Origin of the sequence: Roseixanthobacter finlandensis, assembly GCF_043195105.2 — a bacterium.
GTDB lineage: Bacteria > Pseudomonadota > Alphaproteobacteria > Rhizobiales > Xanthobacteraceae > NCEH01.
Window position 1 is genome coordinate 343,059 of sequence record NZ_CM195536.1, and the last position, 110,641, is coordinate 453,699.

The following is a 110,641-nucleotide window of genomic DNA, read 5'->3' on the forward strand; positions in this document are numbered from 1 at the left end:
GGCCGTCCGCAGGCGCGGGTGGGCGCGATCGCCTCCGCGCTCGGGCTGATCGGCCGTGCCCGCGCGGCGCGCCAGGCGGGCGATGGCGCGGGGGCGGAGGCGCTGTTTCAGCAGGCGCTCGCGTGCGACCCCAGGCAGCCGGACGCCTGGATCGGCCTTGCCTCGATCCTGGTGGCGAAGGGGGATTTGCGCGCCGCCCACGAAACCCTGCTCGCCGCCATCGCGCGGGGCGTGCTGGTGGCGGAGCATCTCGGCCAGCAGGCCATCGCGGCTTATAACGAGGGGCGCGATGCGGACGCGCTCGCCTTGCTGGAAGCGGGCTGCGCGGCCAAGCCCGGCCTTGCCGCGCTGCATGCCGACCGGGGCCTGGTGCTGTTCGAGATGCGCCGGCTTGCGGAGGCGGTGGCCGCCTTCAATGCCGCGCTCGCGGCCGATCCCGATCATGTCGAGGCCTATATTAATCTCGGCTGCATCTGCGCCGAGGGCCGGCAGGTGCAGCAGGCGATCCAGTTTTTCCGCCAGGCGCTGCGGCTGCGGCCGCAGGATCCGGTGGCGCTCTACGGCCTCTCGATCCAGCGCCGCCATGCCTGCGAATGGCGCGGCGGCGAAGCGGAGGAAGCGGCGTTGACGCGCGTGCTGGAGACCACCGGCGCCCGCACCGGGCCCTTCATGCGCCTCGCCGCCCGCGTCCCCGCGCACGAGCATCTGCGCGCCGCGCGGGTCTGGAGCCGGGGCGTGCGGGTGAAGGCGGAAGATATCCTGCCCCCCGTGCACGAGTTGCCGGCGCCCGGCCGGCGCATCCGCGTCGGCTATCTCTCGCGCGACCTGTTCGCCCATGCCACGGCGTTCCTGGCGGTGGAACTGTTCGAGCGGCACGACCGGGCGCGGTTCGAGACCTTCGCCTATTCCTACGGTCCCGACGACGGGTCCGATATGCGGCGCCGGCTGGTGGAGGCGTTCGACCATTTCGTCGAGGTGGGCGATCTGAGCAATGAGGCGGCGGCGGGCCGCATCCGCGCCGACGGCATCGACATTTTGGTGGATCTGAAGGGCTATACCTTCGGCTGCCGCACCGAGATCCTGGCCCTGCGCCCGGCGCCGGTGCAGGTGAATTATCTCGGCTATCCCGGCACCATGGGGGCGCCGTTCATCGACTATATCATCGGCGACGCCGTCGTGACGCCGCTTGAGGCCGCGCCGCTCTATGATGAGAAGATCGTCCAGCTGCCCGGCACCTATCAGCCCAATGACAGCCGCCGCGCCATCGCCGCGCACGTGCCGTCGCGCGCCGCCTGCGGCCTGCCGGAGAGCGGCTTCGTCTTCTGCTGCTTCAACAATACTTATAAGATCACGCCCGATGTCTTCGCGGTATGGATGCGCCTGCTCGCGGCCGTGCCCGGATCGGTGCTGTGGCTGTTCGAGGCCAATGGCGTGGCGCGCGATAATCTCCAGTATGAGGCGGGCGCGCTGGGCGTCGATCCCGGCCGCATCGTGTTCGCGCCGCGCGCCGAGCCGGCGGACCATCTGGCGCGCCAGAGCCATGCCGATCTGGTGCTCGATACCTTGCCCTATAATGCCCACACCACCGCCAGCGATGCCCTGTGGGCCGGCGTGCCGCTGGTGACCTGCGCGGGGGAAAGCTTCGCCAGCCGCGTCGCCGGAAGCCTGCTGCATGCGGTGGGCCTGCCGGAGCTCGTCACCCATACGCTGGCGGAGTATGAGGCGCTGGCCCTGGCGCTGGCGCGCGATCCCCAGCGCCTCGCCGCCCTGCGCGCCCGCCTCGCCGCCAACCGCGCCGATGCCGACCTGTTCGATGCGACGCGCTATGCGCGGGGCCTGGAAGCGGCCTATGAGCGGATGCACGCCCTGCGCTGCGCCGGCAAACCGCCGAAGGCTATGGGGATCACGTCGGAGGCCATGGGGATCGCGCCGGAGGCGTGAGGCCCCCGCCGGCGGCTCCAGTCTCGCCGGAAGGGCGAAACCGCGCACGTGCCGAAATTCGGCGCGAACGTCCGCCCGAAAAGCTGGTTTGGTCCGCCGTCATGGCGCGGAGAGGCGCCACGAAACCCTTGTTCGTCCGCGCTAACTCATTGTTTCACGTGAAACATTTTGCGGAGAAATCGAGCCTGCGCGCCGCTCAGAGGCGCCGCAGGAAGCCGTCCGGGGCGGCGGTGATGGCGAGTTTGTGCTCCAGAACCTTGTCGATTTCAAACCGCAACCGCCCCCCGTCCTCGCCGTGGCGCGGATCATTGTCCAGCCGGCGCAGATAGTCCCACACGGCGGTCTTGGGATTGTCGCCCTTGCCCCAGGGCCGATCCGCGCACATGCCGGCGGGCAGATCCTCCACCCCGGTATCCCACACCACCACATAGGAACCTTGCGAGACCATGGGGGCATAAAGCTCCAATTCGCTCAGCACATGGTCGTGGGTATGGTTGGAATCCAGGAACACCATCACCGTCTGCGCCTGCGCCGCCGCCGCACGGATGCGCCCGACAATGACGTCGTCGATGGAGGAGCCCTCGATCATCTCGATCTTGTGGGCGAGCGAATGGGCCAAAATGCCGGCGCGATTGTGCGCGCGGATGTCGATGTCGACGCCGATCACCTTGCGTCCGCCGGCGCGCGGATCGAGCGGGGTGCCGGTCTCCATCGCCTCGCAATATTCGATCATCGCCAGCATGGAAGCGCTGAGGATGAGCGAGCCGCCATGGGCGATGCCGGTCTCGATCACCAGGTCCGGCTTCACCCGCCAGATCAGCTCCTGGATCGCGTAAATATCCTGCGGCACCTGGATGATAGGCCGGCCGAGCCAAGTGAAATTCTGCGCGTAATTGTGCCGGATGCATTCGCGCACCCAGATGTTGGACAGGCCGAGGAAATCGCGGTCGGCGCCGATGCCGGCGATGTTGCCGGCGACGTATTTGGCGAAGGTCTGGTCCGGCGTCATGTCGGCGAGCCTCTGAGTGGGAGCGTGCATTGGGAGCTGTCTGTTGGCGTGGCGCGGTCAGCGCTTGGTGGCGTGGATGTCCCACCAGCGGGTGCGGGGGGCGAGGCGGGTGCCGGCGCGATCCCGCACGGTGCGGGCGTAGACCGAGTGCATGTCCCGCCGGCTCAGCCATTGGCCGGGAAGCGCGCGGCCGAACGGGCCGGAGGAGCCAGGTGGGAACTGGTATCCGATCGCCTCGTCCTGAAGCTCGTGGACCGTGGATTGGTCCAGCAGCTTGAAGCCGTCGTAGCCGGCGCTCGCCAGCATCTCGATATATTCGAAGCCGAAGCGGCAATCCTCGATGCTGACATAGAGCGGCTTGATGAGCTGGCGCCCCAGCTGGGCCAGGATGTCCTTGTCCGCGCCCTCGACGTCGATCTTCAGATAATAGGGAATGCCGAAGCGGTCGAAGATCTGGCCGAGGGTCAGCGCCTCCACCTCGATGGCATGGCAGGCGCTGTCGTCGCGGCCCGCCCAGCCCATGTCCATGCTGCTCCAATGATCATTGGCCTCATTGATGAAGAAGCTGACGCGGCCGGCCGTTCCGGCGACCGCATTGGGCAGGATGGTGACGCGTTTGGCCGCGATCTCGGCGGCGAAGCGGGTGTTCGCGGCGTCCACCAGGGCGGGGTTTGCTTCCACCGCCACCACGTTGAAACCCTTGGCCAGATAATAGGCGGTGTCATCGCCATTGTTCATGCCGAGGTCCATGATGAACCGGCTGTCGCTCACGAAGATGCTCATTTGCGCATGCGTTCCTTGGGCAGGGCGTAGATCACCGCGCCGGTGCCGCACCAGGCGTGGGCGCGCAGGATCAGCTGATAGTTTTCAAGGTTTTGCGCCAGCCACAGGGGCGTGCGGGCGAGGCCGTCGGCATTGTGATAGACGGTGATCGCGAGCGCGGGCCGGTGCTGGCGCAGGGTCTCGCGGGCGCCTTCGAGCGCGGCCAGCTCGCCGCCCTCCAGGTGCAGCTTCACATAGGTCGGGTCGAGGCCGAGCGCGTCGATGGGCAGGCTCTCGCGCTGGGATTGGCCGGTGGGGGAGATCTGCGAGGCATAGCCGAGCCCGTCGTGAAAGCGCACGCTCTCGCGCCGCGCCCCGACCACATGGCCGAGCACCTGCACGCGGGCGCGCACCTGCCAGTCCAGGCCCGCCACGAAAGTGCGCAGCACGGCGGCATTGGCCGGGTCCGGCTCGATCGCCCACACCGCGGAAACCTGTCCCCGGACCTCCTCCAGCAGGCGCGCCGTGACGCTGCCGTGATGGGCGCCGCCATCCAGGAAGCGGGCGCCGGCGCGCAGGGTCGCGGCCAGTTCGGGAATGAAGAAGCGTTCGGCGGGAACCACCGGGGCGCCCGGGAAATCCCATTCCTCCCGCGCCATGTGCCAGGCGGCGAAGCGCAGGTAATGGGCGCGCGAGGCATCGTCGGCGAAGAGTTCCAATGCAGTCGCGGCAGCGGCGAAGCCGGCAAGATCCAGCGGGCCGCTGAACCACCCATTGCTCAACGGGTGGCTGGCGCGGAAGCTTTCGGCGAGATCGTAGAATGGCACGCAGGCCGCCCAGCCCTGTAGCGCCAGCTCCGTCTGGATGGGCGCGAACGGGCTGTTGGCAATGGCGATGGCAAGCAGCGCCTCGCGCCGCACATGGGGGGCCACGTCCTCGGGTGCGAGAATGCTGAGGCCGTGCCAGTCGGGATCGGCGCGATGGCGCGCGGCGTCCGCATCGACCACGAACGCGATGGGCTGGCCCATGGCGTCGAGATGCCCGCGCGCCAGCTTGCCGAGGTTGCCGGCGCCATAGAGCGCCAGCGGCCGGCCGCTGATCGCCACGGGACGGGGTGCGAGGGCGCGCGCGTTGAGATGCTGCAACAGGGCGATGGCGGCGCGCCGGTCCGGCCCGGTGGCGAAGTTGCGGGCGCGCACCGGGCAGGGCGCCGGCATCCGCAGTTTGCCTGCGCTCACATGGGCGAAGGCGGTCATGGACGAGCCACCGGGCGGGCCGGCGCGGAGCGCTGCGCAAACGCGCCCCGCTTAACGGCGCCACGCGCAAGATCGTGCACATGCACGCAAACCTTCATGCCCGCTCCTCCTGCCGCGCGTTAGCGCCTCGGGCGGTTTCCCAAGGGTCCGCGCCATTGACGAGAGCGTGCCGCACGATGCTTTCGCCGGGCTTGTGGCTTTTGGGCGAGCTGCGAGGACAGCCTGGCGCAATGAACCGCTGGTTGAGTGGCTCCATCCTTCGGCATGGGCCGGAACAACAGGCAAAGGCGCTGGCGCGGCGCGGCTCGGAATGTCCTTGCCGGGTGTGCAACGCGGCGGCTTCAGGCTCGGGTGGGTGGAGAGATCATGAAGGCACAGGTCAAGCCGCGCATTAATCTGGAAGGCCGCACGGCGCTGGAAACGGTGATTCCGCTCGCCACCCCGTTCGTGGTGTTCGTGGATCCCGCCAGCGCGTGCAATTTCCAGTGCACCTTCTGCCCCACCGGCCATCGCGATCTGATCCGCGAGACCGGCCGCTACCAGGGCGCCATGAAGTTCGAGGTGTTCACCAAGATCATCGACGATCTCGGCGCCTTCGACGACAAGATCAAGGTGCTGCGCATGTACAAGGACGGCGAGCCGTTCCTGAACCGGCGCCTTGCCGACATGATCGCCTATGCCAAGGCGAGCGGGCACGTGGACTATATCGACACCACCACCAACGGCACTTTCCTGAGCCCCGAACGGCTCGCGCCGGTGATCGCGGCGGGGCTCGACAAGATCAACATTTCGGTCGACGGCATGACGGCCGAGCAATATCGGCGCTTCACCGGCTTCGATTTCGATTTCGAGGCCTTCGTGGCCAATGTGAAATGGCTCTATGCCAACAAGGGCCAGTGCGAGGTCGTCATCAAAATCCCCGGCGAACTGATCACCGAGGCGCAGCGGGATGAATTCTACGAGACCTTCGGCGATCATTGCGACCGCATCTTCATCGAGAATTTCGCCCCCTGCTGGCCGGATTTCGACGTGGAAGCGCGCAGCGGGGTCAAGATCACCGGCGGCATCTACCAGCAGCCGGTCGGCGAGACCGATACCTGCCCCTATATCTTCTACGGCTATTCCGTGAATGCGGACGGGCAGGTCAGCTCCTGCTTCCTCGATTGGGGCCGCAAGCTGATCATCGGCGACGTGCGCCAATCGTCCATGAAGGAGATCTGGACCTCCGAGACGATGAACGCGCTGCGGCTCCAGCATCTGGAGGGCAAGCGCCGCGAGAATGGCGTGTGCCACGGCTGCGGCCAGCTCAGCCATTGCCTGCCGGACACGATCGACGCCCATCGCCCGCAGATCCTTAAGACCTTCAAGGCGAAGATGAAATTGAACCCCGCCGTCGCCGCGCCCGGCGGGCGTCCCGCGCGCCTGCCGGTGGCGGCGGAATGAACGTCCTCCACATCGCCCCCCATTTGGGCGGCGGCGTGGGGAAGGCGCATGCCGCGCTGGCCGAAACGGCCTTGGGCCGCGCGGACGGGGCGGATCCGGGCGCCGTCCGGCACCGGTTCGTCCTGCTCGAACCCCCGCGCGACACGCACTTCGTGGACCGCGTGCGCGCCGCCGGCTGTCCCGTCGCGATCGCGCCGGAGCCGCGCGAAATGGCCCGCCTGGTGGCGGATGCGGATATCGTGCAGGTGGAATGGTGGAACCATCCGCGCCTCTATGCCCTGCTGGCGGCGAACGCGCTGCCGGCCATGCGCCTGGCGCTGTGGGTACATATTTCCGGGCTGGCGCCGCCCCTGATCCCGGCCCGGCTCGCGGAACTCGCGGACAAGGTTCTGTTCACCTCGCCCTGCTCGCTGAAGGCGGACAATCTCGCGGCGGCGCTCGCGGCGCGGCCGCAGGCGTTCGGCGTGGTGAACAGCGGGTTCGGCTTCGATGCCCCGCCGCGCCCGCGCCATGCGGCGCCAAAGGTGCGGATCGGCTATCTCGGCACGCTGGATTTCATCAAGCTGCATCCCGGCTTCTTCGACATGGTCGATGCGGTGACCGGCGACATCCGGGTTTCGCTCTGGGGCACGCTGGATCCCGCCGGCGAGGTGGCGGCGCGGGCGGCGGCGATGCGCCATCCTGAGCGCGTGCGGTTCGAGGGCTATGCGTCCGACCCGCGCGCGGAGCTCGGCGCGCTCGACCTGTTCTTGTATCCGCTCAATCCGCAGCATTACGGCACCGGCGAGAACGCGCTTGTGGAGGCCATGTCGGTCGGCGCGGTGCCACTGGTCTGGGACAATCCGGCGGAGACGGCCATCGTTTCGCACGATCGCAACGGCTTCGTCGCGAAGAGCCTTCAGGCCGGCGCGGCGCTGATCGAGCGGGCCGCCTGTAATCCCCAGCGGCTGCTGCGCATGGGCGCGGTGGGCGCGCGGGACATGGCGCGTACGCACGCTCCCGCCGCATCCCTGCGCCTGTTCGCGCGCCATTATGCCGAGCTGATGGGGGAGCCCCGCCGCCATCGGGATTTCGCCGGTCCCCTCGGCACCGACGGGCGGGCCTGGTTCCTCTCCACCTTGCGCCCGCACACGGACGGGCCGGAGGGCGCGGATACGGGCGCGTCGCGCTTCTTCTGCGCCCGTGCCGCCAAGGGAAGCCTCGGGCATTTCCGGGGCTGCCTGCCTGATGATCCCAGCCTGAACGCCCTCGGCGCGGCGTGAGGCCCGGCGGTCCTGCTCAGCCGAGCAGGATGCCGCCCTGCAACTCGCGCTCGCTCACGATCAGCCCCGGCAGATAGCCGTCGTCGAGAAAGCGCTGGCGCGCGTCTTCATTGCGAATGAACACAAGGCTGGAGCGCTTGGCCGCCGGATCGAGAGTGGGCACCGCCGGACTCACCAGGATGCGCCGCTCCAGCCCCATTTCCCGCAGCAGGCCGGCGACTGACTGGCCATCCTCGACCCCGTCGAGCTGGATCCGGTCCAGCCCCGCGATGCCGTTGGCGAGCCGCGCCAGGGTCTGGGCGAGGATCAGCAGCGGCAGCTTCTCGATCTGGTCGATCATGCCGACCCCCTTGGGGTCGAGATAATGGATGCGGCAGATCAGTTCATAGGCCCGCAGGAAATCGCCGCGCCCCAGCCAGAGCCGCAGCGCCACCCGCATGCGGGTCTCGACGAAGATGTCGATCATGTCGCGGAAGGCACGCTTGTGCTCCAGGCTCAGCGTGGTGCCGGCGCGGCGCAGCAGGGCATAGACGAAATATTCGAGCCCGCCGCGATAGCTGTCCCAATCGCTCATGGTCTGCTCGTGACCGGCCTGGACGCGCTCGGCCACCGGGCTTGCGGTGACGGAGCGATAATAATGCTTGCGGCGGAACGCCACCGGCCCGTGTTGCACCACATGGGCAAGATAGCTGAACGCCCAATAGCAGAAGCGCGCGTCGCTGGAGATGTCGCGCACCGCATCCGCTCGATAGATCACCGTTTCCGGGAAGATATGGGTGTTGATGATGTGCCCGAGCAGATCCAGTTCCTGGCCGGGATGGATGATGAAATCCTCCGGCAGGTCGAAGAACATCGGCCCCGGCTGCTTGGTGACGTCGTCATAGAGTTCCCACGGCGTATAGCAGGCGCGGATCTCGGGATTGGCGCGCAGATAGTCGATGGTTTCCGCCAGCGCCGGGGCATCGATCAGGTCGTCGTCGGCGAGATACATGACATAGCGCCCGCGCGCGCGGCGGAACGCGGTCATCAGGTTCGGCATGCCGCCCTTGTTTTCTTCCTGCCGGAAGTAGGACAGCGCAAGCCCGCCCTGCTGGTGCCGGGCGACGACCTCCGCCGTGTCGTCGGTGGAGGCATTGTCCGAGACCACGACCTCGAAGGGGAAGGCGAAGGCGCAGTCGCGGGCGAGGCTGGTCAGCAGATAATCCAGGAACGGCGCGCGGTTATAGGTCGGAATGCACAGGCTGAGGATGGGCTGGTCGCAGGCGTCGGCGGGCGCATCTGCCGGCCGGGTCGCGGGCGCGGCGAGGCTCAGGTGTCCGGGAAAATTCATAAGCTTAGCTCCCGCGCCGAGGCGTCCTTGGAGGAGATGATGCGGGGGACGGCGGGCCAGGCGATGTCAAAGGCCGGATCGTCCCAGCGGAACGTGCGCGCAAGGCCGGCATCGTAGGTCTGCGACATCTGATAAAAGACCTCGCAGCCCGGCTCCAGGGTCAGGAAACCGTGCGCGACCCCTTCGGGAATATAGATCGCGTTGCGGCGCGCGGAATCGAGCTCAAGCCCGGTCCAGGCAAGGTAAGTGGGAGAGGCCGGGCGCAGATCCACGGCAACATCGAACACCCGTCCGCGCGTGGCCCGCACCAGCTTCGCTTCCCCCTTGGGCTCCATTTGCAGATGCATCCCCCGCAAGGTGCCGCAATGGGGGTTCCAAGATGTGCTCGCCTGGGGAAAAGAAGTCGCGAGCCCATGGGCGGCGAAGGAATCAATGCAGAAGGTACGCGCGAACAGGCCGCGCGCATCGGTGTGCGGGTTCACATGCACATGCATGACGCCGGCAATGCCGGTGGGCGTGATCCTCATGGCAGGACCGCGAGATCCGGTACCGCCACCACGAAGCGTCCGCCCCAGTCGCGCACCAGGGCGTTGGTGGCCATCACCTCGTTCTTGATGTTCCAGGGCAGGATCAGCACGAAATCCGGCTTCGTCTGGGCCAGCTTTTCCGGCGCATGGATGGGCAGGTGGCTGCCCGGCAGCAGATGGCCTTGCTTGTGGGGATTGCGGTCCACCACATAGTCGATCTGGTCTGGTCCGACGCCGCAGAAATTCAGCAGCGTGTTGCCCTTGGCGGCGGCGCCATAGGCCACGACGTGCTTGCCTTCATTATGTGCCTGATGAAGGAAAGCGTGGAGCCCGGCCCGGATCGGCGCGATGCGCTCCTGGAAGCTGTCGTAGACCGCGTCCGCGTCGAAGCCGGCGGCGGCTTCGTCCGCGCGCACCTTGGCGACGCCGGTCGTCTCGGCATGGGCATGGGAGGCGGCCGGACAGGCCAGCACCCGCAGGCTCCCGCCATGGGTCGGCCATTCCTGAACGTCGAAGACTTTCAGCTTGTGCGCGGCGAAGATCTTCTCCACCGCCAGCAGCGACAGATAATAGAAATGCTCGTGATAAATGGTGTCGAACTGCACGCTTTCGATGAGCCGCAGCAGATGGGGAAATTCGACGCTCACCACCCCGTCCGCCTTCACCAGGCGCGCGAGACCGGCGACGAAATCATTGATGTCCGGCACATGGGCCAGCACGTTGTTGGCGACCAGCAGGTCGGCGCGATGGCCGCGCGCGGCAAGGCCCACGGCCACGTCCGCGCCGAAGAAGCGGGTTTCTGTGGGTACGCCCGCCGCGCGCGCCGCCTGCGCCACGTTCGCGGCCGGCTCGATGCCGAGGGCGGGGATGCCGGCGGCGATGAAATGGCGCAGCAAATAGCCGTCATTGCTCGCCACCTCCACCACCTGCGACGCGCGGGTCAGGCCGAAGCGCGCGGTGGCGTATGTGGCAAACCGCTGGGCGTGGGCCACCCAAGAGTCGCTATAGGAGGAGAAATAGGCGTAGTCGCTGAAGATCTCCTTCGGCTCCACGAAGGCGTCCGCCTGGACCAGCCGGCAGGACGGGCACACACTGGCGCGCAGGGGATAGCGCGCCTCCTTCGCGCCGCGTCGGCTTTCCAGCACGTAGGAATTGGCCAGCGGCATTTCGCCGAGATCGACGAAGCGCTGGCGCAGCGGCGTGTCGCAGAAGCGGCAATGTCCGGGCTTCATGGGCGAAAATCCTCATGGCAGGCGATCTGCGCGGGGCAGGAAACGCGCAGGCCGGCGCGCAGGTCGGCGCGTATTTCGGTGAGCGCTGTCGGGGTGCGGGAAATGTTGGCGATCCGGGTGAGCGCGTCCCGCCCGCGCGGCGGCGTCCGGCGGCCGCTCCAGGCGCGGGTCACGGCCACACCTTCCAGGGCGCCTGGCCCGAGGCCCACATCTCGTCGAGATGGATGCGCTCGCGCAACGTGTCCATGGGGCGCCAGAAGCCGTCGTGGGAATAGGCGGCGAGCTGGCCACGGGCCACCAGGGCTTCCAGCGGCGTGTTCTCCCAGGTGGTGTCGTCGCCCTCGATCAGGTCCAGCACTTCGGGTTGCAGCACGAAGAAGCCTGCATTGACCCGCTGATTGCCGGCCGAAGGCTTTTCCACGAAGGCCGAGACGCGTTCTCCCTCCAGATTGACCATGCCGAACCGTCCGGGCGGGGCCACCGTGCACATGGTGGCAAGCAGGCCATGCCGGCGATGGAAGGCGATTTCGGCCGCGATATCCACGTTGCCGACGCCGTCGCCATAGGTCAGGCAGAAGGTTTCGCCGGGATCGAGATAGTCGCGCACCCGCTTCAGCCGGCCGCCGGTCATGGTATCGAGCCCGGTGTCGACGATGCTGACGCGCCAGTCGGGCTTGCTGCACTGGTGATAGTGAATTTTATGCTGTGCCAGGTCGACCGTGATGTCGGAATGGTGCAGCACCAGATTGGCGAAGTATTCCTTGATCTGATAGCCCTTGTAGCCCGCGCAGACGATGAAGTCCTTGCAGCCGAAATGGGCGTAGATGCTCATGATGTGCCAGAGGATCGGCTTCTCGCCGATCTCCACCAGGGGCTTGGGGCGCACGCTGGTTTCTTCCGCGAGCCGCGAGCCGCGGCCGCCGGCGAGGATGACGACCTTCATTCCGCCCTTCCTCGGCCCGTACCCGGTGCACGGGTGCGGCCTTCAGCCTTGGTCGGGGGTCTCCTGGAGATCACGTGCATATGGGCCTCCGCCAGCCGGTCAATCGGATGACGGATGGCAGATAAGGCCCGATGGCTTGTGCGAGGCTGGAGCAGCAGGGCTGGAACGGCGGGGCTTGGCGGCCCGCCGCTCCAGGTGTTCAGGCGCTCAGCGGATCACGCCGTTGGCGGCCAGCGCTTCCAGCTCCGGCGCGCCATAGCCGAGCCGCTCGGCCAGCAGGGTGGCGCTGGAGGATCCGAGCCCCGGCGGCATGCGGCGCACCGGCACGCGTTCCCCATCGAGCCGGTACGGCGGCGCGAGGACCTGGGCGCTGGTCTCGCCGTCTTCCTCGGTGTGCGGGACATCCTGCGCCTGGACCACGAGGCCGGCCGCGCGGGCACGCTCGGAGGTGAGCGCCGTATGCAGGCCCAAGACCTCGCCGCAGGGAATGCCCGCTTCCTCCAGGCGCGTCAGCAGCTCCGGCCGGTGCCAGCGGGAGAGCTCCTCTTCCACCAGGGGGATCAGGATCGCCCGGTTGCGCGCCCGGTCGAGATTGGTGGCGAAGCGCGGATCCTCGAACAGGTCCATGCGCTGAATGACGTTTTCGCAGAAGCGTCGGTATTGGGCATTGTTGCCCACCGTCATCACGATCGGCCCGTCCAGGGTGGGGAACACCCCATAGGGCACGATGGAGGGATGGGCATTGCCCACCGGCGGCAGGTCCGCCTGCCGCGCCAGGGCTTCCAGGCCGTAATAGGAGGTCAGGGCGATGCCGCAATCATAGAGCGCGAGTTCCACCTCGCGGCCCTTGCCGGTGCGCTCGCGGGCGTAGAGGGCGGCGAGCACCGCCTGGGCGGCATATTGGCCGGTGAACAGGTCCACCGCCGCGACGCCGAACTTCAGCGGCGGCCGGCCGGGCTCGCCATTGAGCGCCATCAGCCCGGTTTCGCCCTGCACCACGAGATCATAGCCCGGTCGGCTCGCCTCCGGCCCGCGGGAATCATAGCCGGCGATGGAGCAATAGATCAGGCGCGGGTTCTCGGCGCGGAGCTGCGCGTAGCCGAGCCCGAGCTTTTCGGCGCCGCCGGTCTTGAAATTCTGCACCACCACGTCGCTGTCCCGCGCCAGCGCCTTGACGATGGCGAGCCCTTCCGGGGTTGCGAGATCGATGCCGATGGAGCGCTTGTTGCGGTTCACGCTGTCGAAATAGGAGGTATTGGACCCTGCGGTGCGCACGCCCCAGTCCCGCGTATCGTCGCCGCGGCTGGGATGCTCCACCTTGATCACGTCGGCGCCGAGATCGCCGAGCACCATGGCGCACCATGGCCCCGCGAGGATGCGCGACAGGTCGAGAACCTTGATGCCCTCAAGCGGCAACGCGCCGCGCTCCTCTGCGCTCATCTGCCAACTCCGTGCGTGACCCTGCGCCTGAGGCGCACCCCCCTTCCACCAGTTTCCGGGGGCTCAGTTCAAGCACGAAATGCGCGCGGCCCGCGCATTCAGTGTGGCGCGGGCGCGCGGCGGGTGAAGATGTCGGCGAGGCGAGCGCCATCCGCCGCGCGGGTGAGCACGCACCAGTGCAACAGGTGGTCGCCTTGCGTCCGCTGCGCCTTGACCGCGATGCGCACTGCGTCCCCAATCTCCACGTTGGAATGGAACACCATGTCCCGCGCCACCGTGAACAGGCCGGCGGGGGCCTCCATCGCCTCCCATTCGGCGCGGTCCACGAACGCCTGGAAGGACGCGAAATACAGAAAGTCGGCGCCGTTGAAATCCTGCGCCGGGCAGGGGCGGACGGTGAGCGCGATGCCGCTCTCCCCGCCCGCGTTCGCAAAGCCGAAATGCTGCGCGAACCCTCCGGCGCGGATGGTGGCGGCAAGCGCGGCGGTGCCGGCGAGGCCCGGCTTGGCCGCCGGTGCGGAAAAGCCCGAGAGACCGACCCGCGCCAAGGCCCGGTTTCGCCCCTTCTCCTTGCGCTTCACGAACACGGACGTCATTTCGACGCTACCCATGGGGATGCCGTCGCGCAGCAATTCGTGCCGGCTGGCGAACTGGGTGCGGGAGATGCGCTCCAGGCGCGAGCGCAGCACGAGGCTGTCATGCTCGCGGAAGGCGCCCAGCGCCGCGTCCGTAACCTGCACCGCGATGAAGGCGGCGTAGACGGTGGCGCCGTCGGCATCGCGGAAATCCGGCACTTCGCGCCCGGCACCACGGGCGAGCAGCAGCCAGTGGCGATGCCCCAATTCCTTCAGCAGCCAGGTTTCCGAAAGCCCGCCATAGGCGAGATGCGGCATGCCGAGGCGGATCGGCTCGGCCAGCGGGTCGCTCGCGCGGAAGGTGGGCAGGGACAGGCCGGCCGGCAGGAAGCTGGCGGCGGAGGGTAGGCGGAAGGCGAGGCTCATGAGGGGTCTCCGTGCCGCGTCGCTCACACCGCCACGTCTAATTTCACCGGCCCGCGCCGCCGCACGCCGAGATGCTCGCCGATGCGCGCGGCAAGATAGGCGGCATCGCGCCCGACCCCGACGAACCGCCCCGAGCCCCAGGAATGCAGCCACGGCAGGCCGAGCACATAGAGCCCGTCCATGCTGGTGACGCCGCGCGTGTGGGTGGGATAGCCCGCGCCGTCGAACACCGGCAGATCCACCCACGACCAGTCGGAATGAAAGCCGGTGGCCCAGATCACCGACGTGATGCCCGCGGCCACGGGATCAAGCTCGCGCACCGGCGCGCCCGGCTGCCAGAGCGGGCTGTAATTAGCGCCCGCCGGCGCCTCGATCTTGTTCTCGGCGATGTGCTTGTCGATCAGGCCGCAGATGCCGTTATAGACCGCGTCGGCGGAATCGAGATTCTGCTTGAGGTCGTCGCGGAATTGCAGGCGCCCGCCGCTGATCGCCTCCAGCCGGCTGTAGAGCTTCATGCCTTCCAGGGCGAAGCGGCGCAAATCGATGTCGCGCCCGCCGTCGCGGCCGGTGAGATAATGGTTCGCCTTCTTGCGCACCTTCTCCTTCAGCGGATGGTTCTCCACCGGCAGGTCGTATTGGCCGAGGTCCGCCAGCCAATCCACGCTGTCGCGGCCGCGATAGACGCGCGGGCAGCGGGGCGCGCTGCCGACGATGAGATGCACCTTGCGTCCCGCCAGATGCAGGTCTTCCGCGATCTGGCAGCCAGATTGGCCAGAGCCCACCACCAGCACCTCGCCTTCGGGCAATTGGCCGGGGTGGCGATATTTGGAGGAATGCACCTGGACGATGCTTTCCGGCAGGCGCTCGCCCATGCGCGGCACGTTCGGCACATGATAGCCGCCCACCGCCAGCACCACCGCGCCGGCGGTCACGGCGCCGTCGGCGGTCTCGACCAGGAAGCGGCCGTCGTCCTGCCGCGACAGGCGGTTGACGCCGACGCCCTCGCGCACCGGGGCGGCGATGCGTTTTGCGTAATCCTCCACATAGGCGACGATCTCGTCGCGCTTCATGAAGCCGTCGGGGTCGCGGCCGGGATAGTCGTAGCCGGGCAGTTTGCATTGCCAGTTGGGCGTGACCAGGCAAAAACTATCCCACCTCTGGTCGCGCCAGGCGTGGGCGACGCGGTTCTTCTCATAGATCACATGGTCGATGCCGCTTTCGCTCAGATAAGAGCTGGCGGAGAGGCCGGCCTGTCCGCCGCCGATGATGACGACGCTGTGGTGGGGAAGGGGGGGGGTGGTCATGGAGGCTCCGATCAGTCTTCGAAGGCGTCGATGCTGACGCGGGCGTCGGGGTGGTTTGAAAAGGCGCTGCCGGTGGCCTCGATGCGGGCGAGCTGGCCGAGCGCAAGCGAACAGGGCATTCCGTATTTCGCCCGCACCCGCTCGCTGGCGGTGGTGAGGGCTTCGCGGCTCTTCGCAAGGAAATCGGCGAGCGCATAGCTTTCGCCGGGGGCGAAATGGTCCTTGATGACGAGGGAGGGCGAATAGCAGGCCTCCTTCGTCCCGTCGGGCCAGCGGATGTGGAAGCGCATTTCAGGCATGGATCGGCTCCGGATCGGTGGGCGCCAGAAGCTGGGCATAGGCGGCAAGGTGGGCCTGCGCCGTTGCGGCCCAGTCGTGGCGGGCGGCGATGCGCGTGCCATTGGCGATGAGGCGCGCGCGGGTGGCGGGATCGCGCGTCTGCGCGAGCGCGTCGGCGATGGAGCCGACGTCCAGCGGGTCGCACCAGGCGACATCTTCGGCGCCGAGATATTCGGTGAAGGGCGCGATGCGCGCGGTCACCACCGGCACGCCGCTCGCCATGGCCTCGAGCACCACGAGGCCGAAGCCTTCCTTCAGCGAGGGGAAGGCGAGCGTGTCGGCGATGCGATAGAGCGCCGGCATGTCCTCTTGCGCCAGCGGGCCGGTGCGGATGACGGCGCCCTGCGGCAGCGTGTGCTGTTCCAAAGCAAGCGCGAAGGCGTGCTGCTCGCTGTGGTGGTCCAGCAGCGAGGCGCCGCCCGCGATCACCAATTGCGCCGTGGGAATTTCAGCGCGGACGCGCGCGAAGGCTTCCAGCAGCCGCACGCTGTTCTTGCGCCCCTCCACCCCGCCGACGGCCAGGAAGATCGGCCCCGCGCCGAGGGCGAAGCGCGCGCGCAAGGCGTCCTCCCGCCCATCGGGCACGGGCGAGAAGCGCGCGGTGTCGACGCCGTTGCCAACGATATCGGCGCGCCGGCCGAGCTTCTGGAAAAGCGCCTGCTGCCAGGTGCGGCTCACCACCAGCAGGCGGTCGGCGTGCACCATGGCGCGGGTCTGAAGCTCCATCAGCGCGCGATCGGCGAAGGTGTCCACATGGTGCACCGTGCGGGCGAAGGCGCGGATAAGGCCACGTTCTTTCAGGGTCGCCAGCGCATTACCGGAAATGCCGTCCTGGGCGTGAAAGATATCGAAGGCGCGGTGCGCCGTCGCCTCGAAATGGCGGACATAATCCGCGACGCGGATGCGCACCATTTCCGTCATGTCCGTCCCCACGGGAGAGGCGGAGATGCTCAGCGTGCGGCACAGGGTTTCGCGGAAGAAGCCGGTTCCCTTCGCGTCGGGGGCATGCACGACCACCTGATGGCCGAGGCGCGCCAGCGCATCGCCCAGTTCCAGCGCATGCACCACGCCGCCGCGCGGATTGGTGGAATGTGCGAGCAGCGCGATGCGCAGGGGACGGTCGGGCGGGAGAAGGTGCGCGTTCATGAGGCGATTTCCAGCGGCGCGCAGCCGATGAGCGGGCTTCTCGCGAAATCCCAGATCACTTCGCGCGTCCCGAACTGGTTCAGCGCCACCTCGCCGCCCGCGACGGCGGTGCCGATGGCGGCGGCGGAAATTCCGCGCGCGGTAAAGCGGGCAATCACCTCCGCCGCGTCGGGCGGGGCGACGCTGAGCAGATAGCCGAAGCTCGGAAAGCTCAGCAGCCAGCGCGTCAGGTCCACACCCTCGGGGTGGGGGATGGCGGCAAGCTCGATCTCAAGGCCGATGCCGGAACATTCCGCCAGCATGGCGGCGGTGCCGATCATGCCCGCCTGGCTGATGTCCTTGGCGGCGCGCGACAGCCCGGCTTCCGCGATCTGCGGCAGCAACTCGATGTCGCCGCGCAGGCGGGCGGGCGGCGCATCGGTGGCCGCTTCCCAATTGGAGAAGGGCTCGCGATAGCGCCCGCGCAGGTCCACGGCGGCAATCAGCGTTTCGCCCGGCTTGGCATCGAAGGAGGTCAGCAGCTTCTTCGCCCGCCCGAGGATGGCGACGGAAAGCTGGCCGTTGTCGTTCTTCAGATTGGAATGGCCGCCCACCAGCGGCACGCCGAACGCCTGCGCGGCCGCGCGCAGCCCTTCCAGCACCGGGGCGGCGCCGTCCTCTCCATCGGCCCATATCGCATCCACAATGGCGATTGGACGGCCGCCCATGGCCGCGACGTCCGAGATGTTCACCATCGCCCCGCACCAGCCGGCGAACCAGGGATCGCCGGCCACGAACGCGTTCATGAAGCCTTCGATGGCCAGCAGCAGGAATTCATCGCCGTCCGGGATCGCCGCGCAATCATCGCCCACCGGCACGGCGGAGGCGGAGAGGCCGAGCCGCGCCGCCACCGCGCCGATGTCGCGCTTGGCGGCAAGTCCGGCACTCGCGCGCAGACGTCCGGCAAGTTCGGCGAAGGCGCGGATCTCGATCATGACGCGGCCCGCCGGGGCAAGGCGACGAAGCCGGTCGCGCCGCTGGAGACGGGCGGGTAATAGGCAAGGTCCGCCTCCATGCGATGATGGGGCCGGCCGTGCAGATCGAATTCCGCCACGCTGCGCCAGCGCATGCGGCGGAACAGCAGCAGATTCTGCGCCTGCACATTGGCGAGGAACTTCACGCATCCCTGCGCATGGGCGGTGGACACCGCGAGGCGGATGAGCGACGCGCCGAGCGCGCCCACCTTGCGATAGTCTTCCGCCACCGCGAGCCGCGAGCCCCACCACACGCCGGGGGTCTCCTCGTGGATGCGCACCGTGCCCACCACGTCGTGCGCCGCGATGCCGAGGAAGGACACCGCGACGATGGGCGTCGCCACAGCGTCGATGGCGTCGCGATCGTCCGTGCCGAACAGGCCCTGTTCGCCGCAGAACACGGTGCGGCGCAGGCGGGCGGCGCCCGCGCGCTCCCAGGCCTCGGTCGCGTGCTTCACCTGGAATTCGGATGCGAGGAACGGCTTGAACGGCTCGAACATCACGCGCAGCCTCCCCGCTCATAGGTGGAGAGCGCCGAGCAGGCGCCGCACTTGCCGCAGCCGGCCTTGATGTCCACGGACTTCAGCCCGCTCTCCACCAGCATGCGGGCGAGCGGCTTCAGGATCGCGTGCATGAAGGCGGGCGCGGGGGTGGGGTGGCTTTCCAGCGGCGTGCCGGAAATGGGCACGAACGGCACCACGAAGGGATAGACTCCCATCGCCACCAGCCGCGCGCACATGGCGAGGATGTCTTCGACGCTGTCGCCCAGCCCGGCGAGGATATAGGTCGAGACCTGCCCGCGCCCGAACACCGGCACGGCGGCCTCGAAGGCGGAGAAATAACGCTCCAGCGAGACTTGCGCCTTCCCGGGCATGATGCGTTCGCGCACGCCTTGCGTGACCGCCTCCAGATGCATGCCGAGCGCATCGACGCCGGCGTCCCGCAGGCGGGCGAACCAGGCATCGTCGTCCGGCGGCTCGCACTGCGCCTGTATCGGCAGGTTCACGGCCGCCTTCACCGCCGCCGCGCTCTCGGTGAGGATAGCGGCGCCGCGATCCTTGCCCGGCGGGGTGCCGGTGGTCATCACCATGTGCTTCACGCCGTCCAATTCCACGGCGGCCTTCGCCACCTCGGCGAGCTGCGCCGGGGTCTTTCTTTCGATGGTGCGCCCCGCCGCCAGCGACTGGCCGATGGCGCAGAACTGGCAGGTCTTGGTGCGGCTTTGAAAGCGGATGCAGCTTTGCAGCACCGTGGTGGCCAGCACGTCGCGCCCGTGCAGCACGGCGATCTTGGAATAGGGCACGCCGTCCGCCGTCACGCGGTCGTAGAAGCGCGGGCGCATCGGGAAGTTCACGTCGGCGATCGGCACGCCGTCGCGGGTGATGCGGCTGTTGCCGAAGGCGTCCGGCTTTTCCACCAGATAAGGGCTCTCGAAGGCCGGCGCGGTGTGCACCGGCACCATCACGGTCATGCCGTCGAGGGTGAGCGCCTTGTGGTCGGACGGGCCCGCCCCGCCGCGCCGGCTCTCCGCGCCGGCCTTCGGATCAACGAGCCTTGCCCCCAAGGACTGCAATTCGTTGATCAATTGCGCCGTCTGAAGGGGCGCCATGGCGGCGGAATGGGGCATCGTCTGTTTCATCGCTGGCGCTCCCGAAGGCGGGGAAAGACGAAAAATCGGCGGCCACATGCGAAACCGTGTGCATGGGCACGGCGGGCCGGTTGTCGAGAATGAGGCTGAGCAGTTCGGGTCGGGCGTAATGGCCCACGCTATCCATCATCCGCTTGCGCTTGGTGATCAGCGCGAGGTCGATGTCGGCCACTAGAATGCCCTCGCCCGAGGTGAGCGGGGGCACCACATGGGCGCCCTCCGGGGAGATGATCGCGGTCATGCAGCCGCCGGTGAGGCCCTTGCGGAGCTTTTCGTCCGGCGAGATGCGGGCGATCTGCTCCTCCGTCAGCCAGCCGGTGGCATTCACCACGAAGCAGCCGCTCTCCAAGGCGTGGTGGCGGATGGTGACTTCGATCTGGTCGGCAAAGATCGGCCCCACGAGCGAGCCGGGGAATTGCGCGACATGGATTTCCTCGTGCTGCGCCATCAGGGCATAGCGGGCGAGGGGGTTGTAATGCTCCCAGCAGGCCAGCGCCCCGACCCGGCCGACAGCGGTGTCGACCACCTTGAGGCCGGCACCGTCGCCCTGGCCCCAGATCATGCGCTCGTGGAAGGTCGGGGTGAGCTTGCGCCGCTTCAGCAGCAACGCGCCGTCGGCATCGAAGATGAGCTGGGCATTGTAGAGCGAGCCATGGTCGCGCTCGTTCACGCCCAACACCACCACGATGGCATGCCGCTTCGCTGCGGCGGCCACCGCGTGGGTCACCGGGCCGGGAACGACCACGGCGTTTTCATAGAGGCGAAGATGCTCGGCGCCCGTGAGCACCGGCGGGTGCACGAAGGAGAAATAGGGATACCAAGGCAGGAAGGTTTCGGGGAAAACCACCAGCCCGGCGCCCTTTTCCGCCGCCTCCGCGATGGCGGCGAGGACGCGGTTCAGCGTGCCCTCCAGGGTGTCGAGGTCGGGCGCGATCTGCACCGCGGCCACGCGAACCTTGGTCTCTTTCGGCATCTTCGCCTCCATCGTTCTTAGGTCGAGACCGGGCCTCAGAGGGTCCAGGCCTCAGAGGGTCCAGGCCTCAGAGGGTCCAGGCCTCAGAGGGTCCAAGTGTCGAGGATGAAGGCGTTGTCCCGGCGGTGGAGCAGCACCAGGTCCAGCACGTCCAGCGGGCTGATGGGGGTGATGCCGGGGATCAGCGAAGGTTCGCCATGGCCGTAGAGGGCCTGGAGCGCGAAGCGGCAGGCATAGACCTTGCCGCCCTCTTCCATGAATTTGGTGATCTGGTTGTTGAAATTCTGATGGCCGGGGAAAGCCTCGTCGCCGAGCTTGGGGAAGCCGCGCTGCACGCCCAGCGTCACGCCGGGGCCATAGAGCAGGATCGAGGTCTCGAAGCCCTTGCGCTTGAGGCGGGTGGCCTGGAGCAGATTGACGAAGCCGATGGAGCCTTCGAACGCCACGGTGTGGAAGGTCACGAGCGCCTTCTCGCCGGGCAGGGCTTTGACGTCCTCGAACTTCTTGTCCTCGTAATCGACGAAGAAATCACCCTTCTGGTGGGCGGGGGCGGTCACGGCGGGCATGCGGAACTCCTCGTTGGGTGGGCCCCTTGGCGTGCGGGGCTGACGAGGAGATTTGCAATCAATGTGCCAATTTGGCTGTTTTTTGAAACAGTCAATAATATCAGCGATACACAGTCAATTATACATTCAATTACGAGATCTGCGGTGCGCGCCCGATGATTAAGCCCTGGGCGATCTGCGCAACATGCAGGCGTCGCATGCACAAAAGTCCAGCAAGCACAAGGCTCGGGCCTAGCCGTAAAATCCGCCCTCCCGGAACATCCCGGAGGTGACAAGGCCATGATGCAACACTATACAGTCAATTTCTGGGGGACGCAAAAGCATCGCGTCGCGGCACGAAGGATTGAAGACGCATCGCCATGGTTGACTGGACGCCGGACCTGACGCGCAGCGACAAGCCGCGCTATCTCGCCATCGCCGACATCATCGCCGAAGACATCCGCGCAGGTCGCCTGTCCGTGGGCGATCGCCTGCCGCCCCAGCGCAAGCTGGCGGATCGGCTGGCGGTGGATTTCACCACCGTGGCGCGCGGCTATGTGGAGGCGCAGAAGCGCGGTCTCGTGGAATCGCGCGTCGGACAAGGCACGTTCGTGCGCGCCCCGATCCGCCCGGCGCCCGCTCCGGTGCGCCACAACCGGCCCGAGCCGGCCGATCTTTCCATGAACCTCCCGCCCGAGCCGGACGATCCGGAGCTGATCGCGCGCATGCAGGACGGCGTGGCGCAGGTGAGCCGCGATCTCGTCTCCCTGCTGCGCTACCAGGGCTTCGGCGGCGCGCCTGCCGACAAGGACGCCGCCTCCGCCTGGCTCAGCCGGCGCGGGCTGGTACCGGCGCAGGAACGCATCTTCGTCACCCCCGGCGCCCATTCCGCGCTCATGGGCATTTTGGGCCTGCTGGCGAAGCCCGGCGATACCGTTCTGTGCGAGAGCCTGACCTATCCCGGCACGCGCTCGATTGCGGCCCAACTCGGCCTGCGCCTCGCCGGTCTGCCGATGGATCGCGAGGGCATCGATCCCGACGCGTTCGCGGACGCCTGCACGCGGCTCGCGCCGAAGGCGCTCTATCTCAATCCCACGCTTCAGAACCCCACCACGCTGACCATCCCCGAAAGCCGGCGCGCGGCCATCGCGTCGGTGGCCCGGCGCTTCAGCGTGCCGATCGTGGAGGATGACGCCTATGGCTTCATCCCGGTGCAGCGCATCGCCCCGTTCGCGGCGCTGGCGCCGGACATCACGTGGCATATCGCCGGCCTTGCCAAATGCATCGGCGCCGGCCTGCGCGCGGCTTATGTGCTGGTACCGGATGTGCGCTCCGGCTGGCCGTTCGCCGCCGCGATCCGCGCCGCCAATGTCATGGCCTCGCCGCTCACCGTGGCGCTGGCCACCCGCTGGATCGAGGACGGCACGGCCGATTCCATCCTGCGCTTCATCCGCGCCGAGACCGCCGCCCGCCAGACCTTGGCGGCGCAGATCTTGCCCGCCGGCACGTTCCGCGCCGATCCTTTGAGCTTCAATCTCTGGATCGAACTGCCCGAGCCCTGGACCCGCTCGGCCTTCGTCGGGCACATGCGCTCCACCGGCATCGGCATCGTGGCAAGCGACGCCTTCGCCGCCGACGGCAATCCCCCGGAAGCCGCGCGGGTGTGCCTGGGCGGGCCGGTCAGTCGCGAGAAGGTGCGCGGCGCGCTCGAATACATGGCCCATGCCTTGAGCCACTCGCCGGAGCATGCTTCGACCGTGTTGTGAGGCGCTTCATCCGCGCCGCTTGCAGCCCGCGCCGAGCCGGTAGAGCCGCGCGTCGGGCCGGCGCGCCACGGTGCCGACTTGCGGGCTGCTGAGCGCCCCGGTGATGGCGAAGGGATAGCCGAGGTCGTTTTCCTTGCCATCGAGCGGGCGCGGCTCGGCATAGATGTTGATGGTGTTGCGCGGCAGATCGATGGTGCCGCGCCCGACCACGCGCACATGGTCGGTCTCGATCACCACTGCCGGCGCGGTGCGCGCCACCCCGGCGGTGAAGGATAGGGGCGCGCTGACGCAGCGCAGCGCCGTGCTGTCACTGCGCACCGCCTCGTTGAACAGGCCGGCGATGATGCCGAGGCCGGCGAGGTCCAGCTTGCCGGTGGCAAGCCGCCCGCCCGTCAGGCCCACCGAGAGCGTGCCGTTCAGCGTGCGCAGCAGGGCGGCGTCGGACGTGGGATCCACGGACATGTCGAAGGCGAGCTTCAACCGCCCCTGGGTGGCGAAGCCCACGTTGGATGCATTGAGGAAGGTGGAGAGCGGCCAGCCTTCCACCGTGCCCTTGGCCCGCACCAGGGTTGGGGTGGCCGTCAGGTCGCTCTGCACCGCCGCCTTGATGTGTCCGCCCATGTAGGAGGCGCTGAACGGATCGAGCCGCGCCATGCCCTTGTCGAGGGTGAGCCGGGCCTTGAGGCCGCTCGCGGTGTCGCCGGCGCTGTTCAGCCGGTTGGCGGAAATGTCGAGATCGAGATCGACGAGCCGCGCCAAATCGATCTCGGACTCGACCTGCGGGTCGATCGGCGCGCTGGTTTTTGCCTGCGTGGCGGTGCTGCCGCGGCGGGCACGATCCGCCTCCACCGCGTCGCGCGAGGCTTCCGCCAGCGCGGTGAGTTCGTCCACATAGACCAGCGGGGAGGCAAGCTTGCCCTCGAACAGGGTGCGGCCCGGCCCGAGCGTGCTGGAAAGAACGCCGGTAATCTCGGTGCGCCCAAGGCTGGCCTTGCCCTCCGCCTTGAGGCTTTCCGCGCTGGCCGAGAGCATGCCCGAGAAGGTGACCCGCGCATTGGACGAGGAAGAGGCCCCCATCTGCGCCGCGAAGGCGCCAAAATCCGGGATCGCGAAGGTGCTGGCGAGGCGGATCTCGTGGGGCGCGCGCGGGCCGGCGGCGTCATCGCGCACCAGCGAGAGCGTGCCGCTCATGACATTGCTGTCGGTGATCCGGCCGTCCAGCGCATCGACGCCGATGGTGCCGTCGGTGTCGGACACATCGAGCGTGCCCACGATCCGGCCGAGCCCGGTGCCCGGTGCCGTCAGCAGATCCGCCACCGGCAGGTCCACCGCGCCGGACAGGACCAGCCCGTCCAGCTCCAGCACGTCGTCCACCGTGCCCTTGAGACGGAAAACCGGGTGATCGCGCGGCCCGGCCTGGAGCGCGATGTCGCGCAGGCGCACCTGCCCCTTAGCCGTGCGTTCCACCGCCCCCACGGAGATCGGCCCCACCTCGCGGATCGACTGCTCGAAGGCATTGGTCTGGATCAGCATGTCGCGCAGCACCAGCTTGTCGAGGTCGCCTTCCAGGAAGCCGGACAGGCCGGTGATCACGATGTCCCGCAGGCCGTTCGCCACCGGCGGCGTGGTGCCGGGCGCGAGCAGGTCCGAGCGGAAGGAGAGCGACAGGCCTGTGCCCGCCTCCAGGTCCGCGAGGGCGCCGGTGATGGTCAGGGTTTCGCCCTCGGCCAGGGTGGCGGCGAAGGACATGTCCCTGACCGCGAGCGCCCCGGGATCGCCGGCCAAAGTGAAATCGAGCCGCGCCGTGCCATCCTCGGCCCGCGCCAGCGAAACCAATTGCAGCAAGTCGCCGATGCTGGCGGAGCGCGCCGCCACCTGGAGCGCGATGTCCCGGTCGAACGCCGCCGAGGCCGCCGAGCCGGCAAGATCCAGGCTGAGCCCATGGGTGACCAGGGCGATCTGGGTGCCGAACCGCCCGTCCGCCGGCTTCGCTTCGCGATCGAGCGTGCCGTTGAGCGTCACCTTCTCCCCGTTATAGCTGCCGCTCGCCGAGAGGCGCTGGGCGCCGGCAACCGAATCATAGGTGCTGGAAAGGCTGTCCACCCGCAAAGCGAAGTTCCAGCCCTGGGGATCGTTCGCCTCTTCCAGCAGCAGGTCGCGGATCTCCACCGTGGGCACCGCCGTCAGCACGCCGACGATGCGGGCACTAACCGGGCGGGAGGTGGGATCGTCGCTGTCCAGCGGGGCATCGGCGGGGGGCAGGTCGGCGTGCGTCGTACCCGTGCCGGCGGCGCCTCCCGCAGCGCTGCCGGAGGTTGGACGCGAGGCCATCGGCAAAAGGACGCGCACGCCCTCCACCTCCGCCGCGTCCACCGAAAGGCCTCCCAGCAGTGCGGTATAATCGGCGAGGGTGAGCGCGACCGTCTCCAGATGCAGCTCCACCCCGGCGCCGGCCAGGTCCAGCACCGTGACGTCGCCGAGGCGGGCGGTGAAGCGGGGCAACAGATCCACCGTCACCGCGCCGCGCACCTCCACATCCGGGCCAAGCGTGGCGCGCAGGAAACGTTCCGCCAGATCCTGCCGTCGTGCGGAAAAGCCGGCCAGTTGGGTGAGGGCCACCACGCCGGCCATGGCCACAAGCAGGGCCGCCACCGTGATGGCCGCGAGCCTCACCAGCCAACGCATCCAATCCCCCCTGTTCGTTGACGCAGCGCGCCATCCTCTTGTGCGATGCCCCTTGTGTCACGCTTTTGGGATCGCCGTCACCTGCGCGCCGCCCCATGGGAAGGGTGCGCTTTGCCCGCGCCCGTGGCACCATGAGAGACGCGAAACCGCGTGCGGGAGATGCTTATGAGCTGGATGCCGTCCTCCGATCCGGTGCTGGGCGATGCGCCGTCCTGCGATGCGCTCGATCTTGTGATCGTGCCGCGCGTGCGCGACCTCGGCGACGGCTTTTCCGTGCGTCGCGCGCTGCCCCATGGCAAACGCCAGATGGTTGGCCCGTTCATCTTCTTCGATCAGATGGGGCCGGTGCAGTTCATGGCCGGCCAGGGGCTGGACGTGCGGCCCCATCCCCATATCGGCCTTGCCACCGTGACCTATCTGTTCGACGGCAAGATCATGCATCGCGACAGCGAGGGCAATGCGCTGGAAATCACCCCCGGCGCCATGAACCTCATGACCGCCGGGCGCGGTATCGCCCATTCCGAGCGCTCGCCGCTGGAGGCCCGCGCGGGCAATGCCGCCGGCACTATGTACGGCATCCAGAGCTGGATCGCGCTGCCCGCCGCCCATGAGGAGACCAACCCCTCATTCCAGCACTTTGCCTCCACCGACCTGCCGGTGATCGAGGATACCGGCGTGTGGGCGCGCGTGATCGCCGGCGCGGCCTTCGGCCAGCGCTCGCCGGTGGGCATGCTCTCCGACTGGCTCTATGCGGAAGTGGCCTTGCAGCCTGGCGCGAGCGCGCCGCTCGACGCCGACACCGAGGAGCGGGCGATCTATGTGGTTTCCGGCGAGATCGAGATTGCCGGCGACGTGTTCGAGGGGCCGCGCCTTTTGATCTTCCGCCCCGGCGACCGCATCACAGTGCGCGCCCGCACGCCGGCCCGCATGATGTTCCTCGGCGGCACGGCGCTGGAGGGACCGCGCTATCTCTGGTGGAATTTCGTCTCCTCCCGCAAGGAGCGCATCGAGCAGGCAAAGGAAGACTGGAAGACCGGCCGTTTCGCCGCAGTGCCGGGGGAACACGAGTTCATCCCGCTGCCGGAGTAAGGATGGGCCTTGCGGAGGACCTGCTGAGATAGGGACGCCTGCGGCGGGGTTTTGCGCTGGGTCCCGGCTCGCATTGCGCTGACGCTCCATGCGTCCGGGACGCGAGAGCCGCCCTTGTGTCCCAGCCGACTGAAACGAAGCGTAGCGCAGTGGAAGGAGAGCCGGGACGAAGCGCAAGGACTCTCGCGCAGCGGTCCTTCTCTTCCCATATCCTGACCCCTAAAGCCGGTCCCGCAGCGCGTAATAGCTGAGCCCCGCCACCAGCAGGGGATAGCGCAGCAGCGTGCCGCCGATGAAGGGCGGCACGGGCAAGCGTTCCAGAAGGTCGAGCCGCCCCATTTGGCCGCGCACCGCCTCGGCCAGAATCTTGCCGAACAGGGGTGCCAGTACCACGCCCTGGCCGGAATAGCCGGCGGATGCCAGCACATGAGGCGAGAGGCGGCGCACGAAGGGGTTGCGCGTCATGGTGATGCCGAGCGTGCCGCCCCAGCCGTAATCGAGCTTCACATCGGCCAATTGCGGGAAGATGCGGGCCAGGAAGGGCCGCACGAATTCCATCACCTGCGGGCGCAGCGAGCGGCGATAGCTTTCCCCGCCGCCGAACAGCAGGCGGCGGTCCGGCGTCATGCGGAAATAATTCACCACGAACCGGCTGTCGGCCACCGCCGCCCGTCCGCGAATGATGCCGTCCGCCCGTTCGCCCAGGGGCTCGGTGACGGCGATGTAATTGTTGATGGGCATGACGTGGTGGTCCACCCGCCGGTCGAGCCCGTCCATGAGGCCATTCCCGCAGAGCAGCAGCAGATCGGCTTTCACCCGCCCTCCGTCGGTCTCGACACTTACGCCTCCGCCGGCACTCGCGCCCTCGGCAAGGCGCAGGGCGCGGCTGTGCTCGAAGATACGGGCGCCGGCGCCGAGTGCCGCCCGGGCGAGGCCGAGGGCGAAATTCAGCGGGTGGAGATGGCCCGCCCCATGGTCGATCAGTCCGCCATAATAGCCGGGCGCACCAACCATGGCGTGCAATTGGTCGCGGCTCAGGGGCTCGGTCTTGGTGTAGCCATAGGTCTCGGCGAGATGGCGGCCATAGGCGTGGCTCTCGGCGACAAAATTGGGCTTGTGGTCGGCCGTGATCAGGCCCGGCGTGAGATCGCAGGCGATGGCGTGGCGCGAGATGAGGTCGGCGGCGAGCGCCTTCGCCTCCTCGGCGAGATCCCAGAGCTTGCGGGCATCTTCAAGGCCCAGCGCCTGTTCCAGATAATCCTGGTGGCGCCGCTGGCCGCTGTGGATCTGCCCGCCATTGCGCCCCGAGGCGCCCGAGCCCACGCGGCCGCCTTCCAGAACCACCACGTCCATGCCGGCTTGCGCGAGATGAAGCGCGGCGGAGAGCCCGGTATAGCCGGCGCCGACGATCACCACGTCCGCACGCACGGCGCCGGAGAGATGCGGCAGCTCCGGAAACGGGGTCGCGGTTGCCGCATACCAGGATTGGGGATGGCCGCCGAACGTCATGACTGTCCCTGTGTGGTGAGGCTGGAGAAGTCTCGCTGGGGGCGGCGGGCGGACGGAAGACCTTCGGGCCGTCGCGCTCTGCGCCGCATCCTGCCCCCTCCCTACCCCTCCCCCCGCAAGCGGGAGAGGGAATCTCCGGCTCTTCGTGGCGCCGCCTCGCTTCAGAGCGGTGCTCCCTCTCCCGCTTGCGGGGGAGGGTTGGGGAGGGGAACGCGGCTGCTCCACCGGCAGCTTCTGCCGGGAGAAGCGCCTTCACACGTTCAGCAGCAGATACTCCCGCTCCCACGGCGAGATCACCCGCATGAAGGTCTCGAACTCCGCCTGCTTCACCGCCGCATAGGTGGCGATGAAGCTCTTGCCGAGCACTTCGGCGAGATCCTCGTTTTCCTCGAAGGCGGCCACCGCCTCCAACAGTCCGCGCGGCAGGTCGAAGTCCAGGTCCTTGGCATCGCCTTCCAGCGGCTCGGTGGGGCGCAGGCCCTTCTGGATGCCGATATAGCCGCAGGCCAGCGACGCCGCGATGACGAGATAGGGGTTGGCGTCGGAGGAAGGAACGCGGTTCTCCACCCGGCGGGCAGCCGGCGGGGCGGGGGGTACGCGCAGGCCGGCGGTACGGTTGTCATAGCCCCATTGCACATTGATCGGCGCCATGGAATCCCGCGTCAGCCGGCGGTAGGAATTCACGTATGGCGCCAGGATGCACATGACCGAGGGCAGGTATTTCTGGTGCCCGGCGAGGAACGAGAAGAATTCCGGCGTCGGGTCGCCGTCGTCGTCGGAGAAGATGTTCTTCCCCGTCTCCGCCGACACCACCGACTGGTGGATGTGCATGGCGCTGCCCGGCTCGTTGGCGATCGGCTTCGCCATGAACGTGGCGTAGATCTTGTGGGCGAGCGCGGCCTCGCGAATGGTGCGCTTGAACAGGAACACCTGGTCGGCGAGTTCCAGCGGATCACCGTGGCGCAGATTGATTTCCATCTGCGCCGCGCCGTCCTCGTGGATCAGCGTGTCGATCTCCAGGCCCTGGGCCTCGGAATAATCGTAGATGTCCTCGAACAGGGCGTCGAACTCGTTCACTGCCTGGATCGAATAGGACTGGCGGCCGATCTCGGGGCGGCCCGAGCGGCCGACCGGCGGCTTCAGGGGGTAGTCGGGGTCCACATTGGGCTCGACCAGATAGAATTCGATCTCCGGCGCCACCACCGGCTTCCAGCCGCGCTTGGCATAGAGCGCCAGCACGTTCTTCAGCACCTGGCGCGGCGCGAGTTCCACCGGGCGGCCGTCGCGATGATAGGCGTTGTGGATGATCTGGGCAGTCGGGTCCTGCGCCCAGGGCACCGAGCACAGGGTGGAGAAATCGGGCTCCAGCACGAGGTCGGAATCCGCGATCACGGAATCCACCAGCCCCTCATAGGAGGGATACTCGCCGGAAATGGTCTGGAAAAAGACCGAGAGCGGCAGGTTCATCACCGGGGAGGAGAGGAATTTCGAGGCCGGCATGATCTTGCCCCGGGCGACACCCGCAAGGTCCGGGACGGTGCATTCGATCTCGGTGATGCCGCGGGACACCATCCAGGCTTTCGCCTCCGCCAGGGATTTAACACCGCGCGGCAGCGCCAGATGTTCCGATTCGCCCGCTTTGCTCCGTTTAGCCATGATGTCCTCTCGCGTGACCGAACGCACGCCAAGCCAGGGAACACCTGCCCATGGGGCGAAGTCAACGCGGGCTGTGCTGCAACACGGGAAAAGCGCAAAGGAACGGGAGTGGAACGAATCGCGGCCGAATCGAGAGTCGGGCAAGGTTCGTGTTTTGCCCCGTACTAGGGCTAGTGGGACTCTGCTCCCGGTAACCGATTCCGGTGGCGAACGCGGGCGTCGCTATTGTGGTTTGGGCGCGTTAACCGGAACCGCATTTTCCTTCACCACGGTCGCGAAGGCGGTCGCCTCCAGGATCGCGGTGCCGATCATGGTGGCGACCGAGACCTTGAACGGCGCCAGCAGGCGGGTGCCGGCAACCGGCACCAGCCATACGTACATCTCTTTGTTTTCCTGCATGTATTTAACGGTGTAGCGGGTTGGCCGGTGCCCCGCGACGGGGGTGTAGGCGGCGCGGCACACCACGGCCGGGCCGCTGTAGCCTTTGGCCAGCTTCACCTGTTCCACCCGCAGATAGCTCAGCGAGATGTCGTAGCGCTGGCGGCCGTCGAACACCGGGATCGACCGGTCGCAGGCGGCGGCGGAGAGCATGTCGACGGTGCCGGGCACATAGACGAAGGCGCCGCTCATGGGATCGATGACGTTGGTGAGATGGGCCTCGGTGATTTCCACGCGATCCGGCAGGGGCTTGATGGGCGGCTCGACCACCAGTTCCTTCACCGCGTTGTTCACCACCGCGAACCGCACGCCCTCGGTCTTGCCATCCGCCTCGGCCGCGACCGCGAACACCTGCGGCACCACTTTGCCCATGCCGATGGCGCCGCGCGCCGCGACGCTGCCCTTGCCGGAGGAGACCGCGCGCAGGACACCGGTGATGCGGCCGGTGGCGGCGATTTCGTAGCTCGTGCCGGTGGCCTCGGCCACCAGGGTGGCGCGGCCGATCTCGACCCCGCCCACGCTAAGGGAATATTTCGCATCGAGCCGCCCGTCGGCCCGCGCGGCGCCAATCGCCGCCGGCAGGACCGCGCCCAGGCACAGCGCGAAGGCCGCGAACGGCCCCAGGCGGTGGAGGAGGCGACCCACAAGGGAAGCAACGTCGATCATCATTGGGTCCTGGAAAGGCGGCGGTTCGGCACCCGGCGGAGCGTCCGGCCCTGCTGCTGTCTCCCGAATGCCGGGCGAAGGCGGCTGAACTGTGGCTCCCGGGCGTGGCACATGGCGGCGATTCGGGCCGAAAAATGACCCGCAGCGCCGCTCGAGAGGTGTTGGTTATTGACTTCCCACCTCAGAGTCACGATCTTCTGTGTCCGCTCTTGGTCGGGGGCTTCTGGCTGCGCGCTTCCATATGAAGTTGCGCGCCGATTCCCTAAGCCGCGCGCGATCCAATTTAATGGCAGAGGAGATTTTCGCCATTCGTCGCCCCATGAGACCCGTCGCGCCGGAAAAGGATGGACCGCGCGTCAATGAGGAAATCCGCATCCGCGAAGTGCAGCTGATCGACCAGGATGGGCAGAACCGCGGTGTGGTGGCAATCCGCGATGCCCTCCAGCTCGCGCAGGAAGCCGGCCTCGATCTCGTGGAGATCGCGCCCAATTCCGCCCCGCCCGTCTGCAAGATCCTCGATTTTGGCCGGTTCAAGTATCAGAACCAGAAGAAGGCCAGCGAGGCGCGCAAGAAGCAGAAGGTGGTCGAGGTCAAGGAAATCAAGCTGCGGCCCGGCATCGACACGCATGACTACGAAGTGAAGATGCGCTCCATGCAGCGGTTCTTCGAAGAGGGCGACAAGGTGAAGGTCACCCTGCGCTTCCGTGGCCGTGAGATGGCGCATCAGGACATCGGCTACAAGCTGCTGCAGAAGCTGCGCGACGATGTCGCCACCATCGCCAAGGTGGAAGCCGAGCCGATGCTGGAAGGCCGGCAGATGATCATGATCCTGGCGCCGCGCTGAGCGGCGACGGAAACACGGTCCGAACCATCGTCGACCAAAAAGCCCGGATCTCTCGATCCGGGCTTTTTCTTTGGCGTCAGCCCGAGCGGGCGGGCGGGATTCGCATCCCGGAACGCTCCGCCGCTCTCAGGCGGGTGTGCCGTCAGGGGCAGGGATGGCGCACGCCGTCATAGCCGAGATAGGTGCCACTGGCGGGATCGAAGGACCGGTACTTCGAGGAGCAATAGGCGATCCAATTGCCCTGCGGCGGGGCGGAATTCGCCGCATTGGCCGCGCTCGCCGCCGCCGCGCCCAACATCAGCCCGCCGACCACACCGGCTGCGACCGCCGCGCCATTGTTGTTGCAGCCGCCCCAGCCGCAATTGCGATAGCCGTAGCGCGGGCCGTAATAACGCGGTCCCGGACCACGCCAGCCGGGACCCCGCCAGCCGGGGCCACGCGGGCCGTGCCATTGCACATTGGTCAGCGAACCCGCGTCCGCCGTGAGGCCGGCCGGGGCGGGCCGCAGCGGCTGCGCCTGCGCGCCGGACAGGGTGAAGGCCGCGCTGAGACTAGCGGCGGCAATGAGAGAAAGGGTCTTGCGCATCGGATGCTTCTCCTTTGGGAAAGGAAACGCCCAGGAGGCGGAAAAGATCGCCGCCCTCACGCCCCTGTGATTGCGAGGCGTGCGGCGGCAGCGTCCGGGGAGGACCGAGCGCAGCGCAAACCTTCGGTTCGAAAACCCTGCGCCAGCACCCGTTCGCCGGGAAAACCGTGCGGCGAATGTGTCCACGGCAGAAGGATGGACGATAGAAGAGGGGACGATAGAGAGGCGCAGAAACGGCGCGCGCGGGCGGCGCCGTTCCTGGCGGGGAGATCGAGGGCTGCGGACTCAGGGGCAGGGATGCCGCCGTCCGTCATAGCCGAGGAAGGTTCCGGTGCGCGGGTTGTAGGAGCGATAGCGCTGGGAGCAATAGGCGACCCAATTGGTGCCGGGCCCAGGCCCCTGGTTGGCCGCCAGCGCCGCCGCCGAGCCGATCACGACGCCGGTGGCCACGGCGCCGCCATAGCCCCATCCGGGACCCCAGCCGCCGCCCCATCCGGGACCCCAGCCCCAGCCGGGGCCATAGACCGGCGCATAGCCCCAGCGGGGACCCCAGCCCGGCCGGCCCCATCCCGGACCCCAGCCGGAACGATTCCAGCCCGGGCCCGGACCCCAGGCCGGCCGCCCGGCCCAGCCGGGCCGTCCCCAGCCGGGGCGTCCCGCCCATCCGGCGCCGCCCCATCCGGGACGTCCGTGCCAGCCGCGGCCGCCCCATCCCGGGCGTCCGCCCCAGCCGCGACGATATTGCACCTGCTCGATGGGAAAAGCGGCCGTGCTGGTCGCTTTCGCGCTCAAGGGCTGCATCGCCCCGAGCCGCAAAGCCTGCGCGCCGGCCGGCGCCATACTGAACGCAAAGCCCGCCACCGCGAGGGCGGCGGTGAAGACTGAAACACGCAAAGGCGTCCTCATCGTCATCTCCTGCCCGGATTCCCGCCGGGCGCAAGGCACGAGGCTCCACGCCTCAATTCGGCAACAAAGCAGAGCGAACGGGCGCAAAGATGGCGGCTTGAGCCTTGGCGGGCGCCGCCGGCATTTTCCCACGCGCGGTTTTGCAAGGGGAGCCGGCTTGCGTTTCGCGTGACAGTCCTGTAACGAGTGCGGCCTTCGAACCGGCCGGCGACAAGGGCTGCCGTGTTGGTTCTTTTCGCTCATATCAACAAAAGGCTGAATGCCCCGTGCGGCAACGTGCGGCGGATGGCGGTCACGGAGAGCAAAATGCCCAAGATGAAGACCAAGTCGGGAGCAAAAAAACGCTTCCGTCTGACGGGTACCGGGAAAGTTATCGCCGCCCAGGCCGGTAAGCGGCACGGGATGATCAAGCGGACCAATGCCCAGATCCGCAACCAGCGCGGCACCACCATCCTTTGCGAGAGCGATGGACGGGTGATCCGCAAGTCGTTCCTGCCGAACGGCTGACGCACTGCGATCTGAAGGAGATCATCCATGGCCCGCGTGAAACGTGGCGTAACTTCCCACGCCAAGCATAAGAAGGTCTATGAAGCCGCAAAGGGCTTCTATGGCCGTCGCAAGAATACCATCCGCGCAGCGAAGTCGGCCGTCGAACGGTCGATGCAATATGCCTATCGCGATCGCAAGGTGAAGAAGCGCACGTTCCGCGCGCTCTGGATCCAGCGCATCAACGCCGGCGTGCGCGAACTCGACCTCGGCCTCACCTATGGCGGCTTTATCAACGGTCTCGCGAAGGCGGGGATCGAAGTCGACCGCAAGGTGCTCTCGGATATCGCCATCCATGAGCCCGAGGCGTTCAAGGCCCTGGTGGAGAAGGCCAAGGCCGCTCTGGCCTGAGGCCTTATCAGGCGCGACCCGCCCGACCGAGACTGACAAGCCCCGCGCGGAGATCCGTTCGGGGCTTTTCGCTTTGCGCGCGCCGTGACTATAAATTGCGCCGATTTCATCCCGTCATGGCCGGGCTTGTCCCGGCCATCCCCGCGCTGCCGTCAGTGCCCGCCTTGTCGAAGGGTGGGCAGGCCGGACGAGCGTGGATCCCCGGACAAGCCCGGGGATGACGGCATAACGCATGGCTGTATCTGAAGGCCTCAATCCATGTCCGAGCTCGTTTTGACCGATCATCCCGGCCTCGATGCCCTGGAGCGCGAGGTTTCCGCCGGGATTCTCGCGGCGGGAGACGAAGCCGCGCTCGAAGCGGTGCGCATCGCCGCCCTCGGCAAGAAGGGCAGCGTCTCCGAACTGCTGAAATCGCTCGGCGGCATGACCCCGGACGAGCGCAAGACCATGGGTCCGGCCATCAACGGCCTGCGCGACCGGGTGCAGGGCCTGCTGGCCGTCCGTAAGGAGGCACTGAAGTCCGCCGCCCTGGAAGCGCGCCTCGCCACCGAACGGGTGGACGTGAGCCTGCCGGTGCGCGAGCCGCGCGCCGAAATCGGCCGGGTGCATCCCATCACCCAGGTCACGGAAGAATTGACGGCGATTTTCGCGGACATGGGCTTCTCCGTTGCGGAAGGGCCCGATATCGAGACCGATTTCTATAATTTCACCGCGCTGAACTTCCCCGCCGGCCACCCGGCGCGGGAGATGCACGACACCTTCTTCCTGCCGCCCAATGCCGAGGGCGAACGCAAGGTGCTGCGCACCCACACCTCCCCGGTGCAGGTGCGCACCATGATGAGCAAGACCCCGCCGATCCGCGTCATCTGTCCCGGCCGCACCTATCGCTGCGACAGCGACCAGACCCATACCCCCATGTTCCACCAGGTGGAGGGGCTGGTGATCGACAAGGGCTCCCACATGGGCCACCTGAAGTGGATCCTGCAGGAATTCTGCAAGGCCTTCTTCGAGGTGGAGAATGTGACGATGCGCTTTCGCCCGTCCTTCTTCCCCTTCACCGAGCCGAGCATGGAAGTGGATATCCAGTGCGACCGCTCGCGCCCCGGCGAGATCCGCTTCGGCGAGGGCAATGACTGGCTGGAGATTTTGGGCTGCGGCATGGTGCATCCCAATGTGCTGCGCAATTGCGGCATCGACCCGGACATCTACCAGGGCTTTGCCTGGGGCATGGGCATCGACCGCATCGCCATGCTGAAATACGGCATGAGCGACCTGCGCGCCTTCTTCGAGGCGGATGTGCGCTGGCTCTCCCGCTACGGCTTCCGCCCGCTGGACTTCCCGACCTTGGCCGGTGGGTTGAGCGCGTGAACCACCTTGAATTCCCCTCCCCCCTTGCGGGGGAGGGCTTTAAAATGCTGTTTCCGCTCCCTCTCCCGCATGCGGGGGAGGGCTGGGGAGGGGGAATGCAACGCTTCCTTCAGGAGCACGCCATGGTGGAGGACGACCCGAAGCCGCGCTGGCATGTCGGCCGCGTTCAGCGCGCCCGTGCCCGCGATTTGCGTGCCTCGCCCACCGATGCCGAGCAGGTGCTCTGGTTTGAACTGCGCGCCCATCGGCTCGATGGCCTGCGCTTTCGCCGACAGTATCCGCTCGCCGGCTATATCGTTGATTTCGCTTGCCTATCCGCACGTCTGATCCTTGAAGTGGACGGCGGGCAGCATTATCAGGAGCCCGGCCGCACGAGTGATGCGCGGCGTGATGCCGTCTTCGCCTCAAAGGGCTTTCGGGTTCTTCGCTTCAGCAATCTCGACGTGCTGAAGAACCTGTCGGGCGTGCTTGAAGCCATCGTCGCGGCGGCCTCGACCGCTCTGCCCCCTCCCAACCCTCCCCCGCAAGCGGGAGAGGGCTATGCCGACCCTTCGAAAATCATTGATCCACCTTCATCGCAGGCTTCTCCGCCCCCTCTCCCGCTTGCGGGGGAGGGCTGGGGAGGGGGAAGCGGAGCATCAGAATGAAATTCACCTTCTCCTGGCTCCAAGAGCATCTCGAGCCCACGGCCTCCTTCGATGAGATCGTCGATCGCCTCTCCCTGATCGGCCTCGAAGTGGAGGGCGTGGAGGACAAGGCGAAGGCATTGGCGCCGTTCGTCGTCGGCGAGGTGCTGACCGCGCAGAAGCATCCCAATGCCGACAAGCTGAAGGTCTGCACCGTCTCCATCGGGAAAGGCGAGCCGATCCAGGTGGTGTGTGGCGCGCCCAATGCCCGCGCCGGCCTCAAGACCGTGTTCGCCGCGCCCGGCACCATCATTCCCACCACCGGCACCGAGCTGAAGATCGGCAAGATCCGCGATGTGGAAAGCCGCGGCATGCTGTGCTCTGCCCGTGAGATGGGCCTTTCGGAAGAGCACGACGGCATCATGGAATTGCCGGAAGACGCGCCCGTGGGCGCGCCGTTCGCGCAGGTGCTGGGCCTGAACGACCCGGTGGTGGAAATCGCCGTCACCCCGAACCGCGCCGATTGCCTTGGCGTGTCCGGCGTCGCGCGCGATCTTGCCGCCGCCGGCCTCGGCGAACTGCTCGCCCCGCGCATCGCGCCGGTGGAGAGCAAATTCCCCGCGCCGCTGAACGTGACGCTCGATTTCGGAGAGACACCTTCGCTCTGTCCGGCCTTTGCGCTGCGGGTGATCCGGGGTGTGAAAAACGGCCCCTCGCCCGAGTGGATGCAGGAGAAACTGCGCGCCATCGGCCTGCGGCCCATCAATGCGCTGGTGGACGTGACGAATTTCCTCACCTTCGACCGCAACCGGCCGCTGCATGTGTTCGACCTGAACAAGGTGAAGGGTGATCTCGTGGTGCGCCGCGCCAAGGCCGGGGAGACCTTGCTGGCGCTCGACGGCAAGACCTATACGCTCGACGAGAGCATGTGCGTCATCGCGGACGACAAGGGCGTTGAGAGCCTCGCCGGCGTCATGGGCGGCGAAGAAAGCGGCTGCGACGAGACCACCACCGACGTGGTGATCGAAAGCGCGCTCTGGGAGCCCATCAATATCGCCCAGACCGGCCGCAAGCTGGGGCTGAATTCGGACGCCCGGTTCCGCTTCGAGCGCGGCATCGACCCCGCCTTCACCGTGCCGGGGCTGGATCTCGCGACCCATATCATTCTCGACATCTGCGGCGGCGAGCCCTCGCAAATGGTGCTGGCCGGGGCGATCCCCGATACCGCCCGCACCATCGATTTCCCGCTCGCCGAGGTGAAACGGCTGTCGGGCCTCGAGGCGAGCGAAGCGGAAATCCGCGACGTGCTCACCCGCCTCGGCTTTGCGGTCTCCGGCGCCGCGCCGGTGGTGCAGGTGGTGCCGCCCTCCTGGCGTGCCGATATCGAGGGCAAGGCGGATCTGGTGGAAGAGGTGGTGCGCATCCTCGGCCTTGCCCGCGTGCCCGCCACCGAATTCCCCCGCACTGACGACGCCCGCCGTCCCGTGCTGACGCCGCTGCAAATGCGCGTCCGCAAGGCGCGCCGGGCGCTCGCCGCGCGCGGCATGGTGGAGGCGGTCACCTGGTCGTTCGTCTCCAAGGCGCAGGCCGAGTTGTTCGGCGGCGGCGCGCCGGAACTGGCGCTGTCCAATCCGATCGCCTCGGAACTGTCCGACATGCGGCCGAGCCTGCTGCCGGGTCTTATCCGCTCGGCCCAGGCCAATGCGGACCGGGGCTATGGCGAGGTGGCGCTGTTCGAGGTGGGGCAGGTGTTCGCCGGCGACCAGCCGAAGGACCAGCGCATGTCCGCGACCGGTATTCGCCGGGCGACCGCCAAGCCCGAGGGCGCGGGGCGCCATTGGGCGAGCGCGGCAAAGAGCGTGGATGCCTTCGACGCCAAGGCCGATGCCCTGGCGGCGCTCGCGGCCGTGGGCGCGCCGGTGGCCAACCTCCAGGTTACGACCGATGCGCCCGCCTGGTACCATCCCGGCCGTTCGGCGAGCCTGCGCCTCGGCTCCAACGTGCTCGCCACCTTCGGCGAACTGCATCCGCGCGTGCTGGAAGCGCTGGATGTGAGCGGGCCGCTGGTGGCCTTCGAGATCATCCTCGATCGCATCGCGGAACCCAAGGCCAAGCCCACCAAGGTGAAGCCGCCGCTGGATCTTTCCGCCTTCCAGCCGGTGCGCCGCGACTTCGCCTTCCTGGTGGATCGCACGGTGGCGGCGGGCGATATCCTGCGGGCGGCCCAGGGCGTGGACAAGAAGCTGATCACCGACGCCTCCGTGTTCGACGTCTATGAGGGCGTGGGCATCGAGGACGGCAAGAAGTCCATCGCCATCGAGATCACGCTCCAGCCGCGCGAGCGCACGCTGACCGACGCGGAGATCGAGGCCGTGGCGGCGAAGATCGTCGCCGACGTCGCGAAGAAGACCGGCGCCAGCCTGCGCGGCTGAGGCCGGGACGGGGGGATGCGGCCTTTTCGTCGCTCCCTCCCTCTCGCTTTGGCCAAGCGGCATCTCCGGAGCGCCTTGCCGCGCGGGCGTGGTGCGCCTTACCCTCGTTCGGGCTTAGGAGCGGGGGACGGAATGGGTGCGACGGGAGGCTGCCTGTGCGGTGGCGTGCGTTATGAGATCGCCGGCTCGTTGGCCGACCCCATCGCCTGCCACTGTTCCCAGTGCGCCCGCACCAGCGGCAATTTCGTCGCCATGGCGTGTTGCAAGAGCGACGATCTCACCCTCATCCGATCCGAGACCCTGGTTTGGTTTCGATCCTCGGCCGCCGTCACGCGGGGATTCTGCGCGCGCTGCGGGGGCAACCTGTTCTGGCGGGCGGACCCTGGCATCGAGACCTATGTGACCGCGGGAACGCTCGATCCGCCCACCGGCCTGAAGCTAGCCGGCCACATCTATGTCGGGTCGAAATCGGATTATTACGAACTGGCCGATGGTCTGCCGCAAAAGGAAGAATGGTAGCGCGCCTACGAGGTAAAACGCGATGTCGCCACCTATTGGGAAATGCTCGCGGCGCCTGTCACGCCCAGCACCCGCAGGGCCTGGGTCGCCGCGCGCTCGCCGGACAGCCAGGCGCCGTTAACCGTGCCCCACAGCGTCTCATGGGCATGCTCGCCGGCGAACATCAGCCGGCCGTTGACCACTTCGGTGAAGGCGCGGCGCAGATTGCCGCTGCCGGGCAGGGCGCAGGAGAAGGCGCCGAGCGCCAGCGGCTCCTTGGTCCAACGGGTCTGGTGTACCTTCCCCACGCGCGCAGCGATATCGGCGCCGAATTCGCGCGTCAGCGCTTCCTTCAGGAAGGCGGCGCCGGAATTGGGTGGCCCGTTGGCCAGCTCCTGGGCGAACTTGCCGCCCACGTCCAGCATGTGCAGGTCGCTGCCGCCCATGCGGGCGATGAGCGCGAAGGTGCGCGGGCTGTCGGCCTTCACGTGTACCGTCTCGTCCGGCGAGAGGCGCAGCGGATTGCCGGGCAATTCGAAGGCGATGTGATCGTAGGCACCGAGGGTGATGCGGTCGATGGCGCTGCGATAGCGAAGCGGCAGGCCGGGATTGACGCGGATCTTCCCTGCCAGCAACAAGCTCGGCGGCACCGCGAGGATCACGGCCCGGCCGGAGAGCGTGCCCTTGTTGGTGGAGACGTGCACCTGCCGTCCGCCCATGTCGACGCTCGTGGCATTGGTCTCGAACCGCACCGAGAGGCCGTCCGCCATCTTGGCCACCAGCGCGCCATAGCCCTGGCGGCAGAACAGATCCTCGCCGCGCTCCTCGGACCGGGAGAAATCCACGCTCGACACCTGGTCGAGATCCTTGGCGCAGCTGAACGGCCCGGCCACGAAGGCGGCGCTCGGTCCCCAGGTGCCAAGGTCGGGCAGCACCCGCGAGGCCGCAAAGTCGCGCCCGGCGTCTCCGGCGGCGCCGATGGCGCGTTCGCCGCGGCGCACGGCCGAGACGAAATCCTCATAATCATTCTGCGAGGCTTCGCGGCCATTGATGTAGAGGCGGGCCCCCTGCGGCGCGGCATAAAGATCGAAACCTGCCTGCTGGCCGAGCTCAGCCAGCGGATTGTTGTCGGGGGCATGCAGCCAGTGGGCGCCGCGATCGAAGGGCACGCCGAATAGGCTGGTATCGGTGAACGCGCGCCCGCCGACGCGCTTGCTGGCTTCGATCAGGGCATAGCTGCGCCCGGCGGCGGCGATCTTGCGGGCGGCGGAGATGCCGGCTGCTCCGGCGCCGACGATCACAACATCCACCTGCCCGGATGCCGGCACCTGCCCGAGCGCGCGGGCGGCGCCGAGGGGCGCTGCGGCCAAGGCTGAGGCTCCGGCGATGAAAGCCCGGCGGGTCATGGGGGAGGGGGGCGGTCTGCGTGTCACGATGCGGCGGACGCTAGCATGGCCGGAAGCCGCGCGCGACCGGGCCGGCCCGGTGCACCCGTCCTCCGGCGATCACATCTCGCGCGCAAGATAGCGCCCGCGCACACGTCCGGCCCGCTCAATTCTTGCGCTCGGCGACAAAGCGCGCCGCCTCCGAAAGGATCGCGCCGCGCGCACCGAAGGGGGCGAGTGCGCCTTGCGCCTCGGCCACCAGTTCTGCCAGAAGCGCGCGTGCCGCGTCCACGCCGAGGCTCGCCACCAGGGTCGCCTTGCCGGCGGTCACATCCTTGCCGGCGGTCTTGCCGAGATCGGCGGTACTGCCCTCGATGTCGAGAATGTCGTCGGCGATCTGGAATGCCGCGCCGAGTGCCCGGCCATAAGCCGCGAGCGCCGCGCGTTCCGCGCCCGTCGCGCCGCCGAGCAGCGCGCCCGCATCCACCGAAACCGCAAGCAAGGCGCCGGTCTTCATGGCCTGGAGATCGCGAATTTCGTCCATGGACAAAGCGAGCGGCGCGCCATCGGCGAACCGGCCCTCGGCGGCGAGGTCGAGCATCTGCCCGCCCACCATGCCGCCCATGCCCGCCGCCCGCGCCAGGGCGGACACAAGCGCGATGCGCACGGCGGCATCGGGATGGGTGTCTTCTCCCGCCAGCAGGTCGAAGGCGAGGGTGAGCAGCGCATCGCCGGCGAGGATGGCGGTCGCCTCGCCAAAGGCGATGTGGACCGTCGGCCGCCCGCGCCGCAGTACGTCATTGTCCATGGCGGGCAGATCGTCGTGGACCAGGGAATAGCAATGCACGCATTCCACCGCCGCGGCTGCCGTCACCGCCGCGTCCGGGGAAAGGCCGAACAAAGCGGCTGTCTCCAGGACCAGGAACGGGCGCAGGCGCTTGCCGCCGTCCAGGCTGCCGTGGCGGATCGCCTCCATCAGGCGCTTCGGGCGCAGCCGCTCGCCGGGAAGCGGCGAATCGGCGAGGGCGCGGTCCAGCCGCGCCTGGGCGAGGGCGGCGGCGGCTTCGAGGCGGGCAGGGAGGGGCAGGGACACCGGGCGGGCCTTCGGGCTGGAGCGCGTCGGGGGAAGTGCGCGGTTGACGCGCTCTTCCCGGTGCCCCAACCAGGGCGGGCGGTCAAGCCGCCGGCGGAACCGAAGCTCGACCTTCGCACTTACCGTACGATGTTCTCTCGCCCCGCGGAGCGGCCATGTCCCTGTTCAGGCGGTTCGTGATCCTCGTCCTGGTGCTGGCCCTCGTCCCGTTCGTGCTGTCGGTGCTCTATAATGTGATCAATCCGGTCTCCACCCTGATGCTGGGCCGCTGGCTCACCGGGCAGAGGGTGGAACGCGTCTGGACCCCCATCGGGGACATGGCGCCGATCCTGCCGCGCACCGTCATCGCGTCCGAGGATGCGCGCTTCTGCCAGCATTGGGGCGTGGACGTCACGGAGATCCAGGCTGCCATCGCTCGCGCCGACGACGAGATCGAGGATGCGCGCGGCGCCTCCACCATTTCGATGCAGGTGGCGAAAAACCTGTTCCTGTGGCCCGGCCGCTGGTTCGTGCGCAAGGCGATGGAACTGCCGCTCGCGCTGTGGCTCGACCTGGTGCTGAGCAAAAGGCGGCTGATGGAGATTTATCTCAACATCGCCGAATGGGGACCGGACGGGGAGTTCGGCGTCGAGGCCGGCGCGCGCCGCGCGTTCGGCAAGGGTACGGCCAATCTGACTTCCGAGCAGGCCGCCTTGCTGGCGGTGATGCTGCCCAATCCCCACCGGCGGGATGCTGGCAAGCCTTCCACCGGGGTGCGCCGGCTCGCGGCGCGGCTCCAGGGGCGCGTGGTGTCGGAGGGGCCGGAGATCGTTTCCTGCCTCGGCCCGCGCGGCTAAGGCGGCGCGGCCATGCGCGAAATCCGCCGCCGGCCTTGATTGCGCCGCGCAGGCTCTGCAAAAGGGGGCGGAAACGAGGATCCGATGACCGAAAGCGCCGCTGCCGAAACCGCCGTCCGCCCCAAGATGAAGCCGGGCCTCAAGCTTGCCCTGGAACTCGGTCCGCTGGTGCTGTTCTTCATCGGCAATGCCTATGGCGGCATCTATGTGGCCACCGGCGTGTTCATGGTGGCGACCCTCGCCGCGCTTGCGACCATGTGGGTGCTGGCGCGCCGCATCGCGGTGATGCCGCTGGTCTCGGCGGTGGTGGTGATGGTGTTCGGCACCCTGACGCTGGTGTTGCAGGACGACCATTTCATCAAGATGAAGCCGACCATGGTGAACGCCCTGTTTGGCGCGCTGCTGCTGGGCGGGCTGTTGTTCCGCAAGCCGCTGCTGCCCTATGTGCTGGACGGAATGGTGCGCCTCACCGATCAGGGCTGGCGCATCCTCACCTTGCGCTGGGGCCTGTTCTTCCTGGTCATGGCGGTGTTGAATGAGGTGGTGTGGCGCAGCTTTTCCACCGACACCTGGGTGAACTTCAAGACCTTCGGCTATCTCCCGCTGACCTTCGTGTTCGCCTTCGCCCAGGCGCCGCTGATGGCGCGGTTCGAGGATAAAAGCGATCCGAAGGACTGAATTCAGCTCTCAGCCCGGCTTGCCGGAGAGCTTCGCCACCAGGGGCAGCAAGGTGGAGCGCACCGTCTCCTCACTGAGCGGGCCGACGAATTTGTGGGCGATCGCGCCGTCCGGCCCCACAAGGAAGGTTTCGGGAACGCCGTACACTCCCCATTCGATGGCGGCGCGTCCTTTGGGGTCGGTCCCCACCGCCGCGAACGGCAGGCCATATTGGCCGAGGAACCGGCGCGCATTGTCGGGCGCATCCTTGTAATTGATGCCGATCAGCCGCAGGCGCGGATCCTTGGCGAGCCCCATCAGGATCGGATGTTCCTCCCGGCAGGGCGCGCACCAGGAGGCCCACACATTCACCAGCGTGACCTTGCCTTTGAAGTCCGTGCCGTCGAGCCCCGGCACCGGGGTGCCGTTGTCCAGCAGGCCCGCCAGCGGGGGCAGGGCGAGGCTGGGCGCCGGACGGCCCACCAAAGCGGAGGGGATCTGCGAGGGATCGCCGGCGAACAGGCGCACCAGGAACAAGGCGGCAAGCAGGCCGAAGGCCACCACCGGCAGCAGCACCAGCAGCGGGCGCCGGCGCTTTGCGGCCGGCACAGCGACGGCAGGCGGCGGGGGAGGTCTATCGCTCATGGCCGGCTCCGTTCCGAGCGGCGGCGCACGCCGCGCGCTTCGAGGTCCGCCAGGGCCTTGGCCTGGGCGCGATAGTCGAGCATCAGCCACAGCGTCAGCACGCCGAGGCCGAGCGCGGCGGCGCCATAGGAGGCATAGATGAACAGCGCGTGTTCCATCAGGCCGTGGCCTCCGCTGCCGCGCGCGCTTCCAGCACCTGGACGCGCCGGCGCAGGATCTCCGTGCGCATGGCGATCATGTGCAGGGTCAGGAACAGCAAGGTGAAGCCGAACGCGCAGGTGAGCAGCGGCCAGAGCAGGCTGCCGTCGATGGTGGAGCCGCCCATGCGGAACACCGAGGCCGGCTGGTGCAGCGTGTTCCACCAATCCACCGAGAATTTGACGATCGGCACATTGATGAAACCCACCAAGGTGAGTACCGCCGCCGCCCGTCCGGCGCGGTTGGGCTCGTCGATGGCGGCGCGCAGGGCCATCAGGCCGAGATAGAGCAGAAACAGCACCAGCACCGAGGTCAGCCGCGCGTCCCAGACCCAATAAGTGCCCCACATGGGCCGCCCCCACAGGGCGCCGGTGAGCAGGCACAGGAAGGTGAAGGTGGCGCCGATGGGCGCCGCGGCCTTGTGCGCGACATCGGCCAGCGGATGCCGCCAGACCAATATGCCGAGCGATGAGGCCGCCAGCATGGAATAGCCGAACATGGAGAGCCATGCGAACGGCACGTGGATATACATGATCCGCACCGTCTCGCCCTGCTGGTAGTCCGGCGGGGCGAGGAAGGCGAGGGTGAAGCCGAGCGCCAGGGCGAGCGCCGCCGCCCCCGCCGTCCAGGGAATGAGCCGGGCGGAGAGGGAGAGGAAGCGGGTCGGATTGGCGAAGTCGAGGAGCGCCATGGCTGGCGTTCTAGACCATCTCGAGACTGCAGGGGAGCGTCCCCGATGCGCGATTGTGTGAAACGGGGTGCGGCGGAATGAGCCGGCCCTCGCCGGCTAATGGTCTCACGCGCCTTCCGGCACCGGCACGTCGAAGCCGTTGAGGATGACCGAGACGAGACAATAGAGCCCGACCAGATAGATTAGCTCGGCGGCGGCATATTCGCCGAACGTGTCCACCGCTTGACGATAGACCAGCTCCGGCAAGGTGGAGCCGCGCACCAGCGCCGAGGCGACGTCATAGGTCACTGCCTCCTCGCGGGTGAGATCCGCCGGGCGCTGGCCGGCGACGATGGTGGCGATCTTTTCGTCCGGCAGGCCGCGCGACTCGGCCACGAGGATGTGGGCGTAAAGCTCATACGCCGAATGGAAATGGGCGCCGGTCACCAGGATCGCCACTTCCCGCACCGGCTTGGGCAAGGTGGGGCTGGCGGACATGGCCTTGGTCAGATCCCACACCGGGCCGCCGAACTTGGGATAGCGCAGCCAGGGATTCCAGGGTCCGATCAGCGCGCCGTCGTCGGCAATGGCCTTGAAGCCCTTGAAGCTGGTCTCGATGCCGGCGCGCATGTCTTCATAGAGCGGGCGCTGTTCTTGCGAGAGTTCGGCGGGGGCGGTGAGGGGCACACGCATGTTGAGATCCCTTCGATGCTGGAGCCGCCACGAGTATCGCAGCGGTGCCGCCATCGCGTCGCATCACGATCCCTTCACCGCATGAGTCTGCCGTGTCGCCCGGGTGCCGGCATCAGCCCCGCGCGGCACGCAAGGCCGCCGCCGCCGCCACCGGGCCCAGCACCAGGGCGAACAAGGTGAGGCCCATGAGGATGCGGAACGGTGTTCCGAACGGCACCGGCCCGGTCACCGCCGCGCCGGTGGCGGAAACCGCGAAGATCAGCACCGGGATGGCGAGTGGCAGGACCAGGACCGCGATCAGCAGCCCGCCCCTGCGGAAGGCCCCGGCGAAGGCCGCGCCGATGAGGCCGAGGGCGGTGACGGCCGGCGTGCCCACCAGCAGGGTCAGGACCACCGCGCCGATGGCCGCCGGCTCCAGATTGAGCATGAGCGCCAGCACCGGCGCTGCCACCACAAGAGGCAGGCCGGTGGCGATCCAGTGGGCAAGCCCCTTGGCCGCCGCCACCAGTTCCAGCGGCAGGGCGGAATGGGCGAGGGCATCCAGCGAGCCGTCCTCCACATCCGCCGCGAACAGGCGCTCAAGACCGATGAGACTGGCGAGCAGCGCGCCGATCCACAGGATTGCCGGGCCGATGCGCGCCAGCAGTACCATGTCCGGCCCGACGGCAAACGGAACGATGGTCACGACGGAAAGAAAGAACACGACGCCGAGCCCCGCCCCGCCTCCCGAGCGCAGGGCTAGCGCCATGTCGCGGCGCACCAACGCCCAGAACGCCGCCATCATGCGACGACCTCGCGCTTCGACCCCAACTGGAGAGTGTCGACGCGCGGCCCGAAATCCAGCGGGGCATGGGTCGCGGCCAGAATTGCGCCGCCCGAATCGAGGTGCGCGCGGCCGAGCTCGGCAAAGCGGGCCTGGGCATTCACGTCGAGCGCCGTCGTAGGCTCGTCCAGGATCCAGATACGCCGGCGCGAGACCAAGAGGCGCGCGATGGCGAGGCGGCGCTTCTGTCCGGCGGACAGGACCGCAACCGGAAGCCGTCCAAGACCGCCGAGGCCGACCTCTTCCAGGGCGTCCATGACCGGCAGGCCGGTGGCACCCAGCATGGTGCGCCAGAAGGACAGATTTTCGGCGACGCTCAAGGCACCCTTCAGCGCATCGTCATGGCCCAGATAGTGCATCTCTTCCGTGTGCGGCCGTTCCGTTGCGCCTTCGCATAGGCAGACGCGGCCCGATGTCGCGGCCAGCAGGCCCGCGACGATGCGCAGAAGGGAGGATTTTCCGGCGCCGTTGCGGCCCACCACCACCAGGGCATGACCCGCCCTTAGCTCAAAGTCGAGCTTGTCGAACAGCAGCCGCACGCCTCTCTGGCACGACAGGCCCTGTGCCTTCAGGACCGCCGCAGGGGTTTCCCCAGCGTGCGGGGGCCGGCCTTGCGGGTGAATTTTAGATGCATCGCACATTGAACGTTCTTATCGCATGACCGCCGTTTGAAATCGCTCTATAAAGCGGCTGAACCGCACCCCTAGGTGGCCCGGCACCTCCTTAGCCCGGTCCTCTGGGCGTGTCGCGTCGGTCGATCATCGAACCGGAGAAAACGCGCCGTGACTTCTTCCTCCCTCGACAGCTTCCAGTGCCGCACCACCTTGACGGTGGATGACAAGGAATACACCTACTACAGCCTTGAAGCGGCCGAGAAGAACGGGCTCCCCGGCATCTCCCGCCTGCCTTTCTCCATGAAGGTGCTGCTGGAAAACCTGCTGCGCTACGAAGACGGTCGCTCGGTCACCAAGGAAGACGTAATCTCGATCGCCGACTGGCTGACCCTGCGCGGCAAGGCCGAGAAGGAAATCGCCTATCGCCCCGCCCGCGTCCTCATGCAGGACTTCACCGGCGTGCCCGCCGTGGTGGACCTCGCCGCCATGCGCGACGCCATGGTGACTCTGGGCGGCGACCCGGCCAAGATCAACCCCCTCGTTCCCGTGGATCTGGTCATCGACCATTCGGTGATCGTCAACTTCTTCGGCACCGACAACGCGCTGAAGAAGAACGTGGATGAGGAATACAAGCAGAACCAGGAGCGCTATCGCTTCCTGAAATGGGGCCAGAGCGCGTTCGACAATTTCCGCGTCGTTCCCCCCGGCACCGGCATCTGCCACCAGGTGAACCTGGAATATCTCGCCCAGACGGTGTGGACCCGCAAGGAAGAGCTGAACGGCAAGACCGTCACGGTCGCCTATCCCGACACGCTGGTCGGCACCGACAGCCACACCACCATGGTGAACGGCCTTGGCGTGCTGGGCTGGGGCGTGGGCGGCATCGAGGCGGAAGCCGCCATGCTCGGCCAGCCCATCTCCATGCTGATCCCCGAAGTGATCGGCTTCAAGCTGGACGGCAAGCTCAAGGAAGGCATCACCGCCACCGACCTGGTGCTGACCGTCACCCAGATGCTCCGCAAGAAGGGCGTCGTGGGCAAGTTCGTGGAATTCTTCGGCCCCGGCCTGGAGCATCTCTCGCTGGCGGACCGTGCCACCATCGCCAACATGGCGCCGGAATATGGCGCCACCTGCGGCTTCTTCCCGGTGGACCGCGAGACCATCGACTATCTGGAAGAGACCGGCCGCAAGGAAAGCCGCGTGGAACTGGTGGAAGCCTATTCCAAGGCCCAGGGCATGTGGCGCAACAAGAACACGCTCGATCCCGTGTTCACCGACACGCTGGAACTCGACCTCAACACCGTGCTGCCGTCCATCGCCGGCCCCAAGCGCCCGCAGGACCGCGTGCTCCTGAGCGATGCCAAGACCGGCTTCATCTCCGCCCTCGAAGGCGAGTTCAAGAAGCCTGGCGAGGCCGCCAAGCGCGTGGATGTTGAAGGCGCCAATTTCACGGTGGGTCATGGCGACGTGGTGATCGCCGCCATCACCTCCTGCACCAACACCTCCAATCCGAGCGTGCTCATCGGCGCCGGCCTGCTGGCCCGCAACGCGGTGAAGAAGGGCCTGAAGTCCAAGCCGTGGGTGAAGACTTCGCTCGCGCCCGGCTCGCAGGTGGTGGCCGAATATCTCGACAAGAGCGGCCTTCAGGAGGATCTGGACAAGCTCGGCTTCAATCTGGTGGGCTTCGGCTGCACCACCTGCATCGGCAATTCCGGCCCACTGCCGGAGGCGATCTCCGCCGCCATCAACAGCGCCGATCTGGTCGCCGCCGCCGTGCTCTCGGGCAATCGTAACTTCGAAGGCCGCGTGAACCCGGACGTGAAGGCGAACTACCTCGCCTCGCCCCCGCTGGTGGTGGCCTATGCGCTCGCCGGCTCGCTCCAGGTGGATCTCGACACCGAGCCGCTGGGCGAGGACAAGGACGGCAAGCCGGTCTATCTCAAGGACATCTGGCCCTCCAACAAGGAGATCGCCCAGTACATCCGCGAGAACGTCACCAAGAAGATGTTCAAGGAAAAATATTCCGACGTCTTCAAGGGCGACGCGCACTGGCAGAAGATCGCCATTCCCACCGGCCAGACCTATGCCTGGGAAGACGGTTCCACCTATGTGCAGAACCCGCCTTACTTCGTCGGCATCTCCTCGACGCCCGATCCGGTCACCGATATCGTCGATGCGCGCATCCTCGGCCTGTTCCTGGACAGCATCACCACCGACCACATCTCGCCGGCGGGCTCCATCAAGGCCTCCAGCCCGGCGGGCGTGTATCTGGTGGAGCACCAGGTGCGCCCGGTGGACTTCAACCAGTACGGCACCCGCCGCGGCAATCACGAAGTCATGATGCGCGGCACCTTCGCCAACATCCGCATCAAGAACCAGATGGTGCCCGGCGTCGAAGGCGGCGTGACCCTGCACCAGCCGGACGGCGCGCAGCTGCCGATCTATGACGCGGCCATGCAATACAAGGCCGAGGGCGTTCCGCTGGTGGTGTTTGCCGGCAAGGAATACGGCACCGGCTCCTCGCGCGATTGGGCGGCCAAGGGCACCAAGCTGCTCGGCATCCGCGCCGTGATCGCCCAGTCCTTCGAGCGCATCCATCGCTCGAACCTGGTCGGCATGGGCATTGTGCCGCTGGTGTTCGAAGAGGGCACTTCCTGGCAGACGCTGGGCCTGAAGGGCGACGAGCTCATCACCCTGCGCGGCCTGGAAGGGGATTTGAAGCCCCGCCAGAAGATGACCCTCAACATCGCCTATGCCGATGGCCGGGTGACGCAAGTCGAACTCATCTGCCGCATCGATACGCTGGACGAGCTGGATTATTTCCGCTCGGGCGGCATCCTGCCCTACGTGCTGCGCCACCTCGCGGCGTGAGGCATGGCGGCCCTGCCGCCACCTGCATTAGACACCTGGACAGCCGCCCGTGGAGACCCGCGGGCGGCTGTCTCGTTCATGGCTCGCCTGCGCGTCTCACCGCGAATTGACTGGCATCAAGGACGGGGCGCGCCTAAGCGTGTGCCAATCACTCTTCGCCATTCGCAGGTCCCGGTGCATTGAAGAGCCGTCTCCCGTTCCGCATTACGTTCCTCGGCATGATCGCGCTCGCCTGCGCGTTCGCGGCAGGGGGTGCGGGTGCGCAGGAGCCGGCCCCAGCCGCCGCCACCCCGCCGGCTGTGCCCAAGGCCGTGCTGGAATTGTTCACCAGCCAAGGCTGTGCGTCCTGTCCCCCCGCCGACGCGCTGCTGACGGAATTGGCGGCCGATCCGCAGATGATCGCGCTGACGCTCGCGGTGGATTATTGGGATTACGTCGGCTGGAAGGATACGCTCGCTAAGCACGGTCATTCGGTGCGCCAGCGGGCATATGCCGAACAGCGCGGCGACCGGATGATCTATACCCCGCAGATGGTCGTGGACGGGATCGCCCCCGCCAAGGGCAGCGATAAGATGGCGGTCGAGAAGGCCGTTCGGCGCGCCCACGATGCGGGATCGACCTTGCTGGTGCCGGTCGCTCTGCGCCGCTCCGGCGAAAATCTCGTGGTGGACGTGGCGGCGGGGGTCGACCCCGGCAAACTTGGCCATGTGCCGAATGCCGCCGAAGTCTGGCTTTGCCCCATTCTGAGCACCCATACGGTGGCCATCGGCCGGGGTGAGAATCAGGGCAAGAACGTCACCTATACGAATGTGGTGCGCGCCTGGGTGAAGCTGGGCAATTGGACCGGCGGGCCGGCGCAGTTTCAAGTTCCGCTTAGCGAAATCCAGAACGATGGCGTGGACGGCGTGGCCGTACTGGTGCAGCGCGGCTCGTTCCAGGCCCCCGGTCCGATCCTCGGCGCCGCCAAGATCGACTTGAAATAATCTGAATTTACGCAGCGAAATCCACGCGTCGCACGTCGTGGATCGTTCTGCATTGCCGGTTGTCCTGCGCGCGGGCAATAAAAAAGGCCGCTTTCGCGGCCCTTGAAAGTTTGAAACTTGAAGGATGCGTAGCAGTGGCCGGTTCGCCTGTCACCCCGGGGGGCTGGGGGGCTGGGATAGACCGGAGCGACTGCGAACCGGCCCTGCTACGTTTATGAATTTGCTCCCCCCGCTTGTCGAGGGAAGGGCCGAATTCCGGCGAGACTGTGATGCTCGTTGACGACCCCGTGATCGTGTTTCCGCTCTCGTCCAGCCGGCTATTCAATCCCCTTGAACCCGGCGGCGATGACGGCGATCATGGGGCGTTCGCACCTTGGAGGTCCGATGGGAATCGTTGAACCCATACGCCCCGCCCGCGCGCCGACGCCGACGCCGCACTCCCCGCCCGCTCTCGTCACCTTCGACAGGCGGGAGCTCGACCGCATTCTCGATCTTTACGGGCGCATGGTCGCCGCCGGCGAATGGCGCGATTACGCGATCGACTTTCTGAAGGACAAGGCGGTGTTCTCCGTCTTCCGACGATCGCTCGACGTGCCGCTATATCGCATCGAGAAGGACCCCAAGCTGGCGCGCAAGCAGGGCGCTTATTGCGTGGTGTCCCAGACCGGCCTGATCCTGAAGCGCGGGCATGAGCTGCCGCGCGTGCTGGCGGTGCTGGAAAAGCCACTCGCGGCGATCTGAGTTGGAAGGGGCGGCGGCGCTGAGGGTTGTCGGCGGCAAGGCGCTCGGGCATCGTGCGCGCCTTGCCATTGGATGCCCGGATGTCACACGCTCCCAGCCCGCTCAAGCCCGGCGATCACGTCTTCCTGGTGGATGGATCGTCCTTCGTCTTCCGGGCCTATTTCCAGTCGATCAATCAGGACCGGAAGTATAATTTCCGCTCCGATCGGCTGCCGACGGGGGCGGTGCGTCTGTTCTGCACCAAGCTGTTCCAGTTCATCCGCGAAGGCGCCATGGGCATCAAGCCCACCCACCTCGCCATCATCTTCGACAAGAGCGAAGACTCGTTCCGGCGCGAGATTTATCCCGCCTACAAGGCCAACCGCTCCGAGCCGCCGCCGGAACTGATTCCCCAGTTCCCGCTCATGCGCGAGGCGGTGCGGGCGTTCGGGCTCATTCCGGTCGAGATGGCGCGCTTTGAGGCGGACGACCTGATCGCCACCTATGCCAGGCAGGCTGCCGCCGCCGGCGCCGATGTGCTGATCGTCTCCGCCGACAAGGATCTGATGCAGGTGGTGGGCGACAGGATCGGCATGTATGACCCGGCCTCGGGCGAGGCGGGCGGGCGCGGCGCGCGGCCGGAGCGGCGCATCGGCCTTGGCGAGGTGATCGAATATTTCGGCGTGCCGCCGGAGAAGGTCACCGATGTCCAGGCGCTGGCGGGCGATTCCACCGACAATGTGCCCGGCGTGCCAGGTATCGGCATCAAGACCGCCGCGACGCTGATCCAGGACTATGGCGACCTTGAAAGCCTGCTGGCGCGGGCCGGCGAGATCAAGCAGGTGAAGCGCCGCGAATCGCTGCTGAACCCGGAGAATGTGGAGAAGGCCCGTATCTCCAAGCAATTGGTGACGCTGGACTGCGCCGTGCCGGTGGAGGTGCCGCTGTCCGACCTGGTGCTGGAGCAGCCGGACGGCAAGCGCCTTATCGCCTTCCTGAAGGCCATGGAATTCACCACCATCACCCGCCGCGCCGCCGAGGCGTTCGGTGTCGATGCGGGGGCGATCGATGCCGATCCGGCTTTGGCACCCAGTACCACCGGCGGGCTGTTCGGCGCGGATGAGGATAGCGCCGCGAGCCCCGTGCTCGCGCCTTCGCCGGCCTCCGCTGCGGCCAACGGCGCCATCAACGGGCGGCCGAACGTGCTCAACCCCGCCGATCTGGTCGCGGCGCGGGTGCAGGAGGCGCGCTCGCTGAAGGTGGATCGCAGCCGCTATCGCATGTTGACCGACCTCGCCGAACTGCAGGCCTGGTGCACGCGCGCCATCGAGCTGGGCTATGTCGCTTTCGACACCGAGACCACGTCGGTGGATCCGCAGGCGGCGGACTTGGTGGGCGTGTCGCTCGCGCTTTCGCCCAACGAGGCGTGCTATATCCCGCTGGCCCATCGCGGGGCGGGCGACGGCCTGTTCGAGGAAGGGCTGCTACCGGGCCAGATCCCGTTCCAGGACGCGCTCGCCGCCCTGAAGCCGATGCTGGAAAACCGCGGCACGCTGAAGATCGCCCACAATGCAAAGTATGACGTGGCCGTGCTGGCCCGCCATGGCATCGCCGTTGCCCCGTTCGACTGCACCATGTGCATGTCCTATGCGCTGGATGCCGGGAAGGGCAACCACGGCATGGACGACCTCTCGGTGCGCCATCTCGGCCACACCCCCATCGCGTTCACGGAAGTTGCCGGCAAGGGCAAGGGGCAGGTGACGTTCGACCGGGTCGCGCTCGAACCCGCCACCACCTATGCGGCGGAAGATGCCGACGTGACGCTGCGCCTGTGGCGCGTGTTCAAGCCGCGCCTTGTGGCCGACGGCATGAGCACCGTCTATGAGACGCTGGAGCGGCCGCTGATTCCCGTCTTGGTGCGCATGGAAGGGCGCGGCATCGCCATCGACCGGCTGATCCTCTCCCGCCTCTCCAGCGAGTTCGCCCAGGGAGCGGCGCGGATCGAGGATGAGATCGCGGAAATTCTGGGTGGAGAGCGGCTGAACATCGGCTCGCCCAAGCAGATCGGCGACGTGCTGTTCGGGCGCCTCGGCCTGCCCGGCGCCACCAAGACCCCCACCGGCGCCTGGTCCACCAAGGCCAATGTGCTGGAGGAACTGGCCGAGTCGGGCCACACTCTGCCGAAGAAGATCCTGGATTGGCGCCAGCTCGCCAAGCTGCGCTCCACCTATACCGACGCGTTGCCCAATTATGTGAATGCGCGCACCAAGCGCGTCCACACCTCCTATGCGCTGGCGGCCACCACCACGGGGCGGCTCTCCTCTTCCGAGCCGAACCTTCAGAACATCCCGATCCGCACCGAGGAAGGCCGCCGTATCCGCCGCGCCTTCGTGGCCGAGCCGGGGCGGCTGCTTGTGTCCGCCGACTATTCGCAGATCGAACTGCGCCTGCTGGCGGAGATCGCCGACATCCCGCGCCTGCGCGAGGCGTTCCAGGAGGGGCTGGACATCCATGCCATGACGGCGTCCGAAATGTTCGGCGTGCCGGTTGAGGGCATGCCGGCGGAAGTGCGGCGGCGCGCCAAGGCGATCAATTTCGGCATCATCTACGGAATTTCGGCGTTTGGACTCGCCAACCAGCTCGGCATCGGGCGGGAAGAGGCGGGGCTCTATATCAAGCGCTATTTCGAGCGCTTCCCCGGCATCCGCGCTTATATGGACGAGACCAAGACCTTCTGCCGCGAGCACGGCTATGTGGAGACCTTGTTCGGCCGGCGCTGCCATTATCCCGATATCGCGGCGTCGAATCCTTCCATCCGCGCCTTCAACGAGCGCGCCGCCATCAATGCCCGCCTTCAGGGCACGGCGGCGGATATCATCCGCCGCGCCATGGTGCGCATGGAGCCGGCGCTGAAGCAGGCCGGCCTTTCCGCCAAGATGCTGCTGCAGGTGCACGACGAACTGGTGTTCGAGGTGCCGGAAGCCGAAGCGCAGGCGACTTTGCCGGTGGTGAAGCATGTGATGGAGCAGGCGTCGCTGCCGGCGGTCGCCCTCGCCGTGCCGCTGAAGGTGGAGGCCCATGCCGCCGCCAATTGGGAAGAGGCGCACTGACTTTCAACGCAATTTGAATGTTGAAATGATAAAACCACATTTCAGGCGTTGAATGCGTTAAGGGCTTGCGTCATAACAGGCGCGAAGCCCTGCGCTTGGCAAAACCGGGCGATGGGCACAGACTGTTAAGCCCCCGGACGCAGCCCGCAGGTGCAGCGCCGGAGGTTTCCAACGCGACGGAGTTCCAAACCCATGGCCTCTGGGCCTGCCGACAAGCCATCCCTCTCCGGCCGCGCGCCCCGCGAGCGCAGTGGCGCCCGCATGGACAAGCTGGCGCGGCTGCCGGTGTTCTTCGCCCTCGCCGGCAAGCGTGTCGTGGTGGCCGGCGGCACGGAGCCGGCGGTGTGGAAGGCGGAATTGCTCTCCGCCGCCGGTGCGGAGGTGGAGGTGATCGCCGAGGCGCCGTGCGAGGAGATGCGGGCGCTGGTGCAGTCCGCGCCCGATGGTCCCATTGCGCTGGTCGAGCGCCGCTGGACCGAGGCGGATCTCGCCGGCGCGGCCCTCGCCATAGCGGACGCGGAAGATGAGGCGGAGGCGGCCCGCTTCGCAGCCGCCGCCCGTGCGGCGGGCGTGCCGGTGAACGTGGTGGACAAGCCCGCCTTTTGCGATTTTGCCTTCGGTGCCATCGTCAATCGCTCGCCTCTGGTGGTGGGAATTTCCACCGACGGCGCGGCGCCCGTGTTCGGACAGGCGGTGCGGGCCAAGATCGAGGCGCTTTTGCCGCCGGGCTTCAAGGCCTGGGCGCAGGCGGCGCAATCCTGGCGCGGCGCGGTGTCCGCCCTCGGCCTCAGCTTTCACGGCCGCCGCCGCTTCTGGGAACAGTTTTCAGCCCGCGCCATGTTCGCGCCCGACCAGCCACCGGGCGAGGAGGACCGTGCGGCTCTTCTCGCCGACGCCGAAAGCACGCGCGCCGCGCCCGAAAGCGGGTCGGTGGTTCTGGTGGGCGCGGGGCCCGGCGATCCCGAACTGCTGACCCTGAAGGCGGTGCGGGTGCTGCAATCCGCCGAAGTGGTGCTTTATGACGACCTGGTTTCGCCGCAGGTGCTGGATTTCGCGCGGCGCGAGGCCAAGAAGATGCTGGTGGGCAAGACCGGCTATCGCCCCTCCTGCAAGCAAGATGACATCAACGCGCTGATGGTGTCGCTCGCGAAGGAGGGCCGCCGCGTGGTGCGCCTGAAGGGCGGCGACCCGATGATCTTCGGCCGCGCGGGCGAGGAAATCACCGCCTGCCGCCTCGCCGGCATTCCGGTGGAAGTGGTGCCCGGCATCTCCTCCGCCCAGGGCGTGGCGAGCCGGCTGACCACCTCGCTCACCCACCGCGACCATGCTCGGCGCCTGCAATTCGTCACCGCCCATGCGCGCGACGGCAAGCTGCCGAAGGATCTGGATTTCAGCGCCTTGTCGGACAAGGCGGCGACCACGGTGGTCTACATGCCGCGCCGGACCTTGCCGGAGCTGGTGGAAAAGCTCGCCGCCGCCGGCACCGATCTCTCCGTTCCCGCTCTGGCGGTATTTTCCGCGACGCGGCCCGACGAGCGCGTGGTCCACGCTCCGCTTGGCGGACTTTCGGCGGCCGTCGATGCCGCCATCGAGGCCGGCGCCCAGGGGCCGTGCCTCGTGCTCTATGGCTATGCGCTCAGCGAAGGCATGGCGGCCGCAGAGGTGCCACGGGCGGCCTCGGCGCGCTGATCGTGCGCGCTTGGCATGCGTGCCAAGCCTCCTATTTATGGGCGAGGCCGGCGGGACGAAGGACAAGGTGAATGGCGTTTTCCACGGACGAGATCGAGCGCTATGCGCGCCATATCGTGCTGCACGACGTGGGCGGGCCGGGCCAGCAGAAGCTGAAGGCGGCGCGGGTTCTGGTGGTGGGCGCGGGCGGGCTCGGCGCGCCGGTGCTGCTATATCTCGCGGCGGCGGGCGTGGGCACGCTGGTGCTGGTGGATGACGACGAAGTCTCGCTCTCCAACCTCCAGCGGCAGGTGATTCACCGCACGCAGGATATCGGCCGCCCCAAGGTGGAGAGCGCGCGCGATGCTGTGGCCGCCCTTAACCCCCATGTGGAGATGGTGTTGCACCAGGGCCGGCTCGACGCCGGCAACGCGCTCGATCTGATTCGCGATGTGGACGTGGTGGTGGACGGCTCGGACAATTTCGCCACCCGCTATCTGGTCTCGGACGCCTGCATACTGGCGGGTAAGCCGCTGGTGACGGCGGCGCTCGGCACCTTCGATGCGACCATCACCACCATCCGCGCCCATGAAAACGGGCCGGACGGCACGCCGAACCCGACCTATCGCTGCCTGTTCCCCGAGCCGCCGCCGCCCGGCACGGTCGCGCCCTGCGCGGAAGCCGGCGTGCTCGGTGCGCTGGCGGGGCTCGCCGGTTCGCTCGCGGCCTTAGAAGTGATCCGCGCCATCGTCGGCTTCGGCGAGGGGCTGGTGGGCAAGCTGCTGATGATCGACGCCCGCTCCATGCGTTTCGAGACGCTGAGCTATGCCTATGACCCGGAAAATCCGCTCACGGGCACAGGAACGCGCATCACCGATCTGTCGGAGCATGTGCGGGCAGCGTAAGGGGCTGTTTTCTCCTATGGGTAGTGTCTCAGTTTGAATTTTGAGCCCTTTGACGCCGGTTCTCGCGGCTAGCCCATCTCCATGCTATGCTTAGAGCAAAACAGGAGATCGTATGAGCGCTCCAGACGTGTATTTGCTTCAGTTCTACCGTCAAGGGCCAGGGGACGTCGGAATTGATGATATTGCGTTATTTAGCGATCAAGACTTCGAGTCGGTCGCCCAAAAGGCGCTGCTTGGCTATTTCAATAATTGCAATATCGCTCCTCACCAGCGCCCGCACCATGCGCGAGTGACCACTCACGACGGATTTAAGGTGATCCTAACGCTCATGGCGACCGGACCTACAACCGTCGAGAAGGTTTGAAATCCCGACCGGTCCTTAAGGCGAGAAGCGCCCACGACCCCTCACAGCATGGAGGGCAGCACGCGATCCGGCGGACGGTGGCCGTCCATGAAGGTCTTGATGTTGACGATGACCTTCTCTCCCATGTCGATGCGCCCTTCCAGCGTCGCCGAGCCCATGTGCGGCAGCAGCACCACCTTGCCCTGGCGGGCGAGCTTGACGAGCTTGGGGTTCACCGCCGGCTCATGCTCGAACACGTCGAGGCCCGCGCCCGCGATCTCGCCGGCTTCCAGCATGCGGGTCAGGGCGTTCTCGTCGATCACTTCGCCGCGTGCCGTGTTCACCACATAGGCGTCGGGCTTCAGCAGCTTGAGGCGGCGGGCCGAGAGCAGATGATAGGTGGCCGGGGTGTGCGGGCAATTGACCGAGACGATGTCCATGCGGGCCAGCATCTGGTCCAGGCTGTCCCAATAGGTCGCCTCCAGCGCCTCTTCCGTGGCGGCGGGCAGGTGGCGGCGGTTGTGATAATGGATCTGCAGGCCGAACGCCTTGGCGCGGCGCGCCACCGCCTGGCCGATGCGGCCCATGCCGACGATGCCGAGGCGCTTGCCCCAGATGCGCCGGCCGAGCATCCAGGTGGGCGCCCAGCCGTTCCATGATTCCGGATCGGAGGTGATGATCTGCGCGCCCTCGGCCAGCCGGCGGGGCACCGCGAGAATCAGCGCCATGGTCATGTCGGCGGTGTCCTCGGTGAGGACGCCGGGGGTGTTGGTGACGGTGATGCCACGCGCCAGCGCGCTTGCCACGTCAATGTGATCGACGCCGTTGGAGAAGCTGGCGATGAGGCGCAGATTCTCGCCCGCCTGCGACATCACGGCAGAATCGATCTTGTCGGTCACGGTGGGCACGAGCACGTCCGCGGTGCGCACGGCCTCCACCAGAGCGGCGTGATCCATGGGCACGTCGTCGACGTTCAGGCGCGCGTCAAACAGTTCGCGCATCCGCGTCTCGACCGTGTCAGGCAGCTTCCGCGTGACGACAACGAGGGGTTTGCGACGCGCCATAATTTTCCCCGTTCCCGGTTTTTTAACCCTTCTCGTCCCGTCTAGCAGACGGACGAGGAAACACAAAGGGTATGCGCGCAGCGACCCTTGACGATGTGCGGGTGCAGGCGCACTTCAGGCACGCGATTTCACTGAGCGAGAGGATCAGCGGATCATGCAGGTGAGCAAACGTCAGTCCCTTTCGGCACGCGCGATGGCTCTCCTGCTGGTGTTGGCCGCCACCTCGCTCAATGGCGCGGCCCATGCGGCGGACGATTCCGGAAGCGGTCTGCCGGTGCCGCGCTTTGTCTCGCTGAAGGCCGACAAGGTGAATGTGCGCACCGGGCCGAACAAGAATCAGGACGTGTCCTGGATCTTCTCGCGCGCCGGCCTGCCGGTGGAGATCACCGCCGAGTTCGAGACTTGGCGCCGTATCCGCGACGTGGATGGCTCGGAGGGCTGGGTCTATCATTCCATGCTTTCGGGCCGCCGCACAGCGCTTGTGTCGCCCTGGCTGAAGAGCGGCACGGCGGTGCTGCGCGCGAGCGCGGATGCCAGCGCGCGGGCCACCGCGCAGCTGGAGCCCCGGGTCCTTGCATCCGTGAAATCGTGCGATGGAAAATGGTGCCGCATCACCGGCCCCGGTTTCGACGGCTTTATCGAACAGGGCGATCTGTGGGGAGTCTATCCCGGCGAAAAGGTGGAGTGAGGTAGCCCTGGCGCGCCTTGCGCCGGCCGGCGGGGCGCGTTCGTCTCAAACCAGCTCGTCTCAAACGAAAAAGCCCCCGCTCCGGCGAGGGCTTTCATCTGGAACAGGCGGGAGCGACGGGCGCTCAGCCCTTGCCGATTGCCTTGCGGCGCAGACGCACCACCACGTCCACGCGCGCAACCTCGAAACCTTCCGGCGGCTCGGGCAAGCGGTCGACGCCCACATGGGCCGTGGGAATGTCCACCAGCTCGTTATGGCCTTCCACATAGAAGTGGTAATGGTCCGACGCATTGGTGTCGAAATAGGTCTTGGAGCCGTCCACCGCCACCTCGCGCAGCAGGTCCACTTCGGTGAACTGGTGCAAGGTGTTGTAGACGGTGGCGAGCGAGACCGGGAAGCGGGCGCGGATGGCCTCTTCGTGCAGCATTTCCGCCGTCACGTGGCGGTCGCCCTTGGCGAACAGCAGCCAGCCGAGGGCGAGGCGCTGGCGGGTCGGCCGCAGGCCCACTTCGCGCAGCATCTCGCGCACGTCATGGAACGGGCAGCCGGTGCGACGCGTGGATGAGATATCCCGCAACTGGGCCACCGGCAGCACCGCGTCACCGTCCTCCGCCGTGCCGCGGGGGGCGACGGCTGGGCTCGTGAGGCTGGCTCTGAAGCGGGACATGTCGGACATCGGCGGATCTGCACTCTTCAATGAAACACATGGCCTTAGCGGCAGCGGTACAAGGCTCCGGAAGGCGCTGATCAATCTCAATAGCGGATCGCGCCGCGAATTGCCACTATTATAGATTGTAGCTGTACTAATGTAAGTCAATGACACCAATGCCTTGCTTGTGACTTGCGCCCCTGGCGCGCGCCATTGCATGGCTTCGCGACGGCGGTCTCCGCGACCGTACGCTGACATGAGGACCACGCATTTGATCGATCTGCGCGCGCCGATCACGGCTTGCCTGGTGGTGTCCGCCGGCGCGGCGGCGGCCCTTGCCGCGGCCTGGTATTTCCAGCTGGTGGTGGGACTTGCCCCGTGTCCGCTGTGCCTCGACCAGCGTCTTCCCTATTACGCGGCGATACCCATCGGCCTGCTTTCCGCCTATGCCGCCCATCGCGGCTGGACCGGGATCGCGCGGGCGGGGCTCGCGGTGCTGGCGCTGTTGATGCTGGTGGATGCGGGGATCGCCATCTTTCACGCCGGGGTGGAATGGCGATTCTGGCAGGGGCCGACCGCCTGCACCTCGGGCACGCCGATAGTGGTCAGCGACATTATGTCCGCCCTCAAGACCGCCCATGTGCCCCGCTGCGACGAGGCGGCCTGGCGCCTGATGGGGATTTCCATGGCCGGCTGGAATGCGCTGATCGCTCTCGGGCTTGCGGGGGTCGCGCTGATCGGCCTGCGCGGCCGAGGGGCGGCGGGCCGTGTGATGGCGGCCTGAGACCGGACCCTACGGCTCCAGTTCGGTATCCCAATAAAGATAGTCGAGCCAACTCTCGTGCAGATAATTGGGCGGGAAGTGACGGCCGTTCTGGTGCAAATCGTGCACGGTGGGCTGGAACGGCACCTGGTGGGGCCACATGCCCGAATGCGCCGGCATGTCGCTGCCCTTGCGCAGATTACACGGCGAGCACGCCGTCACCACATTGTCCCAGGTTGTCTGGCCGCCGCGGGAGCGCGGAATGAGGTGGTCGAAGGTGAGATCGTCGCGCGAGCCGCAATATTGGCAGGTGAAGCGGTCGCGCAGGAAAACGTTGAAGCGGGTGAAAGCGGGATGCCGGGCGGGCTTTACGAAGGTGCGCAAGGACAGCACGCTCGGAAGCCGGATCTCTATGCCCGGACTTCGGACCGCCTTGTCGTAATATTCGACGATGTTCACGCGGTCGAGGAACACCGCCTTGATGGCATCCTGCCAGCACCAGACAGACAGCGGATAGTAGCTCAGCGGACGGTAGTCCGCATTGAGCACCAGTGCCGGCCAAGCCCCAGATGGTAACGCAGCGGTCAAGGATCGAACTCCTCGCCCTCCATGGCACCGAATCAAACCAAGCCTGCCCGGTGCGCCGCGATACTCTATATTCTCCGTGTCATTCTTGTGAAGCCGCCTGGTGCATCGCCCTCAGGCGGCGGCGAGCCGCTGGGCCAGGAACAGGCCGCCCTGGGCAAGGCCGGTGTCGTCGATCCCGTGGCCGAGGCCGTGGCTGAGGTGCCACTCGACGGGAATGCCGGCGCCCGCGAGAGCGAACGCCGATTGGAACAGCGCCTGGGCGGGGATCAGCGTGTCGTCGGTGCCGTGCACCAGCAGGATCGGCGGCACGGTGGCGCCCGCCGCCGCGTTCGGCTCGGGAACCCATAGGCCGGAATAGCCCACCACGGCGGCGGGCGGCTCCGCCATGGCCAGCGCGGCCGACAGCGCCATCATGCAGCCCTGGCTGAAGCCCACCAGCGCGAGGCGGCTCGCCGGCAGGCGGGCGCGCTGCAATTCGCTCTGGATCAGGCGATGAAGGCCCGGGGCCGCGCTCGCCACGCCGCGCACCATGTCGTGCGGGTCCATGTCGCCGAGCGGAAACCATTGCCGCCCCATGGGCGCGCCCTCGCACGGGTCCGGCGCGTGGGGCGAGACGAAGGCGGTGTCCGGCAGCAGTTCCGCCCAGGCGCTGCCGAGGTCGATCAGGTCCCGCCCGTCGGCGCCATAGCCGTGCAGCATGATGACCAGGGACTTAGGCGCGCCGCCCGAATGGGGCGGCAGGCGGGGGCTGTCCAGAACGGGCATGGGCGGCAAGCCTCTGGTGGGAAGTCTCGGGGTGGGAAGGTCGCGGGTGGGAAAGTCTCAGGTGGGCACGCCGGTGCGGGCGCGCTTGGCGCCATAATAGGCCCACAGCACCTGCGCCGCCACGCCGCGATAGGGCCGCCAGTCCTCGGCGATCGCCCATAGCCCCAGCGCCGAGGCGCGGCCGGGCAGTTCGAACGCTTCGCCGGCGGCGACCTGCAAGGCCAGATCGCCATGCGGGAAGGCGTCCGCACGGCCGAGGCAGAACAGGAGATAAATGTCGGCGCTCCACAGGCCGATGCCGGGAAGCTTGGTGAGATAGGCCGCCGCCGCGTCCGCCTCCATATGCGCCACGGCGTCGAGATCGACCGCGCCGGACACGAGGTCGCGGGCGATGCCGGTGAGGGTGCGGATCTTCGGCGCGGAAAGGCCGGCGGCGCGCAGGCTTTCCACCGGCGCGGCGAGCAGCGCCTCGGGGGTCGCCGGCCCGCCGAACAGGAGATCAAGGCGCGCGGAGATGGAGCGGGCGGCGGCGACCGACAATTGCTGCGCGACCACGATCGCCACCATCCCCGCGAACCCTGGTGCGCGGCGCCGCAGGGCCGGGCGGCCGGCGAAGTCCACCAGCGGAGCAAGGCGCGGGTCCAGGGCCATGAGTCGGTCGAGGGCGTGCTCGAAATCCGCCTGATGGTGCAGGTGCGGTTCGCTCTCGGGTGCCGCGAACGGGCCGAGGGGGGCGGGGTCGGTCATGGCGCCTTGGTCCTCAAGCCATCCGCCTGCGGCGGGTCGGGCGGGATGAAATCATCGCTTCGCGTGGTTGGCCAGAGTGTCCTTGGCCAGCGCCCGCGCCGGATGGCATCGTCGGCTGGTGTTCAGCGCGCGCGACAGGCCCTAAATCATGGGCCATAAAAATCCTGCGCCATAAATTCTGCCCTATCCGTTTCCTGACCCATCCTTTTCCTGCCCCATCGTTTCACGTGTCCCATGCGCTTTATCTGCCGTTTCGCGCCCAGCCCCAATGGCCGCCTGCATCTCGGCCATGCCCTGTCCGCCTTCCTCAATGCCGATGCGGCGGTCGAGGCGGGCGGCGATTTCCTGTTGCGCATCGAGGACATCGACGCCACCCGATCCCGCCCGGCCTTCGAACAGGCGATCCGCGCGGATCTGGACTGGCTCGGCATTCTTCCCGCCGCCGCGCCGCGCCGCCAGTCGGAGCATCTCGCCTTCTATGCCGAGGCGCTGGACCGGCTGGAGCGGGAAGGCCTGCTCTATCCCGCGTTTGAAAGCCGGGCGCAGATCGCCCATGCGGTCGCGCAGAAAGACGCCGAAGCGCCGTGGCCGCGTGATCCCGACGGGGCGCCGCTCTATCCTTTCGGCCGGCAGTCCATGACGCAGGCCGAGCGCGACCGCCTACGGTCCGAAGGCGCCCCGTTCGTGCTGCGGCTGGATATGGCGGCCGCCTTGGCGCGGATCGGCGCGCCGCTGGCCTGGAGCGAAGCCCGCGAAACCCCGCTCGGCCCGGCATTTCTCCAAGCGGCGGACCCGGCCGCCTGGGGCGATGTGGTGGTGGCGCGCAAGGATGTTCCGGTAAGCTATCACCTCGCCGTGGTGCTGGACGATGCGGCGCAGGCGATCAGCCATGTGATCCGCGGGCGCGACTTGTTCGCGGCGACTTCGGTGCACCGGGTGTTGCAGGAAGTGCTTGGGCTTGCGGCGCCGGTCTATCACCATCATCGCCTGGTGCTGGGGGCGGACGGGCGCAAGCTCTCGAAAAGCGAGGGGGCGGCGAGCCTGGACTATCTGCGGCAGGCGGGCGAGGGACCGGCCGATATCCGCCGGCGGCTCGGCCTTTCCGCCTAGCGGCAGGGTTGCGGGAAAAGCGGCCCAACGCCCCTCATTTCCCAAAAATGTTTCACGTGAAACAATGGCTTAGCGCGGACGAAGAGCGGTTTCCTGGCGCTTCGAAGTGCCCTCTCCGTGGACCAAACCGCCATTTCGGGCGAACGTTTTCGCGCGAACTTCGCCGACAGAGCCGGGCGCCCAACCGCGCGCGCCACCTCCGATGCCCTCGTCCTCAGCCGACGCCGAGCACGTAGAGCCATAGGGCGATGGTGAACAGGCCGAGCACGGTGGACAGCGAGACCGCGCTCGCGCTGGTATGCACCCCGACCCCGTAGCGCTGGGCCAGCAGATAGGCATTGATGCCGCACGGCATCGCCGCGAACAGCACCGCCACCCCGGCCCAGACCGGCGGCATGGGCAGCACCAAAGTGAGCAGATACACCAGCAGGGGATGGATGATCAGCTTCATGAAGGAGATGAAGGTGCTCGGCCCGATATCGCCGGAAATGCCGTAGCGGTTCAGCGCCAGCCCGAGCGAGACCAGGGCGCAGGGCGAGGCGGAGGCGGCCATGAGATCGAGGATCTGCTTGATGACGCCGGTGGTCTGGATGTCCAGCACCCGCCCGAGCCCGCCGGCATAGATGCCGATCAGGATGGGATTGAAGGCGAGCGTGCGCACGAGCCGCTTGCCGGTGGCCCAGGTCAGGCCGGAGCCGCCCTCGGCCAGCACGGTCGCCGCCACCAGCATGATCGGCAGGTGGATGGCGATCAAAAGGAACAGCGGCACCGCGCCTTCCTCGCCATAGGCTTTCAGGATCAGCGGCACGCCGAGAAAGACCGTATTGGCCTGCCCGGCCGAGAAGCCGTGGATCACCGCTTCCGTATGGCTGCGGTGGAACACATAGCGCGCCACCCCCATGGCGATGCCGAACACGACGAAGGCGCCGGTGAAATAGGCGATCCAATAGCCCCAGGGCTGAGCATCCGGCATCTTGGATTCGCTCAGGGTCTTGAAGATCAGGATCGGCACGGCGAGGCCGAACACATATTCGGCCAGGCCGTCGGACGCCTTGTCCGAAATCAGCCGGGTTTTTGCGGCCGCAAATCCCATCGCCACGATGCCGAACACCGGCAGGATGACGATGGCGATATCGGCGATGATGCTGCCCATGCCCAGTCCGTCAGGCCGCGACGCCGGCGGCGCGGCGCTGGGCGGGAGTGCGCTGGGCGGCAAGGCGCTTGGCGAGAGGCACGACACGTTCGCACAGCGCATCGCGCACGCCCACCATGGCCTGCATGCGGGCCTCGAGCCGGTCCGCGATCGCCTGCGGCGCGCGGAACAGCAATTCCACGCTGATGCAATCCTCCAGGCGTGCCACGTCGAGATGATCGGGCAGCACGTTATGGATGACGAAGGGTTCGAGGAGGCGCAGGAGCACGTTGGACTCGGGTTCGGCCTCAAGCACGAGGCGATACGTCGCGTCGCCGGCCGGCGCGCAGCAAGGGGAAGTCATGGAAGTCTATTCCGAAGAAGGAAGAAGAAGCAGGATGCGCGTTATCGTGCCCGGCCGATGAGATCGACCGGGCGGAGAATTCGCAGCATCGCCGCACCGGCACGCCGGTTCTTGCTCTCCGAAAAAGACATGGCGCCAAACTAGGCGGGCAGGTCCATGGCGTCAACGGTGCGGCCGGGCGCGAAAGCGTGCGAACGCGCGGGCGTGCCGAGGCGCGGGCAACACAAAGCTTTGAGATTGCTTGCCTTGGCGCGGGGCCGTCTGCGCTGTAAGCTTATCTGGCGCCGGCAGCCATGCCGGGAGAGGGACGCCGGGCGAGGGACGCCGGAGACAGGGACGGTACCGTGCCATGACGAGAATGAGCGAGGGAGCAAGCGGCGGCGATTGGACGTCCGCGGTGCCGCACGCCGTGTCTGCGCCGCGTGCGGGCGCATTCGGCGGACAGTCGGTTGCGCTTGCGGCCGTGCTCATGGTCGCGGTGGCGCTTTTCGCCGGGGCGGGGCTGCTGTGGATGGTGCACGGGCCCGCGGTTTTCCTCGACATGCTGGCCAACGGCTTCGGCGGATGCCTGTGAGCGTGCGCCGGCCGGTCGTCGAGGCCCGGCATGGAGTTGGGCGCGGCGGCGCACGCCATGTCCAACCGGTGCGCATCGCGATCCTGCGCCCATCGGTCCGATGGACCTTGGGCCTTGGCACGCCTAATCAGTGCGCACCCAGGAGGGGATCGACATTCAATGGCATGGCGTATCTTCAAGGCGCCTCGCGGCACATGCGTGCGATTGTCTTGCTTTCACCGTTCGTCATGGCCGGGCTGGTCCCGGCCATCCACGCCGGGTCGCCCGCGCGGGCCTTGAAAAGCCGGTGCTGCTGCAACAGCGTCAAGCCGTGAATGTCGATCGGGCCTAATCCTTGCCGGTCCGCCCTTTTCGAGCCGGATCCATCCGCGCCCTGCCCATATGCGCAGGATCACATCCGCCCGTGTGCCACGCGCTTGCCCGGCATCGCGCGCCGGGCCTGAAACGAGGTCGTCATGTCCCCCCGCACCAAGATTTTCGTCCTGTTCGCGAGCTTTCTCGCGGGCGCAGCGATCCTGGTGGCCGTGACCACCGCCCTGCTGCCCGGGCGGCAGCAAAATCCGGTCGCCACCCTCGCCACCATCGGCGGGCCGTTCCAGCTTGTGGACCAGACCGGCGCGCCGGTGACGCAGGATGCGCTGAAGGGCAAGCCCTCGCTGATCTTCTTCGGCTTCACCCATTGCCCGGACGTGTGCCCGACCGCCTTGTTCGAAATATCCGAGGTGTTCGGCGCGCTGGGCCCGGATGCGGACAAGCTCCAGGCCTATTTCATCACGGTCGACCCCGAGCGGGATTCGCCGGAGGTGATGAAATCCTATCTGTCCAGCTTCTCCCCCCAATTGAAGGGCCTCACCGGCACGCCCGAGCAGGTGGATGTGGTGAAGCGCGCCTATCGCGTCTATTCCAAGAAGGTGCCGCTGGAAGGCGACGACTACACCATGGACCATACCGCGGTGGTCTATCTGATGGACAAGACCGGGGCGTTCGTCGCGCCGTTCAATCTCAAGCGGCCACCGGCCGAGGCGGCGGCCGACCTGCGGCGTTTCCTGTGATCTGATCCTGATGCGTTCCCGAGGCGCCGGGCCGTTCGCGCCGGCGGGCGGAGATGCCGTGCTCGGTCTTGTTCCATTGATGCGGCGCGCGGATCAGCTCCACCAGCGCCAGCACCGTGGCGAGCGACAGCAGCAGCCAATAGAGCGGCAGCAGGGGCAGCACAAAGGCGCTGGCGAGCAGGCCGCGCCGCCGCGCCCCGCAGAGCGCCAGCACCGCCGCCCCGCCATAGCCGAGCGCGAGATTGGTGTAGCTGAGCGCCGAGATCAGCAGTTCCGAGAAATTGGAAACCGTGCCGCCCAGGGCGCCGCGTGCCAGGTCCCAGCACAGCACCGCCACGCACAGGGGATGCAGCAGCGCGGCTATGAACGGAAAGGCGAGAAGCAGGATCGCCCCCGCCGTCTGGCCCGCGCCGAGCTCGCGCACCAGGCGGCGCGGATCGCGCCCGTGCACCAGCAGCGTCTGCGCCCAGCCCTTCATCCAGCGCGTGCGCTGCCGCAGCCAGGTGCGCACATGCACCGGGGCTTCCTCATGGGTGGTGGAGGCGATCACCTCGGTGTGCCAGCCCTTGCGGGCCAGGCGCAGGCCGAGATCGGCGTCTTCCGTCACATTATGGGGGTCCCACGCCCCCACCCCTTCCAGCACGCTGCGGCGGAAATGGTTCGAGGTGCCGCCGAGCGGCATCGGCAGGCCGAAGGCCGCGACGGCGGGCAGGATAACGTCGAACTGCGCGGCATATTCCAGCGCGAATTGCCGGCTGATCCAGCTGTCGCCGCCATTGTCGATGGCGAGGCGCGCCTGGACGCAGGCGAGGCGGGGCCCGCCCTTCTGGAACGCGGCGAGCGCGGCGCGCAATTGCCCCGGCTCTGGACTATCCTCGGCATCATAGACCACCAGGAACTGGCCGCGCGCGAACGGCAGGGCGGCGTTCAGTGCCTTGGGCTTGGTGCGCGGGCCGATGGCGGGCACGGGGATGATCTCGAACCACGCCGGCAGCGCCATGCGCTTGAGGGCCTCGCGGGTCTGCCGGTCGTCCTCCTCCACCACCAGCTTGATGTCCAGCTTCTCGGGCGGATAGTCCAGCGCCGCCAGGGCGGCGACGAGGCGCGGCAGCACCGCCGCTTCCCGGTAGAGCGGCACCATCACGGTATAGATCGGCAAATGATGGTCGCCGAGCCGGCACGCGCCGTCGGGCTCGGCGGTGACGAAGCAGGCCGCGAGGCGCAGGGCGATCGCGCCGAGGAACATGATCGAAAGCACGGCCTGGAGGGCCAGGAAAGTCGTCTGCGGGCTAGCGAGGAAGCCGGTCGCGAGCAGCACCGCCGCGAGCAGCACCGGGCCCGCCAGGATGCGCGCCGGTGAGATCAAAGCCGCGGAAAAGTGCGGCATGCGCCGGCGCAGATCGAAGGTGGCCTGCCGCGTCAGCGCCGGCCCCGCGTGCCGGGCGAGATAGGCGCGCAGGCGCTCGGGAGCGAGGATGGAGGTGCGGGCGGCAAGGCCGGGATCCTGCGCCACCGCGCGCGCCAACCGCCGCGCCCCGTGTCCGCGCGGGCACAAGGTGAAAACGGCGCCGCGCAGGGGATCTTCCTGCGCCAGCATGCCGGTGCGCAGGGCGCCGCGAACGCCGTCCGCATCGAGCGGCAGGCGGCGCGGCAGCACCGCGCGCGGCAGGCCGAGATGGTCGGCGAGGGCCGCGCTGGCGGCATCCGGATCGATCAGGCCGGCGGCGATCAGCACCTCGTCGCCGCCGACGCCAAGATGGCGCGCGCGCGCGAGCGCGGCAGCGAGGGTTGCGTCTGGCAGGAGGCCGCGCAATGCGGCGAGTTCCGGCGGCAGGCGGATGACGCCGGGCGCGCGCCCTCGTGCGTCCGCTCGTGCGTTCGCTTGCCCGCTCCCTTGCCCGTCCCCTCGTTCCCCCTCTTGCGTCTGCGGCCATCCCGGCGCAAATCCGTCCTGCGCATGCCGATCATGCGCGTGGGCCAAATGGCTTGGCGCGTCCTTGCCCACCCAGAGTTCCCCCCGCAGCCCCCTGCAACTGGCAGAACGGTACGATGAAACAGAAGCAAGGGCCAGTCTCTGCAACCTGTGATATTTTGGGCGTTCTGCTGCTGTTCGCGATGCTGCTGTGGCCCGCGGCGGCGGTGCGTGCGCAGACCGCGAGCCCCCCGGCCCGCGCCGGGGCGCTGGTGCCGAGCTTCTGGAATCCCGAGCGGCGGGTCGAGCGGCCCGATGCCTCGCGCCTGCCGAGCAATCTGCGCTTCCTGACCACGGACGATTATCCGCCCTTCAATTTCGTCTCGTCGGATGGGACCCTTATGGGGTTCCACGTGGATCTGGCGCGCGCCATCTGCGCGGAACTCGCCATTTCCTGCACCATCCAGGCGGTGCCGTTCGACACGCTGCTGGACAGCCTCGACCAGAACAAGGCGGATGCGGCCATCGCCGGGATTGCCGCGAACCCCGCAAGCCGCCAGCGCGCGGATTTCACCGAGCGCTATCTTGGCACGCCGGCCCGCTTCGTCGCGCGCAAAGGGCAGGGCCTTGCCGAGGCGACGCCGGAACAGGTGGCGAACAAGAGCGTGGCCGTGGTCGCCGGCACGGCGCACGAAGCCTATCTGCGCGCGTTCTTCAACGAGGCCGCGATCCGCCCCTATCCCGATGCCCAGGCCGCCCGCGAGGCGCTGCGCACCGGAAAGGTGGACCTGCTGTTCGGCGATGCCATCGGCCTTGCGCTGTGGCTGAACGGTTCGTCCTCGCAAGGCTGCTGCGCCTTTACCGGGGGACCGTTCACCGAGAGCCGCTATTTCGGCGACGGGCTCGCGGTGGCGGTGAAATCCGGTAACGATCAGGTGCGCCGGGCCATCGATTATGCGCTCCAGCGGCTGTGGGAGAAGGGCGTTTACACCGATCTTTATCTGCGCTGGTTCCCGGTGGGGCTTTATTAGAGCTGCGCGGCGCGGCCTTTTGCGGCAAGGGGCGGCGGCGGATCCGGCGGGCGGCGTCCCGGCCTTCCGTAAGGGGCGTTGACGCGAGCGTGTAATGCATCCGGCGCGGAACGGGCTTCACATGCGGGGCATGCTTCATGGGTCATGGAGACCTTCATGTTCCGCTGCCTTCAGGGCCAGATGCCCACCCTTTCCCCCATTACCGCCCGCTCTCTCGTGCCGGCGCTTTCCCTCTTGCCCGTGCTGTCCGTGGCGCTCACGCTGCTCGCCGTCCCGGCGCTCGCCCAGCAGCCGCCCGTGTCCATCGTCCGCGGCACGATCCTCGCCGTGGAGGGACACGACCTCACGCTGGACACCAAGGACGGCGCGACCAAGGTGGCCCTTGCCGACAACACCGTGCTGACCGGGGTCAACAAGATCACCCTCGCGGACATCAAGCCCGATGCCTATGTGGGCGTCGTTTCCGTGCCCGCGCCGGACGGCCTGGATCATGCCGTCTCGATCCATGTCTTCCCGCCCGAGCAGCGCGGCACCGGCGAGGGCTCGCGGCCGTGGGACCGGCCCGGAAGCACCATGACCAATGCCGCCGTCGCGCAAGAGGTGACCGCCAAGGACGGCGAGATGCTCACCCTCAAATACGGATCCGGGGAAAAGAAGGTGCTGGTGACGCCGGAAACCTCGCTGGTTCGCTTCGAGCCCGGTGCCACCACCGCCGAGCTGAAGCCGGGTGTGAAAGTGATGGCCTTCACCAACGGGCCCGCCGCAGGCGAACGGCAGGTGCGCCGCCTGCTGGTGGTGCGCGGGGATTTCATTCCCGCGCTGTGAGCGTTCGTCCCGCTCCGGCGGCATGCAAGCGCAGAGGTGCCGATGCGCGAACATCGGCGCTTCCCTCCGGCGGCGTCGCGCACTAGTGTCCGCGCCTTCCCGCACTGCGCGCCCACCGGAGACCCGTCATGAGCCTGGCGCCCGCCCCGAACGATACCCTTGCCGCCGAACTGCATGCGTTCGCCGAAACCGCGACCGCCTGGCCGTTCGAGGAAGCGCGCAAGATCGTCGCGCGGCTGAAACGCCAGCCCAAGGACGAAGTGCTGTTCGAGACCGGATACGGCCCCTCGGGCCTGCCGCACATCGGCACCTTCGGCGAGGTGGCGCGCACCACCATGGTGCGCCACGCCTTCCGCGTGCTGACCGAAGACAAGATCAAGACCCGCCTGCTGTGCTTTTCCGACGACATGGACGGCATGCGCAAGATCCCGGAAAACGTGCCGGATCGCGCCGCGCTGGAACCCTATCTCCAGATGCCGCTGACCGCCGTGCCCAATCCGTTCGGCGGGGATTTCGCGAGCTTCGGCGACCACAACAACACCATGCTGCGGCGCTTCCTGGACACGTTCGGCTTCGATTACGAATTCGCCAGCGCGACTGAGTATTACAAGTCCGGCAAGCTGGACGCGGTGCTGCTGCGCGCGGCGGAGAAGTATGACGCCATCATGGCGGTGATGCTGCCGACGCTCGGCGAGGAGCGCCAGGCCACCTACAGCCCGTTCCTGCCCATCTCGCCGGTGAGCGGGCGGGTGCTCTACGTGCCGCTCAAGGCGGTGGACGCCAAGGCCGGCACCATCACCTTCACCGATGAAGATGGGGTGGACAAGACCGTTCCGGTCACCGGCGGCCATGTGAAATTGCAGTGGAAGCCGGATTTCGGCGCCCGCTGGGCCGCGCTCGGCGTCGATTTCGAGATGTTCGGCAAGGACCACCAGACCAATGCGCCGGTCTATGACAAGATCTGCGAGATCCTCGGCGGCACCGCGCCCGAGCATTATGTCTATGAGCTGTTCCTCGACGAGAACGGCCAGAAGATCTCCAAGTCCAAGGGCAACGGCCTCACCATCGACGAATGGCTGACCTACGCCAGCCCGGAGAGCCTCGCGCTCTACATGTTCCAGTCGCCGCGCTCCGCCAAGAAGCTGCATTTCGACGTGATTCCGAAGGCGGTGGACGAATATTTCAGCTTCCTCGGCCGCTATCCGTCCCAGGATTGGAAGAACCGGCTGGGCAATCCGGTGTGGCATATCCATTCCGGCGAGCCGCCGGCGATCGACATGCCGGTGTCCTTCACCATGCTGCTGAACCTCGCCTCGGCCTCCAATACCGAGGACGAGAGCGTGCTGTGGGGCTTTCTGAACCGCCATGTGCACGGCGTGTCGGCGCAGACCCATCCCAAGCTCGCCGAGCTGGTGGGTTATGCGGTGAAGTATTTCCATAGCTTCGTGAAGCCGAACAAGGTCTACCGCACCCCCGATGCGGTGGAGCGCGAAGCCCTGGAAGCCCTCGACGCCGCGCTCGCGGCGCTGCCCGCCGAGGCCACAGCCGACGACATCCAGACCGCGCTCTATGACGTGGCGCGCCCCATTCCGCGCTATCAGGACCTGAAAGCCAAGGGCGCCACGCCGGAACGGCCGGGCGTTTCGGTGCAATGGTTCAACACGCTCTACCAGGTGTTGCTGGGGCTGGAGAAAGGCCCGCGCTTCGGCTCGTTCGTGGAGATCTACGGCGTTCCCGAGACGCGGGCGCTGATCAAAGAGAAGCTGGGATAGTCCCCGCCGCCCATGTCTCCAGAGCCGGATCGCCCTCCAGGCGCGGCGCACGAAACCAACGTACGGTGCGCAAGGCTTAGTTTGCCTCTGCCGTGCGGCCGACCTTGCTCAAGGTAAAGTTGGCCGTTGTCACGGTCGGCCCGCCCGGCTCCACCGCATCTCGTACGGTGAAGGTGAATTTACCTTGCCCTGCATTGCGGATGATCATGGTGGCATGGCTGTCGCCATTGACCGGCTTCGGCCATTTCACCGCGAGCACCAGGGAATCGCCCGCCCGTACGCCGTTCAACGCTGCCGGCGCATCGCCCTCTGTGATGTAGACGCCGCTATAGCGCTTTGTCGCCGGATCGAATTGCAAATCGGCGGACAATGTGCGGCTGAGGATCAACGCGCTGCATTTCCCGCCAAGAGAAAGCGAGCGTGCGCCGGTGCCGCCATTGGCTGCGCACTCCAGGGGAACGCTGAGGGCTCGGGCCGTGGGTTTCAACGAGCCCGCGCCCGACCATGCGCCTTCGAAGCGCGCCAAAAAGTCGGCTTCGTCCGCCCGCGCCGGAACTGCCAGCGCCGATGTCGTGAGAAGCGCCGCAGCGAGCGGCGCCCATATGCGCATGCGCATGGTTCGCCTCCCAAGATTATGAATTTATGAGCTGCATGAGGTCAACGCGCTGCGCCCCGCCCTGTTCCCCAATAAGGCCTTTCATTGCACGTCGTTTGTAGTAAGATAATATTAATTACGATTTTCAGTTGTTATATGGAGAGCCGTCATGTCGCTGCGCTTGGGGGACGTGGTTCCCGATTTCACCGCCCAGACCACCGAAGGTCCGGTGCGCTTTCATGAATGGCTCGGGGACTCCTGGGGCATCCTGTTCTCGCACCCCAAGAATTTCACGCCGGTCTGCACCACCGAGCTGGGCCAGGTGGCGCATCTGAAGGGCGAGTTCGACACGCGCAACGTGAAGGTCATCGGCCTCTCCGTCGATACGTTGGAAAACCACCCGCAATGGGTGGGCGACATCGCGGACGCCACCGGCGCGCAGCTGAATTTTCCGCTGATCGCCGACAGCGATAAGACTGTCTCCGGCCTCTATGACCTGATCCACCCCAATGCCAGCGACACCGCGACCGTGCGCGCGGTGTTCATCATCGGGCCGGACAAGAAGCTGAAGCTGACCCTGACCTATCCCGCCAGCACCGGCCGCAATTTTCAGGAAATCCTGCGGGTGCTGGATTCGCTGCAACTCACCTCCCAGCATTCGGTCGCAACCCCAGCGGACTGGAAGCAGGGCGAGGATGTCATCATCGTCCCTTCGGTGTCCGATGCGGCGGCGAAGGAGAAGTTTCCCGAGGGCTGGAAGACGGTGAAGCCCTATCTGCGGGTGGTGCGCCAGCCAGGCAGCTGAGCGGGGTTCGATTCCTTAACTCCGGGGCGGGAACCTGTTCCCACCCCCTCGGCACAGCGCGGGAACAGGTTCCCGCGGTTCGGCGGCGCGTGCTAAATGAGCGCCTGTGCCGATCCGGGAGTGCGCCATGGCCGAGGGAAACAACCAGCTCACCCGCTTCTTCGGCGGCTCGCCCGCTTTGGTCCTGGTGCGGCTGATCGTGCTTTCCGTGGTGGTGGGGGTGATTCTCGCCGCCCTCGGGCTCGATCCGCGCAATTTGCTCTCCAGCCTGCGGCATCTGGTGGAAAATCTCTTCACCTTCGGCTTCGACGCGTTCGAGCGCTTGTGGCGCTATTTCTTGCTGGGCGCGGTCATCGTCTTCCCCTTGTGGCTGATCCTGCGCCTCGTGCGCGGCAGCCGCTGAACCCGCGAAGGTGCCGCGCGGGGAAAGCTGGATCATGAGTTCCGTTGAAATCCAGTCGCCGCCCCGCGCGGGCGCGCCGCTTCCCGATGAGGCGCCGCGCCCGGTGGAGGTCTCGCACCGCCGGGTGCTGGCGATCGCCTTGCCCATGACCATTGCCCATCTCACCACGCCGCTGCTGGGCGTGGTGGATACGGCGGTCGTGGGGCGGCTCGGCGATGCGGCGCTCATGGGCGGGGTGGCGCTGGGCGCGGTGATCTTCGATTTCCTGTTCTGGGGCTTCGGGTTCCTGCGCATGGGCACGGTGGGCCTCGCCGCCCAGGCGCTGGGGCAGGGCGATGCGCAGGAGACGCGCGCGGTCGCGGCGCGGGCGCTGCTTTTGGCGCTGGCCTGCGGGCTCGCCCTCATCCTGCTGCAATGGCCCATCGGCCTCGGCGCGCGGGCGCTGGCCGGGGCAAGCCCGGCGGTGGATGCGGCGGTGGCGGCCTATTTCCACATCCGCATCTGGGCGGCGCCGTTCTCGCTCGCCAATTATGCGCTGGTGGGCTGGCTCACCGGCATCGGCCGCACGGGACACGCGCTGGCGCTCCAGGTGGGCATCAGCCTCGTAAACATGGCGGCGACCGTGACCCTGGTGCTGGGGCTCGGCTGGGGTGTCGCGGGCTCGGCGGCGGGAACGCTTCTGGCGGAAGCCCTTGGCGCCATTGCGGGACTATTGCTGTGCGCGCGCCTGCTGAAGTTCCGCCTCGCGGTGCCGCAAGCGGTGCTGTTTGACCGCGCGCGGCTGATGGCGACCTTCGTGCTCAACCGCGACATCATGATCCGCACCGCCGCGCTTCTGGCCGGCTTCAGCTTTTTCGCGGCCCAGGGCGCGCGGGCGGGCGACGTGGTGCTGGCCGCCAATGCCCTGCTGAACAACATGATTCTCCTGGCCGCCTATTTCCTCGACGGGTTCGCCACCGCCGCCGAGCAGATTTGCGGGCAGGCGGTGGGCGCGCGCAACCGGCCGGCCTTCGGGCGGGCGGTGCGCCTCGTGCTGATGTGGGGCTTCGGCTTCGCGCTGTGCGCCTGCGCGCTCTATCTTGTGGCCGGGCCGGCGATCGTCGATCTCATGACCACCAGCCCCCAGGTGCGTGTGGCGGCGCGCGAATTCCTGATCTTCGCGGCGATTTTGCCGGTGGTCGGGGTGGCGGCCTATGCGTTCGACGGCATCTATATCGGCGCGCTCTGGTCGCGCGACATGCGCAACCTCATGCTGCTGTCGCTCGCTTTGTATCTCGGGTCGTTCCTTGTGCTGCGCCCGCTTGGAAACGAAGGGCTCTGGCTCGCCTTCCTGGTGTTCCTCGGGGCGCGCGGCACCCTTCAGGCCCTGCGCCTGCCGGCCCTGCTGAACCGCACGTTTGCGCGCTAGGAGCGATCGAGATTCGCGGATGAACGGGCCGTCCTGTCCCTCCCCCCTTGCGGGGGAGGGGGACCGGCATCGCTAAGCTGCACGTTTTCCGCTTAAGTTTAAGACGCTTCAACTGGGAATATATGCTTCCCATCGGCGCCGAGGGGCAGCGGGCGCACCCAGGCAACGGCGGAAAGGGGGAGTGCGGCATAAAGATGGGGAAAAAGGGCGCCGCCGCGTGAGACTTCCCACTTCAGCGCTTCCCCGAGCTTCCCCGCCTCCACCGCGACCAGAAATAAATTCTCCTGTCCTGAGAAGTGCTTGGCGGCGGTCTCCCGGGCCTGGGCGGCGGTCGAGAAATGGATATAGCCGTCGGCAAGGTCCACCGGCGCGCCGTCGAAACGGCCGGCGGCTTCCGCAACGCTCCACAAGCTGGTGGAACAGATCTTGAAGATGAGGCGGTCACGTTGGATCATGCTGCCATGTAGCGCGCAGACGGTCGGCGCGCCAGCCAAGATCTCGCCCGGTTCCCCTGACGAATCGGACTTAATTCCTGGACTTTCGTAACTTTTGCACTTATTTTCCTAGTGTTCGGGTGTCTTTCGGTAAAAGTCTGGTTTCGAAATTGTTCCGTCAAGTCGGTTCCAGGCGAGGTGGAAGGAAATACCTCCTTTCGCCTCGGATGCGGATCGTTTTGCGTCCACGGGATGCGCATGCTCACTCATGGTCAAGTCTGGGGCGCCCTCGACCGCCTCGCCGCGCAGCATGGCCTTTCCGCTTCGGCGCTCGCCAAGCGGGCGGGGCTGGATTCGACCGCCTTCAACCGGTCGAAGCGGATCACGCCGGACGGGCGGCCGCGCTGGCCTTCCACCGAGAGCCTCGCCAAGGTGCTCGCCGCCACCGGCTCCAGCATCGATGATTTCACCGCTTTGCTGGACGGCAACGGGGAAGCGGCGCTGCGCCATTCGGGCTTGGCCGAAGATCCCCTTCCCCCGCCCCGCCCGGCCCGCACCATTCCGCGCATCGGCTTCGCCCAGGCGGGCAAGGGCGGCTTTTTCGACGATGCCGGCTTCCCGGTGGGGGGGGGATGGGACGAGCTGCTGTTTCCCGAGGTGGGCGACGAGCATGCCTATGCCCTGGAGATTTCCGGCGATTCCATGCAGCCGCTGTATCGCGAGGGGGATATCGTCATCGTCTCCCCCGCCGCCACGCCGCGCCGGGGCGACCGGGTGGTGGTGAAGACCCGCGACGGCGAGGTGCTGGCCAAGGAACTGGTGCGCATGACCCCGCGCACCGTGGACCTGCGCTCGCTCAATCGCGAATATGAGGACCGCCATATCCCCGCCGCCGAAGTGCTGTGGGTGGCCCGCATAATCTGGGCGACGCAATAGCCTCGTCCCGTCGCCGGCCTATCCCTCCGCCCCGAGCAGCTTTTCCAGCGTCTCCAGGCGGTCGGCCTCGCGCGGCGGCTTGTCCCAGCGCAGGCGGGCGATGCGGGGAAAGCGCATGGCGATGCCCGAGCGGTGGCGGGTGGAGCGGGCGAGCCCCTCGAAGGCGATCTCCAGCACCAGCCCGGCGTCCGGCTCGTGCAGCACCTCGCGCACCGGGCCGAAGCGGTTCACTGTCGCCTCACGAACGAATTTGTCGATCGCCAGCAATTCCTCATCGGTGAAGCCGAAATAGGCCTTGCCCACGGGCACCAGGGTGTCCACCCCCTCGGCTTGCGTCCACACCCCGAAGGTATAGTCGGAATAATAGGACGAGCGCTTGCCGTGGCCGCGCTGGGCATACATCAGCACCGCATCCACCGTGTGGGGATCGCGCTTCCATTTCCACCAGGGACCCTTGGGCCGGCCGGGCAGATAAAGGCTATCGGCGCGCTTCAGCATCACCCCTTCCACCGCTTCCGCATCCACCCCGGCGCCGGCGGAAGCCGGATCCGCGCGGGCGGCGGCGAGCGCCTCCCAGCTCGCGAACGGCACCAAGGGGGAAAGATCGAGCCGGGACGCGGCGGTGCGCGCGATCAGCGCCGCGAGGCGGGCGCGGCGCGCGGCGAAGGGCTGTTCGCGCAGGTCTTCGCCTGCCTCCACCAGCAAATCATAGGCGCGCATATGGGCGGGATAATCCCGCAGCATCTTGGGCGTGACGGTTTTGCGGTTCAGCCGCTGCTGGAGCACGTTGAAGGATTGCACCCGCCCCTCGCGCACCACCAGCAATTCCCCATCCATCGCGCCCTCGAAATCGAGCGCGTCCACGAGGTCGGGAAAGGCGGGCGAGATGTCCTCGCCGGTGCGGGAATAGAGCCGCACGATCCTTTCCCCCTCGGGCGAAACCCCGGCCACCGCCTGGATGCGGATGCCGTCCCATTTCCATTCGGCGGCGAAGGTGGAAGGATCGAGGGCGGTAAAATCGCTCTCCTCGATCGCGTGGGAGAGCATCACCGGGCGGAACGGGGCGGGATCGAGGTTTTCCGGGCGCGGCGCGCGGCCTTCCACCCAGGCGAACAGATCGAGATAAGGCGAGGCGAGGCCCGGCCACACCAGCTCCACCTCGTCGGGCGCAAGACCGCCCAGCGTGGCCACGGCGGTCTTGGCGAGCCGCGCGGAAGCGCCGACCCGCAGCGCGCCGGTGATCAGCTTCAGCAGCGCCCAGCGGCCGGTATCGTCCAGCCCGTCCAGCCAGTCGGCGAGCTGGCCGGGCAAGGCGCGCTTGGGCAAGGTTTCCAGGCCGTGGACGATTTCCGAGAGCAAAGGCGCATGGTCCGGCGGCGCCGCGCCCTCGGGCAAGGGCCACATGAGGGCGACGGTCTCGGACAGGTCGCCCACATAATCATAGGACATGGCGAACAGCACCGGGTCCGCCCGCTCCTGGATCAGCGCGCGCACGAGCCCCGGCTTGGCATTGGTGAAGGAGAGCGCGCCGGTAAGCGCGGCGAGCGCGATGCCGCGCTCCGGATCCGGCGTGGTGGCGAAATAATCCGCCATCAGGCGGATCTTGGCGTTGCGGCCGCTCTCATAGGCGAGGCGATCCAGCAAGGCGGCGAAGCGGTTCATGGCGTCGCCTCCGGTGGGGAAGCGGGCGCGGGCGCGGCGGGCGGGGCCTCGTTCTCCTCCTCGCCATAGCCCACCATGTGGAGCGGCCGGGCGCGCAATTGCCGGGTCATGGCCCAATGCACCAGCGCATCCTCGGCGCCGTGGGTCACCCACACTTCCTCGCAGCCGGTGGCGGAAATGGCGGCGGTGAGGCCGTCCCAGTCCGCATGGTCGGAAATCACCAAAGGCAATTCGATGCCGCGCTGGCGGGCGCGGGCGCGCACCCGCATCCAGCCCGAGGCAAAAGCGGTGACGGGGTCGGGAAAATTGCGCGACCAGATGTCGGTAATCGAGGTGGGCGGGGCGATCACCACCGCGCCGGCGAAATCGGCTTTCTTCGCTTCCTTCGCAAGGCGGATGTCGCCGAGCGGAATGCCGCACGCCTGATAATAGGCGCTGATCTTCTCCAGCGCGCCATGGATGTAGATGGGGGCGGAATGCCCCGCCGCGCGCAGCAGCGCCATGACGCGCTGTGCCTTGCCGAGCGAATAGGCGCCGACGATGTGCGCGCGCTCGGGAAATACATGCAGCGAATTCATCAGCTTGGCGGTCTCAGTGGCGGCATCGGGATGGCGGAACACCGGCAGGCCGAAGGTCGCCTCCGAGATGAACACATGGCAGCGCACCGGCACGAACGTGGCGCAGGTGGGATCGCGCGCATCCTTGTAATCGCCCGAGGCGACGATGGTGCAGCCGCGCCAGGAGAGTTCGAATTGCGCCGAGCCCAGCACATGGCCGGCGGGATGGGCGGTGACGGTGACGCCGCCGATCTCGACGCTCTCCCCATAGGCGATGGCCTGGGTCGCCCCGGCGAAATTGGCGCCGTAGCGAATCGCCATCAGGTCCAGCGTCTCGCGGGTGGCGAGCACATGGCCGTGGCCCGCGCGGGCATGGTCGGAATGGCCGTGGGTGATGAGCGCGCGCGGCACGGCGCGCGTTGGATCAATGAAGAAATCCCCTTTGGGACAATAAAGCCCACCCGGGGCAGGGTGCAGAAGTTCGTCCGGACGCATGGTTGTCGGTTATATGGGGTGGAGCGCCGAAGGCGCGAGGGTGCGGCGCTTGGTTTCCGGGCGTCGCCTTCAGGGGGAGTCCGCTTCAAGGTGTCGATCTTTCCCGTTCCCCTGTCCGGCGATCCGGCGCTGCATCGCCGGCTCGATTGGGCGCGCGCCTATCTCGACGATGGCGAGGCGCAGGTTGCGGGCGACATGCTGGCCGACCTCGTCGCCGAGGCGCCGCATTTCATCGCCGCCTGGTTCCTGCTGGGCGAGGCGCGCGCGGCGGCCGGCGATGGCGCCGGCGCGATCGAGGCCTATGAGAACGTGCTTGCGCGCGATGACGCCGACATGCTCGGCGCCGGCCTGCGGCTGGCGCGGCTCGGCGCGCGCGGGGTGGGGGACGCCATGTCGCCCGCCTTCGTGCGCACCTTGTTCGATCAATATGCCCCGCGCTTCGACACCGCCCTGCGCGAGGGCCTCGCCTATCGCGGGCCCGAGGTGCTGGACGCGGCGGTGCGGACCGCCTGCACGGCCGCCGGCGTGCCGCCGCATTTTCATCGCGCGATCGATCTCGGCTGCGGCACCGGGCTCGCCGCGCCGGTGTTCGCGCCGATGGTGGAGGCGCTGGTCGGCGTGGATCTCTCCCCGGCCATGATCGAGAAGGCGCGGCACCTCGGCCTTTATGCCGCCCTTGAGGCGGGCGAGATGGTGGCCTTCCTTAAGGGCCAGCCGGCGGGCGGGGCGGACCTTGTGCTGGCGGCGGACGCGCTGTGCTATCTCGGCACGCTGGAGGGCGTGTTCCACGCGGCGGCACGCGCGCTCGCGCCCGCCAGCTGGCTCGCCTTCACCCTGGAGACCCATGACGGGGCGGGAATGATCCTGCGCGATACCCTGCGCTATGCCCATGGCCGCGCCCATGTGGCGGATACGCTGACGACGGCGGGGTTCGTGCCCTCGGTACTGGATCCGGTTTCCACCCGCACCGAAAAGGGCGTTCCGGTGCCGGGGCTGGTGTGCGTGGCGCGGCGCGCCCCCCTTTCACCCTGCGCGTCCCCCTCACCCTAGCCCTCTCCCCGGCGGGGAGAGGGGATGCGATGGGGCGGATTGGGAGGGTTTCGCGCTTTCCCTCAAGCGCCGGCCTTTCCCCCGTCCCGCCATGCCCCCTCTCCCCGCCGGGGAGAGCGTTGGGGTGAGGAGAGCGTTGGGGTGAGGGGAACAAGCAAGCTCAGTCCAGCGCCAGCTGGAACGGCTCGCCGGCCATGCAGTCGCGCCCGCGGCCGATGGCGGAAATCGCCCGGATCATGCGGCCGTTGCGGTTGAGCGCGGCATCGCCCAGCGATACGATCTTGGCATTGGGCGTGGCGGTGGGCGAAGCGGAGCGCAGGCGCACCGCCAGTTCGAATTCGTCGCGATGGGGCAGCAGCGCGCACACCGTGACATAAGCCGCAGCCGTGGACCGCGAGACCCCGGCATAGCAATGGATGACCAGCGGCGCGGAGCGCGGCCAGGCGCGCACGAACTCCAGCAGCTCGTTCATATGCGCCTCGCCGGGCGTCACCATGCCCTCGACCTCGCTGACGATGTCGTTGATGGAGAGGAACAGATGGTTCGCGGCGTCCACATTGTTGGGGCGCGTCAGCAGGGTCTCGCGGCCGACCAGCGTGATGATGTAGCGCGCGCCGGTTTCTTCCACCGTCTCGTGCAGCTTTGCGAGGGAGCAGACATGGATCATGGCGTTAGCTCCGCGAACCGGGTGAGGAACCGTTCCTTGGCGGTTTCAGCCGGCCAAGGGGTGAGATAATCCTTCTCCGCCTCCGCGTCGAGGCGGATCGGGCGGCCGAAGAAGGCGCGCGCCTCCGGGGCCGCGAAGCCGGCAAGATGGGTCGCTTCCAGATAGGCGGACGCGCGGTCGGCGGTTTTGACGATCCGCGTCAGGGCCTGCGGCCATTCCGGCGGCAGGCCGAAGCGCAGGCTGATGGCAGCCAGCAGGCGCGCTTCCACCGCCTTGTAGTCGCCGCCGATCATGGCCTTGAAGGGCGAGATCATGTCGCCGATCACATATTCCGGCGCATCGTGCAGCAACACCGCGCGCCGCCAGCGCAGATCCATGTCGCCGACCGCGCGGCGGGCGAGCTTTTCGGTCAGCAGGGAATGCTGGGCCACGGAAAAGATGTTCGCCCCGCGCGTCTGCCCGTTCCAGCGCGCCACGCGGGCAAGGCCGTGGGCGATATCCTCGATCTCGATGTCGAGCGGCGAGGGGTTCAGCAGGTCCAGCCGCCGGCCGGACAGCATGCGCTGCCACGCGCGCGGCGGGTTTTTCGCTTTGGGTAGGGGGCCGGCTCCGGGTCCGGTGGAAATCGCCGCCATGACGAATCGCGTGCTCCTTTGAATCCGAGAAGGTAAGCTTCCTCCAGCCTGGAACAACCCGATGGTTTCCCTTATGGCCGACGCCGTCCGCCCGACCCTCGCCGCCAGCGCCGCCGTGTTTCGCGGCCCGCTGGTCCTGCTCGCCCAGCGCGGCTATGCCCCCGGCAAGGGCCTGTGGAGCCTGCCCGGCGGGCGGGTCGAGCCGGGCGAGACCCTGGCGGAGGCGGCGGCGCGCGAGGTGAGGGAGGAAGTCCAGGTCGAGGCGGACATCATCGGCCTCGCGGCGGCGCTTGATTTCATCTCCCGCGACGCGGACGGCACGCTGACGAGCCATTTCGTGGTGGCGGCCCATGCCGCGCTCTGGCGCGCCGGGGAACCGGTGTTGAGCGACGAGGCGGTGGCGGTGGGCTGGTTCCATCCCGAGGAGGTGGCGGGCCTCGCCACCACCCACGGCCTCGCCGACGTGGTGCATCGCGCCGCGCGTCTGCTGGCCACCGAGGGGGCGACGGCGGAGGGGGTCGCAGAGGGAGCGGCGGCGGATCAGCCGCAGGCCCTGGCGCACGCGCCCTCGTGAGCGCGGCCATCTTGACCGCGCGGGCGCCGCGCGGCACGAGTGGCGCCATGTCGGCTTTCCTCACGTCGCCTTTCCCCGTGCCCCGCTTTCTCCTCGCCCTGCTGCTGGCTGTCGCGCTCGGCGTTTCGGGCGGGTCCGCACGGGCGGCGGACGGCTCGACCCCGCCTTATGAGGGCGACATGCTCAAGCTCGCGGAGCTTCTGGGCGGGCTGCATTATCTGCGTCCGCTGTGCGGCATGACGGCGGAAGGCCAGAGCTGGCGCGTGCAGATGCAGGATCTGCTGGAGGCCGAGCAGCCCTCGGACGAGCGCAGGGCGAAGCTGATCGCGGCCTTCAACCAGGGCTATTCCAGCTATGCCCAGGTCTATCGCGCCTGCACCCCGGCAGCGGCGGCGGCGGTGCAGCGCCAATTGACCGAAGGGGCGAAGCTTGCCCACGACATCGCCGTGCGCTTCGGCGGAAATTGAGCGGGGAAAAGGCGGCTCCTGCCGGTGCGGCGGTTAACCTTTCGTTTAGAAGTTCCGCGACGGCGCCCCGGAACGTGGTAGGTATTCGTGCCGCCCCGGCCATGGGGCGCGGCGCGGAGGCCTCTCTTGTCCAGCACGACCCTTCCTCATCAGGACATCGCCGAACTGGGCTCGGACGAGCGCCATGTCGCCTTCAGCTATCTCGACGATGCCTGGACCGAGGCCCTGCGCGACGGGCTGGATGAGGATTGCCTGGTGCAGGCGGCCCTGTTCACGGCCCTGCGCACGCTGGTCGCTGTTTATGGCGAGGAAGCCTGCGCCACCTATGTGGAGGGCCTCGCCGGCCGCATCCGCAAGGGCGAATATACCATCATCGGCCAGCGCCAATAAGGCGGGGAGCCGGGCGCGCGCCCAAGTCCGCAGCGCTTGCCCGGCTAAGCCTCTCCATCGCTCTCCCGCCCCCTCCCCAGCCCTCCCCCGCAAGCGGGAGAGGGGGCGATCTGGCGGGGGCTGGGAGGAGCGCTCCATCCGTAAGCGCGGGGCAAATAGGCGCGGGGACGGGCGCGCGCCCAAGTCCGCAGCGCTTGCCCGGCTAGCCTCCCTATCGCTCTCCCGCCCCCTCCCCAGCCCTCCCCCGCAAGCGGGAGAGGGGGCGATCTGGCGGGGCAGGGAGGAGCGCTCAATCCGTAAGCGCGGGGCAAATAGGCGCGGGGACGGGCGCGCGCCCAAGTCCGTAGCGCGCTTGCCTGGCTAGCCTCCCAATCGCTCTCCCGCCCCCTCCCCAGCCCTCCCCCGCAAGCGGGAGAGGGGGCGATCTGGCGGGGGCTGGGAGGAACGCTCCATCCGCAAGCGCGGGGCGAACCCTCTCCCGCTTGCGGGGGAGGGCAGGGAGGGGGTCGCGCGCAGGGCGCGGCGTGGCGCGATCTCACCCGCCCGGCTTCAGCGTCTCCAAAAACCGCACCGGCGCGCCGTGGGACGGGGCGATCAGCTCGCCTTCCCACATCACCTTGTTGCCGCGCACGATGGTGCCCACCGGCCAGCCCGTGACCTCCTTGCCGTCATAGGGCGTCCATTGGGCGCGCGAGGCGATCCAGGCATTGGTGATGGTGGCGCGGCGCTTGAGGTCCACCACCGTGAAGTCGGCGTCATAGCCCACCACGATGCGGCCCTTGCAGGCGATGTTGAACAGCCGCGCCGGGCCGGCGCTGGAGAGGTCCACGAACCGCTGCAACGAGAGCTTGCCGTTCGCCACCTGGTCCAGCATCAGCGGCACCAGGGTCTGCACGCCGGTCATGCCCGAGGGGCTTTCGGGATAGGTCTTGGCCTTCTCCTCCAGCGTGTGGGGCGCATGGTCGGAGCCGAGCACGTCCACCACGCCGTCGGTGACCGCCGCCCAGATGGCATCGCGATGGCGCGCGCCGCGCACCGGCGGGTTCATCTGCGCCAGCGTGCCGAGCCGCTCGTAGCAATCGGGCGCGGCGAGCGTCAGGTGATGGGGGGTGACTTCCACGGAAGCGACGTCGCGCGCGCCGGCGAGAAATTCCATCTCCTGCGCGGTCGAGACATGCAGCACATGCACCCGCGCGCCCACCTCGCGCGCCAGGTTCACGAGGCGCTGGGTGGCGATGAGGGCGGCGACATCGTCGCGCCAGATCGGGTGCGAGGCGGGATTGCCCACCATGCGCATGGAGCGGCGCTCATTCAGGCGCGGCTCATCCTCGCAATGGAAGGCGGCGCGGCGGCGGATCACTTTGAGGATCTCGCGCACGCCGGCATCATCAGCCACCAGCAGCGAGCCGGTGGAGGAGCCGATGAACACCTTCACCCCGGCCGCGCCCGGCAGGCGCTCCAGCTCCGGCAGGTCGCGCACATTCTCGTGGGTGCCGCCCACATAGAAGGCGAAATCGCAATGCATGCGGTTGGTGGCGCGGGCGATCTTGTCTTCCAGCGCGGCGGCGTCCGTGGTCTGGGGAGTGGTGTTCGGCATCTCGAACACGGCGGTCACCCCGCCCATCACCGCCGCGCGGGAGCCGGTTTCCAGATCTTCCTTCTGCTCCAGGCCCGGTTCGCGGAAATGCACCTGGGTGTCGATGACGCCCGGCAGAATGGTGAGGCCGGTGCAATCGATGGTTTCGCCCGCCGCGCGCGGGGAGAGGCGGCCGAGGGCGGCGATGCGGCCGGCGCTGACGCCGACGTCCAGCATCGCTTCGCCCGCCGGGGTCACGACGCTGCCGCCCTTGAGGATGAAGTCGAAGGTATCCGCCATGTGGGGGCTCGCTCTAATCTGGAGGGGCCGGCTCTAATGTACGGGGCCGGCCCTTGAGGGGGCTGCTGCGCGGCTTTAAGTATGTCTGTAACATCTGACAAGGACATGGCCATGCCGATTGCCCCTCTCGCCGACCGGTCGGTGATCCACGTCGGCGGTCCGGACGCCCGCAAGTTCCTCCACAATCTCATCACCTGCAACGTGGCGGGGCTGGAAACCGGCGGCGCGCGCTTCGGCGCGCTTTTGATGCCGCAAGGCAAGATCATCGCCGATTTCTTCCTCTACGCGCCGGCCGGCGAGCCGGAATTCTTCCTGCTGGACGTGCCGCGCGCGCTGAAGGATGACCTGCTCAAGCGCCTGAAAATGTATCTGCTGCGCGCCAAGGTCGAGTTCACGCTGGACGAGGAGCTCGCGGTGGCGGCGCGCTTCGGCGCCGATGCGCCTGCCGCGCCCGCTTCCGCCCAGGCGTTCCCCGATCCGCGCCTCGCGGCCATGGGCGAGCGTCTGGTGTTGCCGCGCGCCGAGGCCGAGGCGCTGGGCGGGGACGCCGCCGCCTACCACGCCCACCGCATCGCGCTCGGCATTCCGCAAGGCGGCATGGACTTCGCCTATGGCGACGCCTTCCCCCACGAGGCCGACATGGACCAGCTCGGCGGGGTGGATTTCAAGAAGGGCTGCTATGTGGGCCAGGAAGTGGTGAGCCGCATGCAGCATCGCGGCACCGCCCGCACCCGGTCGGTTCAGGCTTTGTTCGAATTCGCCCCGGAGGAGGGCTCGGAGATTCGCGCCGGCGAGAAGACCGTGGGCCACATCGGCTCCTCCGCCCAAGGCCACGGCATCGCGCTGGTGCGGCTCGACCGCGCGGCCGATGCCAGCGCCGCCGGCCTGCCGCTGGTGGCGGGCGGGGTCGAGATCATTTTGCGCCGGCCGGATTGGGCGACCTTCGCGATGGGGGACGCGTGAGCCTCCTGACCCCGCACGCCGATGGCAAGTGCCGCTGCCCCTGGTGCGGCACGGATCCGCTCTATGTCGCCTATCACGACACCGAATGGGGCGTGCCCGAGCGCGACGACCGCGCCTTGTTCGAAAAACTGCTGCTGGACGGATTCCAGGCCGGGCTGGCCTGGATCACCATCCTGCGCAAGCGCGACAATTTCCGCCGCGCCTTCGACGGCTTCGAGCCGGATGTGATCGCCCGCTACGACGCCGTCAAGATCGAAGCGCTGATGAACGATGCCGGCATCGTGCGCAACCGCGCCAAGATCGAGGGCGCGGTGCTCTCTGCCCGCGCCTATCTGGACTGGCAGGCGCGCGGGCGTTCCTTCGCCGATCTCATGTGGGGCGCGGTGGACGGCAAGGTTCAGATGAACCGGCCGAAGACGCTTGCCGACATCCCGGCGCAGACGCCGGCCTCGGTGACGCTTTCCAAGGAATTGAAGGCGCTCGGCTTCAAATTCGTCGGCCCCACCATCGTCTATGCCGCCATGCAGGCGTGCGGGCTGGTGAACGACCATCTGGTGGACTGCCACCGGGCGGATCTGGGCGCATAGCGGCAGGCGCTTAGGGGAATGCGCGAAGGGGAATGCGCGGAGATAAAGACACGGGTTGTCGCAGAGGCCGACATTTCGGTCGGACCTTCATGCGGGCGACGTGTGCGAGCGGGTACACTCACTTGTGAGTATACAACCACCGGGAGGTCCCGTGTCCCCCACCGAGAGTCCGGCACGCGGCCGCATCCTGGAGGCCGCCTATACGCAATTCTACACCTACGGCTTCAAGCGCACGGGCATGGAGGCGATCGCCGCCGCCGCAGGGCTCACCAAGCGCACGCTTTATCAGACGTTCGACAGCAAGGATGCGCTGCTGACGGCCGTGGTGGAATATGCCGCCGCCCTATCCATGCCGCGCATCTCGCGCTGGATCTCGGCCCTGGAGGCGGATCCGCTGGGCGGCATCGACACGGTCTTTGTGGATCTGGCCCACTGGACCCGCGCGCCGGGCTGGATGGGCTCCGGCTTCACCCGCATCGTCACCGAAATGGCCGATTTGCCGGACCATCCGGCGAACCGCGTGGCGCGCGCCCACAAGGAAGCCATCGAAGCGCGATTGGCGCAGGCGCTGGGCTCGGCGGCGCTCGCATCCGAGATTATGATCGTGCTGGAAGGCACGCTCATCCTGTTCCTCATCCGACGCGACCCGGAGCTGATCGCCGCCGGTGCACGCGCCGCCCGCACCCTGGTCAAGACCGCCCGGCGCGCCAACAATCCCTTATCCCTGGAGAACTTCATTGTTTCACGGAAACAATGAAGTGCTATAACCCATTGTGGGATAACAATTTATTGGCGCGAACCGGTATCCATTTCGCTCGAAAATGCTCTACCGCTGATCCGCGCGCGGCAGCACCCATTTGCCATCCTTCAGCGGCAGGAAGCTGCCGTCGTCCAGGCCCACTTCCTCGGCGATCCGGGCGTTGAGCTTGGCGTTCATCGCCATCACGAGGTCGCGGTTCGCGCCCTGGTGGGCGAGGTTGCGCTTCTCCTCCGGATCCTCGCGCAGATCGTAGAGTTCGAGGTCGTTGAGCGCGAGCAGGTCTTCATAGGTGGCGGGCGTGTTGAAGGTGAGCGGGGCGAAATAGCGCGAGAAGCGATAGCGCCCGTCGAACAGGCTGCGGATGGCGCAGCGCTGGGCGAAATCGGGCTCGTATTGCTCCAGCCACGCGCGCTTCTGCGCCCCCGTGGCATCGGGCGAACGGGTGATCGCCTCCATCCGCGTAATCCATTTCGCATCCTGGAACAGCAGCATGTCGTAGCAGAACAGGGCGCCCGGCCGCAGCGTCTCGGGCGCGGCTTTCGCCGGGGCCTTGAGCAAGGGGGAGAAATCGCGTCCCGCCAGTCCCTCGCCCGCCGCCTTCAGTTGGTCCGCCGTAAGCCCGGTGAGGGCGAGCAGGGTCGGCGTGAGGTCGACCTGGGAGGTCACGGCCTGGCAGGAAGCGCCGCCCGGATAGGCGGGATGCACCACGATGAGCGGCAGATGGTTCTGCTCGCGATAGGTGGAATTGCCCTTGCCGCGCATCTGGTGCGCGCCGCCCAGTTCGCCATGGTCGGCGGTGAAGACGATGATGGTGTTCTCGTCCATGCCGGTCTGGCGCAGGGCGGTCAGCACCGTGTCCACCTGCCGGTCGCAGTCGCGGATGCAGTTGAAATAATAATCCCGCAGCACCCGCCAGCGCCGGTCCTCGTCCGGCCACGCGCCCACCAGCGTGTCCTGCACGTCCTGATAGATCAGGTGTGCCGGCGGGCGGCCGGGCGCATCGAAGGGCTGGCTGCGGGTGGAGGGCAGCGGCGCGTCCCATTTGGCGGCATAAATATCGTCGTCGGGCGGCCGGGCGATGGCCATGGCGGATTTCCTGCCCTGCACGGTCTCACCCGGCATGTCGGAATTCACGTACATGACGTCGTGCGGATTGACGAAATTCACCGCCAGATACCAGGGCGTTCCGGACTCTTTCAGCTTGAGCCCCTTGGTGCGCATCCAGCGCTCCACGAACGCCGAGGTCGTGGCATCGTAATCATAGCCGCCGAGCGTGGTGTCGGTGATGTCGCCGAACCCGAAGAAATCCTGGAAGCCGTAGCTCTCCATGGTCTTGCGATATTCGGCCATGGGCGCCTCGTCGGCGTGCTTGGCCTTGTCGAGATTATAGGAGAGATGCCACTTGCCCTGATAGGCGGCGTGGTAGCCGAGCTGGGCGAGGCGATGGCCGATGGTCTTGATGCTGGTGGCCATGTCCGCCTGCCAGGGCGAGTTCGCATTGTCGAACACGCCGGTGTGGGGAATGTGCAGGCCGGTATAGATGGTCGAGCGCGCCGGCGAGCACACGCAGGAGGCCGCCTGATGGTTCGCGAACGAAATGCCGTTCGCCTTCAGCCATTCGCGCGCCGGCACCGGGAACGGCCATTTTTCGAAATAATGCTCCTGGTCCACCAGGATGAAGAGAATGTTGTAGCCCGCCGGCGGGCGCTCGGGCGCCACGCTCACCGCCGGGCGGGAGGCGGACTTCGCCGGCTGGGCGTTCGCGAGATCGGGCAGGAGATGGGCGCCGAGCAGCGCCGCGCCGCTGCCCACCAGAAGGCGCCGGGCGGGATTTTGTGGGCGGTTTTCATCGCCCGAAGCCTGCGAGGGGGATGAAGCCTGCGATGGGCATGAAGCCTGCGATGGGGATGTCGGATCCGACGTCTTATCCTCGGCCACGTGCGCCTCCCGGCTTCCGCCTCGGTTGAGCCGGGCGGAGAATGCCGCACCTTGAGCCGGGCGGGAAGGGGCGAGAAGGGACCGGCGGTCGCCTATTTTCCGTCGAGGCGTTTGGAGAAGATGATGCGCGGCTCCTCGATATAGCCGCTGGCGGCGTAGAAGGCGCGCACCTGCTCGTTTTCCGGGCGTACCAGCAGCATCAGCTTGGGCACGCCGCGTGCTTTCAGCCAATCCTCGGCGGTGTGGGCGAGCGCCCGGCCGAGGCCCTGGCGGGTGAGGTCCGGGTCCACGGCGAGATAATAGATCCAGCCCCGGTGCCCGTCATGGCCCGCCATCACCGAGCCCACCACCGCGCCGGCAGAATCGCGGGCGACGAGAATGGTGGAATGGGGGCCGCGCCGGGCGAGCGCGATGTCGGCGCGCGGGTCGTTCCAGGGACGCACCAGGCCGGCGCGCTCCCAGAGCGAGACCAGGGCATCCACATCGGCGTCGCGCATGTGGCCGATGGGAAGGGCGTGCACGTTCGCGCGGAGCGTCTCTGCGGTATCGGCCATGTCAGTCGTCCTCGAAGGAGAGCGGGCGCGGGGCGGCGGCGCGGCCGAGCCGGTCGGCGATGGCCTCCCCGAGGCCGTCGCGCGGCAGGGGTACCACGGCGATGCCTTGGACGCGAAGGCTGTCGAGATGGCGCAGCGCCCCATAGAGCCGGGCGGCGGCTTCCACCAGATCGCCCGAGGGGCTGAGATCGAAGACGGCGACCGCGGACTCCGTGCCCGGCGGGCGCAGGCCGGCGAAGGTCAAAAGCGCTTCGCCCGGCTTCACCGCGCGCGCGTCGAGCCGCACCGGGGCGTGCGGCGCGTAATGGGAGGCGAGGCGGCCCGGCGCGGACGGCCGATCGGAATCATCGCCGGCCGCGTCCGGCAAGGCGACGCCGAGCACCGCCGCGATGGCGCCGCGCGAGAGGCCGCCCGGCCGCAGCAAGGCGGGATGGGCGCCGGTGCAATCGACTATGGTGGATTCCACGCCCACCGTCGTCGGCCCGGCATCGAGGATGGCGTCGATCCGCCCGTCGAGATCGGCCCGCACATGGGCGGCGTCGGTCGGCGAGACATGGCCGGAGCGGTTGGCGCTCGGCCCCACCACCGGCACGCCCGCCGCGCGCAGCATGGCGAGCGTCGCCGCGTGGGCCGGCACCCGCAGGGCGATGGTGGACAGGCCGGCGCGGGCGAGATCGCACACCGCCCCGGTGTCGCGATAGGGCACCACCAGCGTCAGCGGTCCCGGCCAGAAGGCGGCGGCGAGCGCCTGCGCGGCCGGGGAGAACACACCCAGCCGCTCGGCCGCCGCGCCGTCGGGCACATGGGAGATGAGGGGATTGAAGGCGGGGCGGCCCTTGGCGGCATAGACCTGCGCCACCGCCTGCGCATTGCCGGCGTCCGCCCCGAGGCCATAGACGGTCTCGGTGGGGAAGGCGACCACGCCGCCCGCCCGCAGCAAGCGCGCCGCCTCCGCCACAGCCTCGCCCGCGCCCGCCGCCTCGCCCGATCCCGTGGCGTCGAGCAGGTGCGTGGATTTCGGGGCGGGTTGGGTGACGATCATGACAGCTGCTCCACGGCCCCTACGACGAAAGCGGGTGCGGCCGGGTCTTGACGAAGGATCGCCGAGGCGCCGAATTGGTGCCCAACGTTCGCCGCACGGCTTAAGGCCGGCTTGTGCAAGCGGTCAAGGCGCATGTGGCGCCGCAACAGGTTTCGGAGGTGATGATGCCCTATCGTGCGCCCGTGGAGGATGTGTCCTTCTTCCTCAAGCACTGCACCTCGCTTCCCCACCTCATCGACCAGGGCGAGGTGGATCTCTCGTTCGACCTCATCGACAGCGTGCTGGAGGAAGCCGGCAAGTTCGCCGCGCAGGTCATCGAACCGCTGGACCGGGTGGGCGACACCAAGGGCAATGTGCTGAAGGACGGCGCGGTCACCACCGCTCCCGGCTGGCGCGAGGCCTATGCGGCGTGGACGCAGGCCGGGTGGAATTCGGTGGCGGCCGAGGAGAAGTTCGGCGGCCAGCATCTGCCGAGCGTCGTCACCTCGGCGCTGAACGAATTCTGGAACAGCGCTTCCCCCGCCTTCGGCATCGGCCCGGTGCTGACCATGGGCGCCATCGAGGCGCTGACCACCCACGGCTCGGCGGCCTTGCAGGGCCTGTATCTGGAGAAGCTGGTCTCGGGCGCCTGGACCGGCACCATGAACCTCACGGAGTCGCAGGCCGGTTCGGACCTTGCGGCCCTGCGTGCGCGGGCCGAGCGGGCAGGGGATGGCAGCTATCGCATCTTCGGCACCAAGATCTTCATTTCCTATGGCGAGCACGACATCGCCGAGAACATCGTCCATCTGGTTCTGGCGCGCCTGCCCGACGCGCCCGCCGGCACGCGCGGCATCTCGCTGTTCGTGGTGCCGAAAATCCTGGTGAATGGCGACGGCACGCTCGGCGCGCGCAATGACGTGACGTGCGTCGGGCTGGAACACAAGCTCGGCCTGCACGGCTCGCCCACCTGCACCATGGTGTTCGGCGACACGGGCGCGGGCGCGGTCGGCTATCTCGTGGGCGAGGAAAGTCGCGGCCTCGCCTGCATGTTCACCATGATGAACAATGCCCGCCTCGCGGTGGGCATCCAGGGCGTGGCGGTGGCCGAACGCGCCACCCAGCGCGCCATCGCGTTTGCCCAGGAACGCCGGCAGGGCAAGGCGCAGAGCTGGCACGGCGAGGGCATGGCGCCGATCATCGCCCATCCGGACGTGAAGCGCATGCTGCTGACCATGCGGGCGGAGACCGACGCGGCGCGCGCCATCTGCCTGATGACGGCGGACGCGCTCGACCGCGCGCGGCGCACCGACGATCCCACCGCCAAGGCGGCGGCGACGGCGGAGGCGAGCCTTCTCACCCCGGTCGCGAAGGCCTTCTCCACCGACATGGGCATCGAGGTTGCCTCCACCGGCGTGCAGGTGCATGGCGGCATGGGCTATATCGAGGAGACGGGCGCGGCCCAGCATCTGCGCGATGCCCGCATCTTCGCCATCTATGAGGGCACCAACGGCATCCAGGCGATAGACCTCGTCACCCGCAAGCTGCCCCAGGAGGGCGGCGACGTGGTGGCGAAGCTGATCGCCGATTATCGCAGCGTGGCGGAAGCCGTGGCCGCGCTGAACGCGCCGGAATTCGGCCGCGCCGGGGAACAGCTCGCCGCCGCCGTGGATGCGCTCGGCCGCGCCACGCGGGTGATGCTGGATTGGCTCTCCGACGAACAATCCGCCAATGTGCTGGCGGGCGCGACGCCCTATCTGCGCCTGTTCGCCCGTGCCGCCGGCGGTGCCTATCTGGCGCGCACCGCGCTTGCCGCCCATGCCGCCATCGTGGCCGGCGAGAGCGATCCGCGCCATGCCCGGCGGGTGCTGGTGGCGCGCTTCTTCGCCGAGGATCTGTGCCCGCAGGCGCTGGGTCTGGAGGCGGCGGTGGTCTCCGGCGGCGAAGCGGTGCTGCAGAGCGAGGCGGCGCTGGTGCTGTGAGCACCGGCAGGCTTTTCGCTCCACGCCCCTTTTTCGCTCCACGTCCCTCTCTCGCTCAGCGCCCCGGCAGAACCAGCACGGTGGGCTTGGTGGGGAGCGTCTCGCGCGCGAGCATTACGGTGGGCGAGGTCTGACGGACCACCGCATATTCCTCCCCCAGCCGGGAGAGAAAGCGGTCCAAGCCCCATGCGCTGAAATAATGCATGGGGATGACCAGCGGCGCGTTGATGGCCTTGAGCGTCTCCCGCATGCCGTCGATATCGAGCGTATAGGAGCCGTCCACCGGCGCCAGAACCACGTCGATGCGCCCCAGCGCCTCGATATGGTCTTGTGTCAGCACATGGTGCAGATGCCCGAGATGGGCGATGCACACGCCCGCCACCTCGAACACGAACATGGAATTGGCCTCATAATCCGTGCCCGCGCCGCGCCGGATATTGGTCGGCACGTTGCGGATCCACACATCCTCGACCGTCAAATCGTGCTGCGCCGGCTGGCCGTTCTCGCCCCAGCCGCGCAGGACATAAGCGATGCCGGGGTCGGGATGGTCGGTGTAATGGGTGTCGTGCGCCCGGTTCATGGTGGCGATCATCGGCACGATGTCGGGGCGGACATAATCATTATAGTCGGTGGCGATGGTGACGCCCGCCGGGCTTTCGATGAGGAAGGTGGAATGGCCGACGAAGGTGAGGCGCACCTGGCGCCCCGCGTTTGCGGGTTCTGCGTCCGCCGTCTTTGCGTCCGCCGTCTTTGCGCCCACCGTCTTTGCGTCCGCCGCCGGCCGGAAGGCGGCGCGCCACACGCGCGGCGAGGGGGTCGAGGGCTGATCCTGCGCCACCATGCGGGGGCATTTTTCCGGCGGCTCGGCGGCGCGCGCCGAATTGCCCATGGGGAAGGCGAAGAGCGCAATGGCCCCGAAAAGCGCCACCATCTGCCGCATGGATCTCGCCCCCTTCGCCGGTTCGGACCCCTGATGACCGCACACAAGGGCCCGCTCCGCAATCCGCCGGCCTTCACACCGGCGTGACGCGGCGTCCGCCATTTGCTGCGATGCGAAAGCAGGGGTGGAACAAACGGGGCCGTTCTGGTCTTTCTAGCGCGAGCGCTGCCGATGCGGCGGCGCGCGAACGAGGTGCGAACATGACCCTGAGTATCGTTGCTCTCCAGCCGATCGTCGCCCTGGTGGCCGGCGTCCTGATTTTGCTGTTTCCCCGCCTGCTCAATATGGTCGTGGCGATCTATCTGATCGCAATCGGAATTCTCGGATTGATGCCGCATTGAAAGGCAAAATGATGAGCTGCGCCGAAGGGTGCAGTTGATGACGGGAGCTGAGCGGGCTAAAGCATCCGCGCTCTTTGAAATGCGCGTCACCCTAAGGGATCTCCAGATGACGAAATGGGTCTACTCCTTCGGCGATGGTAAGGCCGAGGGGAAAGCCGAGATGCGGAACCTCCTTGGCGGCAAGGGCGCGAACCTTGCCGAAATGGCCAATCTGGGCCTGCCTGTTCCTCCCGGCTTCACCATTCCGACCGAGGTCTGCACTTATTATTACGCGCATGACGAGACCTATCCCCCCGAGCTGAAGGCAGACGTGGACGCGGCGCTGGCCCATGTGGGCGCGCTCACCGGCCGCACCTTCGGCGATGCCGAAAACCCGCTGCTGGTGTCCGTGCGCTCCGGCGCCCGCGCCTCCATGCCGGGAATGATGGACACGGTGCTGAACCTCGGCCTCAATGACGAGACCGTGGAAGCCGTCGCCAAATCCTCCGGCGACCGGCGCTTCGCCTATGACAGCTACCGCCGCTTCATCACCATGTATTCCGACGTGGTGCTGGGCGTGGACCACCACCATTTCGAAGACCTGCTGGAATCCTACAAGCTCAAGCACGGCCACACCCTCGACACCGACCTTTCGGCGGAAGATTGGGCGGCGCTGGTGGTGCAGTACAAGGCCAAGGTTCAGCAGGAGCTGGGAACCCCGTTCCCGCAGGACCCCCATGCCCAGCTCTGGGGCGCCATCGGCGCGGTGTTCGGCTCCTGGATGAACCAGCGCGCCATCACCTATCGCCGCCTGCATGCGATTCCCGAAGCCTGGGGCACGGCCGTGAACGTGCAGGCCATGGTGTTCGGCAACATGGGTGAGACCTCGGCCACCGGCGTCGCCTTCACCCGCAATCCCTCCACCGGCGAACATGCGCTCTATGGCGAGTTCCTGGTGAATGCGCAGGGCGAGGACGTGGTGGCGGGCATCCGCACCCCGCAGGACCTGACCGAGAAGGCGCGCAAGGAAGCTGGCTCCGACAAGCCGTCCATGGAACTGGCCCTGCCCGAGGCGTTCCAGGAATTTGAGCGCATCTCCAAGGTGCTCGAGACCCATTACCGCGACATGCAGGACCTGGAATTCACCGTCGAGAAGGGCAAGCTCTGGATGCTCCAGACGCGCTCCGGCAAGCGCACCGCCAAGGCGGCGCTGCGCATCGCGGTGGAACTGGCGGCCGAAGGGCTGATCACCCAGGAAGAGGCGGTCGCCCGCGTCGATCCCGCCTCCCTCGACCAATTGCTGCATCCCGCCATCGACCCCAAGGCCGAGCGCAAGGTGGTGGCGAGCGGCCTGCCGGCTTCGCCCGGTGCCGCCTCCGGCGCCATCGTGTTCTCCGCCGACGAGGCGGAAGCCATGAAGGAACAGGGCCGCAAGGTCATCCTGGTCCGCGTGGAAACCTCGCCGGAAGACATCCACGGCATGCACGCCGCCCAGGGCATCCTCACCTCGCGCGGCGGCATGACCTCGCATGCGGCGGTGGTCGCGCGCGGCATGGGCAAGCCCTGCGTCTCCGGCGCCGGCTCGCTGCGCATCGATTATGCCGCGCAGACCCTCACCGTCTCCGGCCAGACCTTCAAGAAGGGCGACATCCTCACCATCGACGGCTCCACCGGCCAGGTGCTGGCGGGCGAGGTGGCGATGCTCCAGCCGGAATTGTCGGGCGAGTTCGCGACCCTGATGGGCTGGGCCGACAAGGTGCGCCGCCTGAAGATCCGCGCCAATGCGGAAACCCCGGCCGACGCCCGCATGGCCCGCTCGTTCGGCGCCGAGGGCATCGGCCTCTCGCGCACCGAGCATATGTTCTTCGATGCCGGCCGCATCCTCGCCGTGCGCGAAATGATCCTCGCCGACGACGAGGCCGGCCGCCGCTCGGCGCTGGCCAAGCTGCTGCCCATGCAGCGGGCGGATTTCGTCGAGCTGTTCGAGATCATGAAGGGCCTGCCCGTCACGATCCGCCTGCTCGACCCGCCGCTGCACGAGTTCCTGCCCCACACCGACGCTGAAGTGGCGGAAGTCGCGAAAAGCCTGAACGTGGACGTGGAGCGCATCCAGCGGCGCCAGAAGGAGCTGCATGAGGTCAACCCCATGCTCGGCTTCCGCGGCTGCCGCATCGCCATCGCTTTCCCCGAGATCGCGGAAATGCAGGCGCGCGCCATCTTCGAGGCGGCGGTGATCGCCGCCAAGACCACCGGCGAAGCCGTGGTGCCGGAAGTCATGGTGCCGCTGATCGCCACCAAGGCCGAGTTCGATATCGTCAATGCCGTGATCCAGAAGACCGCCAAGGCGGTCGAGGCGGAGACCGGCGCGACCCTTACCTTCCAGGTGGGCACCATGATCGAACTGCCGCGCGCCGCCCTGCGCGCCGAGGAGATCGCCGAGACGGCGGAATTCTTCTCCTTCGGCACCAACGACCTCACCCAGACCTGCTACGGCGTCTCGCGCGACGACGCGGGCACCTTCCTTGGGCCCTATGTGCAGAAGGGCATCATCGAGGTGGATCCCTTCGTCTCCATCGACGTGGACGGCGTGGGCGAATTGGTGAAGATCGGCGTCGAGCGCGGCCGCAAGTCGCGCCCGAACATCAAGCTCGGCATCTGCGGCGAACATGGCGGCGATCCGGCTTCGGTCGCCTTCTGCGAGGAAGTGGGCCTCGACTATGTGTCGTGCTCGCCGTTCCGCGTCCCCATCGCCCGCCTCGCGGCGGCGCAGGCGGCGCTGGGCAAGAAGGCCGCCAGTCAGGCCTGAGAGCGCTACAAGCCTGAGCGGCAAGTCTGAGCGGCTGCCTCATGAGGATTTGGAAAGGCGGGCTTCGGCCCGCCTTTTCTGTTTCCGCCGGCTTCGCCCTGTGCTGCGGCAGCAGGCGCGCTTCAGGCGAATGCTTGGCACATGGCTGCGGCGAAAGAGACGCGGATGGCCACGCTGAGCCATCCGCAAGTTCTCCCCGCAGGCAAGAACGCCGGCCGGGAGATGTCGCGGGCGGTTAGGGAGATCCGTACCTTCGCCGGGGGGATGACGCGCGACGCCTTGGCGCCACGCCGGCACGGCTTCACGGCACCCGCAACGCTTTTGATGGAAGCGCCGATGGCGATCGCCGGCCTTGATCGGGATCAAGGACCCGCTGGCATCTTCGGCGTTTCATACCTTCAGGTTGCATGTTGCGGCCGGCAAGGGGCGCGGGTCTGGTAAAGGCCGGGGCGCGTGCCCATCTCCGGGAAGGAGAAAAGCCATGATGTCCACGATGATGATGATCGCCCTGCTGTCGATCCCCGCCGCCATGACCCTCGCCACGCTGCTGCGGATGGCGGAGCCTGAGCGGGTTCCGGTGCGGGTGCGGGCGCATCGCCGCCCCTATTGATGGCGCGGAAGGCCGCACAGCTTCCCGCGTGCAGGGATGGCTGCGGAAAAGAGGAGAGCGCAGATGGAAGGCGTGCATATTCCCTGGAAGGGATGGGTCGTGGTCTGCGACGGCGCGAAGGCGCTCCTGTTCCGCAATGACGGCGATGCCGAATTGCTCAATCTGAGTGCCGTCGATGTCCTGACCCAGCCGGACGCGCCGGCCCGCGAGCTCGGCACCGACCGGCCGGGGCGGGTGCATCAATCCCACGGCGCCGCGCGCAGCGCCGTGGACGATACGGATTTCCACGCCCAGGCGGAGGCGGATTTTCTCGCCGACCTCGCCGCCCAGCTTGGCAAGCTGGTGCCGCAGAACGCGGTGGGCAGCCTCGTCATCGTCGCCCCGCCGCGGGCGCTGGGCATTCTGCGCAAGCATCTTCCGCCGGCGGTGCGCCATGTGCTGAAGGCCGAGGTGGCAAAGGACCTCGTCGCCCTGCCCACGCCGGAGATCGAGCGGCACCTCGCCGCCTGATCGTCCCGGTCGTCGGCGCCTCAGGCCAGCATGTCCCGCACCATCGGGATCACCTTCGTGCCGTACAGCTCGACGCAGCGCATGAGCCGGTCATGGGGAATGGGGCCGGCGGAATATTTCAGGTCGAACCGGTCGAGCCCGAGCGCCTTCGCGGTCGCCGCGATCTTGCGGGCGACGGTCTCCGGGCTGCCGACATAAAGCGAGCCGTGCGCGATCTCGTGCTCGAATTCGTCCCGCCCCATGGGCGACCAGCCGCGCTCGGCACCGATGCGGTCGCGCATTTCCTTGTAATCGGAGAATAATTCCTCCCGGGCCTGTTCATCCGTCGCGGCCACATAGCCGGGCGAATGGGCGCCGATCGGCAGCGTTCCCTTGCCGAGCTGAGCGAGCGCGCGGTGATAGAGGTCCACATAGGGCCGGAAGCGCTTGGGGTCGCCGCCGATGATGGCGAGCATCAGCGGAAGGCCGTAGCGCGCCGCCCGCACCACGGATTCCGGCGTGCCGCCGACCCCGATCCAGGTTTTCAGCGTGCCGCGCTCGATCGGCGGGAATACGGCCTGGTCCTTCAGCGGCGTGCGGTGCGTGCCCTGCCAGCTCACCGGCTGGTTGGCGAGCAGCGCCGCGAACAGGTCCAGCTTTTCCGAGAACAGGGTCTCGTACTGGTTCATGGGAAAGCCGAACAGCGGGAAGCTCTCGGTGAAGGAGCCGCGCCCGAGGATCACTTCGGCGCGTCCGTTGGAGAGCGCATCCAGCGTCGAGAAACGCTGGAACACGCGGATCGGATCGTCGGAGGAGAGCACGGTGACCGCCGAGCCGAGGCGGATGCGCGTGGTCTGCCCGGCGATCGCCGCCAGCACCACGTCGGGCGCCGAGATGGCGAAATCCGCCCGGTGATGTTCGCCGAGGCCGATGAAGTCCACGCCGACGCTATCGGCGAGCACGGCTTCGGCAACGATGTCGCGGATCACCTGGGCATGGGGGAGAAGGGCACCGTCGGGCGCACGGGTCACGTCGCCGAAGGTGTCGAGGCCAAGTTCGAGAGGAGGCACGGGGGAGACTCCGATGGGCTTTTCAGCTTCATATCAGAGTTCATCCGGCACGCGGCTTGCGCTGGTGCAATGAACCCTTGCGAGCATGCCGGGGGCGAGCGTGCCGGGAACGCATCGGGACGGGGCGCGCCAGCTTTGCGCCGGCGTGCCGCGCCCGGTTCGCGGCGGGGGGCGGTTTAGTGCGCGCCCGCCGGTGCAGTGCCGCCGCCACCCTTGCCGGTCAGCAGCACCGCGGCCGCCGCGATCAGCAGCATCACGCCGATGATGGCGAAGGTGTCGCTATAGCTCATCACCAGCGCCTGGCGCTTCACCAGATTGCCGAGATAGATGATCGCCTGATGATGGGCGGTGTCCATGTCCGGGATGCCGTGCTGAATGAAGTAGTTCTGCATCACCGCAATCCGGTCGCGCACCACACCGCCGAATTGCGTCACCGACTGGCCGATGATGTTGGAATGGAACTGCTCCCGCTTGGTGACGATGGTGGCGAGCGCGGCCGTGCCCACCGCGCCGCCGAGATTGCGCAGCATGTTGAAGATGCCGGAGGCCGCCGCGCTGTCCGCCCGGGCGATATTGCGCATGGCGATGCCGCTCAGCGGCGCCAGGATCACCGCCTGACCGATGGCGCGCACGATATTGGGCCAGAACAATTGGTCGCCGGCATAATCCACGCTCATATGGGTGTTCATGAAGCAGCTGATGGCGAAGATCACCAGCCCGGCGAACACCACGAAGCGCGCATCCACCCGCTTCAGCAGCATCGGCACGAGCGGGATCAGGATCAGTTGCGGCAGGCCGACCCAGGCCATCACCGAGCCGATCTGCTCGGAATTATAGCCCTGCACCTGCCCGAGATATTGCGGCAGGATGAACACCGAGCCGTAGAGCGCGAACCCCACCATCACGTTGGCGACCGTGCCGAGGGCGAAATTGCGGTCCGCGAGCACGCGCAAATTCACCGCCGGCTTCTTCACGTTGAACTCGATGATCAGGAACAAGGTGAGGAACACCGCCGCGACCAGGGCCGTGCGGGTGATGAAGGGCGAGCCGAACCAGTCGTTCTTATTGCCTTCCTCCAGCACGGTTTGCAGCGCCGCAAGGCCGATGGCCATGGTGCCGATGCCCAGCCAGTCGCCCTCCTTCAGCAGCGGCAGGTTCATGGGCTCGCGGTCGAGCGTGAAAAACAGCGCGGTCAGCATGGCGGCGCCGGGCACGAGGTTGATGAAGAAGATGTATTGCCAGCCGTAATTCTCGGTCAGATAGCCGCCGATGGTCGGGCCGATGGCGGGCGCGAAGGTCGCGGTGAGGGCGAACATGGCCATGCCCACCGGCTGCTGGGTCTTCGGCAGCTTGGTGAGGGTGTAGGTGAAGGCCATGGGAATCATGACGCCGCCGCAGAAGCCCTGGAAGCCGCGCAGCACGATCATCTGGCTCAAGTTGTGCGCGAACGCGCAGGCCGCCGAGAAGGTGAGGAACAGCGCCGCGTTCACCATCAGGAACAGGCGGAAGGAAAACACCCGGCTGAGATAATCGGTGAGCGGGATGACGATGATTTCGCCGATCAGATAGGCGGTTGAGATCCAGGCGCCATTATCCGCGCCGGTGCCGATGCCGCCCTCGATATTGGCGAGGGAGGAATTGGTGATCTGGATGTTCAGCACCGCCATGAAGGCGCCGAGCATGGTGCCCATCACCGCGATCCAGACGCGGGCTGAGGCTTTGTCCGGCATCGGGGCAGGGGCGAGTGTTGCGGTCTGGGACATGGAAATCGTCCGGCGGCGCGGCGGGCGCGCCTTTATTCGAATGCACGCGATCCCGCGCGCGGGTCGATGGTGCGCGGCATCGCGCGGATTGCGGTCGAAGCAGGTGCGCGGCCCCGCCCTGGGGCGGGGTCGAAAGGGCGCGCCGCGTCAGGACGCGCCAAACGTCGGGCCGGTGCCTCAGGAGGCGGCGGCGGTCGAGTGCTGGACCGGCTTCACGGTCACGGTGGGCACCACGGACATGCCGGGCCGCAGCCGGCCGGCGAGCGGGTTGTCCGGGTCGATGGTGATCTTCACCGGGATGCGCTGGACGATCTTGGTGAAATTGCCGGTGGCATTGTCCGGCGGCAGAAGCGCGAACACCTGCCCGCTGGCGGGGGCGATGCTGTCCACGTGGCCGGTGATGTCCGCGCCGGGGAAGGTGTCCACCTCGATCGCCACCTTCTGGCCCTTGCGCACGTCGGTGAGCTGGGTTTCCTTGAAATTGGCGATGATATAGGCGCCTTGCAGCGGCACGAGCGCCATCAGCTGGGTGCCGGCCTGGACGAACTGGCCCACGCGCAGGCTGCGGTTGCCCACCACCCCGTCCTCGGGGGCGACGATCTTGGTATAGCTCAGGTTCAGCTGCGCCTGCTGAAGCAGGGCCTCATTGTGGGCCAGCGTCGCCTTGGCCTTGTCCAGCTGGGCATCGAGCGTGTTCACCTGCTTCTGGGAGGCGACCAGGGCGGCCGCGTCCTTCTGCACGGTGGCCTTGGCGGCGGCGATCTTGGCGGTGGCCTGCTGGGCATTCTGCAAGCTGCCGAAGCCGGTCTTGGCCAAGGTGTTGTAGCGGGTGCTGTCCTGTTCGGCGAAGGTCTCGTTGGCCTTGTCAGTGTCGAGCGTGGCGCGCGCGCCGTCGATCACCGCCTTCTGCTGGTCGAGCAGGGCCTCGATATTGGCGATGTCGGCCCGAGCGCCGGAGACGTCGGCCTGCGCCTGGTCGAGCGCGACCTGATAGTCCCGGTCGTCGATGCGCGCCAGCACCTGGCCCTTGTGCACGGTCTCGTTGTCGCCCACCAGGACCGCGCCGATATAGCCGCCGACCTTGGGCGCCACGGTCACCACGTCCGCCTGGACATAGGCATCGTCGGTGGATTCCTGGAACCGGCCCACGGTCCAATACTGCCAGCCGAAATAACCGCCGCCCGCCAGAACGGCGAGCAGGGCGACGCCGGCGAAGAGGCGCTTACGGGAAGAGCGCGGCGGAGCGGTGCCGGTGTCGGGATCGTCTTGCGCGACCGGCGGCGCGGGGGCAGGCCCCGCCGGCTGCGGGACGGCTTCGGCGGGCGGAACCGGGCGCTCGGCCTTCAGTTCCGAGGGATTGGTCTGGCGGGTCATTTGGGTTTGCTCCTCACCGCGCGATCCTCATTGGGCGGCGCGATGGTGTAACGCTTTACGAAACGAATTCGTTTCCTATATATGCCCAAAGTAATCTGGGCTTCAAGTCACGAGGAGCTGAATCTTTGTCGAAAGCCAGTGCCGCGCGGGCCGGGGGCGCCGAGCCGCAGCGCACCGTATCGGAACCTGCTGTCGCCTCACCGCCTGCCGCTTGTCCCGACGACAGCGCGGCGTGCAGCCGTCCCCGCGGCCGCCCCCAGGTGCGGCCCGATGCGGAAACCGCCCGCCTGGTGCTCAAGGCGGCGGAGCAATCCTTCGCCGAGCGCGGCTATGCCGATACCACCATCGACGAGGTGGCCAAGGCCGCCGGGGTGGCGAAGAAAACCGTCTATCGCCTGTTCGGTGGCAAGGCGGATCTGCTCGGCGGCATCATCCGCGCGCGGGCCGATACCTTCACCATGAGCATCAAGGCCGAGACCGACGATATTCCCATCGCCCAGGCCCTGTTCGAGATCCTGGAGGAATTCACCCGCCTGGTGCTCTCGCCGGAAGCCATCGCGCAGAACCGCCTGAGCATGGCGGAAGCGCTGCGCTTTCCCGAGGTCGCCGCCGCCTTCTACGAGCATGGTCGCCTGCACACCACGAAAGCGCTGGCCGACTGGCTGGCGCACCAGAGTGCGCGCGGGCTGATCGCCCTCGACGATCCCTTCACCGCCGCCAGCATTCTCCTGAGCATGGCGGCCGACGAGCCGCTGCGCCGCACCAGCCTCGGCATCGCCGCGCCGGTGTTCGACACCAAGAGCCGCAAGCGCATCGCCACCTGCGTGTCCCTGTTTCTCGACGGCTGCCGCACGCCGGGCTGAACCCGCCCCGGCGGCGCGCATTCCCCTGGACGCCGGCGCTCCCGTAGCGGAAAGTTCGCAGCGTCCACCGGCTGCGCCGGCGCGGCACGGCGCCTGTTGGGGGCGGGCAAAATGGATTTCTCAATTCTGCGCGCCTTCGCCATGGTGCTGCGCACCTGGCCGTTCCTGCTGCTGCGCCTCGCCCTCTCGGCGATGGTCATGGTCTCCTATGCGTTTGGTATCGGCACCGGGGCGGGTCTCGGCTGGGGCATCGGCGGGCTCTGGCCGCCGGACGGGGAGGCCATTGGGGCGCTGATCGGCGCGTTCGCCGGCTTCTGCTCCATCGCGCTCGTCTGGGTGTGGCTGCGGGTCTATCTCGTTTATCTGCTGAAGGGTGGGCATGTGGCTGCCCTGGTGGCGGCCCTGGATGGCGCGCCGCTGCCGCGCGGCTTCGGCCAGATTGGCTTCGCCTTGCGGGTGGTGCGGGCGCGCTTCCTGGAGATCAACGCCTTGTTCGTGCTGGACCAGCTGATCAAGGGAGCTGTGGGCGCGGTAACCGCCTTGGTCGGCGTCATCACCAATGTGTCGGGCCTGCCGGGGCTCGGCGCCCTGGCGAATGTCCTCAATGGGGTGATCCGCATGTCCACCCTGTTCGTGGATGAGCTGATCCTCGCCTACAATCTGCGCATCGTCTCCGCCGATCCCTGGTCGACGGCCCAGGACGCGCTGGTGCTTTATGCGCAGAATGCCTGGACGGTGCTGCGCAACGCGCTGGTGCTGACGGTGCTGATGAGCCTGTTCGCGCTCGGCGTTTTCGTGCTGCTGCTGGCGCCGGCCGGCGCATTGGTGCTGCTGGTGCCGGGCGCGGTCTCAACCGGCACGGCGGCGGTTGCGCTGGTGGGGGCGCTGGCCTTGACCCATGCGCTGTGGGAGCCGTTCTGCATCGCCTGCTTGATGCAGGTCTATTTCGGCGCCATCGCCGGCCAGCGGCCGGACCCGGACTGGCGCGCCCGGCTCGATGGGGCTTCGGCGAAATTCGCCGCGCTCGGGCGCCGCGCGGTGGATGCGGCTGCATAAGGCGCAATTACAACCCTTGAGCCACCTCAAAATGATTCCGTGGTTCGGTGAATATGGTATGGCAGGGAAGAAACAATCCTGGACCTGACGCCAAATGTCCACGCTGCTGATTACGCATCCCGCCGGCCTCGACCATGTCACGCCCCCCGGGCACCCTGAACGCGTGGACCGCCTGAAGGTTCTGGACCGCATTTTCGAGCAGGAAAAATTCGCCACTTTGCTGCGGGAGCTCGCGCCGCGCGGCGCGCGCGAGGACATCATCCGCGTGCATCCCGAGGATTTCGTGGACGGCCTTGCCGCCGCCTCGCCCGAGAGCGGTCTGGTGCGCCTCGATTCCGATACGGTGATGGCGCCGGGCAGCTGGGAAGCGGTGCTGCGCGCCGTCGGCGGCGCCTGCTATGCGGTGGACGAGGTGATGGACCGCAAGGTGGACAACGCCTTCGTCGCCATGCGCCCGCCCGGCCACCATTGCGAGACCCGCCGCCCCATGGGCTTCTGCCTGCTCAACCAGGTGGCCATCGCCGCCCGCCACGCCCAGGCCAAATACGGCCTGAAGCGGGTCGCCATCGTCGATTTCGACGTGCATCACGGCAATGGCTCGCAGGAGATTTTCTGGGGCGACGACAGCGTGATGTACTGCTCCACCCACGAGATGCCGCTCTATCCCGGCTCCGGCGCGGTGAGCGAGACCGGGGCCGCCAACACCATCGTCAACGCGCCCCTGCGCTCGGGCGACGATGGGGTGAAGTTCAAGGAAGCGATGGAGACGCGCATCTTGCCGCGGCTCAACAATTTCGCCCCCGAGCTGATCCTGATCTCCGCCGGGTTCGACGCCCATGTGCGCGACCCGCTGGCCTCGCTGCGCCTCGTGGATACCGATTTCGGCTGGATCACCAAGCGCTTGATGGAGATTGCCGACAAGCGCGCCGGCGGCCGGCTGGTCTCGGTGCTGGAGGGCGGCTACGATCTGGAGGGCCTCGCCAGCTCCGCCGCCGCCCATGTCACGGCCTTGATGCACGGGTAAGGGCGCGGCGCGATATCTCGCGCCCTTCGCCCGCGCCTTTCGCCCTGCGTGCTCGCCTTAGCGCCGCTCGCCGCTCGGCAGATAGGGCTGGAGCACGTGCGCGAGCTTGGAGGGCGTGAGCGATTGCAGCCACACCTTCCCCGGCCCGGTCAGTTCGGCGAGGAACAGCCCGTCGCCGCCGAACAGCATATTGCGCACGCCGCGGATGGTGGTGATCTCGAAGCCCACGCCTTCCTCGAACATGCCCACATGGCCGGGATGCACCAGCAATTGCTGGCCCGCTTCCAGTGTATAGGCGACGATCTCCCCGCCCAGCTCCACGAAGGCCGCGCCCTGCCCGGTGAGGCGTTGCAGGATGAAGCCGTCGCCGCCGAAGATGCCGGCACCAAGCGATTGCTGGAATCCCATGGCGAGCTCCAGCCCCTGCGCGCCGGCCAGGAAGCCGTGGCGGTGGATGAGGAAGCCGCGCCCCGGCGCCACATGGATCTCGACGATATTTCCCGGAACGGTGGCGGCGAAGGCTACGAGCGCATCGCCGCCCTGGGCGGTGAATTCGGTCATGAACAGGCCGCCGCCGGAGATCGCCCGCCCGATCGCCCCGAACAGGCCCGACGCGCCGCCGGAAGCCGTGGTGGTGTGAAGGGCGACGTTTGAGGTCATCCAGGACAAACGATCGGTTTCGGCGAGCAGGGTTTCGCCCGCGGAAAGGGTGACCTGGAGAACGGGAAGGGTGGAGCCGGTGATTTCCGTCCGCATGTGTCTGCTCCGAAGCCGCTGCTTGATCGTGCCCGCAGAAAGAGGCAAGTCTGCGTGCGAGGCAAGTGTTCCAGCGTGTGGAAAATTGTCTTCTTCCAGTTACCCCGACACCGCTGCATGGGTGGTTGGCCGCAGTCGCTGGCCTGAAAGGTGCCGAGGAGCTTCGCCGATGGGGTGCCGGTCTTCCGTTTTGTCCCCGCGCCTGCGCGGCATAGGTCGCTTCGGGGCGAGCCGTTTCGGGACGCGCCGCTTCGCCGTGCTGGCCCTGCTTGCGGGCCTTACCGCACCAACCGGGGCCCGCGCCGCCGAGGCGCCGGACCTTGCGGCCTATACCACGGCCACCTTCCTGCCCTATCTGGACGCGCCGCTCTCCGGCGCCGCGATGACGCGCCCGCCGTCCCTCGGCCTCTCGTTCGGCGGGCGGACGGTGCGGGCGGTGATGGATACCGGCTCCACCGGCATCGTGGTGGCGGCGCGCGCCATTCCCAATCTCGCGCGCCTGCCCAGCCTCGGGCCGGGGCAGCTGACCTATACCAGCTCGGGCCGCATCATGAAGGGCACCTGGGTCGTGACGCCGGTACAGATTTCCGGGACGCAGGGCGCGCAGGTGACGACGCGTCCCCTCGCCGTGCTGGCGGTGACGCGGGTGGAGTGCCTGAAGAGCGCGCGCAATTGCCGTCCGCGGCAAGATCCGCGCGGCATCGCCATGCTGGGCATCGGCTTCGCCCGCCAGGGCGATCATCAGGCGCAGAGCACGCCCGACCGCAATCCGTTTCTCGCCGTGGAGGGCATGGGGGATGGCGAAAAGCCCGGCGCGGTGCGGCGCGGCTATGTGGTGACGAAACGCGGCGTGCAGGTGGGGCTGACCGGGGAGAATGCGGCCGGCTTCGCCTTCACCAAGCTTGTCCGCAGCACCGAATTCCCTGATTGGGCTGCGGCGCCCGCCTGCCTGTCGCTGAACGGGCGCATGCCCGATGCGTGCGGCACGGCGCTGGTGGATACCGGCGTTTCCACCATGTATGTCTCGCTTCCCCCCGCCCAGCTGCAAGGGCAGGTGACGCGCGATGCGCGAAGAAAGCCCGGCCTGCCGGCGGGCGCCACGCTCTCCGTGAAGCTGGGCGCGGACGCCGCGGGGGCGGCCTATAGCTTCGCGGTGGGCGATGCGGCGAACCCGCTCGCACCGCTGAGCGTGGTGCTGGTGCCGCGCGGCGAGCGCACCTTCGTCAACACCAGCCTGCGCTTTCTCAACGGCTTCGACTATCTGTACGACGCCGACGGCGGCTATGTGGGCTACCGGGCGCGGCAAGCCCGGTGATGGCGCTGCGCGCAAAGCCACGTGCCACGCGCGCCGCACCGGCACTGTTCCTCGCTCTATTTTTGGCTCTATTTCTGGCACAGTCCTTCCATGCCCGTGCGGAAACGCCGGATTATGCCGGCTTCGGCGGCGCGGTTTTCTTGCCCTATCTGAATGCGCCGCCGCCGGGCCAGCCGATCACCCGGCGCCCGAGGCTTGGTGTGTCGTTCGGTGGCGAGACGCGGGCCGCGCTGCTCGACACCGGGTCGACCAGCGTCGTCGTTTCGGCGCGCCTCATTCCCAATGTCAGCGCCCTGCCGCAATTGGGGGCGGGCGAACTGGTCTATTCCGGATCGGGCCGGATCGCGCGCGGCACATGGGTGATGAGCCCGGTGACTCTTTCCGGGGCGGGCGGCGCCAAGATCACCACGCGGCCGCTGCCGGTTCTCGCGGTGAGCGACCTTGGGTGCCTGCCGAAGGCCCGCTTCTGCCGGCCGCGCCGCCACCCGCGCGACGTGGCCGTGATCGGCGTCGGCTTCGCGCGCGAGCACGATCACCAGAGCTTCGGGACGCCGGATCACAACCCTTTCCTCGCCTTGCCCGGAATGGGCGAGCCGGGCCGGCTTGGGGCCGTGCGGCGCGGCTATGTGGTGCGGCGGGACGGGGTTCTCGTGGGGCTGGACGCGGCCAATGCCGCCGGGTTCAGCTTTGTGAAACTGGAAAAGGACCCCCTTTATCCGGACTGGGCGGCGGTGCCGGCTTGCATCTCGATCGCTGGGCGACTGCCGCCCGCCTGCGGGACCCTGCTGATGGATACCGGGGCCGGTAAAATGTATCTGCGCCTGCCGACGCTCCAGCGCGAGGGGGTCTCCGCGGCGGGCAAGAGTCCGGTGCTGGCTGCAGGAACATCGGTCGACGTCACGGTGTCGGGCGCGCCAGGGATTTCCTACGCCTTCTCCGTGGGCGCGCCGGCAAATCCCCTCGTGCCGGACGGGGCGATCCTTGCCGGCGATGCGGCAAACCCGAAGCCGTTCGTGAACACCTCGTTCCATATGCTCAACGGCTTCGATTACCTGTACGACGCCGATGGCGGGTTTGCCGGCTTTCGGGCGCGGCAAGGCCGGTGAGGCGCCCGCTCAGGCCGCCGTGTCCGCGCACCGCTGATCGAAAGCGGCCTGGGCGTCGGCGATCTCGTCCATGTGGGCGCTGGCCCAGCGGGCGAGCGGCGCAAGTGTTTCCGCCAGCGAGGCACCGAGCGGGGTAATGGCATATTCCACCGTCACCGGCACGGTGGCGAAGGCGTGGCGGGTAACGAGGCCGTCGCGCTCCAGGCTCTTCAGGGTCTGCGACAGCACCTTCTGCGAGAGTCCGTCCACCTGCCGGCGCAAGGCGTTGAAGCGGGTCGGCTGCCCGGCCACGATGCTGAGGATGAGCACCGTCCATTTGTCGGCGATGCGGTCGAGAATGCGCCGGGTGGGGCAATCGGCCTGATACGGATTTCCCTCGGCATGGTCGTGCAGCATGGGGCCTCGCTTAGGTGTCATCGGGCGTGTCCCGGCCATCCACGTGGTGCCGCCCGCACCGGCCTTGAAAAGCCAGCGCCAGCGGCTTCGCGCGATGCACGGGACGAGCCCGTGCATGACGATGCTCTTCTGCAATCGCGCCAAGCCAGGAATGTCGATCGGTCCCAGGTTTCATCGGGGTAACCTGATGACTTCAAAGTGCCTTCTTTCGCGTTACATCCATTTATAGCATTTAGTTTCCATTGGATACCTGGTTCGGCTAGGCAATGGAGACGTGACGATGAAAATCGCTCTGGTGGGCGCCTCGGGCGCGGTGGGTTCGCGGATCCTTCATGAGCTGGCCGCGCGCGGCCATCAGGTCACGGCCATCGCGCGCGATCCCTCCCGCATTCCCGCCGCGCCGGGCGCAACCGCCGTGGCGGGCGATGCGCGTCGGGGCGAGATCCTGGCGCCCCTGCTCAGCGGGCATGATGCGGTGGTCAGCTCGATCCATTTCACCGATGTGGATGCGGAGGCGCTGATCGCCGCGGTGAAGGCCGCGCAGGTGCGGCGCTATCTGGTGGTGGGCGGCGCCGGCAGCCTGGAGGTCGCGCCGGGTGTTTCGCTTTACGATATCCCGGAATTTCCGGCCGTCTATCTCACTGAAGCAAAGGCCGGCGGCGCATTCCTGGCACGGCTGAAGGGGGAAGACACGCTCGAATGGACGTTCCTGTCGCCGTCGGCCGAGTTCGTGCCGGGGGAACGTACCGGCACATTCCGTTTGGGAACGGACGCGCTGCTGGTGTCGCCTTCCGGCCGCAGCTTCATCAGCTATGAGGATTATGCGGTCGCCCTCGTGGACGAAATCGAGCATCCGCGCCATGTGCGGGCGCGCTTCACCGTGGGATATTGAGCCGCGCGCGGCATTTCGCTGTTGCCGTCCCGGCGTTCCGCCTTCGGCTGTTCCCCCTTCGGCTGTTCCCCCTCCCCAGCCCTCCCCCGCAAGCGGGAGAGGGAGCGTGCCATTCCAGCGCGACGACACTCTTTTCCAAAAACGACCAGATCCCCTCTCCCGCTTGCGGGGGAGGGTTAGGGAGGGGGTGGGCGAGGGAGGGGAACACCGGGTCCGCCCAAAGAAAAAGGGCGCGGCTCGCGCCACGCCCTTTCCCCTTAAAATCATTGGTCGGCTGGACGTCTTCAGAAGTCCATGCCGCCCGGAAGCCGGCGCTGCCGGCTTCCCACTTCAACGTCTTGGTCGGATGGACTTCTTCAGAAGTCCATGCCGCCCATGCCGCCCATGCCACCCATGCCGCCGCCCGGCATCTGGGGCATGCCGCTGTCCTTCTTGGGCAGCTCGGCGATGAGGGCTTCGGTGGTGACGATCAGGGCGGCGATGGAGGCCGCATCCTGGAGCGCGGTGCGCACGACCTTGGCCGGATCGACGATGCCGGCCTGGATCATGTCCACATATTCTTCGGTCTGGGCGTTGAAGCCGAAGTTCGCGTCGTTGGATTCCAGCACCTTGCCGACCACGATCGAGCCTTCCACGCCGGAATTCTCGGCGATCTGGCGGATCGGGGCTTCAAGCGCGCGCAGCACGATCTTGATGCCGGCGGCGATGTCGGAATTGTCGGAGGTCAGCGCCTCGACGGCCTTCTTGGCGCGCAGGAGAGCGATGCCGCCGC

109 protein-coding genes (2 of these 109 only partly in view) are annotated in these 110,641 nt (G+C 67.6%); 52 read left to right on the forward strand and 57 right to left on the reverse strand.

What is annotated here, in order from left to right:
- Positions 1-1,941, forward strand: the 3' portion of a protein-coding gene (locus tag V5G24_RS01670; protein WP_394078924.1) for an O-linked N-acetylglucosamine transferase, SPINDLY family protein. It extends 33 nt beyond the left edge of the window; only the last 1,941 of its 1,974 coding nucleotides appear in the window; its start codon lies off the left edge, out of view; the stop codon is at positions 1,939-1,941.
- Positions 1,942-2,137: 196 nt separating this feature from the next.
- Here the strand turns inward: V5G24_RS01670 and V5G24_RS01675 are convergent, their stop codons facing one another.
- The 3 genes from V5G24_RS01675 to V5G24_RS01685 are packed head-to-tail and all read right to left on the reverse strand — an operon-like array spanning position 2,138 to position 4,968.
- On the reverse strand, positions 2,138-2,950 hold the full coding sequence (locus tag V5G24_RS01675; RefSeq protein WP_394080321.1) for a cephalosporin hydroxylase family protein: 813 nt from the start codon (positions 2,948-2,950) through the stop codon (positions 2,138-2,140).
- 57 nt (positions 2,951-3,007) lie between these two features.
- Positions 3,008-3,733: an FkbM family methyltransferase gene (locus V5G24_RS01680; protein ID WP_394078926.1), complete on the reverse strand. Its 726-nt coding sequence runs from the start codon at positions 3,731-3,733 to the stop codon at positions 3,008-3,010.
- Positions 3,730-4,968 (reverse strand): FkbM family methyltransferase, encoded by a 1,239-nt coding sequence (locus V5G24_RS01685; RefSeq protein ID WP_394078928.1) that lies wholly within the window; start codon positions 4,966-4,968, stop codon positions 3,730-3,732. Before V5G24_RS01685 ends, V5G24_RS01680 begins: the two co-directional genes overlap by 4 nt.
- Before the next feature lie 366 nt (positions 4,969-5,334).
- Between V5G24_RS01685 and V5G24_RS01690 the strand changes: the two genes are divergently transcribed.
- Both V5G24_RS01690 and V5G24_RS01695 read left to right on the forward strand, forming a co-directional pair.
- On the forward strand, positions 5,335-6,411 hold the full coding sequence (locus V5G24_RS01690) for a radical SAM/SPASM domain-containing protein (protein ID WP_394078930.1): 1,077 nt from the start codon (positions 5,335-5,337) through the stop codon (positions 6,409-6,411).
- The gene (locus tag V5G24_RS01695; protein WP_394078932.1) at positions 6,408-7,673 is read left to right on the forward strand and encodes a glycosyltransferase; all 1,266 of its coding nucleotides are present in this window, start codon (positions 6,408-6,410) and stop codon (positions 7,671-7,673) included. The genes V5G24_RS01690 and V5G24_RS01695 overlap by 4 nt, the downstream gene beginning before the upstream one ends.
- Before the next feature lie 16 nt (positions 7,674-7,689).
- On the opposite strand, the gene V5G24_RS01700 is transcribed toward V5G24_RS01695, so the two are convergent.
- From V5G24_RS01700 to V5G24_RS01770, 15 genes are all read right to left on the reverse strand, one after another.
- On the reverse strand, positions 7,690-9,003 hold the full coding sequence (locus V5G24_RS01700; RefSeq protein WP_394078934.1) for a glycosyltransferase family 2 protein: 1,314 nt from the start codon (positions 9,001-9,003) through the stop codon (positions 7,690-7,692).
- Complete coding sequence (locus V5G24_RS01705; protein ID WP_394078936.1) at positions 9,000-9,530, reverse strand: dTDP-4-dehydrorhamnose 3,5-epimerase family protein; 531 nt, start codon at positions 9,528-9,530, stop codon at positions 9,000-9,002. The genes V5G24_RS01700 and V5G24_RS01705 overlap by 4 nt, the downstream gene beginning before the upstream one ends.
- The gene (locus tag V5G24_RS01710; RefSeq protein ID WP_394078938.1) at positions 9,527-10,762 is read right to left on the reverse strand and encodes a class I SAM-dependent methyltransferase; all 1,236 of its coding nucleotides are present in this window, start codon (positions 10,760-10,762) and stop codon (positions 9,527-9,529) included. The genes V5G24_RS01705 and V5G24_RS01710 overlap by 4 nt, the downstream gene beginning before the upstream one ends.
- On the reverse strand, positions 10,759-10,935 hold the full coding sequence (locus V5G24_RS01715) for a hypothetical protein (RefSeq protein WP_394078940.1): 177 nt from the start codon (positions 10,933-10,935) through the stop codon (positions 10,759-10,761). Before V5G24_RS01715 ends, V5G24_RS01710 begins: the two co-directional genes overlap by 4 nt.
- Complete coding sequence (gene rfbF, locus V5G24_RS01720) at positions 10,932-11,705, reverse strand: glucose-1-phosphate cytidylyltransferase (RefSeq protein ID WP_394078942.1); 774 nt, start codon at positions 11,703-11,705, stop codon at positions 10,932-10,934. The genes V5G24_RS01715 and rfbF overlap by 4 nt, the downstream gene beginning before the upstream one ends.
- Positions 11,706-11,912: 207 nt before the next feature.
- A complete protein-coding gene (locus V5G24_RS01725) occupies positions 11,913-13,145 on the reverse strand; it encodes a CaiB/BaiF CoA transferase family protein (protein WP_394078944.1) in 1,233 nt (410 codons plus the stop codon).
- Between the two features lie 98 nt (positions 13,146-13,243).
- Positions 13,244-14,146, reverse strand: a complete 903-nt coding sequence (locus V5G24_RS01730; protein ID WP_394078946.1) for a Pnap_2097 family protein — start codon at positions 14,144-14,146, stop codon at positions 13,244-13,246.
- Positions 14,147-14,169: 23 nt separating this feature from the next.
- Positions 14,170-15,450: an MSMEG_0569 family flavin-dependent oxidoreductase gene (locus V5G24_RS01735; RefSeq protein ID WP_394078948.1), complete on the reverse strand. Its 1,281-nt coding sequence runs from the start codon at positions 15,448-15,450 to the stop codon at positions 14,170-14,172.
- 11 nt (positions 15,451-15,461) lie between these two features.
- The gene (locus tag V5G24_RS01740; protein ID WP_394078950.1) at positions 15,462-15,749 is read right to left on the reverse strand and encodes an MSMEG_0570 family nitrogen starvation response protein; all 288 of its coding nucleotides are present in this window, start codon (positions 15,747-15,749) and stop codon (positions 15,462-15,464) included.
- Entirely contained in the window at positions 15,742-16,935 is a 1,194-nt protein-coding gene (locus tag V5G24_RS01745) for an MSMEG_0565 family glycosyltransferase (RefSeq protein ID WP_394078952.1), read from the reverse strand. Before V5G24_RS01745 ends, V5G24_RS01740 begins: the two co-directional genes overlap by 8 nt.
- Positions 16,932-17,909 carry a sll0787 family AIR synthase-like protein gene (locus V5G24_RS01750; protein ID WP_394078954.1) on the reverse strand — a complete coding sequence of 326 codons (978 nt, stop codon included), beginning with the start codon at positions 17,907-17,909 and terminating at the stop codon, positions 16,932-16,934. The genes V5G24_RS01745 and V5G24_RS01750 overlap by 4 nt, the downstream gene beginning before the upstream one ends.
- Complete coding sequence (locus tag V5G24_RS01755) at positions 17,906-18,451, reverse strand: MSMEG_0567/Sll0786 family nitrogen starvation N-acetyltransferase (RefSeq protein ID WP_394078956.1); 546 nt, start codon at positions 18,449-18,451, stop codon at positions 17,906-17,908. The genes V5G24_RS01750 and V5G24_RS01755 overlap by 4 nt, the downstream gene beginning before the upstream one ends.
- The gene (locus tag V5G24_RS01760; protein ID WP_394078958.1) at positions 18,448-19,587 is read right to left on the reverse strand and encodes an MSMEG_0568 family radical SAM protein; all 1,140 of its coding nucleotides are present in this window, start codon (positions 19,585-19,587) and stop codon (positions 18,448-18,450) included. The genes V5G24_RS01755 and V5G24_RS01760 overlap by 4 nt, the downstream gene beginning before the upstream one ends.
- Positions 19,493-20,569: a Nit6803 family nitrilase gene (locus V5G24_RS01765; protein WP_394078960.1), complete on the reverse strand. Its 1,077-nt coding sequence runs from the start codon at positions 20,567-20,569 to the stop codon at positions 19,493-19,495. The genes V5G24_RS01760 and V5G24_RS01765 overlap by 95 nt, the downstream gene beginning before the upstream one ends.
- A gap of 83 nt (positions 20,570-20,652) precedes the next feature.
- Positions 20,653-21,135, reverse strand: a complete 483-nt coding sequence (locus tag V5G24_RS01770; protein WP_394067630.1) for an MSMEG_0572/Sll0783 family nitrogen starvation response protein — start codon at positions 21,133-21,135, stop codon at positions 20,653-20,655.
- A gap of 359 nt (positions 21,136-21,494) precedes the next feature.
- On the opposite strand from V5G24_RS01770, the gene V5G24_RS01775 reads away from it, so the two are divergent.
- A complete protein-coding gene (locus V5G24_RS01775; protein WP_394078962.1) occupies positions 21,495-22,880 on the forward strand; it encodes an aminotransferase-like domain-containing protein in 1,386 nt (461 codons plus the stop codon).
- Positions 22,881-22,886: 6 nt separating this feature from the next.
- On the opposite strand, the gene V5G24_RS01780 is transcribed toward V5G24_RS01775, so the two are convergent.
- The gene (locus tag V5G24_RS01780) at positions 22,887-25,565 is read right to left on the reverse strand and encodes an AsmA family protein (RefSeq protein ID WP_394078964.1); all 2,679 of its coding nucleotides are present in this window, start codon (positions 25,563-25,565) and stop codon (positions 22,887-22,889) included.
- Between the two features lie 165 nt (positions 25,566-25,730).
- Between V5G24_RS01780 and V5G24_RS01785 the strand changes: the two genes are divergently transcribed.
- Complete coding sequence (locus tag V5G24_RS01785; protein ID WP_394078966.1) at positions 25,731-26,654, forward strand: pirin family protein; 924 nt, start codon at positions 25,731-25,733, stop codon at positions 26,652-26,654.
- A gap of 219 nt (positions 26,655-26,873) precedes the next feature.
- Here V5G24_RS01785 and V5G24_RS01790 read toward each other — a convergent pair whose 3' ends face one another.
- The 3 genes from V5G24_RS01790 to V5G24_RS01800 all read right to left on the reverse strand — a co-directional run bounded on the left by V5G24_RS01790 (position 26,874) and on the right by V5G24_RS01800 (position 30,926).
- Positions 26,874-28,163, reverse strand: a complete 1,290-nt coding sequence (locus tag V5G24_RS01790; RefSeq protein ID WP_394078968.1) for an NAD(P)/FAD-dependent oxidoreductase — start codon at positions 28,161-28,163, stop codon at positions 26,874-26,876.
- Positions 28,164-28,415: 252 nt separating this feature from the next.
- Positions 28,416-29,819 (reverse strand): glutamine synthetase family protein, encoded by a 1,404-nt coding sequence (locus tag V5G24_RS01795; protein WP_394067619.1) that lies wholly within the window; start codon positions 29,817-29,819, stop codon positions 28,416-28,418.
- A 222-nt stretch (positions 29,820-30,041) separates the two neighbouring features.
- Complete coding sequence (locus V5G24_RS01800) at positions 30,042-30,926, reverse strand: DUF3108 domain-containing protein (protein WP_394078970.1); 885 nt, start codon at positions 30,924-30,926, stop codon at positions 30,042-30,044.
- 316 nt (positions 30,927-31,242) lie between these two features.
- Between V5G24_RS01800 and infC the strand changes: the two genes are divergently transcribed.
- Entirely contained in the window at positions 31,243-31,767 is a 525-nt protein-coding gene (gene infC, locus V5G24_RS01805) for a translation initiation factor IF-3 (protein WP_348844567.1), read from the forward strand.
- A gap of 142 nt (positions 31,768-31,909) precedes the next feature.
- On the opposite strand, the gene V5G24_RS01810 is transcribed toward infC, so the two are convergent.
- Both V5G24_RS01810 and V5G24_RS01815 read right to left on the reverse strand, forming a co-directional pair.
- Positions 31,910-32,353, reverse strand: coding sequence for a BA14K family protein (locus V5G24_RS01810; protein ID WP_394078972.1), 444 nt, complete (start codon positions 32,351-32,353; stop codon positions 31,910-31,912).
- A gap of 285 nt (positions 32,354-32,638) precedes the next feature.
- Positions 32,639-33,259 carry a BA14K family protein gene (locus tag V5G24_RS01815; protein ID WP_394078974.1) on the reverse strand — a complete coding sequence of 207 codons (621 nt, stop codon included), beginning with the start codon at positions 33,257-33,259 and terminating at the stop codon, positions 32,639-32,641.
- Between the two features lie 306 nt (positions 33,260-33,565).
- On the opposite strand from V5G24_RS01815, the gene rpmI reads away from it, so the two are divergent.
- From rpmI to V5G24_RS01845, 6 genes are all read left to right on the forward strand, one after another.
- The gene (gene rpmI, locus V5G24_RS01820) at positions 33,566-33,766 is read left to right on the forward strand and encodes a 50S ribosomal protein L35 (protein ID WP_394078976.1); all 201 of its coding nucleotides are present in this window, start codon (positions 33,566-33,568) and stop codon (positions 33,764-33,766) included.
- A gap of 27 nt (positions 33,767-33,793) precedes the next feature.
- On the forward strand, positions 33,794-34,156 hold the full coding sequence (rplT, locus tag V5G24_RS01825; RefSeq protein ID WP_394078978.1) for a 50S ribosomal protein L20: 363 nt from the start codon (positions 33,794-33,796) through the stop codon (positions 34,154-34,156).
- Positions 34,157-34,414: 258 nt separating this feature from the next.
- On the forward strand, positions 34,415-35,524 hold the full coding sequence (gene pheS, locus V5G24_RS01830; RefSeq protein WP_394078980.1) for a phenylalanine--tRNA ligase subunit alpha: 1,110 nt from the start codon (positions 34,415-34,417) through the stop codon (positions 35,522-35,524).
- Positions 35,525-35,619: 95 nt separating this feature from the next.
- Entirely contained in the window at positions 35,620-36,171 is a 552-nt protein-coding gene (locus V5G24_RS01835) for an endonuclease domain-containing protein (RefSeq protein ID WP_394078982.1), read from the forward strand.
- Positions 36,168-38,582, forward strand: coding sequence for a phenylalanine--tRNA ligase subunit beta (gene pheT, locus V5G24_RS01840; RefSeq protein WP_394078984.1), 2,415 nt, complete (start codon positions 36,168-36,170; stop codon positions 38,580-38,582). Before V5G24_RS01835 ends, pheT begins: the two co-directional genes overlap by 4 nt.
- Before the next feature lie 132 nt (positions 38,583-38,714).
- The gene (locus tag V5G24_RS01845) at positions 38,715-39,101 is read left to right on the forward strand and encodes a GFA family protein (RefSeq protein ID WP_394078986.1); all 387 of its coding nucleotides are present in this window, start codon (positions 38,715-38,717) and stop codon (positions 39,099-39,101) included.
- 32 nt (positions 39,102-39,133) lie between these two features.
- Here V5G24_RS01845 and V5G24_RS01850 read toward each other — a convergent pair whose 3' ends face one another.
- Both V5G24_RS01850 and V5G24_RS01855 read right to left on the reverse strand, forming a co-directional pair.
- Positions 39,134-40,450 carry a flavin monoamine oxidase family protein gene (locus tag V5G24_RS01850; protein ID WP_394078988.1) on the reverse strand — a complete coding sequence of 439 codons (1,317 nt, stop codon included), beginning with the start codon at positions 40,448-40,450 and terminating at the stop codon, positions 39,134-39,136.
- Positions 40,451-40,631: 181 nt separating this feature from the next.
- Positions 40,632-41,558 (reverse strand): polyprenyl synthetase family protein, encoded by a 927-nt coding sequence (locus V5G24_RS01855; protein WP_394078990.1) that lies wholly within the window; start codon positions 41,556-41,558, stop codon positions 40,632-40,634.
- Positions 41,559-41,713: 155 nt separating this feature from the next.
- On the opposite strand from V5G24_RS01855, the gene mtgA reads away from it, so the two are divergent.
- Positions 41,714-42,394, forward strand: coding sequence for a monofunctional biosynthetic peptidoglycan transglycosylase (gene mtgA / locus V5G24_RS01860; RefSeq protein ID WP_394078992.1), 681 nt, complete (start codon positions 41,714-41,716; stop codon positions 42,392-42,394).
- An 84-nt stretch (positions 42,395-42,478) separates the two neighbouring features.
- On the forward strand, positions 42,479-43,072 hold the full coding sequence (locus V5G24_RS01865; protein WP_394078994.1) for a septation protein A: 594 nt from the start codon (positions 42,479-42,481) through the stop codon (positions 43,070-43,072).
- 9 nt (positions 43,073-43,081) lie between these two features.
- Here the strand turns inward: V5G24_RS01865 and V5G24_RS01870 are convergent, their stop codons facing one another.
- From V5G24_RS01870 to ccmA, 6 genes are all read right to left on the reverse strand, one after another.
- On the reverse strand, positions 43,082-43,696 hold the full coding sequence (locus V5G24_RS01870) for a DsbE family thiol:disulfide interchange protein (protein WP_394078996.1): 615 nt from the start codon (positions 43,694-43,696) through the stop codon (positions 43,082-43,084).
- The gene (gene ccmD / locus V5G24_RS01875; RefSeq protein ID WP_394078998.1) at positions 43,693-43,854 is read right to left on the reverse strand and encodes a heme exporter protein CcmD; all 162 of its coding nucleotides are present in this window, start codon (positions 43,852-43,854) and stop codon (positions 43,693-43,695) included. Before ccmD ends, V5G24_RS01870 begins: the two co-directional genes overlap by 4 nt.
- Positions 43,854-44,585: a heme ABC transporter permease gene (locus V5G24_RS01880; RefSeq protein WP_394079000.1), complete on the reverse strand. Its 732-nt coding sequence runs from the start codon at positions 44,583-44,585 to the stop codon at positions 43,854-43,856. The genes ccmD and V5G24_RS01880 overlap by 1 nt, the downstream gene beginning before the upstream one ends.
- Positions 44,586-44,690: 105 nt before the next feature.
- Positions 44,691-45,257 carry a carboxymuconolactone decarboxylase family protein gene (locus V5G24_RS01885; RefSeq protein WP_394079002.1) on the reverse strand — a complete coding sequence of 189 codons (567 nt, stop codon included), beginning with the start codon at positions 45,255-45,257 and terminating at the stop codon, positions 44,691-44,693.
- 112 nt (positions 45,258-45,369) lie between these two features.
- The gene (gene ccmB / locus V5G24_RS01890) at positions 45,370-46,038 is read right to left on the reverse strand and encodes a heme exporter protein CcmB (RefSeq protein WP_394080323.1); all 669 of its coding nucleotides are present in this window, start codon (positions 46,036-46,038) and stop codon (positions 45,370-45,372) included.
- Entirely contained in the window at positions 46,038-46,619 is a 582-nt protein-coding gene (ccmA, locus tag V5G24_RS01895; protein ID WP_509292278.1) for a heme ABC exporter ATP-binding protein CcmA, read from the reverse strand. The genes ccmB and ccmA overlap by 1 nt, the downstream gene beginning before the upstream one ends.
- A 243-nt stretch (positions 46,620-46,862) precedes the next feature.
- Here ccmA and acnA point away from each other — a divergent pair, with 243 nt between their 5' ends.
- From acnA to V5G24_RS01930, 7 genes are all read left to right on the forward strand, one after another.
- On the forward strand, positions 46,863-49,565 hold the full coding sequence (gene acnA / locus V5G24_RS01900; protein ID WP_394079004.1) for an aconitate hydratase AcnA: 2,703 nt from the start codon (positions 46,863-46,865) through the stop codon (positions 49,563-49,565).
- 179 nt (positions 49,566-49,744) lie between these two features.
- Positions 49,745-50,548, forward strand: a complete 804-nt coding sequence (locus V5G24_RS01905) for a DUF1223 domain-containing protein (RefSeq protein WP_394079006.1) — start codon at positions 49,745-49,747, stop codon at positions 50,546-50,548.
- 384 nt (positions 50,549-50,932) lie between these two features.
- Positions 50,933-51,289: a DUF2794 domain-containing protein gene (locus V5G24_RS01910; protein ID WP_394079008.1), complete on the forward strand. Its 357-nt coding sequence runs from the start codon at positions 50,933-50,935 to the stop codon at positions 51,287-51,289.
- Positions 51,290-51,369: 80 nt separating this feature from the next.
- Positions 51,370-54,378, forward strand: coding sequence for a DNA polymerase I (gene polA / locus V5G24_RS01915; protein WP_394079010.1), 3,009 nt, complete (start codon positions 51,370-51,372; stop codon positions 54,376-54,378).
- 192 nt (positions 54,379-54,570) lie between these two features.
- Entirely contained in the window at positions 54,571-56,067 is a 1,497-nt protein-coding gene (gene cysG / locus V5G24_RS01920; protein WP_394079012.1) for a siroheme synthase CysG, read from the forward strand.
- 71 nt (positions 56,068-56,138) lie between these two features.
- Positions 56,139-56,951 (forward strand): HesA/MoeB/ThiF family protein, encoded by an 813-nt coding sequence (locus tag V5G24_RS01925; protein ID WP_394079014.1) that lies wholly within the window; start codon positions 56,139-56,141, stop codon positions 56,949-56,951.
- Between the two features lie 112 nt (positions 56,952-57,063).
- A complete protein-coding gene (locus tag V5G24_RS01930; protein ID WP_394079016.1) occupies positions 57,064-57,315 on the forward strand; it encodes a hypothetical protein in 252 nt (83 codons plus the stop codon).
- 41 nt (positions 57,316-57,356) lie between these two features.
- Here the strand turns inward: V5G24_RS01930 and V5G24_RS01935 are convergent, their stop codons facing one another.
- Positions 57,357-58,358, reverse strand: a complete 1,002-nt coding sequence (locus V5G24_RS01935) for a 2-hydroxyacid dehydrogenase (RefSeq protein WP_394079018.1) — start codon at positions 58,356-58,358, stop codon at positions 57,357-57,359.
- A 154-nt stretch (positions 58,359-58,512) separates the two neighbouring features.
- Between V5G24_RS01935 and V5G24_RS01940 the strand changes: the two genes are divergently transcribed.
- Positions 58,513-59,046: an SH3 domain-containing protein gene (locus V5G24_RS01940; protein ID WP_394079020.1), complete on the forward strand. Its 534-nt coding sequence runs from the start codon at positions 58,513-58,515 to the stop codon at positions 59,044-59,046.
- Positions 59,047-59,170: 124 nt separating this feature from the next.
- Here V5G24_RS01940 and irrA read toward each other — a convergent pair whose 3' ends face one another.
- Positions 59,171-59,722 carry an iron response transcriptional regulator IrrA gene (gene irrA, locus V5G24_RS01945; protein ID WP_394079022.1) on the reverse strand — a complete coding sequence of 184 codons (552 nt, stop codon included), beginning with the start codon at positions 59,720-59,722 and terminating at the stop codon, positions 59,171-59,173.
- 244 nt (positions 59,723-59,966) lie between these two features.
- Here irrA and V5G24_RS01950 point away from each other — a divergent pair, with 244 nt between their 5' ends.
- Positions 59,967-60,479, forward strand: a complete 513-nt coding sequence (locus tag V5G24_RS01950) for a disulfide bond formation protein B (protein WP_394079024.1) — start codon at positions 59,967-59,969, stop codon at positions 60,477-60,479.
- A 9-nt stretch (positions 60,480-60,488) separates the two neighbouring features.
- Here V5G24_RS01950 and V5G24_RS01955 read toward each other — a convergent pair whose 3' ends face one another.
- The 3 genes from V5G24_RS01955 to V5G24_RS01965 all read right to left on the reverse strand — a co-directional run bounded on the left by V5G24_RS01955 (position 60,489) and on the right by V5G24_RS01965 (position 62,558).
- A complete protein-coding gene (locus V5G24_RS01955; protein ID WP_348844008.1) occupies positions 60,489-61,046 on the reverse strand; it encodes an HNH endonuclease in 558 nt (185 codons plus the stop codon).
- A gap of 111 nt (positions 61,047-61,157) precedes the next feature.
- Entirely contained in the window at positions 61,158-61,811 is a 654-nt protein-coding gene (locus V5G24_RS01960) for an alpha/beta hydrolase (protein ID WP_394079026.1), read from the reverse strand.
- A gap of 57 nt (positions 61,812-61,868) precedes the next feature.
- Complete coding sequence (locus tag V5G24_RS01965) at positions 61,869-62,558, reverse strand: DNA-3-methyladenine glycosylase family protein (protein ID WP_394079028.1); 690 nt, start codon at positions 62,556-62,558, stop codon at positions 61,869-61,871.
- Between the two features lie 234 nt (positions 62,559-62,792).
- Here V5G24_RS01965 and gluQRS point away from each other — a divergent pair, with 234 nt between their 5' ends.
- Entirely contained in the window at positions 62,793-63,668 is an 876-nt protein-coding gene (gene gluQRS / locus V5G24_RS01970; RefSeq protein ID WP_394079029.1) for a tRNA glutamyl-Q(34) synthetase GluQRS, read from the forward strand.
- 214 nt (positions 63,669-63,882) lie between these two features.
- Here the strand turns inward: gluQRS and V5G24_RS01975 are convergent, their stop codons facing one another.
- Entirely contained in the window at positions 63,883-64,821 is a 939-nt protein-coding gene (locus V5G24_RS01975) for an AEC family transporter (RefSeq protein ID WP_394079031.1), read from the reverse strand.
- A 10-nt stretch (positions 64,822-64,831) separates the two neighbouring features.
- Positions 64,832-65,164 carry a hypothetical protein gene (locus V5G24_RS01980; protein ID WP_394079033.1) on the reverse strand — a complete coding sequence of 111 codons (333 nt, stop codon included), beginning with the start codon at positions 65,162-65,164 and terminating at the stop codon, positions 64,832-64,834.
- 358 nt (positions 65,165-65,522) lie between these two features.
- Here V5G24_RS01980 and V5G24_RS01985 point away from each other — a divergent pair, with 358 nt between their 5' ends.
- The gene (locus V5G24_RS01985) at positions 65,523-65,738 is read left to right on the forward strand and encodes a hypothetical protein (RefSeq protein ID WP_394079035.1); all 216 of its coding nucleotides are present in this window, start codon (positions 65,523-65,525) and stop codon (positions 65,736-65,738) included.
- 455 nt (positions 65,739-66,193) lie between these two features.
- Positions 66,194-66,790 carry an SCO family protein gene (locus V5G24_RS01990; protein ID WP_394079037.1) on the forward strand — a complete coding sequence of 199 codons (597 nt, stop codon included), beginning with the start codon at positions 66,194-66,196 and terminating at the stop codon, positions 66,788-66,790.
- Here V5G24_RS01990 and V5G24_RS01995 read toward each other — a convergent pair.
- The gene (locus V5G24_RS01995) at positions 66,741-68,603 is read right to left on the reverse strand and encodes a glycosyltransferase (RefSeq protein ID WP_394079039.1); all 1,863 of its coding nucleotides are present in this window, start codon (positions 68,601-68,603) and stop codon (positions 66,741-66,743) included. The two genes, V5G24_RS01990 and V5G24_RS01995, sit on opposite strands and share 50 nt — an antisense overlap.
- A 236-nt stretch (positions 68,604-68,839) precedes the next feature.
- Here V5G24_RS01995 and V5G24_RS02000 point away from each other — a divergent pair, with 236 nt between their 5' ends.
- The 3 genes from V5G24_RS02000 (at position 68,840) to V5G24_RS02010 (ending at position 72,330) form a co-directional block, all read left to right on the forward strand.
- Entirely contained in the window at positions 68,840-69,733 is an 894-nt protein-coding gene (locus V5G24_RS02000) for a transporter substrate-binding domain-containing protein (protein WP_394079041.1), read from the forward strand.
- Between the two features lie 156 nt (positions 69,734-69,889).
- Entirely contained in the window at positions 69,890-70,558 is a 669-nt protein-coding gene (locus V5G24_RS02005; RefSeq protein ID WP_394079043.1) for a hypothetical protein, read from the forward strand.
- Between the two features lie 128 nt (positions 70,559-70,686).
- A complete protein-coding gene (locus V5G24_RS02010; protein WP_394079044.1) occupies positions 70,687-72,330 on the forward strand; it encodes a lysine--tRNA ligase in 1,644 nt (547 codons plus the stop codon).
- A gap of 76 nt (positions 72,331-72,406) precedes the next feature.
- Here V5G24_RS02010 and V5G24_RS02015 read toward each other — a convergent pair whose 3' ends face one another.
- Complete coding sequence (locus tag V5G24_RS02015; RefSeq protein WP_509292279.1) at positions 72,407-72,946, reverse strand: hypothetical protein; 540 nt, start codon at positions 72,944-72,946, stop codon at positions 72,407-72,409.
- Positions 72,947-73,094: 148 nt separating this feature from the next.
- On the opposite strand from V5G24_RS02015, the gene V5G24_RS02020 reads away from it, so the two are divergent.
- The 3 genes from V5G24_RS02020 to V5G24_RS02030 all read left to right on the forward strand — a co-directional run bounded on the left by V5G24_RS02020 (position 73,095) and on the right by V5G24_RS02030 (position 75,541).
- Positions 73,095-73,730 (forward strand): peroxiredoxin, encoded by a 636-nt coding sequence (locus tag V5G24_RS02020; RefSeq protein WP_394079048.1) that lies wholly within the window; start codon positions 73,095-73,097, stop codon positions 73,728-73,730.
- Between the two features lie 127 nt (positions 73,731-73,857).
- Positions 73,858-74,133, forward strand: a complete 276-nt coding sequence (locus V5G24_RS02025) for a DUF6460 domain-containing protein (RefSeq protein ID WP_394043684.1) — start codon at positions 73,858-73,860, stop codon at positions 74,131-74,133.
- 34 nt (positions 74,134-74,167) lie between these two features.
- A complete protein-coding gene (locus V5G24_RS02030) occupies positions 74,168-75,541 on the forward strand; it encodes an MATE family efflux transporter (protein ID WP_394079050.1) in 1,374 nt (457 codons plus the stop codon).
- 98 nt (positions 75,542-75,639) lie between these two features.
- On the opposite strand, the gene V5G24_RS02035 is transcribed toward V5G24_RS02030, so the two are convergent.
- The gene (locus V5G24_RS02035) at positions 75,640-75,996 is read right to left on the reverse strand and encodes a DUF952 domain-containing protein (RefSeq protein ID WP_394079052.1); all 357 of its coding nucleotides are present in this window, start codon (positions 75,994-75,996) and stop codon (positions 75,640-75,642) included.
- A gap of 237 nt (positions 75,997-76,233) precedes the next feature.
- On the opposite strand from V5G24_RS02035, the gene V5G24_RS02040 reads away from it, so the two are divergent.
- A complete protein-coding gene (locus V5G24_RS02040; RefSeq protein ID WP_394079054.1) occupies positions 76,234-76,911 on the forward strand; it encodes a S24 family peptidase in 678 nt (225 codons plus the stop codon).
- A gap of 18 nt (positions 76,912-76,929) precedes the next feature.
- On the opposite strand, the gene V5G24_RS02045 is transcribed toward V5G24_RS02040, so the two are convergent.
- Both V5G24_RS02045 and V5G24_RS02050 read right to left on the reverse strand, forming a co-directional pair.
- A complete protein-coding gene (locus tag V5G24_RS02045; RefSeq protein WP_394079056.1) occupies positions 76,930-78,573 on the reverse strand; it encodes a cisplatin damage response ATP-dependent DNA ligase in 1,644 nt (547 codons plus the stop codon).
- Complete coding sequence (locus V5G24_RS02050) at positions 78,570-79,625, reverse strand: ligase-associated DNA damage response exonuclease (protein ID WP_394079058.1); 1,056 nt, start codon at positions 79,623-79,625, stop codon at positions 78,570-78,572. The genes V5G24_RS02045 and V5G24_RS02050 overlap by 4 nt, the downstream gene beginning before the upstream one ends.
- Before the next feature lie 90 nt (positions 79,626-79,715).
- Here V5G24_RS02050 and V5G24_RS02055 point away from each other — a divergent pair, with 90 nt between their 5' ends.
- The gene (locus tag V5G24_RS02055) at positions 79,716-80,675 is read left to right on the forward strand and encodes a class I SAM-dependent DNA methyltransferase (RefSeq protein ID WP_394079060.1); all 960 of its coding nucleotides are present in this window, start codon (positions 79,716-79,718) and stop codon (positions 80,673-80,675) included.
- A 160-nt stretch (positions 80,676-80,835) separates the two neighbouring features.
- On the opposite strand, the gene V5G24_RS02060 is transcribed toward V5G24_RS02055, so the two are convergent.
- Positions 80,836-81,342 carry a tyrosine phosphatase family protein gene (locus V5G24_RS02060; protein WP_394079062.1) on the reverse strand — a complete coding sequence of 169 codons (507 nt, stop codon included), beginning with the start codon at positions 81,340-81,342 and terminating at the stop codon, positions 80,836-80,838.
- Positions 81,339-81,977, reverse strand: coding sequence for an HD domain-containing protein (locus V5G24_RS02065; RefSeq protein WP_394079064.1), 639 nt, complete (start codon positions 81,975-81,977; stop codon positions 81,339-81,341). Before V5G24_RS02065 ends, V5G24_RS02060 begins: the two co-directional genes overlap by 4 nt.
- 61 nt (positions 81,978-82,038) lie before the next feature.
- Here V5G24_RS02065 and V5G24_RS02070 point away from each other — a divergent pair, with 61 nt between their 5' ends.
- From V5G24_RS02070 to V5G24_RS02080, 3 genes are all read left to right on the forward strand, one after another.
- The gene (locus V5G24_RS02070) at positions 82,039-82,551 is read left to right on the forward strand and encodes an NUDIX hydrolase (protein ID WP_394079066.1); all 513 of its coding nucleotides are present in this window, start codon (positions 82,039-82,041) and stop codon (positions 82,549-82,551) included.
- 47 nt (positions 82,552-82,598) lie between these two features.
- Positions 82,599-83,018: a TIGR02301 family protein gene (locus V5G24_RS02075; protein WP_394079068.1), complete on the forward strand. Its 420-nt coding sequence runs from the start codon at positions 82,599-82,601 to the stop codon at positions 83,016-83,018.
- 126 nt (positions 83,019-83,144) lie between these two features.
- A complete protein-coding gene (locus V5G24_RS02080) occupies positions 83,145-83,408 on the forward strand; it encodes a hypothetical protein (protein WP_394079070.1) in 264 nt (87 codons plus the stop codon).
- Between the two features lie 535 nt (positions 83,409-83,943).
- Here the strand turns inward: V5G24_RS02080 and V5G24_RS02085 are convergent.
- Entirely contained in the window at positions 83,944-85,284 is a 1,341-nt protein-coding gene (locus tag V5G24_RS02085; RefSeq protein ID WP_394079072.1) for a dihydroorotase, read from the reverse strand.
- A gap of 111 nt (positions 85,285-85,395) precedes the next feature.
- On the opposite strand from V5G24_RS02085, the gene ygfZ reads away from it, so the two are divergent.
- From ygfZ to V5G24_RS02100, 3 genes are all read left to right on the forward strand, one after another.
- The gene (ygfZ, locus tag V5G24_RS02090; RefSeq protein WP_394079074.1) at positions 85,396-86,247 is read left to right on the forward strand and encodes a CAF17-like 4Fe-4S cluster assembly/insertion protein YgfZ; all 852 of its coding nucleotides are present in this window, start codon (positions 85,396-85,398) and stop codon (positions 86,245-86,247) included.
- Complete coding sequence (locus tag V5G24_RS02095; RefSeq protein WP_394079076.1) at positions 86,244-86,834, forward strand: DNA-3-methyladenine glycosylase I; 591 nt, start codon at positions 86,244-86,246, stop codon at positions 86,832-86,834. The genes ygfZ and V5G24_RS02095 overlap by 4 nt, the downstream gene beginning before the upstream one ends.
- Positions 86,835-86,985: 151 nt before the next feature.
- Entirely contained in the window at positions 86,986-87,591 is a 606-nt protein-coding gene (locus tag V5G24_RS02100; RefSeq protein WP_394079078.1) for a TetR/AcrR family transcriptional regulator, read from the forward strand.
- Positions 87,592-87,660: 69 nt separating this feature from the next.
- On the opposite strand, the gene V5G24_RS02105 is transcribed toward V5G24_RS02100, so the two are convergent.
- The 3 genes from V5G24_RS02105 to V5G24_RS02115 form a co-directional block, all read right to left on the reverse strand.
- Positions 87,661-89,532 (reverse strand): sulfatase family protein, encoded by a 1,872-nt coding sequence (locus V5G24_RS02105; RefSeq protein ID WP_394079080.1) that lies wholly within the window; start codon positions 89,530-89,532, stop codon positions 87,661-87,663.
- A 92-nt stretch (positions 89,533-89,624) separates the two neighbouring features.
- Positions 89,625-90,086, reverse strand: a complete 462-nt coding sequence (locus V5G24_RS02110; RefSeq protein ID WP_394079082.1) for a GNAT family acetyltransferase — start codon at positions 90,084-90,086, stop codon at positions 89,625-89,627.
- A 1-nt stretch (position 90,087) separates the two neighbouring features.
- Positions 90,088-91,128: an L-threonylcarbamoyladenylate synthase gene (locus tag V5G24_RS02115; protein ID WP_394079084.1), complete on the reverse strand. Its 1,041-nt coding sequence runs from the start codon at positions 91,126-91,128 to the stop codon at positions 90,088-90,090.
- A 164-nt stretch (positions 91,129-91,292) separates the two neighbouring features.
- Here V5G24_RS02115 and V5G24_RS02120 point away from each other — a divergent pair, with 164 nt between their 5' ends.
- Positions 91,293-93,089, forward strand: coding sequence for an acyl-CoA dehydrogenase family protein (locus tag V5G24_RS02120; RefSeq protein ID WP_394080327.1), 1,797 nt, complete (start codon positions 91,293-91,295; stop codon positions 93,087-93,089).
- 55 nt (positions 93,090-93,144) lie between these two features.
- On the opposite strand, the gene V5G24_RS02125 is transcribed toward V5G24_RS02120, so the two are convergent.
- A complete protein-coding gene (locus tag V5G24_RS02125) occupies positions 93,145-94,029 on the reverse strand; it encodes an MBL fold metallo-hydrolase (RefSeq protein WP_394079086.1) in 885 nt (294 codons plus the stop codon).
- A gap of 200 nt (positions 94,030-94,229) precedes the next feature.
- Here V5G24_RS02125 and V5G24_RS02130 point away from each other — a divergent pair, with 200 nt between their 5' ends.
- The 5 genes from V5G24_RS02130 to V5G24_RS02150 all read left to right on the forward strand — a co-directional run bounded on the left by V5G24_RS02130 (position 94,230) and on the right by V5G24_RS02150 (position 98,275).
- Entirely contained in the window at positions 94,230-94,370 is a 141-nt protein-coding gene (locus V5G24_RS02130; protein ID WP_394015766.1) for a DUF3096 domain-containing protein, read from the forward strand.
- Positions 94,371-94,476: 106 nt separating this feature from the next.
- Positions 94,477-97,155, forward strand: coding sequence for a pyruvate, phosphate dikinase (ppdK, locus tag V5G24_RS02135; RefSeq protein ID WP_394079088.1), 2,679 nt, complete (start codon positions 94,477-94,479; stop codon positions 97,153-97,155).
- A 165-nt stretch (positions 97,156-97,320) separates the two neighbouring features.
- Positions 97,321-97,596, forward strand: coding sequence for a hypothetical protein (locus V5G24_RS02140; RefSeq protein WP_394079090.1), 276 nt, complete (start codon positions 97,321-97,323; stop codon positions 97,594-97,596).
- A 40-nt stretch (positions 97,597-97,636) separates the two neighbouring features.
- Entirely contained in the window at positions 97,637-97,765 is a 129-nt protein-coding gene (locus V5G24_RS02145) for a hypothetical protein (RefSeq protein WP_394079092.1), read from the forward strand.
- A gap of 63 nt (positions 97,766-97,828) precedes the next feature.
- Positions 97,829-98,275: a baeRF12 domain-containing protein gene (locus tag V5G24_RS02150; RefSeq protein ID WP_394079094.1), complete on the forward strand. Its 447-nt coding sequence runs from the start codon at positions 97,829-97,831 to the stop codon at positions 98,273-98,275.
- Between the two features lie 20 nt (positions 98,276-98,295).
- Here the strand turns inward: V5G24_RS02150 and V5G24_RS02155 are convergent, their stop codons facing one another.
- The 3 genes from V5G24_RS02155 to V5G24_RS02165 form a co-directional block, all read right to left on the reverse strand.
- Positions 98,296-99,324 carry an LLM class flavin-dependent oxidoreductase gene (locus V5G24_RS02155; protein WP_394079096.1) on the reverse strand — a complete coding sequence of 343 codons (1,029 nt, stop codon included), beginning with the start codon at positions 99,322-99,324 and terminating at the stop codon, positions 98,296-98,298.
- A gap of 176 nt (positions 99,325-99,500) precedes the next feature.
- Positions 99,501-101,087: a DHA2 family efflux MFS transporter permease subunit gene (locus tag V5G24_RS02160; RefSeq protein WP_394079098.1), complete on the reverse strand. Its 1,587-nt coding sequence runs from the start codon at positions 101,085-101,087 to the stop codon at positions 99,501-99,503.
- 177 nt (positions 101,088-101,264) lie between these two features.
- Positions 101,265-102,461, reverse strand: coding sequence for an HlyD family secretion protein (locus tag V5G24_RS02165; protein ID WP_394079100.1), 1,197 nt, complete (start codon positions 102,459-102,461; stop codon positions 101,265-101,267).
- Between the two features lie 125 nt (positions 102,462-102,586).
- Here V5G24_RS02165 and V5G24_RS02170 point away from each other — a divergent pair, with 125 nt between their 5' ends.
- From V5G24_RS02170 to V5G24_RS02180, 3 genes are all read left to right on the forward strand, one after another.
- Complete coding sequence (locus tag V5G24_RS02170; RefSeq protein WP_394079102.1) at positions 102,587-103,324, forward strand: TetR/AcrR family transcriptional regulator; 738 nt, start codon at positions 102,587-102,589, stop codon at positions 103,322-103,324.
- Positions 103,325-103,435: 111 nt separating this feature from the next.
- Entirely contained in the window at positions 103,436-104,380 is a 945-nt protein-coding gene (locus tag V5G24_RS02175; protein ID WP_394079104.1) for a hypothetical protein, read from the forward strand.
- Between the two features lie 94 nt (positions 104,381-104,474).
- Complete coding sequence (locus V5G24_RS02180) at positions 104,475-105,404, forward strand: histone deacetylase family protein (RefSeq protein ID WP_394079106.1); 930 nt, start codon at positions 104,475-104,477, stop codon at positions 105,402-105,404.
- A 57-nt stretch (positions 105,405-105,461) separates the two neighbouring features.
- Here the strand turns inward: V5G24_RS02180 and V5G24_RS02185 are convergent, their stop codons facing one another.
- Positions 105,462-106,160 (reverse strand): TIGR00266 family protein, encoded by a 699-nt coding sequence (locus tag V5G24_RS02185; RefSeq protein ID WP_394079108.1) that lies wholly within the window; start codon positions 106,158-106,160, stop codon positions 105,462-105,464.
- Between the two features lie 169 nt (positions 106,161-106,329).
- Between V5G24_RS02185 and V5G24_RS02190 the strand changes: the two genes are divergently transcribed.
- Together V5G24_RS02190 and V5G24_RS02195 are read left to right on the forward strand one after the other, a co-directional pair.
- On the forward strand, positions 106,330-107,475 hold the full coding sequence (locus V5G24_RS02190) for a hypothetical protein (protein WP_394079110.1): 1,146 nt from the start codon (positions 106,330-106,332) through the stop codon (positions 107,473-107,475).
- Complete coding sequence (locus V5G24_RS02195) at positions 107,475-108,581, forward strand: hypothetical protein (protein WP_394079112.1); 1,107 nt, start codon at positions 107,475-107,477, stop codon at positions 108,579-108,581. The genes V5G24_RS02190 and V5G24_RS02195 overlap by 1 nt, the downstream gene beginning before the upstream one ends.
- Before the next feature lie 9 nt (positions 108,582-108,590).
- Here the strand turns inward: V5G24_RS02195 and V5G24_RS02200 are convergent, their stop codons facing one another.
- Positions 108,591-108,998: a winged helix-turn-helix transcriptional regulator gene (locus V5G24_RS02200; RefSeq protein WP_394079114.1), complete on the reverse strand. Its 408-nt coding sequence runs from the start codon at positions 108,996-108,998 to the stop codon at positions 108,591-108,593.
- 259 nt (positions 108,999-109,257) lie between these two features.
- Between V5G24_RS02200 and V5G24_RS02205 the strand changes: the two genes are divergently transcribed.
- Positions 109,258-109,869, forward strand: coding sequence for an NAD(P)-dependent oxidoreductase (locus V5G24_RS02205; RefSeq protein ID WP_394079116.1), 612 nt, complete (start codon positions 109,258-109,260; stop codon positions 109,867-109,869).
- Between the two features lie 356 nt (positions 109,870-110,225).
- On the opposite strand, the gene groL is transcribed toward V5G24_RS02205, so the two are convergent.
- A protein-coding gene (gene groL, locus V5G24_RS02210) for a chaperonin GroEL (protein ID WP_394079118.1) crosses the window boundary here: on the reverse strand, positions 110,226-110,641 show its end. It continues 1,240 nt past the right edge of the window; 416 of the gene's 1,656 nt are visible here — the last part of the coding sequence; its start codon lies off the right edge, out of view — the gene reads right to left on this strand; the stop codon is at positions 110,226-110,228.

What these genes read in the sequence shown, in the direction of transcription:
- V5G24_RS01760 (WP_394078958.1), bottom strand. Translation starts at nt 19,587, where the DNA reads ATGAAACAGACGATGCCCCATTCCGCCGCCATGGCGCCCCTTCAGACG.
- ppdK (WP_394079088.1), top strand. Translation starts at nt 94,477, where the DNA reads ATGACGAAATGGGTCTACTCCTTCGGCGATGGTAAGGCCGAGGGGAAA.
- V5G24_RS01910 (WP_394079008.1), top strand. Translation starts at nt 50,933, where the DNA reads ATGGGAATCGTTGAACCCATACGCCCCGCCCGCGCGCCGACGCCGACG.
- V5G24_RS02075 (WP_394079068.1), top strand. Translation starts at nt 82,599, where the DNA reads ATGTCGGCTTTCCTCACGTCGCCTTTCCCCGTGCCCCGCTTTCTCCTC.
- V5G24_RS02110 (WP_394079082.1), bottom strand. Translation starts at nt 90,086, where the DNA reads ATGGCCGATACCGCAGAGACGCTCCGCGCGAACGTGCACGCCCTTCCC.
- V5G24_RS01795 (WP_394067619.1), bottom strand. Translation starts at nt 29,819, where the DNA reads ATGGCTAAACGGAGCAAAGCGGGCGAATCGGAACATCTGGCGCTGCCG.
- V5G24_RS02020 (WP_394079048.1), top strand. Translation starts at nt 73,095, where the DNA reads ATGTCGCTGCGCTTGGGGGACGTGGTTCCCGATTTCACCGCCCAGACC.
- ccmB (WP_394080323.1), bottom strand. Translation starts at nt 46,038, where the DNA reads ATGGCGGCGTTCTGGGCGTTGGTGCGCCGCGACATGGCGCTAGCCCTG.
- cysG (WP_394079012.1), top strand. Translation starts at nt 54,571, where the DNA reads ATGGCCTCTGGGCCTGCCGACAAGCCATCCCTCTCCGGCCGCGCGCCC.
- V5G24_RS01810 (WP_394078972.1), bottom strand. Translation starts at nt 32,353, where the DNA reads ATGCGCAAGACCCTTTCTCTCATTGCCGCCGCTAGTCTCAGCGCGGCC.
- V5G24_RS02000 (WP_394079041.1), top strand. Translation starts at nt 68,840, where the DNA reads ATGAAACAGAAGCAAGGGCCAGTCTCTGCAACCTGTGATATTTTGGGC.
- V5G24_RS01845 (WP_394078986.1), top strand. Translation starts at nt 38,715, where the DNA reads ATGGGTGCGACGGGAGGCTGCCTGTGCGGTGGCGTGCGTTATGAGATC.
- V5G24_RS02150 (WP_394079094.1), top strand. Translation starts at nt 97,829, where the DNA reads ATGGAAGGCGTGCATATTCCCTGGAAGGGATGGGTCGTGGTCTGCGAC.
- V5G24_RS02205 (WP_394079116.1), top strand. Translation starts at nt 109,258, where the DNA reads ATGAAAATCGCTCTGGTGGGCGCCTCGGGCGCGGTGGGTTCGCGGATC.
- V5G24_RS01775 (WP_394078962.1), top strand. Translation starts at nt 21,495, where the DNA reads ATGGTTGACTGGACGCCGGACCTGACGCGCAGCGACAAGCCGCGCTAT.
- V5G24_RS01790 (WP_394078968.1), bottom strand. Translation starts at nt 28,163, where the DNA reads ATGACGTTCGGCGGCCATCCCCAATCCTGGTATGCGGCAACCGCGACC.
- V5G24_RS02140 (WP_394079090.1), top strand. Translation starts at nt 97,321, where the DNA reads ATGGCCACGCTGAGCCATCCGCAAGTTCTCCCCGCAGGCAAGAACGCC.
- V5G24_RS01985 (WP_394079035.1), top strand. Translation starts at nt 65,523, where the DNA reads ATGAGCGAGGGAGCAAGCGGCGGCGATTGGACGTCCGCGGTGCCGCAC.
- V5G24_RS02050 (WP_394079058.1), bottom strand. Translation starts at nt 79,625, where the DNA reads ATGCGTCCGGACGAACTTCTGCACCCTGCCCCGGGTGGGCTTTATTGT.
- infC (WP_348844567.1), top strand. Translation starts at nt 31,243, where the DNA reads ATGAGACCCGTCGCGCCGGAAAAGGATGGACCGCGCGTCAATGAGGAA.
- V5G24_RS02005 (WP_394079043.1), top strand. Translation starts at nt 69,890, where the DNA reads ATGTTCCGCTGCCTTCAGGGCCAGATGCCCACCCTTTCCCCCATTACC.
- V5G24_RS01675 (WP_394080321.1), bottom strand. Translation starts at nt 2,950, where the DNA reads ATGACGCCGGACCAGACCTTCGCCAAATACGTCGCCGGCAACATCGCC.
- V5G24_RS01750 (WP_394078954.1), bottom strand. Translation starts at nt 17,909, where the DNA reads ATGATCGAGATCCGCGCCTTCGCCGAACTTGCCGGACGTCTGCGCGCG.
- V5G24_RS01705 (WP_394078936.1), bottom strand. Translation starts at nt 9,530, where the DNA reads ATGAGGATCACGCCCACCGGCATTGCCGGCGTCATGCATGTGCATGTG.
- V5G24_RS02065 (WP_394079064.1), bottom strand. Translation starts at nt 81,977, where the DNA reads ATGGCGGCGATTTCCACCGGACCCGGAGCCGGCCCCCTACCCAAAGCG.
- V5G24_RS02025 (WP_394043684.1), top strand. Translation starts at nt 73,858, where the DNA reads ATGGCCGAGGGAAACAACCAGCTCACCCGCTTCTTCGGCGGCTCGCCC.
- V5G24_RS02030 (WP_394079050.1), top strand. Translation starts at nt 74,168, where the DNA reads ATGAGTTCCGTTGAAATCCAGTCGCCGCCCCGCGCGGGCGCGCCGCTT.
- V5G24_RS01730 (WP_394078946.1), bottom strand. Translation starts at nt 14,146, where the DNA reads ATGAGCCTCGCCTTCCGCCTACCCTCCGCCGCCAGCTTCCTGCCGGCC.
- mtgA (WP_394078992.1), top strand. Translation starts at nt 41,714, where the DNA reads ATGTCCCTGTTCAGGCGGTTCGTGATCCTCGTCCTGGTGCTGGCCCTC.
- V5G24_RS01685 (WP_394078928.1), bottom strand. Translation starts at nt 4,968, where the DNA reads ATGACCGCCTTCGCCCATGTGAGCGCAGGCAAACTGCGGATGCCGGCG.
- V5G24_RS01865 (WP_394078994.1), top strand. Translation starts at nt 42,479, where the DNA reads ATGACCGAAAGCGCCGCTGCCGAAACCGCCGTCCGCCCCAAGATGAAG.
- V5G24_RS02070 (WP_394079066.1), top strand. Translation starts at nt 82,039, where the DNA reads ATGGTTTCCCTTATGGCCGACGCCGTCCGCCCGACCCTCGCCGCCAGC.
- V5G24_RS01815 (WP_394078974.1), bottom strand. Translation starts at nt 33,259, where the DNA reads ATGAGGACGCCTTTGCGTGTTTCAGTCTTCACCGCCGCCCTCGCGGTG.
- V5G24_RS01870 (WP_394078996.1), bottom strand. Translation starts at nt 43,696, where the DNA reads ATGAGCGATAGACCTCCCCCGCCGCCTGCCGTCGCTGTGCCGGCCGCA.
- V5G24_RS02115 (WP_394079084.1), bottom strand. Translation starts at nt 91,128, where the DNA reads ATGATCGTCACCCAACCCGCCCCGAAATCCACGCACCTGCTCGACGCC.
- V5G24_RS01990 (WP_394079037.1), top strand. Translation starts at nt 66,194, where the DNA reads ATGTCCCCCCGCACCAAGATTTTCGTCCTGTTCGCGAGCTTTCTCGCG.
- V5G24_RS01785 (WP_394078966.1), top strand. Translation starts at nt 25,731, where the DNA reads ATGAGCTGGATGCCGTCCTCCGATCCGGTGCTGGGCGATGCGCCGTCC.
- V5G24_RS02180 (WP_394079106.1), top strand. Translation starts at nt 104,475, where the DNA reads ATGTCCACGCTGCTGATTACGCATCCCGCCGGCCTCGACCATGTCACG.
- V5G24_RS01880 (WP_394079000.1), bottom strand. Translation starts at nt 44,585, where the DNA reads ATGGCGCTCCTCGACTTCGCCAATCCGACCCGCTTCCTCTCCCTCTCC.
- V5G24_RS01885 (WP_394079002.1), bottom strand. Translation starts at nt 45,257, where the DNA reads ATGCGTGTGCCCCTCACCGCCCCCGCCGAACTCTCGCAAGAACAGCGC.
- V5G24_RS01680 (WP_394078926.1), bottom strand. Translation starts at nt 3,733, where the DNA reads ATGAGCATCTTCGTGAGCGACAGCCGGTTCATCATGGACCTCGGCATG.
- V5G24_RS02085 (WP_394079072.1), bottom strand. Translation starts at nt 85,284, where the DNA reads ATGGCGGATACCTTCGACTTCATCCTCAAGGGCGGCAGCGTCGTGACC.
- V5G24_RS02125 (WP_394079086.1), bottom strand. Translation starts at nt 94,029, where the DNA reads ATGCGGCAGATGGTGGCGCTTTTCGGGGCCATTGCGCTCTTCGCCTTC.
- V5G24_RS02195 (WP_394079112.1), top strand. Translation starts at nt 107,475, where the DNA reads ATGGCGCTGCGCGCAAAGCCACGTGCCACGCGCGCCGCACCGGCACTG.
- pheT (WP_394078984.1), top strand. Translation starts at nt 36,168, where the DNA reads ATGAAATTCACCTTCTCCTGGCTCCAAGAGCATCTCGAGCCCACGGCC.
- rpmI (WP_394078976.1), top strand. Translation starts at nt 33,566, where the DNA reads ATGCCCAAGATGAAGACCAAGTCGGGAGCAAAAAAACGCTTCCGTCTG.
- V5G24_RS01735 (WP_394078948.1), bottom strand. Translation starts at nt 15,450, where the DNA reads ATGACCACCCCCCCCCTTCCCCACCACAGCGTCGTCATCATCGGCGGC.
- V5G24_RS01745 (WP_394078952.1), bottom strand. Translation starts at nt 16,935, where the DNA reads ATGAACGCGCACCTTCTCCCGCCCGACCGTCCCCTGCGCATCGCGCTG.
- V5G24_RS02145 (WP_394079092.1), top strand. Translation starts at nt 97,637, where the DNA reads ATGATGTCCACGATGATGATGATCGCCCTGCTGTCGATCCCCGCCGCC.
- V5G24_RS02165 (WP_394079100.1), bottom strand. Translation starts at nt 102,461, where the DNA reads ATGACCCGCCAGACCAATCCCTCGGAACTGAAGGCCGAGCGCCCGGTT.
- V5G24_RS01690 (WP_394078930.1), top strand. Translation starts at nt 5,335, where the DNA reads ATGAAGGCACAGGTCAAGCCGCGCATTAATCTGGAAGGCCGCACGGCG.
- V5G24_RS01965 (WP_394079028.1), bottom strand. Translation starts at nt 62,558, where the DNA reads ATGACCGACCCCGCCCCCCTCGGCCCGTTCGCGGCACCCGAGAGCGAA.
- V5G24_RS02060 (WP_394079062.1), bottom strand. Translation starts at nt 81,342, where the DNA reads ATGATCCATGTCTGCTCCCTCGCAAAGCTGCACGAGACGGTGGAAGAA.
- V5G24_RS02120 (WP_394080327.1), top strand. Translation starts at nt 91,293, where the DNA reads ATGCCCTATCGTGCGCCCGTGGAGGATGTGTCCTTCTTCCTCAAGCAC.
- V5G24_RS01975 (WP_394079031.1), bottom strand. Translation starts at nt 64,821, where the DNA reads ATGGGCAGCATCATCGCCGATATCGCCATCGTCATCCTGCCGGTGTTC.
- V5G24_RS01935 (WP_394079018.1), bottom strand. Translation starts at nt 58,358, where the DNA reads ATGGCGCGTCGCAAACCCCTCGTTGTCGTCACGCGGAAGCTGCCTGAC.
- gluQRS (WP_394079029.1), top strand. Translation starts at nt 62,793, where the DNA reads ATGCGCTTTATCTGCCGTTTCGCGCCCAGCCCCAATGGCCGCCTGCAT.
- V5G24_RS01725 (WP_394078944.1), bottom strand. Translation starts at nt 13,145, where the DNA reads ATGAGCGCAGAGGAGCGCGGCGCGTTGCCGCTTGAGGGCATCAAGGTT.
- pheS (WP_394078980.1), top strand. Translation starts at nt 34,415, where the DNA reads ATGTCCGAGCTCGTTTTGACCGATCATCCCGGCCTCGATGCCCTGGAG.
- V5G24_RS02015 (WP_509292279.1), bottom strand. Translation starts at nt 72,946, where the DNA reads ATGCGCATGCGCATATGGGCGCCGCTCGCTGCGGCGCTTCTCACGACA.
- V5G24_RS01960 (WP_394079026.1), bottom strand. Translation starts at nt 61,811, where the DNA reads ATGCCCGTTCTGGACAGCCCCCGCCTGCCGCCCCATTCGGGCGGCGCG.
- V5G24_RS02175 (WP_394079104.1), top strand. Translation starts at nt 103,436, where the DNA reads ATGGATTTCTCAATTCTGCGCGCCTTCGCCATGGTGCTGCGCACCTGG.
- V5G24_RS01740 (WP_394078950.1), bottom strand. Translation starts at nt 15,749, where the DNA reads ATGCCTGAAATGCGCTTCCACATCCGCTGGCCCGACGGGACGAAGGAG.
- V5G24_RS01780 (WP_394078964.1), bottom strand. Translation starts at nt 25,565, where the DNA reads ATGCGTTGGCTGGTGAGGCTCGCGGCCATCACGGTGGCGGCCCTGCTT.
- V5G24_RS02045 (WP_394079056.1), bottom strand. Translation starts at nt 78,573, where the DNA reads ATGAACCGCTTCGCCGCCTTGCTGGATCGCCTCGCCTATGAGAGCGGC.
- V5G24_RS01770 (WP_394067630.1), bottom strand. Translation starts at nt 21,135, where the DNA reads ATGCCCGCCGTGACCGCCCCCGCCCACCAGAAGGGTGATTTCTTCGTC.
- V5G24_RS01800 (WP_394078970.1), bottom strand. Translation starts at nt 30,926, where the DNA reads ATGATGATCGACGTTGCTTCCCTTGTGGGTCGCCTCCTCCACCGCCTG.
- V5G24_RS01980 (WP_394079033.1), bottom strand. Translation starts at nt 65,164, where the DNA reads ATGACTTCCCCTTGCTGCGCGCCGGCCGGCGACGCGACGTATCGCCTC.
- ygfZ (WP_394079074.1), top strand. Translation starts at nt 85,396, where the DNA reads ATGCCGATTGCCCCTCTCGCCGACCGGTCGGTGATCCACGTCGGCGGT.
- V5G24_RS01765 (WP_394078960.1), bottom strand. Translation starts at nt 20,569, where the DNA reads ATGCCGAAAGAGACCAAGGTTCGCGTGGCCGCGGTGCAGATCGCGCCC.
- V5G24_RS02040 (WP_394079054.1), top strand. Translation starts at nt 76,234, where the DNA reads ATGCTCACTCATGGTCAAGTCTGGGGCGCCCTCGACCGCCTCGCCGCG.
- irrA (WP_394079022.1), bottom strand. Translation starts at nt 59,722, where the DNA reads ATGTCCGACATGTCCCGCTTCAGAGCCAGCCTCACGAGCCCAGCCGTC.
- V5G24_RS01940 (WP_394079020.1), top strand. Translation starts at nt 58,513, where the DNA reads ATGCAGGTGAGCAAACGTCAGTCCCTTTCGGCACGCGCGATGGCTCTC.
- rfbF (WP_394078942.1), bottom strand. Translation starts at nt 11,705, where the DNA reads ATGAAGGTCGTCATCCTCGCCGGCGGCCGCGGCTCGCGGCTCGCGGAA.
- V5G24_RS01700 (WP_394078934.1), bottom strand. Translation starts at nt 9,003, where the DNA reads ATGAATTTTCCCGGACACCTGAGCCTCGCCGCGCCCGCGACCCGGCCG.
- V5G24_RS01930 (WP_394079016.1), top strand. Translation starts at nt 57,064, where the DNA reads ATGAGCGCTCCAGACGTGTATTTGCTTCAGTTCTACCGTCAAGGGCCA.
- ccmD (WP_394078998.1), bottom strand. Translation starts at nt 43,854, where the DNA reads ATGGAACACGCGCTGTTCATCTATGCCTCCTATGGCGCCGCCGCGCTC.
- rplT (WP_394078978.1), top strand. Translation starts at nt 33,794, where the DNA reads ATGGCCCGCGTGAAACGTGGCGTAACTTCCCACGCCAAGCATAAGAAG.
- V5G24_RS02130 (WP_394015766.1), top strand. Translation starts at nt 94,230, where the DNA reads ATGACCCTGAGTATCGTTGCTCTCCAGCCGATCGTCGCCCTGGTGGCC.
- V5G24_RS01835 (WP_394078982.1), top strand. Translation starts at nt 35,620, where the DNA reads ATGCAACGCTTCCTTCAGGAGCACGCCATGGTGGAGGACGACCCGAAG.
- V5G24_RS01710 (WP_394078938.1), bottom strand. Translation starts at nt 10,762, where the DNA reads ATGAAGCCCGGACATTGCCGCTTCTGCGACACGCCGCTGCGCCAGCGC.
- V5G24_RS02160 (WP_394079098.1), bottom strand. Translation starts at nt 101,087, where the DNA reads ATGTCCCAGACCGCAACACTCGCCCCTGCCCCGATGCCGGACAAAGCC.
- polA (WP_394079010.1), top strand. Translation starts at nt 51,370, where the DNA reads ATGTCACACGCTCCCAGCCCGCTCAAGCCCGGCGATCACGTCTTCCTG.
- V5G24_RS01925 (WP_394079014.1), top strand. Translation starts at nt 56,139, where the DNA reads ATGGCGTTTTCCACGGACGAGATCGAGCGCTATGCGCGCCATATCGTG.
- V5G24_RS01695 (WP_394078932.1), top strand. Translation starts at nt 6,408, where the DNA reads ATGAACGTCCTCCACATCGCCCCCCATTTGGGCGGCGGCGTGGGGAAG.
- V5G24_RS02185 (WP_394079108.1), bottom strand. Translation starts at nt 106,160, where the DNA reads ATGCGGACGGAAATCACCGGCTCCACCCTTCCCGTTCTCCAGGTCACC.
- V5G24_RS02035 (WP_394079052.1), bottom strand. Translation starts at nt 75,996, where the DNA reads ATGATCCAACGTGACCGCCTCATCTTCAAGATCTGTTCCACCAGCTTG.
- V5G24_RS02200 (WP_394079114.1), bottom strand. Translation starts at nt 108,998, where the DNA reads ATGACACCTAAGCGAGGCCCCATGCTGCACGACCATGCCGAGGGAAAT.
- V5G24_RS02190 (WP_394079110.1), top strand. Translation starts at nt 106,330, where the DNA reads ATGGGGTGCCGGTCTTCCGTTTTGTCCCCGCGCCTGCGCGGCATAGGT.
- V5G24_RS02010 (WP_394079044.1), top strand. Translation starts at nt 70,687, where the DNA reads ATGAGCCTGGCGCCCGCCCCGAACGATACCCTTGCCGCCGAACTGCAT.